Here is a 115,343-nt window from a genome sequence, read left to right as displayed (position 1 = left end):
GCGCAGAAGGACCGGGACACCATCGTGAAGAAGGCGCCCTGGGTGGACGTCGTCTTCGGCACCCACAACATCGGCAAGCTGCCCGTCCTGCTGGAACGCGCGCGCGTGCAGGAGGAGGCGCAGGTCGAGATCGCCGAGTCCCTCGAGGCGTTCCCGTCCACGCTGCCGACCCGGCGCGAGAGCGCCTACGCGGCCTGGGTGTCGATCTCCGTCGGCTGCAACAACACCTGCACCTTCTGCATCGTCCCGGCGCTGCGCGGCAAGGAGAAGGACCGCCGCACCGGCGACATCCTCGCCGAGATCGAGGCCCTGGTCGGCGAGGGCGTCTCCGAGATCACGCTGCTCGGCCAGAACGTCAACGCCTACGGCTCCGACATCGGCGACCGCGAGGCGTTCAGCAAGCTGCTGCGCGCGTGTGGCGCGATCGAGGGACTGGAGCGCGTCCGCTTCACGTCCCCGCACCCGCGCGACTTCACCGACGACGTGATCGCGGCGATGGCCGAGACGCCGAACGTCATGCCGCAGCTCCACATGCCCTTGCAGTCCGGCTCCGACACGGTCCTGAAGGCGATGCGCCGGTCGTACCGCCAGGAGCGCTACCTGGGGATCATCGAGAAGGTGCGCGCCGCCATCCCGCACGCGGCGATCACTACCGACATCATCGTGGGCTTCCCCGGCGAGACCGAGGAGGACTTCGAGCAGACCATGCACGTCGTCCGCGAGGCCCGCTTCACGCAGGCCTTCACCTTCCAGTACTCCAAGCGGCCCGGGACACCGGCGGCCACCATGGAGAACCAGATCCCCAAGGAGGTCGTCCAGGCGCGCTACGAGCGTCTCGTCGCCCTCCAGGAGGAGATCTCCTGGGAGGAGAACAAGAAGCAGGTCGGCCGCACTCTGGAGCTGATGGTCGCCGAGGGCGAGGGCCGCAAGGACGGCGCCACCCACCGCCTCTCCGGCCGCGCCCCCGACAACCGCCTGGTCCACTTCACCAAGCCCGACCAGGAGGTCCGCCCCGGCGACGTGGTCACGGTCGAGATCACCTACGCCGCCCCCCATCACCTCCTCGCCGAGGGCGCCGTCCTCGACGTGCGCCGCACACGCGCGGGGGACGCGTGGGAGAAGCGGAACGCGGCCGAGGCGGACAAGCCCGCGGGTGTCCTGCTGGGCCTGCCGAAGATCGGGGTTCCCGAGCCGCTGCCGGCGGCCACGAGCGGCTGCGTGGCGCACTGAGCGGGGACCGGGCCACGGCACGCTGGGTGGTCGTCGTGCAGGCCGGTACCGAGGGCGGGATCGACGACGGCTCCGAAGAGGTGGCCCGCTTCGAGGGCACCCGGGAGCAGGCCCGCGCCCGCCTCTACGAGATCGCCTGTACGCATCGCCCGCGTTCCGGGCTGCGCCAGAAGCGCCGGGAGGTCTACCGGATCGGCGACGGGGATGCCTACTACGCGTACATCAAGGGCATGGTGTCCACCTTCGGCGTGACCTACCAGCTGGCCGAGCTGGTGTGGAGCACGGAACCCGGACCGAAGCAGCCCTGACGATAGGCTCCCGATCATGCTTGTCGCCGCCGCAGTCTGCCCCTGCCCGCCTCTTCTCGTCCCGGAGGTCGCCGCGGGCGCCGCGCCCGAGCTGGACGCCGCGCGAGCCGCCTGCACGGACGCGCTGGGCGTGCTCGCAGCCGCTCGGCCTTCACTGCTCGTGGTCGTCGGACCCGCGGAGCGGAGTGGGCGCGGGGTGCTCCCCGAGGGCAGCCGCGGCTCTTTCCGTGGCTTCGGCGTGGATCTCGACGTGCGGCTCGGCAGGGACGCGGAGAGGGACGCGGAGTCCGAGCGTGAGCTCCCGGCCTCCCTCGCCGTCGCCGCCTGGCTCCTGGAGCGCACCGGCTGGTCCGACGCCCCGATCGAGGGACTCGGGGTGGGGGAACCTCTGGAGCCCGAGCGGTGTATCAGGACCGGAAGGGACATCGCCGCCCGGGCCGAGCGGGTGGCGCTGCTGGTGATGGGCGACGCCAGCGCCTGCCGCACGCTCAAGGCACCCGGCTACCTCGACGAGCGCGCGGCTCCCTTCGACGCGGAGGTCGCGCGCGCTCTGGGTACGGCCGACGTGGCGGCCCTGCGAGCGCTGGACGCCGAGCTGGCGTACGAACTGAAGGCCTCCGGCCGGGCCTGCTGGCAGGTCCTCGCGGGTGCGGCGGAGGGCGCGGGCCTCGGCGGCTCGCTGCTGTACGAGGACGCTCCGTACGGCGTGGGGTACCTGGTCGCGACCTGGTCCTGACGGCCGTCGCAGAGCCGCGGGACCACGCGGCACGCAGCGCCCGTACGGGCCTGTACGGGAGTCCTGGGCGGGGCCCGGCAAACGGCGGACGGCCCGGGGCGTCCTGCCCCGCGGCCGTCCGTCGGTGTGCCGTGCTGCCGTTCAGGAAGTCGGCGGCGGTGAGGTCGGGGGCGCGCTGCCGCCCCCCGGTCCCTCTGTTCCGTCGTTGCGCGCGAGTCGGTCCATGGCGTCCTTGGCCTTGCCCGTTCCGGTCTGGATCCTGTCGCTGTACTTGCCCTTGGTCTTCTCGTCCACGACCTTCGCGGCCTTGTCGAGACCGTGCTGGATCTTGCCCCCGTGCTGCTGCGCGAGGCCGGAGACCTTGCCCTTGGCCGGGCCGAGCTTGGCCTTGAAGTTGTCCAGGAGACCCATCGCTTGCCTTCCCACGCGGGACAGTTACGTGCGGGCGCCTTCGCCGGCCTCATGATCGGCCGCCTCGTCGGCGGACTGCTGCTTGGGGATCTCGACACTCTCGGCGCCGGCGGCCTCGACGGCCTCCGTCGCCGTCGATCCGTCCGTGTCCTTTGCCGCGGCGGTCTCGCCGACCTCGGCCTGCGGCTCGACCTGCGTCTCGCCCTCGCCCTCGTCCTCGGTCCGAGTGCCGGCCTCGGCCGTGGTGTCGGTCGATCCCTTCGCTTCTGCCGCCTCCTCCGCCGCGGGCTCGGCCGTCGGGATGTCGGCCTGCGCTTCGGCGGTTGACGCCTCCTCCGTAGCCTTCGACCTGCGGAGAAGTCGTGCGAAAACGCCCATATCCACTCCATACGTTACGCGTGCGGGGGAAATCCCGCGTCGTCCGGTGCGCCCGTTTGCGCCATCCGGATCGCCGCCTCCTTGAACAGGGCGGCGGAAACCACGCAACTGGCAACGACCCCGGGCGCGGGCCGTCACGTAACTCGTTCGAGGTGGTGCCCCGAGGTTTGCGAGACTGGGGCGGTGAGCAGCGCACCCCCCGCCCCCCGCGTCATCGCCGTCGTCGGACCCACCGCGGCCGGAAAGTCCGATCTGGGCGTTTTCCTCGCCCAGCGACTGGGAGGCGAGGTCGTCAACGCAGACTCCATGCAGCTCTACCGAGGGATGGACATCGGCACCGCCAAGCTGACGCCCACGGAACGCGACGGCGTCCCGCACCACCTCCTGGACATCTGGGACGTCACGGTCACCGCGTCCGTCGCCGAGTACCAGCGGCTTGCCCGCGCGAGGATCGACGCACTGCTCGCCGAGGGCCGCTGGCCGATCCTCGTCGGCGGTTCCGGCCTGTATGTCCGCGGGGCCGTCGACAACCTGGAGTTCCCCGGCACCGACCCCGACGTCAGGGCCCGGCTGGAGGAGGAGCTCGTCCTGCGCGGCTCCGGCGCGCTGCACGCCCGCCTCTCCGCCGCCGACCCCGAGGCCGGGCGGGCGATCCTGCCCAGCAACGGCCGCCGTATCGTCCGGGCTCTCGAAGTGATCGAGATCACCGGCAAACCCTTCACCGCCAACCTCCCCGGCCACGACTCCGTCTACGACACCGTCCAGATCGGCGTCGACGTCGCCCGGCCCGAGCTCGACGAGCGCATCGCGCGCCGGGTGGACCGGATGTGGGAGGCGGGCCTCGTGGACGAGGTGCGGGAGCTGGAGGCGCGAGGGTTGCGCGAGGGGCGCACGGCCTCGCGCGCGCTCGGGTACCAGCAGGTCCTCGCGGCGCTCTCGGGGGAGTGCACGATGGAGGACGCGCGGGCCGAGACCGTCCGTGCCACGAAACGCTTCGCGCGCCGTCAGGATTCATGGTTCAGGCGCGATCCACGGGTGCACTGGTTGAGTGGGGCTGCGGCGCACCGCACAGAACTTCCGCAGCTCGCACTGGCATTGCTCGAACGACCGGTTACAGCCTGATCACGTCCTGGCATCGGGACGCTCCGGCCGCCGTCCCGGCCTCCGGCGGCGTGCCATCATCGAGCTTCGATCGACCAAGTGAGTCCGAGTTGGGAGGGCGCGTGGCGATGGAGGCCGGCCCTCGCGACACCGCACAAGGCACCGAGCCCCTCACCGTCGAGAGCGGTGAACCGGAGCAGGACGCGGAGCGTCTGAGCCCCGACGGGCCCGACGACACCCTGGGCGGTGTGACCGCCGACGGCCCCGAGCCCGAGGAGATGTTCCTGGGCGGGGAAGAGGTCGAGGTCGAGCTGCGCCCCCAGCGCCGTCTGCGGATCTGGCAGCTCGCCCCCATCATCTCGCTGGCCGCGGTCGGCTCCCTGATGTTCGCCTTCCCGCTGGCCTTCGACTTCGGTGACAGCGGAGCGGTGATCGCGATGCTGGGTCTGCTGATCTGCTCCTGCGCGGCCGGCTGGGGCATGATGGCCGCGCGCCGCGTTGGTTACACGTGGCCGGGCCTGCCACGGCGCGGCGAGGACCGCAGGGCCGACTGGCGGGTCGTGACGGCATACGCCCTGCTGGTGGCGCTGGTGATCGTGCTGGCGGTATGGCGAGTGGCAAGGCTGCGCTAGAGGCGCTTTCGCTCCTGAGGGCGTGGAGAATCGCGCGATGAGCCTCACCGGCCCGCACCGTACGATCGAGACATGAGCACCCGGATCGCCTTCCTCAAGGGCCACGGCACCGAGAACGACTTCGTGATCGTCCCGGACCCCGAGAACGCCCTCGACCTGCCCCCCGCCGCCGTCGCCGCCCTGTGCGACCGCCGGGCCGGCATCGGCGGTGACGGCCTGCTCCATGTCGTACGGTCCGCCGAGCACCCCGAGGCCGCGCACCTTGCCGGGGAGGCCGAGTGGTTCATGGACTACCGCAACGGCGACGGTTCCGTTGCGGAGATGTGCGGCAACGGCGTACGCGTCTTCGCCCGCTACCTCCAGCACGCCGGTCATGTCACCGAGGGCGACCTCGCGGTGGCCACGCGCGGGGGCGTGAAGAGCGTGCACATCGCGAAGAACGGCGACGTCACCGTCGGCATGGGCAAGGCGCTGCTCCCCGCCGGGGACGTCACGGTGAGCGTCGGTGACCGCAACTGGCCCGCACGGAACGTGAACATGGGCAACCCGCACGCCGTGGCCTTCGTGGACGACCTCGCGCACGCCGGCAACCTGTACTCCCCGCCGCCCTTCAGCCCGGCCACCGCCTATCCGAGCGGGGTCAACGTCGAGTTCGTGGTCGACCGCGGCCCCCGCCACGTCGCCATGCGCGTGCACGAGCGTGGATCGGGCGAGACCCGGTCCTGCGGCACGGGCGCGTGTGCCGTCGCCGTGGCCACGGCCCGCAGGGACGGCGTCGACCCGAGGGCCACCGGCAACCCGGCGACGTACACCGTCGACGTGCCCGGCGGCACCCTGGTGATCACCGAGCGGGCCGACGGCGAGATCGAGATGACCGGCCCCGCGGTGATCGTCGCCGAGGGCGAGATCGAGGCCGACTGGCTTGAAAACGCGGTTCGTTGACCATATGAATCGTAAAGATCAGAGTGCCGGAGGCATGGAACCCCAGCCCTCGACCCCTTGTGTGATGCAGACGCACGGTCAGTCGCAGGTCAGGTGGCGCGGAATCGTAAACCTGCAAACCGTCGCTCGAATGGGTGATCCGTTTCACGCTCGCCGAGAGGCGGTCAGGTGGGCGTGATGGGCTCGGTAGCATCAAGCACCGGCCCGGACGGGGGACAGATGCCATCCCCTGAGCCGTGTCCGCCATGGGGCACCCCGTCCGCCGGTCCACGCAGCCGGAGGTGCCCATGAGTGCGGAGGCGACGAACCCCGCGACCCCAGGTCCGGTATCAGGCCCGGCCGCCCGTTGGCGGGCGCGGATCGACCTGCGCCGCCTGGGCCGCGCCGCGCTGCTCGGCCCTGCCGCCCGCGACCGGCTGCCCGACGCCATCGGCCACGTCGCCGAGGCCCACCGCGCCCACTACCCCGACGCCGACCTCGAGCCCCTGCGCCGCGCCTGGGTCCTGGCCGAGTCATCGCACCGCGGCCAGATGCGCAAGAGCGGTGAGCCGTACATCACACACCCCCTCGCCGTGACCCTGATCCTCGCCGAACTCGGCGCGGAGACCACCACCTTGACGGCCTCCCTGCTCCACGACACCGTCGAGGACACCGAGGTCACGCTCGACCAGGTCGGCGAGGAGTTCGGCGCGGAGGTCCGCTTCCTCGTCGACGGCGTCACCAAGCTGGAGAAGGTCGACTACGGCGCCGCCGCCGAGCCCGAGACCTTCCGCAAGATGCTCGTCGCCACCGGCAACGACGTCCGCGTGATGTCGATCAAACTGGCCGACCGGCTGCACAACATGCGCACCCTCGGCGTGATGCGCCCCGAGAAACAGGCCCGCATCGCCAAGGTCACCCGTGACGTCCTCATCCCGCTCGCCGAACGCCTCGGCGTCCAGGCCCTGAAGACCGAGCTGGAAGACCTGGTCTTCGCGATCCTCCACCCCGAGGAGTACGAGCACACGCGCGAGTTGATCGTCGACAACGCCTCCCGCGCGGACGACCCGCTCGCCGAGATCGCCGACGAGGTGCGGGGGGTGCTGCGAGAGGCAGGGATCCCGGCCGAAGTCGTCATCCGCCCACGCCACTTCGTCTCCGTGCACCGCACGGCCCGCAAGCGCGGCAGGTTGCGCGGCGCGGACTTCGGCCGTCTGCTGGTCCTGGTCGGCGAGGACGCGGACTGCTACGCCGTCCTGGGCGAACTGCACACCTGTATGACGCCGGTCGTCTCCGAGTTCAAGGACTTCATCGCCGTACCGAAGTTCAACCTGTACCAGTCGCTGCACACCGCTGTGGCCCGCGGCGACGGCCAGGTCGTCGAGGTCCTCATCCGCACCCACCAGATGCACAAGGTCGCCGAGGCCGGCGTGGTCGCGCTCGGCAATCCGTACGCCTCGCCCTCGGACCCCTCGGAGGAGCAGAGCGCGGGCGCCGACGAGGAGCGGGTGGACCCCACCCGGCCCGGCTGGCTCTCCCGGCTCCTCGACTGGCAGGCGGCCGCGCCCGACGCCGACACCTTCTGGTCCACCCTGCGCGAGGACCTCGCCCAGGACCGCGAGATCACCGTCTTCCGGCCCGGCGGCGGCACCCTGGGCCTGCCCGAGGGCGCGACCTGTGTGGACGCCGCGTACGCGCAGTACGGCGAGGACGCGCACGCGTGTCTGGGCGCTCGCGTCAACGGCCGCCTGGCGACCCTGAGCACCGTCCTGAGGGACGGCGACACCGTCCAGCTCCTCATGGGGCAGGAACCGGGCGCCGAGCCCTCCAAGGAGTGGCTGGAGCACGCGCACACGCCCGCCGCCCGGATCGCCATCCAGCGTTGGATCGCCACACACCCCTCGCACGAGGCGTCGGAGGAGGCCGGGGAGCGGAGCGGGACGACCGGCGTCAAGGCTGAGGATGCGCAGGCCGCGCAGGCCGCACGGGGGGACGCCAACTCCTTCCGGCCCTCCGCGGCGGAGCCGTCGGCCGCGGACACGCCCGACAGCGTGGGCGGGAACATCGGCGAGCCGCAGAGCCCCGACGACCAGGCCGCCGTCGCCGTCGCCGTCGTCGACCAGCCCGGCGCGACCGTACGGCTGGCGGGCTGCTGCACGCCCGTACCTCCCGACGAGATCACCGGGTTCGCCGTGCGCGGGGGAGTGGTCACCGTGCACCGCGTCGAGTGTGACGCGGTGACCCGGATGAAGGATGCGGGGCGCAAGGAGGTCGGCGTGCGCTGGGGCGACACCGCCGAGTGCCGGGTCACGCTGTTCGCGGAATCCTTCGGCCGCCCGCACCTCCTCGCCGACCTCACCGAGGCCATGGCCGGCGAGGGCGCCGAGATCGTCTCCGCGACCGTCGAACCTCCCAGCCAGCAGCGTGTTCGCCACACGTACACGGTCCAGCTCCCGGACGCGGCCCAGCTGCCCGCCCTGATGAGAGCGATGCGGAACGTGGCGGGCGTCTATGACGTGAGCAGGGCGCAGACGCCGGGGGTGTGAGGGACGGCGCGGGGGCTGCGCCTGGGATGTGTTGGCGTCTTGGGGCGCGTCTGGGACGTGTTGGCGTTCTGGGGTGGGCCTGCCTTCGTCCGGGACGGTGGTGCCGTCTTGGGGGCGCGTCGGATCAGGGCCACGCCCTAGAGGGCTGCCTCCGGTCCGGATCGGCGTCTCGGGGAGGCGCCCGACCGGGGTCGACGCCGAAAGGGCTCGCCGACCGGGATTGGCGCCTCAGGGGGCTGGCCCGGCTGGGACGGGCTGATGTCATGGAGACGGGACCACAGGCGTCTCCTCAATGGAGCCGGAGCACCCCGTTCGAGTGGGCCGGTCGCGCGTCGCCGCCGTGGCGCACGCGCGCGCTGGTAGCGGTGGTGCATGCCGCTCACCCCCCACGTGCATCCCACCCACGCCGGCCGACCCGCTCCCGACGCCCTCCGTCGCCGTACCGGAAACGCCCGACGGCGCAAGGCGGCCGCGCTGCTCGCCTCCGCCGTCTCCGTCTGTCTGCTCGCCGCGAGCGCCCCGGCAGAGCCGCTCGGCGTCGGTGACCGCCTCTTCCCGCACCTCGGCAACCCCGGCTACGACGTGGCGTCGTACGACCTCTCCTTCACCTATTCCGGCAGCAACAGCAAGCCGCTCACGGCCGTCACCACGATCGACGCCTGGACGACGACCGAGCTCGACCGCATCAACCTCGACTTCGCGCACGGCGAGGTCCGGTCGGTCGTGGTCGACGGACGGCCCGCGACCTTCACCGGCGCGGGCGAGGACCTCGTCGTCACCCCCGAGGAGCCGCTGCCCGGCGGCAGTTGGATGCGTATCACCGTCCGGCACACGAGCGACCCCGTCTCCGCCGCGGACCGGGACGGCGGCTGGGTACGCACCACGGACGGCCTCGCCATGGCCAACCAGGCCGACGTCGCCCACCTGGTGTTCCCCTGCAACGACCATCCCTCCGACAAGGCGATGTTCACCATCCGGGTCACCGCGCCCGACGGTTACACGGCCGTCGCGAACGGGCTGCCGACGGACGTGGACCGCGTGGGCCGGGCCACCACCTGGACGTACCGCACCCGGCACCCCATGGCCACCGAGCTCGCGCAGGTGTCCATCGGCCGCTCCACCGTGCTGCACCGCGAGGGACCGCACGGACTGCCCGTCCGGGACGTCGTGCCCGCAAAGGACCGCGCCGCGCTCGAACCCTGGCTCAAGAAGACTCCGAGCCAGCTCGCCTGGATGGAGGACAAGGTCGGGCCGTACCCCTTCGAGACGTACGGCATCCTCATGGCCGCAGCGGACACCGGCTTCGAGTTGGAAACCCAAACCCTCTCCCTCTTCGAGAAGGATCTCTTCACCGAGCCCGCCTACCCCAAGTGGTACGTCGAGTCGATCATGGTCCACGAGCTCTCCCATCAGTGGTTCGGCGACAGCGTCAGCCCCCGCACCTGGTCCGACCTGTGGCTCAACGAAGGACACGCCACCTGGTACGAGGCCCTGTACGCGGAGGCCAAGGCGGGCCGCACCCTTGATGTCCGTATGAAGGCCGCGTACGGCGCCTCCGACCGCTGGCGCGCCGCCGGCGGACCACCCGCCGCGCCCAAGCCGCCCAACCCCGGCCAGAAGATCAGCATCTTCCGGCCGAACGTCTACGACGGCGCCGCTCTGGTCCTGTACGCCCTGCGCCAGGAGATCGGCCGCGAGTCCTTCGAGAGGCTGGAACGGGCCTGGGTGCAGGAACACCGGGACGGCACGGCGTCGACCGCCGACTTCGTGCACCTCGCCTCCGAGATCTCCGGACGCGACCTCGGCGGCTTCCTCCACGACTGGCTCTACGGCGAGAAGACCCCGCCGATGCCCGGCCACCCGGACTGGAAGGCCGTGGCACCCGCCGCGCACCGGTGAAATAAGCCGATGACGAGACGCCCCGTGTCGTGCGACTATCTTCAGGTCGGCGCGGCACGGAACGCGGGAATCTCCCGGGGTACTCGTGCGTTGTATGACTTGACCGCCGAATCGGCATCCTCATCGACGTAAGGATCAAATGACCTCCTCTTCATCCTCTTCCCAGGACACGCAGTTCCTCGCGCACACCTACGCCGAAGGTCTTCGGGCCGATGCCCTGATGGAAGAGGACGTCGCCTGGAGCCACGAGATCGACGGAGAGCGGGACGGCGAGCAGCTCGACCGCTCCGAGCGCGCGGCCCTGCGCCGCGTCGCCGGCCTCTCCACCGAGCTCGAGGACGTCACCGAGGTCGAGTACCGCCAGCTTCGTCTGGAGCGGGTCGTGCTCGTCGGCGTCTGGACCACGGGGACCGCGCAGGACGCCGACAACTCCCTCGCGGAGCTCGCCGCCCTCGCGGAGACGGCGGGCGCGCTTGTGCTCGACGGCGTGATCCAGCGCCGCGACAAGCCCGACGCGGCCACCTTCATCGGTTCCGGCAAGGCCCTGGAGCTGCGCGACATCGTCGTCGAGTCCGGCGCGGACACGGTCATCTGCGACGGCGAGCTCAGCCCCGGCCAGCTCATCGCCCTCGAAGACGTCGTCAAGGTCAAGGTCATCGACCGTACGGCCCTGATCCTCGACATCTTCGCCCAACACGCCAAGTCCCGAGAGGGCAAGGCGCAGGTCGCGCTCGCGCAGATGCAGTACATGCTGCCGAGGCTCCGCGGCTGGGGCCAGTCGCTGTCCCGTCAGATGGGCGGCGGCAAGGGCGGCGGCCTCGCCACCCGTGGTCCCGGTGAGACCAAGATCGAGACGGACCGGCGTCGGATCCGCGAGAAGATGGCGAAGATGCGCCGGGAGATCGCGGACATGAAGACCGGCCGCGAGATCAAGCGCCAGGAACGCAAGCGCCACAAGGTGCCCTCGGTCGCCATCGCGGGCTACACCAACGCCGGCAAGTCCTCCCTGCTCAACCGCCTCACGGGCGCAGGAGTCCTGGTCGAGAACGCCCTGTTCGCGACCCTGGACCCCACCGTCCGCCGGGCGGAGACCCCGAGCGGCCGTCTGTACACGCTGGCCGACACCGTCGGCTTTGTACGGCACCTGCCGCACCACCTGGTCGAGGCGTTCCGCTCCACCATGGAGGAGGTCGGCGAGTCCGACCTGATCCTGCACGTGGTGGACGGCTCGCACCCGGACCCGGAGGAGCAGCTGGCCGCCGTACGCGAGGTGATCAGGGATGTCGGCGCCACCGGCGTGCCGGAGATCGTCGTGATCAACAAGGCCGACGCGGCCGACCCGCTCACGCTCCAGCGGCTGATGCGGATCGAGAAGCGCTCCATCGCGGTCTCGGCCCGTACCGGCCAGGGCATCACCGAGCTGCTGGCCCTGATCGACAACGAACTGCCCAGGCCGTCCGTCGAGATCGAGGCGCTCGTGCCGTACACCCACGGCAGGCTGGTCGCCCGCGCCCATGACGAGGGCGAGGTGATCTCCGAGGAGCACACCGCGGAGGGCACCCTGCTCAAGGTGCGGGTCCACGAGGAACTGGCCGCGGATCTGGCGCCGTACGTGCCGGTGCCGGTTGTGGCCTGAGTGGCGTAGCTCTCCTGAGAGGCCCGTCCCTTCGAGAAGGGGCGGGCCTCTCAGCGTGTTCGGGTCACCGGCGGTCCTGGTCGTCGGGGTGCCGGAGGTCGTGGTCGTCTGGGTGCCGGAAGTCACCGGGGGCCCTCACTGCCCCGCGAACTTCCGACTGACCGCGTCGTACACCCCCTCGGCCGCCTCACCCAGCCGGGGCCCGGCCAGCCAGCCCGCGTTCACCGGGCCGATGGAGGTGTTGGACACCAGCGCCGGCTCCCCGTCCGCGCCGGTCGAGACCCAGCCGCCGCCGGACGAACCACCGGTCATGGTGCAGCCGATCCGGTACATCGTCGGATCCGAGGCGTTGATCGACAGCCGTCCCGGCCTGTCCTGGCACTGGTACAGCGTCTCCCCGTCGAACGGCGCCGCCGCGGGATACCCGTCCACCGTGATGCTCTCCACCCGCGGCACCGCCGGTCCGGCGAAGTTCACCGGCAGGGCCGAACCGACCGTCTCCTCCAACGACTTCCTGCTGCCACGCTCCTCCGGCGTCACATGGATGACGGCGAAGTCGTACGGGGCGCCCTCCCCGCCGGTCGGACCGCCCTGTGCGATCCACTGGTCCGAGGTCCCCGCCCAGTCGGCCCACCAGACGCCGTACGGAGCGAGCTCGCCCTCGGTCGCGTCGGCCAACTCCCCTGCCGACAGGGCCCGGTCGTTGTACGAGGGCACGAACGCGATGTTGCGGTACCAGCCGCCACTCCTGCCCGCGTGCACACAATGCCCCGCCGTCCACACCAGGTTGGACCTGCCCGGGTGGGCCGGGTCCACCACTACCGTCGCCGAGCAGACCATCGTGCCTTGGGGGGAGTCGAAGAACACCTTGCCCGCCTCGGGAACGTTGTCGTGGTATGTAGGCGAGACGGCCTTCGCGTCCACCGGCGCGGGTTCCGGGTCGGTCACACCCCGGTCACCCGAGAGGTCGCTCTCCTGGACACCGCGGCCGGGATCCTCGGCCTTCCGCATCCGCTCCGGGTCCCACAGGCCCTCGATGATCGGGTTGACGTAGTCCTGGGCCTCGCGCAGCCAGTCGTCCCTGTCCCAGTCCTTCCAGGCGCCGTTCTTCCACTTGTCCACATCGATCCCGTGCTCCTTGAGCCTGTCCCTGATGTCGTCCGGGATCGTGATCTTGCCGTCTCCCTCGGACGTGGCGGAGGCGGAGGCCTGCGCGTTCGCGTCCGGACCGCCGGAGCCGCAGCCGGTGGAGGTCAGAGTCAGCACCGAGGCGAGGGCCACGGAGGCCAGCACAGGGGAGGTTCTGCGGCGCGCGCCCCCTACGCGTTCGCCGCGAGCCGTCAACGACAGCGGTTCGGATCGCATGCTCTGCCTCCCCCTGGTGTGGACGAACCCGGCACCGGAACTGGGGACTTCCCGCAGACGCCCCCCGACTCCGCGAATTCGCCCTCCGGCACCGGGCCTTGGAACGGCATCACACACACTATGCGCCCGCTATGGGCGAGTTTCGACGGAATCGCAACAGTCCCGTCACGCCAAAGATCTTCAGACCACCCGTAACCCGGTGATCGGTCCGGGGTTGGTAGCGGTGGGGGCTTGCTGCCAGCGGACGGTTCGGTCCCCCACGCCCCAATCCCCGGAGCCTTCCCGACAGTCGGGGCATCGATGTGCCGAGACGTCGAGCAAACGGTCCCGGGACTCCGTATGTCGGGGCGAGTGAGTCCGTGAGGGAACCGCTTGCCCCTGCACAGCGCGACGACGGGAGAACCATGGCCGTGACCGACACCGCACCCGGCGAGGCCACGGCGGGACCCGACGCCGCGAGAGCGTCGCAGGACCGCTCCGCGCACGAGGGGATCCTGCGGCGCCAGTCCGCCCGCGAGTCGGCGGCGCGCACCTACGCCCGCGCCCTCCCGATCGTCCCCGTCCGCGCACGCGGCCTGACCATCGAGGGCGCCGACGGCAGCCGCTACCTCGACTGCCTCTCGGGCGCCGGCACACTGGCCCTCGGACACAACCACCCCGTCGTCCTGGAAGCCATCCGTAAAGTCCTCGACTCGGGCGCGCCCCTCCATGTCCTCGACCTCGCGACCCCCGTCAAGGACGCCTTCATCACCGAACTGTTCCGCACCCTCCCTCCCGGGCTCGCCGGCCACGCACGCGTGCAGTTCTGCGGCCCGGCCGGCACCGACGCGGTGGAGGCCGCCTTCAAGCTCGTACGCGCCGCGACCGGCCGCACCGGCCTGCTCGCCTTCGCCGGCGCCTACCACGGCATGACCTCCGGCGCGCTCGAAGCGTCCGGCGACGCCCTCGACGTACGGGTCGCCCGGCTGCCCTATCCGCAGGACTATCGCTGCCCCTTCGGGGTCGGTGGTCCGCTCGGTGCCGAACTCGCCGCGCGCTGGACGCAGTCCCTCCTCGACGACCCCAAATCGGGGGTGCCGCTGCCCGCCGCGATGATCCTCGAACCCGTCCAGGGCGAGGGCGGGGTCCTTCCGGCCCCGGACGAGTGGATGCGGCGCATGCGCCGGATCACGGCCGACCGCTCGATCCCCCTCATCGCCGACGAGGTCCAGACGGGAGTGGGCCGCACCGGCGCCTTCTGGGCCGTGGAGCACAGCGGCATCACCCCGGACGTGATGGTCCTCTCCAAGGCCATCGGCGGCAGTCTGCCTCTCGCCGTCATCGTCTACCGCGACGACCTCGACGTCTGGGAACCCGGCGCCCACGCGGGCACCTTCCGCGGCAACCAACTCGCCATGGCCGCGGGCACCGCCACGATGGCCTACGTCCGCGAGAACGACCTCACAGCGCGCGCGGCAACGCTGGGGGCGCGGATGCTGGATCAACTCCGGTCGCTGGCACGGGAGTCTCCTGTGATCGGTGATGTGCGGGGGCGGGGGTTGATGATCGGGGTCGAGATGGTGGAGGCGGATGGTGAGAGTGAAAGTGAGCGTGAGGGCAACGGGTGGGGGGTCGGTGCGTCCGGGGGACTCGGTGAGGTTGGTGGGTCCGTGGTTGGTGGGTCCGTCGAGCTGTTGGACCCGGTCGGGCCGGGTGGCGCCGGTGGCGCGGACGCCGTGGTGATGCCCGGTGTCATTCCGTCTCCTCGCCCTGCCTCTCCGGAGCTTGCCGCCGCCGTCCAGCGGGAGTGCCTCCGGCGGGGCCTGATCGTCGAGCTCGGTGGTCGTCACGCGAGCGTCGTCCGCCTGCTTCCGCCGCTGACGATCACCGACGAACAGGCGACAGCCGTCCTCGACCGCCTCGCCGACGCCGTGGCAGCGGTGGCCCACGGTCACGGGCTCGGTGGCGATGGACAACGGCAGCATCGACGGCGCGGGCAGGGCGAGGGGAGCAGGTAGTTGCCGGGGGGCGGGGTGGGCCGGAGGAGTGGCGGAAGGTGACGTGTTGGCGGGAGCGGCCCAGGCAGTTGGGGGCGCGCAGCCAGGTCCGCATCGGACTGACTGCTCCTCCTGGACCCGGTGTGACAGGGTCACCTGGGGCTGGGGGTCGTGCCGTGCCGTGCCGGGGCTAGGGCCGGAGCGGGACTCGTGGGCCGGGCTCGGGGTCGAAGGCCGGCTGGGGTCGGAGCTGGAATTGAGGCTGGGGTCGGACTCTCGGCGAGGCCAGAAGCCGGACTCCGGCCCAGTCCCGCAGCAGCCACCATCCCTTGCACCACATGCCGGGCCGCACACCGCTCAGGGGCACCCCGCAACGGCCGCTCCCATCACGCCGACTGCTCACCTATTCCCTCCCGAGCACCGTTCACCTCCATCCGACTCGACCGCTCATCCCTCACCAACCCCCAGCGAGCCGCCCTGACCGTAGCTTCACCGTTGGCCCGGTCTCGGCCCCGGCCCCAGCACAACAACGACTCACAACCCACCGGACAGCAGTCCCTCCCAGCCAGAACCGCCCCGAGGAACACCGAACTTGAACACCACCCCCACGCCCCCGCGCAGCTACGCCGACGCGGCCCCCTCCCCACAGCGCCGCCCCCGCCCCGCCCACACGCCGTCCCAGGGCGGGCCACCCGAACGGGAAAGCCTGCGCGGCGCCACTCCGGATCCCCTGAACCGGCCCGACCCCCTGGACCACCCCGACCCGCACACCGTGGCCGAAGCCGCAACCGCGGAGAACCTGCTGCGCTGCTGGGTCCGGGAGACCGGCCTGACCGCCCCCGCGAGCGGCACCCTTCGTATCCCCCTCCCCGCCAGCGGCACAGCCCTCCTCGTCCCCGTCCACTACTGGTCCCCGACGGGCTGGCACCGCTTCGGCCCTCCCCGTCTCGCCAACGCCCCCGCACAAGCCCCGCCGGCCGACGCAGTCACCGTCGCAGCACTGCTCACCCGTGAGTCGCTGACACAGACCCCCGCCTCCGCAGGCGGTGCTGAGCTCGTGGCCCGCGTGGCCGACTCCGTCCGCCGCACCGCCACCTTCGTCGAAGAGCGCCGCAAAGACCCCGACGACGGCCCCGACCTCTTCCTCACCGCCGAACAATCGCTCGTCCTCGGCCACCCTCTGCACCCGGCCCCGAAGAGCCGCGAAGGTCTCTCCGAAGCCGAAGCAGCCCTGTACTCACCCGAATCGCGCGGCTCCTTCCGCCTGCATTGGCTCGCGGTCGACCCCTCTCTCCTTGCCACCGACTCGGCCTGGACCGAACGCGGCCGCCCCGTTACCGCCGCCCACCTCACCCAGCGCCTGGCCGGCCCCGACCTGACGCTGCCGGACGGGCGTACAGCCCTTCCGCTGCACCCCTGGCAACTCCGCGAGGTCCGGCACCGCCCCGAGACCGCCCCTCTCTTCGATACCGGGCTGCTCCAGGAACTGGGCACCCATGGTTCCCCTTGGTACCCCACCTCCTCCGTACGCACGGTCCATCGCTCCGGCGCCCCCGCCATGCTCAAGCTCTCGCTGGGCCTGCGCATCACCAACTCCCGCCGCGAGAACCTCCGCAAGGAACTCCACCGCGGTGTCGAGGTGCACCGGCTCCTGCGCAGAGGCCTGTCCAGGGAGTGGCAGGCGGCCCACCCGGCGTTCGACATCGTCCGCGACCCGGCCTGGCTCGCCGTCGACGGACTCGACGGCAGTCCCGTCCCCGGCATCGACGTGGTGATCCGGCACAACCCCTTCAGCCCCTCGCACGACGCCTCTTGCATCGCCGGACTCGTCTCACCACGCCCCCACGCCCGAGCCGGCGTCACCGGGGACCGCCCGGACACGGACCGGCCGGTCTGGCGGTCCCGGCTGGCCGAGGTCGTCACCGGCCTCGCCGCCCGCACCGGCCGCCCCCGAGGCGCCGTCGCCGCCGAGTGGTTCCTGCGCTACCTGGAACACGTCGTCCGCCCGGTGCTGTGGCTCGACGGAGAGGCAGGGATCGCGCTGGAGGCACACCAGCAGAACACCTTGGTCCTGCTGGACGACGACGGCTGGCCCGTCGGTGGTCGTTACCGCGACAACCAGGGCTACTACTTCCGCGAGTCCCGGAGGCCGGAACTCGACGCCCGGCTGCCCGGCATCGGCGCACAAAGCGACACCTTCGTCTCCGACGAGGTCACCGACGAGCGTTTCGCCTACTACCTCGCCATCAACAACGTCCTCGGCCTCATCGGTGCGTTCGGCTCCCAGCGCCTGGCCGACGAACGGCTGCTGCTCGCCGCCTTCCGCCGCTTCCTCGCCGCCGTGACCTCCGGACCCACCCGACTGCGCACCACGCTCCCCGGCCGCCTGCTCGACTCACCCGTCCTGCGCTGCAAGGCCAATCTGCTGACCCGAGTGCACGGCCTGGACGAACTCGTCGGCCCGGTCGACACCCAGTCCGTCTACGTCACCATCGCCAACCCCCTTCACTCCTGAGGAACATGACCCGCCCCGCCGCCTGAGAGGAGCGTCGTGTCTCCCACCGACGCGAGTGCCGACGCCGTTTCCGCCCCCTCACCGGACGTCGGCAGCGACCACGAAGACACACTGGACCTCCGTCTGCCGGACGAACTGCTCGCACTCTTCGAGACGGGAGCAGGCGCAGTCGTAGACACCGGCGATGCCGATGCCGGAGCGGAGAGCGGGCAACAGAGCCCGGGCGACAGCACCGCCTCGCCCGACTCACTCACCCCGCCTGGCTACGACCTGCTCGACGGCGTCGCCGAGTGGGGTCCGATCGCGACCCCGGCGGGCGTGTTCCACCTCGTGCCCGTACGCGTCGAGCGGGATCTTCCCCTCGTCTGCCGTTGGATGAACGACCCCGCCGTGACCGCGTTCTGGGAGCTGGCCGGGCCCCAGAACGTCACGGAGGACCACCTGCGGTCCCAGTTGGCCGACGATGGACGCAGCGTTCCCTGCCTCGGGGTGTTGGAGGGCACCCCGATGAGCTACTGGGAGATCTACCGGGCAGACCTCGATCCGCTGGCCCGCCACTATCCGGCCAGACCGCACGACACCGGTATCCATCTCCTCATCGGCGCCGTCACCGATCGGGGGCGCGGTCTCGGCAGCACTCTTCTCAGAGCCGTCGCCGATCTCGTACTCGACAGGCGACCCTCCTGTGCCCGCGTCATCGCGGAACCCGACCTTCGCAACATCCCGTCCGTCACCGCCTTCCTGAGCGCAGGATTCCGCTTCTCCGCCGAGGTGGACCTGCCCGACAAGCGGGCGGCCCTCATGGTCCGAGATCGATCTCTGCGCGGTCTGCTGTAGCGACGCGTCATCACGCAATCACTTTTGGTACACCGCTCACGCCGAGTCGGTTCCCACCCGCCGCGCGACTTTTTTCCGACGCCCCGGACCACACGGCTTCCGCCTCACCTCCCCCCACGGCACCTCGATTAATTCCGGACACCGTCGGATCGGACTCGGTCCCGACCCAACCGGGCCCGGCCGAAGCCGGACGGGGGCGAGCCGATCCGACCCCATCCGACTCCCATCCCCGCTGCCCCTCCAAGGAGCTCCCGGTCTTGATCCCACCCCTCGTCGCCGACTTGATCACCCCTTTGTCAGTGCCGAGTCGTAGGGTGGTCGCGCTATGACGAAGCCCTCACTCCCCGAACTCCTGCATGCTGCCGTCACTGCCGTCGGCGGTATGGAGCGCCCCGGCCAGGTGACCATGGCCGAATCCGTCGCGGACGCGATCGACGACGGTTCCCACCTGCTGGTACAGGCCGGCACCGGTACCGGAAAGTCGCTGGGCTATCTCGTGCCCGCGCTCGCCCACGGGGAGCGGGTCGTCGTCGCGACGGCCACCCTGGCTCTGCAGAGACAGCTCGTCGAGCGCGACCTGCCGCGCACGGTCGAGGCGCTGCACCCGCTGCTGCGCCGCCGCCCGGAGTTCGCGATGCTCAAGGGCCGGTCGAACTATCTGTGTCTGCACCGCCTCCACGAAGGCGTCCCGCAGGACGAGGAAGAAGGCCTCTTCGACCAGTTCGAGGCCGCCGCGCCCACCAGCAGACTGGGCCAGGATCTGCTGCGGCTGCGGGACTGGTCGCAGGACACCGAGACCGGAGACCGAGACGACCTCACGCCGGGTGTGTCCGACCGTGCCTGGGCGCAGATCTCCGTGTCCTCCCGCGAGTGCCTGGGAGCGACGAAGTGCGCCTACGGCGCCGAGTGCTTCGCCGAGATGGCCCGTGAGCGGGCCAAGCTCGCCGAGGTCGTCGTCACCAACCACGCGCTGCTCGCGATCGACGCCATCGAAGGCGCCCCTGTCCTTCCCCAGCACGAAGTACTGATCGTCGACGAGGCGCACGAGCTGGTCTCCCGGGTCACCGGCGTCGCCACCGGCGAGCTCACTCCCGGCCAGGTCAACCGCGCGGTGCGCCGCGCCGCGAAACTCGTCAACGAAAAGGCGGCCGACCAGCTCCAGACCGCGGCCGAGGGCTTTGAGCGGCTGATGGAGCTCGCCCTGCCCGGCCGACTGGAAGAGATTCCGGAGGACCTCGGCTACGCGCTCATGGCTCTGCGCGACGCCGCCCGTACGGTCATCTCAGGGATCGGAGCGACGCGCGACAAGTCGGTCCAGGACGAGGACGCGGTCCGCAAACAGGCGCTGGCCTCCGTGGAGGCGGTGCACGACGTGGCGGAGCGGATCACCAACGGTTCGGAGTGGGACGTCGTCTGGTACGAGCGTCACGACCGCTTCGGCGCCTCCCTGCGTGTGGCCCCCATGTCGGTGTCGGGCCTGCTGAGAGAGAAGCTGTTCGCGGACCGCTCCGTGGTCCTGACCTCGGCGACCCTGAAGCTGGGCGGAGACTTCAACGGCGTAGGAGCGTCCTTGGGGCTCGCTCCGGAAGGGACCGAGGGCGACGACCTGCCGAAGTGGAGGGGCCTCGACGTCGGTTCGCCCTTCGACTACCCGAGGCAGGGCATCCTCTACGTCGCCAAGCACCTCTCGCGACCCGCCCGCGACGGCGACCGCGGGGACATGCTCGATGAACTGACCGACCTCATCCAGTCGGCCGGCGGCCGCACCCTGGGGCTCTTCTCCTCCATGAGGGCTGCCCAGCTGGCCGCCGAGGAACTGCGCTCCCGTGTCCCGGAGTTCCCCATCCTCCTCCAGGGCGAGGAGACCCTCGGCGAACTGATCAAGAACTTCGCGGCCGACCCGAAGACCTGTCTCTTCGGCACGCTGTCGCTCTGGCAGGGCGTCGACGTCCCCGGCCCCAGCTGCCAACTGGTCGTCATGGACAAGATCCCGTTCCCGCGCCCCGACGACCCGCTGATGAGCGCCCGCCAGAAGGCCGTGGAGGAAGCGGGTGGCAACGGCTTCATGGCGGTCGCCGCCACGCACGCCGCCCTGCTCATGGCCCAGGGCGCCGGCCGCCTCGTACGGGCCTCGGGGGACCGTGGTGTGGTCGCCGTACTGGATCAGCGGCTGGCCACGGCGCGGTACGGCAGCTATCTGAAGGCGTCACTGCCCGACTTCTGGTACACCACGGACCGTAATCAGGTGCGGAAGTCGCTGGCGGCGATCGACGCGGCGGCGAAGGCCATGGAAGCGGCGGAGCTCGCCGCCGAAGCCGAGAAAGCCCAGGCGGAGCTCGCGTGAACGGCTGTTGGCCCTGACCCGCGCCGGGTCAGGGCCAACAGGGGTGCGCGGCGATCCTCACCGGGGCAGGACAGCGCAGGGCCCCGGAACCGGCGCAGGGGTTCCGGGGCCCGGTCGGGTCGGCGAGGTGTGCCGCGGTGCTCAGACGCGCCGCAGAACCGCGACTACCTTGCCGAGGATGGTCGCGTCGTCGCCGGGGATCGGCTCGTACGCGGAGTTGTGGGGGAGGAGCCAGACATGGCCGTCCTCGCGCTTGAAGCGCTTGACGGTGGCCTCGCCGTCGAGCATCGCGGCCACGATGTCGCCGTTCTCGGCGACGGGCTGGCGGCGCACGGTGACCCAGTCGCCGTCGCAGATCGCGGCCTCGATCATCGAGTCACCGACGACCTTCAGCACGAACAGCTCACCGTCACCGACGAGCTGGCGGGGAAGGGGGAACACGTCCTCGACGGATTCCTCGGCGAGGATCGGCCCACCGGCGGCGATCCGGCCCACCAGCGGGACGTATGACGCGGCCGGCTTGCCCGCGGTGTCCGTGGGCTGCACCGAGGCGCCCTGGTCCGAGCCTCGCACCTCGTAGGCGCGTGGGCGGTGCGGGTCGCGGCGCAGGAAGCCCTTGCGCTCCAGTGCCATCAGCTGATGGGCGACGGACGAGGTGCTGGACAGCCCCACCGCCTGGCCGATCTCCCGCATGGACGGCGGGTAGCCGCGCCGCTGCACGGAGTCCCTGATGACCTCGATCACCCTGCGTTGCCGGTCGGTGAGTCCCGAGCTGTCCGCACGGATGCCCGGAGGTCGGCCCGGCAGGGAGCGCTTGTGCCCCTCGGGATTCACGGCTTCGTTCATCGCATGCACCGGCTCGAGTCGGCCCTGGGAACGGTCCTGGGCAGTGATGGTGGCACTGTCTGCGGTCGTGGTCACGTCGGCCCCTCTCGATGGTCTCCCTGCTGGACAACGGTAGTTGCTTTCGAAAGGTTGCGCCAAACACACGTTCGAGTGAAAAATCGCGAATCGCCTTTCGCGATGATGTGTCTGGGTGTATGGCCAACGCGCCGCCGCCGAACAAAAGGGCCCATTGCTGTACTCTTCACCGCCGGATGGCGACCTCGCGGGTTGTTGCCCCAGTCTGCCACCTGGTGCGCTGTGGGCCGGGTAGCGGCTCCCATCTGTGCGGGAATCCCACGTCCCCTCCTTGTGGTGCCCACGGTATCTCCGCATGCGTCGCAGCGATACGGCTGTGCGTCGTGTGCGCCGGGCGCCGGGACGGTCGTATGGCACATGCCAATACCGGCGCGACACACGTGTACGGCGTGTATGCCGTGCCAATCCCTACATGTAGTGCTTGGATTGCTACAGCAGCCCAGAAGTTGTGGTCCCCCGGGTCTCCGCGCCCGCTGCGATCGCCTATGCTGGGGGCTGCTTCGAGGGGCCCATGGGGCTCAGCGGGGCTATTGAGTCTGCTGTGAGGGAGGTTGGGAGTTCATGCACTGCCCCTTCTGCAGGCACCCCGACAGCCGTGTCGTCGACAGTCGTACGACCGACGACGGCACGTCGATCCGCAGGCGCCGCCAGTGTCCGGACTGCTCCCGTCGTTTCACGACCGTGGAGACGTGCTCGCTGATGGTGGTCAAGCGGTCGGGGGTCACCGAGCCTTTCAGCCGTACCAAGGTCATCAACGGTGTGCGCAAGGCATGCCAGGGGCGGCCTGTCACCGAGGACGCGCTCGCCCAACTCGGCCAACGGGTCGAGGAGGCGGTGCGGGCCACCGGAAGCGCCGAGCTGACCACCCATGACGTGGGGCTGGCCATACTCGGCCCGTTGCAGGAGCTCGATCTCGTCGCGTATCTGCGATTCGCCTCCGTCTACCGGGCGTTCGACTCGCTCGATGACTTCGAGGCCGCGATCGCGGAACTGAGGGAAGACACGGGACCCCCCGCCGCGGACGACGAGGACCGCGGTGAGGCTGTGGACGGCGACGAGGCCGTCGTGGAGAGCCGGGAAGACGATCGCGGGCCCGGAGGGACTGCTCAAGTCCCGGAGCCCGCCCGCGCCGCCGACTGATCGGCGGGCCGGGCCGGGACCCCGGGCCGGCCGGACGGCGGCGAACCAAGACCTGTTGCGGGCGGTAGCGAGTGGGTGCCCGCAATACCAGACAGAACACCGTGCCACGGGAACAACGGGGCACTTCAGGGCGTTTTCGCCCGTACAGGGAGGCGGCATGACAGAGACGGCGAGCGGTCCGGCACGGAGTTCCCGCGCCAAGGGCACCAAGGCGGCTGCTAACAAGGGCCTGCGCATCGAGCGCATCCACACCACCCCCGGCGTGCACCCGTACGACGAGGTGGAATGGGCGCATCGTGACGTCGTCATGACCAACTGGCGCGACGGCTCGGTCAACTTCGAGCAGCGTGGCGTCGAGTTCCCCGACTTCTGGTCGGTGAATGCGGTCAACATCGTCACCAGCAAGTACTTCCGCGGTGCCGTCGGCACCCCCCAGCGCGAGGTGAGCCTCAAGCAGCTCATCGACCGCATCGTGAAGACGTACCGGAAGGCCGGCGAGGACTACAAGTACTTCGCCTCGCCCGCCGACGCGGAGATCTTCGAGCACGAGCTCGCGTACGCCCTCCTGCACCAGATCTTCAGCTTCAACAGCCCTGTCTGGTTCAACGTCGGCACGCCCCAGCCGCAGCAGGTCTCGGCCTGCTTCATCCTGTCCGTCGACGACTCCATGGAGTCGATCCTCGACTGGTACAAGGAAGAGGGCATGATCTTCAAGGGCGGCTCCGGCGCCGGCCTGAACCTCTCCCGCATCCGCTCCTCCAAGGAACTGCTGTCCTCGGGCGGCAACGCCTCGGGTCCCGTCTCCTTCATGCGCGGTGCCGACGCCTCCGCAGGAACGATCAAGTCGGGTGGCGCCACGCGCCGTGCCGCCAAGATGGTCATCCTCGACGTCGACCACCCCGACATCGAGGACTTCATCGAGACCAAGGTGAAGGAGGAGGAGAAGATCCGCGCCCTGCGCGACGCGGGCTTCGACATGGACCTGGGCGGCGACGACATCACGTCCGTCCAGTACCAGAACGCCAACAACTCGGTCCGCGTGAACGACACGTTCATGAAGGCCGTCGAGCAGGGCGGCAAGTTCGGTCTGACGTCCCGCATGACCGGCGAGGTCATCGAGGAGGTCGAGGCCAAGGCGCTGTTCCGCAAGATGGCCGAGGCCGCCTGGGCCTGCGCCGACCCGGGCATCCAGTACGACGACACCATCAACCGCTGGCACACCTGCCCGGAGTCCGGCCGTATCAACGGCTCGAACCCTTGCAGCGAGTACATGCACCTGGACAACACGTCCTGCAACCTCGCCTCGCTGAACCTCATGAAGTTCCTCAAGGACGACAGCAAGGGCAACCAGTCCTTCGAGGTCGAGCGCTTCGCCAAGGTCGTCGAGCTCGTCATCACCGCGATGGACATCTCCATCTGCTTCGCGGACTTCCCGACGCAGAAGATCGGTGAGAACACGCGCGCGTTCCGCCAGCTCGGCATCGGTTACGCCAACCTCGGCGCCTTGCTGATGGCGACCGGCCACGCGTACGACTCCGATGGCGGCCGGGCCCTCGCCGGGTCCATCACCTCCCTGATGACCGGCACGTCGTACAAGCGGTCCGCCGAACTGGCCGCGGTCGTCGGCCCGTACGACGGCTACGCCCGCAACGCGCAGCCGCACCTGCGTGTCATGAAGCAGCACTCCGACGAGAACACCAAGGCCGTCCGCATGGACGACCTGGACACGCCGATCTGGGCCGCCGCCACGGAGGCCTGGCAGGACGTGCTGCGTCTCGGTGAGAAGAACGGTTTCCGTAACGCCCAGGCGTCCGTCATCGCTCCGACCGGCACCATCGGTCTCGCGATGTCCTGCGACACCACCGGTCTTGAGCCCGACCTCGCGCTGGTCAAGTTCAAGAAGCTGGTCGGCGGCGGCTCGATGCAGATCGTCAACGGCACCGTCCCGCAGGCCCTGCGTCGCCTGGGCTACCAGGAGGAGCAGATCGAGGCGATCGTCGCCCACATCGCCGAGAACGGCAATGTGATCGACGCGCCCGGCCTCAAGCACGAGCACTACGAGGTCTTCGACTGCGCCATGGGCGAGCGTTCCATCTCCGCGATGGGCCACGTCCGCATGATGGCCGCGATCCAGCCCTGGATCTCCGGCGCGCTCTCCAAGACGGTCAACCTGCCGGAGACGGCGACCGTCGAGGACGTCGAAGAGGTCTACTTCGAGGCCTGGAAGATGGGTGTCAAGGCGCTCGCCATCTACCGCGACAACTGCAAGGTCGGCCAGCCCCTCTCCGCGAAGACCAAGGAGAAGGAGAAGGTCGAGGTCACGGAGAAGGCCGAGGCGACCATCCGCGAGACGGTCGAGAAGGTCATCGAGTACCGCCCGGTCCGCAAGCGCCTCCCCAAGGGCCGTCCCGGCATCACGACGTCCTTCACGGTCGGCGGTGCCGAGGGGTACATGACCGCCAACTCCTACCCGGACGACGGTCTCGGTGAGGTCTTCCTGAAGATGTCCAAGCAGGGCTCGACTCTCGCGGGCATGATGGACGCCTTCTCGATCGCGGTCTCCGTCGGTCTCCAGTACGGCGTGCCGCTGGAGACGTACGTCTCGAAGTTCACCAACATGCGCTTCGAGCCGGCCGGCATGACGGACGACCCGGACGTGCGGATGGCGCAGTCGATCGTCGACTACATCTTCCGCCGCCTGGCGCTCGACTTCCTGCCCTTCGAGACCCGCTCCGCGCTCGGCATCCACTCCGCCGAGGAGCGTCAGCGCCACCTTGAGACCGGCTCCTACGAGCCGACCGAGGAGGAGGTCGACGTCGAGGGGCTTGCCCAGTCGGCGCCGCGCGCTCAGGAGCTGAAGGCGGTCGTCACGCCGAAGGCCGAGGTCGAGGCGGTCAAGCCCGCCCCGCAGCAGGCGCACACCAGCGCCGAGCTGGTGGAGATGCAGCTGGGCATCCAGGCCGACGCTCCGCTGTGCTTCTCCTGCGGTACGAAGATGCAGCGGGCTGGTTCCTGCTACATCTGCGAGGGCTGCGGCTCGACCAGCGGTTGCAGCTGATCTGAGTCAGCCGTCCAGAGGGCGGTGCGGTCGGACATCGACCGCACCGCCTTCGGCTTTTTCCGTTTCTCCACGGTACGATCACACGTTAGGCTCCCCCAGCGCACGACCGGCGCGACGGCAGGGTGGGGGACACGGGGAACATGGCTGAGCAGCAGATTGCCGCTGTCGCGGAGGGCGTGAGGCAGCCCGAGAAGGGCTCGAACGGGTGGGGCCAGGGCATAGCGGCACTGGTGTTGGTCGGGGGACTCGCCGCTCTTTTGTTGTCAGGGACCTTTCAGCAGGAGTCCGGCGACCCCAAGCCGGCCGTGTGTGATGCGTCGGACGGCGCCCGGCCGTCGAAGCCCGCCTCAGGGGAGCAGTTGTGCAGAGCCCTGAACCGTGCGGACCTGCCTACGCTGCTCGGTACGCCGACGGAGTACGCGATGACCGCCAGCGGCAACGAGAGCATGAGCAACTGGGCCGACGGCACCAAGACCGTCACACCCGAGGCGGAGGTGCAGCTGCCCAGCTACTCCGTGAAGCTCTCGACGTCCGACGACGACATTCCGGTGTCCGAGATGGCGGCCTTCCTGGGAAGTACCGCGGAGAGCAGGACGATAGGCGGACATCCGGCGGTCCTCTACTCGGACCGGACCATCGCCCTCAAGTTCGATCTCGGTGGCGGCAAGGTCGACTCCGGTCCCGGAGGTATCGCCCGGAGTCTGCTGGTCGCCAAGGACACCAAGGACGGCGGTGGCTACTACGAGGTCTCCATCTGGCGTCAGGACGACGTCGTACCCGATGACCTCGCGTTGTTCCGCGTCGCCGAGACGGTGCTGCCGACGGTCCCGGGCTGGACCGCCGGCTGACGCGTCACGCCCGTCCCATGCTCCGGGTGAACGTGGCGGGGTCGTCCTCGAAGCCCTTGATTCCGGGATGGAAGTCCCAGGTACCGGATTCCTGACGGACGAACTCCCCGACTCTCGCGGCCGTGGCGCCGAGGACGCTGCCGAAGTCGTCCTCGGCCAGGACCGTGTAGCCCTCTCGTATACGCAGACCCGGGTTGAGCACGCCGACGAAGGTGCGGTGCGCGGAGCGCTGCTGGATGACGGCGCCGACGACCACGCGCGTGTACCGGGCGTCCAGCCGGTCGAGTTCGAGGGTCATGACCTCGTCCCAGCCGAAGCCCTTGCCGTCCTTGCTGTCCCGGTTGAGATAGATGGTGCCGTCGGGGGAGCGGCTGTCGAAGTGCACCACATAGGCGGGATCGCCGTACGGATCGCCCGCGACATAGGTCGCCGCGACGATGTCCAGGTCGGTGGGCGGCTGCCCCGCCGGACTCGGATCCCACTTGAGCGCGACCTCGACCTTGCGGATCCCCTTGTTGATGCCGCTCACCGGAATTCCCCTTCCCCCTGTGTCCACGGCCCGAACTGCCGGTCGGGCAAGACGTGTTGTCCATCCTGCCACGTGGGTCGGACACTTGGGGGCCTGCTCTGCCGCCGAGAGTGACCGGCGCCACGCTCCGTGGCCTTACCATGGCGCGGTGCTGGTCAAGTGGATTCGCTGCACCGTGGTGGACCGCCGCGGGTTCGAGCGGGGGCAGCGAAAGTGGGCGGGGCTTCTGGGAGAGCCGGGGTTTCGGGGACAGGGCGGAGGCTGGAGCCGGGGGCGGCAGGGTGTGGCGCACATCTTCTCCTTCTGGGAGAGCCGTTCCTTCTACGACTCCTTCATGGCGCGTTCCCACGACCGGCTCGCGGCGGCCCAGTCAGGCACGTTCAAGGACATCCAGGTCAAGCTGTTCGACTACCGCTTCGACGTGAAGACGGGCTTCGAGCCCCGCTTCACCGACGCCGATCTGGTGCGGTTCGCCCACTGCCGCGTCCACGAGGAGCGCGCGGAGCACTTCTCCCTCATGCAGGAGAAGGTCTGGAATCCGGCGATGGCGGGTTCGCCAGGGATGATCCGCGGCCTGTTCGGCGAGGCCCCCGGCCACGAGTTCCTCGTGCTCTCGATGTGGCGCTCGGCCGCCGAGCACGGCAAGTACCGCACCGAACGTGTGGAACGGCTCGCCCTGAGGGCCCAGACCGAGACCGATGTCGCCGCGCTCACGGGCGACATCCTGGACCTCGAACCTGCCTGGACGGTGTGAAACTCCGCAGGTACCCCTTGGACCACACCACCAGGAGAAATCAGTGTCGTACCCGCGTCTGCTCACCCCCGAGAAAAAGCTCGCCGACGCGAAGAAGCTGTTGAACCTCCCGCGTATCGTCGTGATCTGCGGCTCCACCCGCTTCATGGCCGAGATGACCGAGGCCGATCTGCGGGAGACCGCAGCCGGAAAGATCGTCGTCAAACCGGGCTGTGACATGAAGTCGCCGCACGAACTCTGGTCCGATCCTGTCGAGGCCGAGGTGCTGAAGGGGCGACTCGACGATCTGCACCGGGCGAAGATCCGGCTCGCTGATGAGGTGCTCGTGGTCGGCGACTACATCGGAGACAGCACCCGAGCCGAAATCGCCTACGCCCGGTCGCTGGGCAAGCCCGTGCGGTTCACACACCCCGAGGTCGACCCTGACGCCTGACCGCCCGCTGCCACCGCGTCTTGATCATCCAGGCGGGCGGTCGATGGTGTGGGAAATGTGTGACCTACGCCGTATGGAGCCCGTACGAGTCCTCGATACGCCCTCACCCGATCTAGGGTCTTGGCATGGCACGACCGCGGCGAATCATCCTTGTCCGGCACGGGGAGTCAACGGGCAATGTTGATGACACCGTGTATGAACGCGAGCCCGACCACGCCCTGGCCCTGACCGAACGAGGCTGGCGGCAGGCGGAGGAGACCGGAAAACGGGTGCGAGAGGTGCTGGGCCGCGAACGCGTCAGTGTGTACGTCTCTCCCTACCGTCGTACGCACGAGACCCTGCGCGCCTTTCATCTGGATCCCGAACTCATACGGGTGCGCGAGGAACCCCGGCTGCGGGAGCAGGACTGGGGAAACTGGCAGGACCGCGACGACGTACGTCTCCAGAAGGCGTACCGCGACGCCTACGGGCACTTCTTCTACCGGTTCGCCCAGGGCGAGTCCGGGGCCGACGTGTACGACCGTGTCGGTGGCTTCCTGGAGAGCCTGTTCCGCAGCTTCGAGGCGCCCGACCACCCGCCGAACGTCCTGATCGTGACGCACGGCCTGGCCATGCGGCTGTTCTGCATGCGCTGGTTCCACTGGACGGTCGCCGAATTCGAGTCGCTGTCGAATCCGGGGAACGCCGAGATGCGGATGCTCGTTCTCGGGGACGACGGCAAGTACGCCCTGGACCGGCCCTTTGGGCGCTGGCGCGAGCCGCAGCCGTACGGGATCACCGATTAGAGTGGCAGACCGATGACCCCTGACTCCTCACCCGAAGCGCGTCTGCACCGCGCCCTGGACAGTCTGCGTGGCCTGGCCGTGGGAGACGCGCTGGGCTCGCAGTTCTTCGTACCGGTGAACTACCCCCTGCTGAAGAACCGCGAGCTGCCGCCCGGCCACTGGCAGTGGACGGACGACACCGAAATGGCCTGCTCGGTCGTGGCCGTCCTGGCCGCCCACCATCGCGTCGACCAGGACGCCCTGGCTCACTCCTTCGCCGAACACCACGACTTCGACCGGGGCTATGGCCCCGCCGTCAACCGACTGCTGCGGCTGGTCCGCGAGGGCGGTGACTGGCGTGAACTCGCCGCGGCCCTCTTCAACGGCCAGGGTTCCTGGGGCAACGGCGCGGCGATGCGCATCCCGCCCCTCGGGGCCTTCTACGCCGACGATCCGGAACAGGCGACCCACCAGGCGGAGATCTCGGCGTACCCCACACATCAGCACCGCGAGGCCGTCGTCGGCGCCATGGCCGTTGCCGCGGCCGCCGCGCTGGCCGCAGCTCCCAGCGGTCCACCCAGTCCTGACGCGCTTCTGGACGGTGTCATCGCGCTCGTCCCGAAGAGTGCCGTCGGCGCCGGGCTGCGGCGGGCCCGCGACATGCTCGACTACGCCGACGCCTCCACCGTGGCGGCCGTGCTGGGCTGTGGGCGCCGTACGACGGCCCACGACACGGTGCCGTTCGCGATCTGGTCCGCCGCCCGGTCCCTGGACGACTACGAAGAGGCGTTCTGGACGACCGCGCAGGTCGGCGGTGACGTGGACACGACCTGCGCCATCGTGGGCGGTGTGATCGCCGGGGGCAAGGCCGGGACGCCGCCCTCGGAGTGGGTGCGCCGGACCGAGGCGTTTCCCGAGTGGTTGCAGGTGCCGGCGTAGCGCTCTTGCCGGGCCGGCACAACACCGTCGAAACTCTCTGTGCATGTCGGGAACTCTGCGTAACCGGATGCTCGTTGTCGTGACAGTTGCCGTGCGGCGGATGGGCCGGTGCACGCACAAGGCGTGTGAGAGGGGCGGGTGTGGTCATGGGGTGGTTGGCGCTGCTCGCCCTGCTGTGCGCGGTTCTTCTGATGCGGATGGCCGGACCGTCGTCCTCGCCGTCGATCCCCCGGACCCGGTCCGGCCGTCCGCGGCTCATCGAGAGCCCGGCTCCATCAGCCGAGCCCCGGACCCGCCGTGCCGGCGAGTGCCTCCAGGTCGCTCTTACGGACCTTGATCACCAACGAGGCGCTGACCAGGGCGAGTACGGCCATCGAGGCGGCCGCCACGAACCCCGACGAGATGCCTTGGGCGAGTACTTCGTGTCCCCACGGGGCGGGCAGCTGGTGCGTCTTGGCGAACTCTGCCTTCTGCTCCGCCGAACCGTCGGCCATGAAATGCGGCAACTGCTTCTCCGCCTCGTCCCTGCTGGCCGATCCGAAGACCGTCGTCAGGATGGACAGACCCAGCGAACCTCCCACTTGCTGCGTGGCGTTGAGCAGCCCGGAGGCCGCGCCGGCCTCGTGCTGGGCCACACCGGAGACCGCAGTGATCGTCAGCGTCACGAAGTTCAGGCCCATGCCGAAGCCGAAGATCAGCATGGGGCCGAGGACTCCACCGGCGTAGGAGCTGTCGGAACTGATGAGGGCCTGCCAGGCGAGCCCGGTCAACGCGAGCGCCGAACCCGTGAGCATGAACGGCTTGGGGCCGAGCACCGGCAGGAAGCGCTGCGACAGACCCGCGCCCAGCGCGATGACGACGGTCACGGGCAGGAAGGCGAGACCGGCCTCGATCGGGCTGTAGTCCAGGACGTTCTGGACGAAGAGCACGATGTAGAAGAACATGCCGAACATCGCGGCAGCGAGACTCAGCATGATCACGTACGTGCCCGAGCGGTTGCGGTCGGCGAACATCCGCAGGGGGGTGATCGGTTCCTTGGCGCGCGACTCGATGAACGCGAAGGCGAGCAGGAGTACCACGGCGATGCCGAAGGACCCGATGGTCAGGTTGTCCCGCCAACCCTCGTCGGCGGCGCGGATGAAGCCGTAGACCAGCAGGGCCATGCCACCCGTGGAGGTCAGGGCGCCCGCGATATCGAAGCGGCCGCTGTGCTTCGCGGACTCGCTGATGTAGAGCGGGGTGAGTACGGCGATCAGCACGCCGATCGGCACGTTGACGAAGAGCACCCATCGCCAGTCGAGCCACTCGGTGAGCATGCCTCCCGCCAGCAGACCTATGGCACCGCCGCCCGCGGAGACGGCGGCGAAGACGCCGAAGGCCCGGTTCCGCTCGGGTCCTTCGGGGAAAGTGGTGGTGATCAGCGCCAGCGAAGTCGGCGACGCGATCGCGCCGCCCACGCCCTGCAGGACACGGGCGGCCAGCAACTGCCAGGGCTCCTGGGCGAGACCGCCGAGCAGGGAGGCGAAGGTGAACAGCAGGATTCCGGTCATGAAGACCCGGCGGCGCCCGAGGATGTCACCCGCGCGGCCGCCCAGAAGGAGCAGGCCGCCGAAGGTGAGCGTGTAGGCGCTGACGACCCATGTGAGGTCGGTGGTGCTGAACTTGAGAGCGTCTTGAATGTGCGGCAGTGCGATGTTCACAATCGTCGCGTCGAGTACCACCATGAGTTGGCATGCAGCGATGACGGCGAGCGCGATGCCGGGTCGCCCCTCCCGGCGGGCCGCACCTGGTTTCTGATCCTTGATCAATTGAGAGGTAGTCACTATGGGTCCCCCACAAGCGTTTTAGTGAACGGTCGCGTTCACTGTTGCGTCAACGGTAGTGAGTCCCCAGTAGTGAACGCAAGCGTTCACTTAGGTTTGTTGGCGTGCGGCGTGTCCCCCTGCGTCGCCGTGCGGTGCTGCGTCCCTCCCCGAAATCCCCGCTTCCCTGTTCGCTGGAGACACTCAGATGGTTACCTCGCGCTGGACGGCCGCCCCCGCTCAGACGCCCTCCCTGCGTCGGCGCGGCGTCGTGCTGGAGCGTGCGATCCTCGACGCCGCACTGGAACAGCTCAGCACGGTCGGCTGGAACGGCCTCACGATGGAAGGCGTCGCCGCCGGAGCCCAGACCGGCAAGGCCGCGGTCTATCGCCGCTGGCCCTCCAAGGAGGATCTCGTCGCCGACGCCCTTCGAGCCGGACTGCCGCGTTTCGCGGAAGCCCCCGACCTCGGCGGGGTGCGCGAGGACCTGCTCGAACTGTGCCGCCAGGCTCGCGAGGCGATGTTCTCCCGCCCCGGCTTCGCCCTGCGTGCAGTCATTCACGAATGCGATCAGGCCCAGGCGGAACGCTTCCATGCCGTGATCTTCAACGGGGTCGTGGAGCCGAGCGTCAGACTCCTTCGCGAGATCATCATCCGTGGGATAGAGCGGGGCGAGGTGCGTCCTGACGCGGTCAACGACTATGTCTTCGATGCCATTCCGGCCATGATGATGTACCGCTCCAAGATGCGCGGAAGCGAATGGAGTGATGAGGATGTCGAAGAGATGATCGACCAGTTCGTGCTGCCGCTGCTGCGGTCGGGCCGACCGTGAGTGCTCTTCGTGTATGTCTCGACGCCGCCGAGGGAACCGGGGTGTCGCAGGGTGATCCGGTCGGCGTAGGCTAAGGGCGCCATGCCGTACGAACCGCCTACTCACACCGTCGAGCGCTCCCTCCGCGCCACGACCGGAGCGAAGATCATTGCCGGTGTCGACGAGGTGGGGCGAGGTGCCTGGGCCGGCCCCGTCACCGTCTGCGCCGCCGTCACCGGACTGCGCCGACCGCCCCAAGGCCTCACGGACTCCAAGCTGCTCAGCGTCAAACGCCGTACCGAACTCGCAGAGGAACTGCGGACATGGGTGACGTCGTACGCGCTGGGGCACGCGAGTCACGAAGAGATCGACGACCTCGGAATGACGGCCGCCCTGCGGATCGCCGCCGTGCGCGCCCTGGAGGCGCTCCCGGTCCGACCGGAGGCGGTGATCCTCGACGGCAAGCACGACTATCTCGGAACGCCCTGGAAGGTCCGGACCGTGATCAAGGGCGACCAGTCCTGTGTGGCGGTCGCTGCGGCCTCGGTGATCGCCAAGGTTCAGCGCGACAAAATGATGGCCGAACTGGGTACCGAACATGCAGACTTCGGTTTCGCGGCCAACGCCGGGTATCCCTCGCCTGTGCACAAGGCCGCGCTGGAGGTTCGGGGCCCCACCCCGTACCACCGGTTGTCGTGGGCGTATCTTGATGCGCTGCCTCAGTGGCGGCACCTCAAGAAGGCCCGCAGCTGGGCGGACGGAAGCGTTCCGAAGATCGAGGGCCAGCTCGGCTTCGATTTCTGACGGTTCCGCTCGCACTGATGTGCCACCCGCTGGCGCGAGCCGCACCAACGTTTGATAGATATCAGCCCATGCCTCTCATTCCCGAGGAGCCTCAGATTCACGAGAGTGCCCAGGGTCCCCGCGCTACTCCGGCCAGTGGCCGCACCGCGCCGACCCCCCGCCCCGTACCCGGTCCACGCCCTGTGGCTCCGCCGCGCCCCGGTCGTCCTGGCCCGCTGAGGCCCGCACCGCCGGTGCAGCGGACGCCGCACGACGTGGCCGTGGCCAAGCCCACAGTGCCGGGCCCCGCTGCCCCTGCCACCGCCGCCTCGACTCCGGTCCCGGCGTCGGTTGCGGCTTCGGCGGCCCCGCAGGTCCAGCTCATCCCGGCCTCGGCCGCCGGTGCGCTCGACGCTGCCGAGGAAGCCGTAGACCTCCTGTTGGATTCGGGCCGTGCCCCCGGTGAAGTGCTGGTGATCACCACCGGCGAACAGCATCCGTGGGCCACCCATGAGCTGTCCTTCGGTGAAGCCGCCTACTGGGCCCAGCACGACGCCGGTGACGACGTGTTCTACGCGGACGCCACCGCGGCCTCGCGGGCCGCGGCCCGTCCGGTGGTCGTGGTCGCCGTCAACGGCGGTTCAGCCGCCGCTGTCGCCGAGGGCCTGCCTCTGGCCCTCGCCCGGGCCGGTGCCCTGCTGATCGTCTGCGGCGACCCGCAGCAGATCAACTCGGTACTGGGCGCCGGCGTCTGAGCCGGTCTCGGTGGGTCCGGAAGGACACCGGGGGGTGAGGAAAGGGTGCCGCCTGCGCGGCACCTGCACGGCGAGCCCTTCGGCATGCCCGCGTCTGAGCGGACGGCGGGCTCCGGCTTGCGGCCCTGCCGGTTCCAGGACACGTGCCCTCGGTGCCACGACGTCAAGGGCCGTACGTCATGGACGTACGGCCGCAGAACGGTGACCGGGGCTGGCTCGGCTTCAGCGAGCCGCCGCGCGGCGCAGGACCTCCGAGGCGGCGCCGCCGGTGCGCGGCAGCAGAGGCGGTGACTCGGACGTGGCGAAGGGCTCCGGCGCGGAGTCCGCGTTCGGCCGGCGTCCGCCGCGTCCCTCGCCGAGCACCTGCCATCCGTCGCGCGTCAACGTGATGTACGCCCCGCAGCGCAGCCCGTGCAGGGTGCAGGCGTCACGCAGACCCCACATCCACGCGCCGTCCTCCTCCGTCCAACGAGCGTCGCCCTCACGGCAGTAGAGCAGCACAGCGGTGCGCACGGGGGTACGGCGCCGCAGGTCGTGCGGGATCACCCGGCGCAGCTGGGCCAGGAGCGTGTTCCGGAACATCCAGCCGTCGGCCGGAGCCGGGCGGCGCGTGAACGAGGCGCTCGCCCGCAGCCGTTCGTCCGGGTCGAGGACTGCCACGATCGCGGTCGCCGGTTTGGGACGGTGCCGCGAATGCAGCCCGCTGACGACCTCGCGCGGGTTGCGCAGCAGCGGGATGCCGGCCTCGGCCCACTCGGCGGGTTCGAGCAGACGGGCCAGAGGGTTGGCGGATGCGGCGGACAGGTCGGTTGACGACGTGGACGCCGCGGAGGACGGAGCGAATCCGAAGGTCACGGTCCTCCCTTCGGCTACGCGCCCATACGGCGGGCGGGGTCGGATTCGGGGGAGCGCGCACCGCAGGAGAGCCCTACCGGTCAACGGGCGAGGCCGTGCGGGGAGCGGACCTCAATTCTTCCTGTCGAACTTGGTTGCGGCAACGAGCAATTGGGCCCGCCGACCCGAATCAGACTGTTCGTGGCTTATATCCCTACCCAGTGTTTTGCCGGGCGACGCCTGGGGCCTCCGAACCCGGCAACTCCAGGCCCGCATCGGTGCACGCGTGCGGGGCGCCGTCGCCTTCGGTGCTTGCTCAGCCACGTACGGCCAGCACCAGAGGCAACACCCCCTGAGCACCCGACCGCGACAGCAGTCGGGCGGCGACAGCGACGGTCCAGCCCGTCTCGGTCATGTCGTCGACGAGCAGTACCGGGCCTTCGGCTGCCTGCAGCGCCTCCCGCAGGGGCTGAGGCACGACGAGTGCGCCGTGCAAGGCCCGCAGACGCTGGGCGCTGTTGGTGCGGGGAAGGGAGAGGTCATCGGAGTGGTCCGTGTAGGCGAGGGACCCCAGGAACGGGAGGCGGCCGACAGCGGAGATCCGACTCCCTAGCGAGTGCACCAACTGGGGCCGGCTGCGCGAGGGAACGGTGACCACCCCGACAGGGCGGCCCGGTGCGTCCGGAGCGCCGGACGCCCAGCCGTCGGGCGACTTGGCCCAGTCGGCCAACACGGTCACGACGGCGTTCGCCACGTCGTCGGGGACGGGAGCATCCGGAGTCTGGGGTGCGAGCAGCGGCCGCAGACGGTTGCCCCACCCGATGTCCGACAGCCGCCCGAGAGCCCGGCCGGGCAAAGCCTGTTCGCCGGGCGGGATGCGGCCCTTCAGGTCGACGCCGATGGCGGGAAGGCCCGTGGGCCACATCCGGCGGGGCTCCACCACGACACCGGCACGGGAGAGCGAGCCGCCGGCTGTGTCCAGGGCGGCGGGGGAGATGTCGGCGGTGAAACGGGGGCCGGCGCAGTTGTCGCAGCGGCCGCAGGGAGCGGCCTGCTCGTCGTCCAACTGCCGCCTCAGGAACTCCATACGGCAGCCCGAGGTGGTGACGTAGTCGCGCATGGCCTGCTGTTCGGTGGTGCGCTGCTTGGCGACCCAGGCGTAGCGCTCGCTGTCGTACGACCACGGCGCCCCGGTGGCGATCCAGCCGCCCTTGACCCGGTGGACCGCGCCGTCCACGTCCAGCACCTTGAGCATGATCTCCAGGCGGGTGCGGTTGAGTTCCACCAGCGGCTCGAGTGCGGGCAGCGACAGGGGCCGGTCCGCCTGGGCGAGGGTGTCCAGAGCGCGTCGTACGGCTTCTTCGGGAGGGAACGCGACGGAGGCGAAGTAGGACCAGATCGCCTCGTCCTCGCGGCCTGGCAGGAGCAGCACTTCGGCGTGCTCGACGCCTCGTCCGGCGCGGCCGACCTGCTGGTAGTAGGCGATGGGGGAGGACGGCGAGCCGACATGGACGACGAAGCCGAGGTCGGGCTTGTCGAACCCCATGCCGAGCGCGGAAGTGGCCACCAGTGCCTTGACCTTGTTCGCGAGGAGGGCTTCCTCGGCCTGCTGGCGTTCGGCGTTCTCCGTCTTGCCCGTGTAGGAGGCGACGGTGTGCCCGCACTGTCGTAGGAAGGCGGTGATCTCCTCGGCGGTGGCGACCGTCAGTGTGTAGATGATGCCGGAGCCCGGCAGGTCGTCCAGGTGATCGGCGAGCCAGGCCAGCCGGTGGGCGGCGTCGGGCAGTTGGAGCACGCCGAGGCTCAGGCTCTCGCGGTCGAGCGGGCCGCGCAGGACCAGTGCGTCCGAGCTCATACCGGTGCCCAGCTGCTCGGCCACGTCTGCGGTGACCCGCGCATTGGCGGTGGCGGTGGTCGCCAGTACCGGCACGCCGGGCGGGAGGTCGGTGAGCATGGTGCGCAGCCGGCGGTAGTCGGGGCGGAAGTCGTGGCCCCAGTCGGAGATGCAGTGTGCCTCGTCGACGACGAGGAGGCCGGTGGCGGCGGACAGCTCGGGCAGGACGTTGTCGCGGAAGTCGGGGTTGTTGAGCCGCTCCGGGCTCACGAGCAGCACGTCCACGGTGCCCGCGGCGACCTCGGCGCGGATGGTCTCCCACTCCTCCGGGTTCGAGGAGTTGATGGTCCGGGCGTGGATGCCGGCTCGGGCGGCGGCCTCGACCTGGTTGCGCATGAGCGCGAGCAGCGGAGAGACGATCACGGTCGGCCCGGCGCCGCGCTCGCGCAGCAGGGCGGTCGCCACGAAATACACCGCGGACTTGCCCCATCCCGTGCGCTGCACGACCAGGGCCCGGCGCTTGTCGGCGACCAGCGCCTCGATCGCCCGCCACTGGTCCTCGCGCAGCCGCGCCGATCCGGTGCTGTCCCCGACGAGCCGGACGAGGATCTTGTCGGCAGCCTCGCGCAACTCCGTCTTGCTCGTGTGCGTCATGTCTCCATACAACAGGACGCCTCCGACAGCCGGGCATCGCGGCGGCCCGGCTGTGGACGACGAGACGGGCTTGTCGTGGCCCTGATCGGACTTATCCACAGGCCCAAACGGAACATCGAGATCCGCGAGATCGTCTGCTCATGACGAATCACAGCGAAACTACGGGACCCGCCGCAAACGGCAACAACCGCGGACGGAACGGTGCCGGACGAAGCGGCGGACGGCACAGCGGCGGACGAAACGGCGGCGGGCAGGATTACGACGGCTCGGGCATCGGGGACCGGGTCGGATTCGACGCACATGGCGCCGAACACCAGGTCACCCTGCGCACTCCGGGCGAACTGGCCGATGCCCTGCCCTACCTGCTCGGGTACCGGCCCGAGGACAGCATCGTTCTGGTCGCCCTGCACGACCGGGGTGGCCGCGGCCGCTTCGGAGGGCGGGCCCGGCTCGGCATCCCCGCGAACAAGGACGACTGGCCGGCGGTGGCCCGGCAGCTGGCCCACGGGCTGATCACCGGCAGCGAGCGCAGGGGCGCCCGGCCGGAACAGATGGTCGCCTACCTCTGCCAGGAACCGGGGCCCGGTGAGACGGGAAGGCAGATCACGGAGCGGCTCGCCCCGCTCGCCGGGCTGCTGCGCACGGAGTGTGGCCGGCTCGATGTTCCCGTGATCGAGGCGTTGTGCATCTCTGACGGCCGTTACTGGTCGTACTGCTGTCCGAGCCAGGAATGCTGCCCTGTGGAGGGCCTCCCGATGGGTCTGCCCGGCACATCGGTGCTTGCCGCCGCGGCCACGTACGCCGGACTGCAGGTGCGCGGCACACTGCGCGAGCTGCGGGCCAGGCTGCAGCCCTGGGAGACCGCGGCCGCGCTGGAGCAGGAGGTCGCCCTGGACACCGCCGGCATGGCACTGGTCCCCAAGATGCTCGACCAGGCGGGCCGGACGGACGTGGCCGAGGAGACTCTGCGCCTGGCCAGGCGCACCATGACGCGTTTCGCCGAGGCAGTGCCCGTATCGGGCCCGCTCCAGGCCGACCTGCGCGACGACGAGCTGCTGGGACACGAAGACGCGGCGCAACTCATTCTCGGCCTGCAGGACCGGACGACCCGGGACCGCGCGGCCGAGTGGATGGAGGCAGAGGAGGCCGGGCCGGCCCTGCGCCTGTGGCGCGCGTTGGCTCGCCGGTGTGTCGGACCCTACGGCGAGCACGCGGCGGCGCCGCTCACCCTCGCCGGATGGGTCGCCTGGTCCGAGGGCGACGAGATCGAGGCCAGGGAGGCGCTGGCCATGGCCCTGGGCGCAGATCCCAGCTATCTCTTCGCCCGGCTCCTGCACCAGGCCTGCAACGAGGGACTCGACCCGGAGTCCATCCGCCGCTGCCTGCGCGCGGAACGCGAGGGACGCGACGCACGCGCGCGGTCGGAGGCATCTCAGTGCGGCGGCGGAAGGACGACCGAGGACAGGATGCGGCCGAACACGCCTGGTCCGGACGTGGGTCAGGCAGCATCCCGGCCGGGTTCCGCCGGAATGATGGGGCTGTCCGACACCTCGGAAGACGCCCTGCCCGCGTGTGCGTCCGGTGCTGAAGGTGCGTTGCCGCCGGGTCCGTCCGACATCGAAGGCGCGCTCCCACCGTGCACTTCCGACGTCGAAGGCGCGCTCCCACCGTGCACTTCCGACGTCGAAGGCGCGCTCCCACCGTGCACTTCCGACGTCGAAGGCGCGTTGCCACCGCGCACGTCCGCTGGCGGCGACGCGCTGCCGTCGTGCCCGTCCGATGCCGACCCGACTCTGTCGACGCCTGCGTCTACGGCCTCCCGTCGACGCAGGCGGGTGCGTTCCGGAGCTCGTGCCGATGCTCGTCCCCATTCCGCGGAGGCGGAGGGGCGACACCCCTGCGCCGAGGAATCCCGCCCGCGCTCCCGTTCGGCCCGCGGTACGCGTCCCGGCGCCGTCCGCCGCACCACCGGCAAGGACGACGCACGTCGACCCGAGGGCACACGGCCCGGGGGCGGCGCCACCGAGGAGGAGGGATGAGCGATCGCTGGAAGCATGTCGCGCGCGGGTGGTCACACCTGTGCCGCCGGGTGGTGGCTCCGGGCCGCCGCCATTCGGTCGGCTTCCCGGCCCGGGGGCGTGACCCCGGCCGGGCCCGTCCCGTTCACCTGAGTGGCGGAATCCCCTACCGGACCGTATCGCCGCATCGCCCATGTCCTTCAGGAGCCCCGCACCGGGCGCCGAACCCGCCCGAGCCGCGCAGAGCGCAGAGGAAGCGCACCTTGCACCAGCCGACTCCGCCCTCCACCGGCGAAGGCCGCCCCGCCCTCGGCGCGCCGACGACAGGGTGGAAGGGAAGCGCCGGTCCGCCGTCGCGGGCCGCGGACACGGGCACGCCTGAGCCGAGGTTCCCCAGCGGCACCGAGCACACCCCGGTGGCGGCGGAACACCGCCCGGACCCGGAACACCGCCCGGACGCGGAACACCGCCCGGACCCGACCGCGGAACAGGATCGGAAGGACACCGTTTCCTCGCTGTCGTGGGACCGCGAGCCGTCTCCGTCGGAAGGGGTCGTACGACGCCCGTCGACACCGGCGAGGCCGAGCCCGACTCCCACGCCGACGGCGAGCCGTCCTCCCCGCCCACCTTCGGTCGTCCCGTCCGGACCGCCGCCACAGAGCGGCTTCTCGAGCCCGCGAGCCCCAGTCGACCTTCCCCCGGCACACTCGGTCATCATCTGCGTGGCACTTCCCGGCCTCGCCATCTCCACGGATCAAGGGCAGTTGACCGGTCAGGGACTGGAAGGCTTCTACCGCGCAGGCCGACGTGTGCTCTCCCGGTGTCAGATCCGTGTCGCCGGCCGCGAGCCACTCGCGGTCCAGGCACAGACGACCGCGGCGGATCGCGCACGCTTCGTGGCCACCGCGCGTGTCTCCCAGGGCGGCGGCCCGGATCCCGACGTGGTCGTAGAGCGCATCCGCCATGCGGACGGGACGGAACGCATCATGCTGCACAGCTCCGCCGCCCGCCCACTGCGCCTGCCGGTGGAGGTGGCACTCGGTACGGACCTGGCGGACCTGGGCACGATCGCCTCGGGCCGAGCGGGACCCGAGCTGCCCGCGATCGTCCATGACTCCGGCCTGCGCTGGTCCTGCGCGGCAGGCGGGGCGTTGGTCACGGCCGACCCACCACCCGCCGACGCGCTCGCGTCGGCAGGCCTGCTGCGCTGGGAACTCGACCTGCCCCCCGCAGGCACGGTCGCGCTGGAGCTGCGCGTCCGGCTGGAGGGCACAGGCCCTGTCCGAGCCGTGGGACGTGTGGCGACCAGCCCCCTGGCTTCCGCCCGCGCGTCGGGGGATCACTCCGTAATCCGGCCGCTCCTGCACACGAGCATCGACGATCTCCGGTCCCTGCTGCTGCGCGACCCGGCACACCCCACCGACACCCACCTCGCGGCCGGAGTCCCCTGGCGCTGCGGCCTGGCCCCCGCCGAGGCGCTCATCGCGGCCCGTATGACACTGCCACTCGGTACCCGGCTCGCCGCGGGGACGCTTCGCGCTCTCGCGCGCACCCAACTCCGCGGGCAGACAGCGCAGTCCGGCATGATTCCAGGGCTGCGCCGGGACGCGGGCGCCCACCTTCCAGCCGGCTGTACGGGCACCGAGGCCACCCTGCTCTTCCCCGCCCTCCTCGCGGAGGCGTTCCGATGGGGGCTCTCGCCACAGGAGACGGAAGAGCTGCTCCCGACAGTCGAGCGGTGTCTGAGCTGGCTGCGGACGGCCGTGGGGGAGGGAACATATCTGTGTGACCCACAGCCGGGCGGCCCCGTCCGCTGTGAGACGCAAGCACATGCGCACCGCGCGGCCGTCCTCGGTGCCGACCTGCTCGACGCGTTCGACAGACCCGGCGGGGCGGCGCTGCGGCAGTGGGCCCGCGAACTACGCGTGGCCTTCCGCGAGGACTTCTGGGTCGAGGACCGCAGCGGTGGTCGACCGGCGGCTGCGCGGGCCCCCGACGGTCGCCTCCTGCCGCACCTCGGCGCCCCGGCTGTCCATCTCCTGGACACCGGACTGCTGGGCGGGGGCGAACAGGCACCCGGCCTGCTCGACAGGGTGCAGACCGAGCAGCTCGCCCGGCTGCTCGGAAGCCCGGCCATGGACTCGGGCTGGGGGCTGCGCGGACTGGGCACGAACGAGGCGGGCTACAACCCGTTCGGCCATCGCACCGGTGCCGTGAGAGTCCACGAGACGGCGATCGCCGTAGCGGGGCTGGCCGCCGCCGGGTACGAGAAGGAGGCCGCCTCGCTCGTGCGGGGTCTGCTGGCCGCGGCGGAGGCCTTCGGCCACCGCCTCCCCGAGATGTACGCCGGTGAACAACGCACCGACAGGAGCGCCCCCCTTCCCCACCCGGCGGCCTGTCGCCCTGCGGCCACTGCGGGGGCCGCCGCAGTCCATCTGCTCAGCAGTCTCGCGGGAATCCGCCCCGACGTCCCGGCGGGCACGGTCACGCTGCGCCCCGTGCGCAGCGCGCCTCTCGGAGAGATCGGCCTGACCGGACTGAGGATCAAGGGCGCGCCGTTCTCGGTACGGGTCAGCAGGCTCGGACTCGCCATGGTCGAGGAGGCCGCCGAAGGGCTGCAACTCAGGGCGTGACCTCGAGCGACACCTGGTCCGCCGGAGGCACGCAGGGGGAGAAGGCACCTGTTCAGGTGGCAGTGGATCAACCGCCGATGCGACCGGCGAAGGGAGTGTTTATCGTCAGGCAGACGACTATGATCGCCGCATGCCCTACGACCCGTCAGCCTTTCCGCCCTTCGCCGTTACCGTGGATCTGGTCGTACTGACCGTGCGTCGTCACGCCCTGTGTGCGCTCGCGGTACGCAGGGGCGAGCCGCCCTTCCAGGGACGCTGGGCGCTTCCCGGCGGTTTCGTGCGGGCCGATGAGGACCTGGCGCAGGCCGCTGCCCGCGAGCTTGCCGAGGAGACGGGGCTGCGCGCCCATGACCCGGCCGTCCCCGTCCAGGACAACGGAGCGCACCTGGAGCAGCTCGCGACCTACGGCGACCCCAAGCGTGACCCCCGGATGCGTGTGGTGAGCGTCGCCCACCTCGCCCTCGCCCCCGACCTGCCCGCCCCCCGGGCAGGTGGTGACGCCAGCAACGCACGCTGGGCACCCGTCGAAGAGCTGTTGCAGCAGGGCGGCTACGGCCGAGACGGCGAGCCGGTCGCGCCGCTCGCCTTCGACCATGCGCAGATCCTGTCCGACGGGGTGGAGCGCGCCCGTTCGAAGATCGAGTACTCGTCGCTGGCCACGGCGTTCTGCCCGCCCGAGTTCACCGTCGGCGAGCTGCGCCGGGTCTACGAAGCGGTGTGGGGCGTGGCACTGGACCCGCGTAACTTCCACCGCAAGGTGACGGGCACACCGGGCTTCCTGGTCCCCACCGGCGGCACCACCACGCGACAGGGCGGCCGCCCCGCCCAGCTCTTCCGTGCCGGCGGAGCAACTCTTCTCAATCCCCCGATGCTGCGCCCCGAAGTGTGACAGCCCCAAAAATGGGACATAACGCGCTATCTTGCTACGGGTGATCCAGGCGTTCGGACTGACCAGCCAATCCCACAAGGACCTCCCGCCCGCGGTCGATGACGTGTCCTTCGAGGCACGTGCGGGCCACGTCACCGCGCTTCTCGGAGCGACGGGCGCGGGCAAGACGACAGCGCTCAGACTGATGCTCGAACTCCAACAGGGCCGCGGTCTCACCTACTTCAGGGGCCGCCCGCTGCACCGTATCGAGCACCCCTCGCGCGAGGTCGGCGTACTCCTGGGCGAGGTGCCCGGCCATCCCGCGCGCACGGTCCGCGGCCACCTGCGCATGCTCAGCGCCGCGGTCGGCGTCCCGGCCCGGCGCGCCGACGAAGTACTCGAAGTGGTGGGCCTGGTCAGCCTGCGCGACGAGCGGCTCGGCACGCTGTCGCGTGGCATGGACCGCCGCCTGGGCCTGGCCTGCGCCCTGTTGTCGGACCCGCACACACTCGTGCTGGACGATCCCGCCGACGGGCTCTCCACCCGTGAGAGTCACTGGCTGCACGGCATGCTGCGAGCGCACGCCACCCAGGGTGGCACAGTCCTGTTCACCACGTCCGAGCCCAAAGAGGCCGCGCGTGCCGCAGACCACGTCATCACGATCGAGCAAGGCCGACTCGTCGCAGACCAGGTTGCCGCGGAGTTCGCCCGCACCCGACTCCGCCCCCGTGTCGCCGTCCGTACCCCTCATGCCGTGCGGCTCGCCGCCCTGCTCGCCAAGGAGGCCCGTACGGCTCAACGCTCCGTCGAAGTCGTCCGGGAAGGCGGCAATCGCCTGTCCGTGTACGGCAGTACCTGTGCCGACGTCGGTGAGACGGCCTTCCGTCACGGCATCCTGGTCCACCAACTCGCCGACGAGATGGGGGACATGGGGCCCGGTGCCGGGCCGTTTCCCGGCGAGACCGCGGAAGCGGCCCGGGACGCGAGGGAGGACGTGACGGAACCCGAGTCCGGTGAGCTCCTTGGCCATCGGGCCGTGGGGTTGGCCGGGACGGCACCGCGGGGCGGCCGAGCGCAGGACAGGCCCGCGTCGCAGGACGGTTCGCACAGGCCCGGTGACCGGGTCGTGCCCGCCGACCGGAGGGCACGCGGCGACCAAGCGGTACACGGCAGTCCGGACACCGACAGCGGCCCGACTGAGGGGCGCGGCGATACCGCTCCGAGCCCCACCACCGTCTCCAAGGCCCCCGCCCCCCTACCCCCACTCCCACCCCCCATCTCCGCACGGTCCGCCCCCAGCCCCTTGCGCCCCCTGCGCTACGAACTGCGCCGCGCGACAGGAATCGGCACCGGGTTCCTCACCGCGGCCGCCGTGCTCGTCACGTCCGCCCTCACCGCCGTACTCCTGGCGCGAGTCGGTCACACCCCGCAGGCACGTCTGCTGGCCGCGTGGCCGAGAGAATTGCCGCTGCCCCCGGCTGCGCTCGGAGCCGGCCTGCTCGGCGCACTCGCGTTCGGCGACGAGTTCCGCCACCCCGCCCTGGCTGCGGACCGCGGCAGCGTCCCCCGCCGACTGGGACTGCTCACCGCGAAACTCGTCGTCGCCGCCCTCACCGCGCTGATGCTGGCTTTTCTCGCGGTGGGTTGCGACGCCGAAGTGCTCTATCTCGTCTACGGACGGGAACTCGCGGAAGTTCCCGCGGATTGGCTGGTGCTGAGCGCGAGTTGGTTCGGGCTCGTGGTCGGGTGCGCCTGGGCCGGTGTCCTGGCCGCCGGCGTCTTCCGGTCCACCACGGCCGGGCTCGCCGCGGTGGTCGCCGTACCCGTTGTCGTCGTACCCCTTGTGCAGAAAGCGCTGGAGGGGGCATCCCTGCGAGCGGTGGCCGGTCTTCCCGTGCGGCTGCGCGAGGTCTTCCTGCTGCAATGGCCCTTCGGCGGCGAGCGCTATCTGGTCGGAGCGGTGCGTGTCATCGCCCAACCGGTGGGCGGGGCACTGACGTTGTCGCTGACCGCCCTGCTGTGTGCGTATCTGCTCACGACCCTGCGTAGCAGGGCCCGATGACGACCGACCGTGCGCTTCCGGTCCCGACCTGCGCACAACTTCCCGATGAAAGCGCATTTCTTTCCGATAAGGCGTCAATTGCGACGGGGTGAGCGATCACCCTTTCGTGTGCTTTTCACCAAAGACCTCAAGGGAGTTGGAGGCGGCGCCGACAAAGGATCCGTGAGTACCCTTGCGCACACCATGATGACCGCCGCCCGCTCCGCCGACTCCGGTCTGGCCGGCCCGGGCGATCTCGACCGCTACCCCTACGCCGAGGCCCCGGCCGCAGGCCGCGTCGGAGCTTCCGTCTGGGACGGCTCGGACCCGGAGCTGGGCCGCGTGGGCCGACGGGCCGCGGGCAGCCGCGGGCGCGGACTGCACGGCCAACTCGTCCAGCAGCTCGGCCAGATGATCGTCTCCGGTGACCTGGGAGCCGACCGGCCGCTGGTCCCCGAGGAAATCGGCCAGCGTTTTGAGGTCTCCCGTACCGTCGTCCGTGAGTCGCTCCGCGTCCTGGAGGCCAAGGGCCTGGTCAGCGCCCGCCCGAACGTCGGCACGCGCGTGCGTCCCGTCAGCGACTGGAACCTCCTCGACCCGGACATCATCGAATGGCGGGCTTTCGGACCGCAGCGCGACAACCAGCGCCGTGAGCTGAGCGAGCTGCGCTGGACGATCGAGCCGCTCGCCGCGCGCCTGGCCGCGGGACACGGCCGGGAGGACGTCCAGCAGCGCCTCGGTGACATGGTCGAGATCATGGGGCACGCCATGAGCCAGGGTGACGCGCTCACCTTCTCCCGTGCCGACGCCGAGTTCCACTCCCTGCTCATCCAGCTCGCGGGCAACCGCATGCTGGAGCATCTCTCCGGGATCGTCTCCTCCGCCCTCCAGGTTTCCGGCGGCCCGGTCGCCGGCTGTGACCGGCCGAACGAGTCGTCCCTGGCGCACCACGGCCGGATCGCCGACGCCCTCGCCACCGGCGATGCGGCGGCGGCCGAGGCGGCCATGCGGCAACTGCTCACGGTCCATCCCGAGGTGGAGCGCGTGGTGCCGGCCCCGCGCGAGCACTGACCGCGCACCGCAGGCGTCGTGGTCGAGGATGTCCTCCACCTCCTCTTCGGCATCGTCCGGCTGCCGAACCGCCTCCGTCGGACCCCGCAGGATCCCCAGGGACCCTGCGGGGTCCGACGGTCCGGGGCGGTGAGGTCACCCCGGACTGTGCCGACCCGTGCTGTGCCGACCCGGTCTCTGTCGACGGGGCCTCTGCTGGTCCGGGCAGGCGAGTGACCTTGTCTGTCCATGTCTGACTGTTTTTGTCTGCCTACGGGGTGTGACTCGGGCCACGCAGATTGGGCGTAACGCTCGCGGGAGCAGCGCGATGACCTAAGAGGTGACAGCCGCGGAGGGAATACGGACGCCGTTTCAGGCGCTGTGCATCTTCCCGGCCCCCCGCCCGCGCCGTCGGCCACTCCCAGGCCGGTGGTCGGCCCCTGTCCGCTGTGGACGGGGCCGGAAGTCGTTTTCCAACGTTCCGAGAGGTTGTTCGTGTCGGCCAGCACATCCCGTACGCTCCCGCCGGAGATCGCCGAGTCCGTCTCTGTCATGGCTCTCATTGAGCGGGGAAAGGCTGAGGGGCAGATCGCCGGCGATGACGTGCGTCGGGCCTTCGAAGCTGACCAGATTCCGGCCACTCAGTGGAAGAACGTACTGCGCAGCCTCAACCAGATCCTCGAGGAAGAGGGTGTGACGCTGATGGTCAGTGCCGCGGAGCCCAAGCGCACCCGAAAGAGCGTCGCAGCGAAGAGTCCGGCCAAGCGCACCGCCACCAAGACGGTCGCGGCGAAGACGGTGACCACGAAGAAGGCCACCGCCACCGCCACCCCGGCGGCCCCCGCCGCCGAGACCGCAGTCGAGGGCGAAGAGCCCACGAAGCCCGCCGCGAAGAAGGCGGTCGCCACCAAGAAGGCGGCCGCGAAGAAGACCGTCGCCACCAAGAAGACGGCGGCGGCCAAGAAGACGACCGCCAAGAAGGACGACGCCGAGGTCGTCGAGGAAGAGGTCCTCGAGGACGCTCCCAAGACCGGCGACGAGCCCGAGGGCACCGAGAGCGCCGGTTTCGTGCTGTCCGACGAGGACGAGGACGACGCGCCCGCGCAGCAGGTCGCGGCCGCCGGCGCCACCGCCGACCCGGTCAAGGACTACCTCAAGCAGATCGGCAAGGTCCCCCTGCTCAACGCCGAGCAGGAGGTCGAACTCGCCAAGCGCATCGAGGCCGGTCTGTTCGCCGAGGACAAGCTGGCCAACGCCGACAAGCTCGCCCCGAAGCTCAAGCGCGAGCTGGAGATCATCGCCGAGGACGGCCGCCGCGCCAAGAACCACCTCCTGGAGGCCAACCTCCGTCTGGTGGTCTCCCTGGCCAAGCGTTACACCGGCCGCGGCATGCTCTTCCTGGACCTCATCCAGGAGGGCAACCTCGGTCTGATCCGCGCGGTCGAGAAGTTCGACTACACCAAGGGCTACAAGTTCTCCACGTACGCCACCTGGTGGATCCGTCAGGCGATCACCCGCGCGATGGCCGACCAGGCCCGCACCATCCGTATCCCGGTGCACATGGTCGAGGTCATCAACAAGCTCGCACGCGTGCAGCGCCAGATGCTCCAGGACCTGGGCCGCGAGCCCACCCCGGAGGAGCTGGCCAAGGAACTCGACATGACCCCGGAGAAGGTCATCGAGGTCCAGAAGTACGGTCGCGAGCCCATCTCGCTGCACACTCCTCTGGGCGAGGACGGCGACAGCGAGTTCGGTGACCTGATCGAGGACTCCGAGGCCGTCGTCCCGGCCGACGCGGTGAGCTTCACGCTCCTGCAGGAGCAGCTGCACTCCGTCCTCGACACCCTCTCGGAGCGCGAGGCGGGCGTGGTCTCGATGCGCTTCGGCCTCACCGACGGTCAGCCGAAGACCCTCGACGAGATCGGCAAGGTCTACGGCGTCACGCGCGAGCGCATCCGCCAGATCGAGTCGAAGACCATGTCGAAGCTGCGTCACCCGTCGCGTTCGCAGGTGTTGCGCGACTACCTCGACTAAGCCGTAGTCGTACGACACCGAAGGCCCGGTCCCCGAAGGGGGACCGGGCCTTCGTGCTGCGCGCGCAGGCGCCCTGCATGACTCTGGGTTTCCTATCATCACCCCGAGTGAGGAGCATGCATGCGTCACCCCATTGCCCAGGCGCTGGTCCGGCCGCTGGTACTGGCGGCCCTGGCGGCGGCCATACCGCTGGCGTCGGCCGTCCCCGTGGCTGCCGACAGCATCGTCGTCGGGGGCTTCCCGGTCGATGTGTCCAAGGCGCCCTGGACGGTTGCCCTGTCCAGCCGTGACCGGTTCGGAGGTACGCGCGCCGGGCAGTTCTGCGGCGGTGTCGCCGTCGGCCGCACCACGGTGCTCACCGCGGCCCACTGTATGGGCGAGGACGTCCTCGGGGCACCGCCCGAGCAGGTGAGCGACTTCCGCGTCATCACGGGCCGTACGGATCTGGTCTCCGACCAGGGCAAGGAGATCGCCATACGTGAAGCCTGGGTGAATCCCGGCTACGACCCGCAGAGCAACGCCGGGGATTTCGCCGTCCTCACCCTCGCCGAGCCGCTGCCGCAGAACGCGGTCATCGCCATGGCGGCCGCCGGCGACACCGCGTACCAGCCGGGAACCGGTGCCACGGTGTACGGCTGGGGTGACGTCACGGGCGGCGGCGACTACGCGCGCAGTCTGCGGGCGGCACAAGTGCACGTACTGGCCGACGCGGGCTGCACGGAGGCTTATCCGGGCGGCGCCGACGGCACCTACCGCGCCGACAGCATGTTGTGCGCCGGGGAGGACTGGGGTGGTCGTGACGCCTGCCAGGGGGACAGCGGTGGGCCGCTGGTCGCCCAGGGGAAGCTGATCGGGCTGGTGTCCTGGGGGAGTGGCTGTGGACGAGCGGGCCGCCCCGGTGTGTACGCCCGTGTGTCCGACGTCATGCGGACGCTGGGATCGGCCGGTCGCAATGCGGCCGACGGACGCCATGGAACCGCCTGACAGTGCCTTGGGGGCGTTGAGCGTCCCCGCGGAGCCATGAGGTCCCCGCAGAACCCATGAGGTCCTTGCAGGGCCATGAGTAAGGGCGGCTGCCCCTGGGAGCAGGGACAGCCGCCCTTATGCCGGCCTGTGCCGGAGCTGGCTCGTCGTGGACGCGAGGTGTCAGCGATCTTCTTCTGAGACCGATGCGGGAACGGCCGTGAGCCGCTCCGTCTCGTCCTGTATCTCAGCGGCGATCTTCTTGAGTTCCGGCTCGAACTTGCGACCGTGGTGGGCGCAGAAGAGCAGCTCTCCACCGCTGAGCAGCACGACGCGCACGTACGCCTGGGCGCCGCAGCGGTCGCAGCGGTCAGCGGCCGTCAGCGGGCTCGCGGGGGTCAGAACAGTAGTCACGTCGCCTCTTCTCTAGCTCGACGAGCTGTCGTACCAGGGTCAACATCCAACCAGCCCCAAAACGTTCCCGCTCGGGGCTTCTCCCAGAGAGAAATTTTCCGGGCGGCTGGCTGCTGCCGGTTTGGCGGCGAATGTGCCGTATTGCGTATCTGTGTGTCTTACGGTTTCGCGCTGTCGGTCAAGGTCGGTCCTCCCGGCTGGATTGCCGGTTGTTCATGAGGACGTGCCCGGAGCCTAAATGGTTCATGCCTGTAAGGGAACGTGATATGTACTTCACCCCATCGAGGGATCGAACAGGTATGCGACCCTGGACTACTCTGTGTTTCCGCACGAGGGTGGCGTTACAACGGCTCTACCAGGCCTCGGTACCCTCATGGCGGCGACCGAAGCCGCGCCCTTACCCACAAGGGCCCACCTGAAATTCAGCGAGGAGCGAACCGCGTGACCGCCGAGACGTCCGTGCCGTCCACAGCTCTGCTGGCAGGAGCAGACCGGGACGGTTCCAACTACACCGCGCGGCACCTGCTCGTCCTCGAAGGGCTTGAGGCCGTACGCAAGCGCCCGGGTATGTACATCGGATCTACCGACAGCCGTGGCCTGATGCACTGTCTGTGGGAGATCATCGACAACTCCGTCGACGAGGCCCTGGGCGGGCACTGCGACCACATCGAGGTGATCCTCCACGACGACGCCTCGGTGGAGGTCCGGGACAACGGCCGGGGCATCCCGGTCGACATCGAGCCCAAGACGGGCCTGTCCGGCGTCGAGGTCGTCATGACCAAGCTGCACGCCGGCGGCAAGTTCGGCGGCGGCTCGTACGCCGCCTCCGGCGGACTGCACGGCGTGGGCGCCTCCGTGGTGAACGCCCTGTCCGCGCGGTTGGACGTCGAGGTGGACCGCGTCGGCAACACCCACGCGATCAGCTTCCGGCGCGGCGTGCCCGGTGCCTTTGCGGGGAACGGCCCCGATGGCAAGTTCGAGGCCGCGAGCGGCCTGCGCAAGGCCAAGAGGATTCCCAAGACCCGCACCGGCACGCGCGTGCGGTACTGGGCCGACCGGCAGATCTTCCTCAAGGACGCCAAGCTCTCCCTGGAGAACCTCCACGGGCGCGCTCGCCAGACCGCGTTCCTGGTGCCCGGCCTGACCATCGTCGTCCGCGACGAGTACGGCCTGGGCGAGGGCGGCAGCAAGGGCGAGGAGTCGTTCCGCTTCGATGGCGGCATCAGCGAGTTCTGCGAGTACCTGGCCACCGACAAGCCGGTCAACGACGTCCTCCGCTTCTCTGGGCAGGGCAGCTTCAAGGAGACTGTCCCGGTCCTGGACGAGCACGGCCAGATGACGCCCACCGAGGTCACCCGCGAACTCGGCGTGGACGTCGCGATGCGCTGGGGCACCGGCTACGACACGACCCTGAGGTCGTTCGTCAACATCATCGCCACCCCCAAGGGCGGCACCCATGTCGCCGGTTTCGAGCAGGCCGTCGCGAAGACGATGAACGAGGTGCTGCGCGCGAAGAAGATGCTGCGTGTCGCCGAGGACGACATCGTCAAGGACGACGCCCTCGAGGGCCTGACCGCGGTCGTCACCGTGCGCCTCGCCGAGCCCCAGTTCGAGGGACAGACCAAGGAGGTTCTCGGCACCTCGGCGGCCCGCCGCATCGTGAACACCGTGATCTCCAAGGAGCTCAAGGCGTTCCTGACGTCCACAAGGCGCGACGCCGCGGCCCAGGCGCGGGTCGTCATGGAGAAGGCGGTCGCCGCCGCACGCACGCGTATCGCGGCCCGCCAGCACAAGGACGCGCAGCGCCGCAAGACGGCTCTGGAATCGTCCTCGCTGCCCGCCAAGCTCGCCGACTGCCGAAGCGACGACGTCGACCGCAGCGAACTGTTCATCGTCGAGGGCGACTCCGCGCTCGGTACCGCGAAGCTCGCCCGGAATTCCGAGTTCCAGGCGCTGCTGCCCATCCGCGGCAAGATCCTCAACGTCCAGAAGTCGTCCGTCACCGACATGCTCAAGAACGTCGAGTGCGGTGCGATCATCCAGGTCATAGGAGCGGGGTCCGGCCGGACCTTCGACATCGACGCGGCCCGCTACGGCAAGATCATCATGATGACCGACGCCGATGTCGACGGCTCTCACATCCGGTGCCTGCTGCTGACGCTGTTCCAGCGTTACATGCGGCCCATGGTCGAGGCGGGCCGGGTGTTCGCCGCGGTACCGCCGCTGCACCGCATCGAGCTCGTTCAGCCGAAGAAGGGCCAGGACAAGTACGTCTACACGTACTCGGACCGTGAGCTACGCGAAAAGCTGCTGGAGTTCCAGAGCAAGGGCGTCCGGTACAAGGACTCCATCCAGCGGTACAAGGGTCTCGGCGAGATGGACGCCGACCAGTTGGCCGAGACGACGATGGACCCGCGGCACCGGACTCTGCGGCGGATCAACCTCGCCGATCTGGAGGCCGCGGAGCAGGTCTTCGATCTGTTGATGGGTAACGACGTGGCGCCGCGGAAGGAGTTCATCTCGGGCTCGGCGGCGACGCTGGACCGGTCGCGCATCGACGTGTAGCGCTGAGCCGGGACCGGTATGACGACCGGTCCCGGCCTCATGTTCGGACGGGTTGGTCCGCACCCGCGGCACAGCCCTATGGCCTTCATGGTCGGCCGAGGTGGGCGGGCAGCACGGTCGTCACCGCCGCCCGGCGCTCATGACGTCGCCGGCGATGACTGACCGTGGCTCGGTGGCTGACCCTGGCGCAGGCGGTCGACGGTGGCGGGCACGACGGGCTTCGGCGCGGCGGTTGTCCACCCGTGGGTGGAGAGCCCGACTGCCCGGGAATCCACCCGTGATCCACCCCAGCTCCGATCTCCCGACCTGCGGATTTCCGTAGCTTCGAAGGTGTCGGCGGCGTCCGCTGCCGAAAGACCCTTCCTCGCTCACGGAGGCTGTGATGTCCGGGCTCGTCGATGCGTTGCTGATCGTGGTTGCGGTGGTCGTCGTGATCGCCTGGCAGTTCCGGGCGACCCGGATCGACACCGGCCGACGCTGGTGGCTCCTGCCCGCCGTCCTGGCGGTCGTGACATTGCGCGAGCCGGGGCTGGCGGACGCTCATCACCGCACGGCATCCTTCACCCTGCTCATCGTCGAACTGTTCACCGGATTCGCCATCGGGACCGGCTGGGCCTGGACGAGCCGGATATGGACGAAGCCGAACGGCGAGGTGTGGAGCCGGAGCACCAAGGCGAGCGGGGCTGTCTGGGCTGTCGGCATCGCACTGCGCGTCGGCCTCTTCGCGCTGGGTGCGGCGATCGGTGTCCACCAGGACACCTCCGCGCTGCTGCTCGCCCTGGCGGCCACCCTGCTCGTGCGCTCCGGGATCCTCGTCCGGCGAGCGCACTCCCTGCGACCTGCCGCCGCACCCGACCCGGCGGCGTACGGTGAGCCCATGGTCCGGTCCACGGGGAAGGAACGCGTGTGACGGACAAGGCTTGGACCCGCTGGCCCTCCCGGGAGGCGCTCGGGCGTGAGGCGACCACGCGTCCTCGGCGTCTGCTCGGCTGGGTCACGCGGTTGCTGGTGCTCGTCATGCTCCTGTGGGGCGCTTTTCACAGCAGCCGTGTGCAGGGCTGGGGCGTGCTCGGAGCAGTGACGGGAATCCTCCTGTCCGCCGTCGTGGCCTGGGCCCTCTTCCGCACCACCCTGGCGCACCGGCTCTGGTCCTCCCTGGCGCTCTACAGCGTCCTCCTGACGATCGCGGTCGCCGCCCAGGCCGCCCACTTCGGGGTCGTCGCCCTCGTGCTGTGGTGCGGCTGCGCCATCACCGCTCTGGAACGGCTGCCCATCGCCGCCGCCCTGCCCGTGACCGTGGTCGCCCTCGCCCTCTACGCCGCCTTCAACGACGACGTGTGGCTGACCACCCTGGCCACGACCGCGGGGCTCGCCCTGGCCGGCTACGTCCTGCGCCTGGACGCCGAGGCCCGTGGCAACGCCCAGCGGCTGCTCACACAGGAGCGGGCCGCGCGGGCGGCCGAGGCGGAGTCGGCGGCACTCGCGGAGCGGGCCCGGATCGCTCGGGAGATCCACGACGTGCTGGCTCACAGTCTCTCGGCCCAGCTCGTGCATCTGGAGGCGGCCCGGTTGCTGATCGAGGGGGGTGCGGCCCGGGAGCAGATACTCGAACGGGTGGTGGCGGCCCGGGGCATGGCCCGCGACGGTCTCGCGGAGACGAGGCAGGCGCTGTCGGCTCTGCGGGGGGACATGACTCCGCTGGAGGAGTTCCTGAGCCAGCTCGTCGGGACGGCAGACGGCGCCGAGACCACCATCTCGGGTGAGCGCAGGCCGCTGCCGGCCGAGGCGTCGCAGGCCGTGCGCAGGGTCGCGCAGGAGGCCCTGACCAACGTCCGCAAGCATGCGCCCGGAGCCAAGGTCCGGATGCGGCTGGAGTACGGAGAGAAGCAGGTGACGTTGGTCGTACGGGACTCGGGTGGTTCGGCGGGCGAACTCACTACCACCGGAGGCGGGTACGGTCTGCTGGGGATGCGGGAGCGAGCCGAACTGCTGGGCGGTTCGCTGGACGCCGGGCCGGACGACGGAGGGTTCGTGGTGACGTTGAAGGTGCCGGTATGACCGTGGGGGCGGAGACGAAGTCCGCGCGGGTGGTGGTCGCGGACGACCAGACCGTGGTGCGCGAAGGCATCGTCATGCTGCTCGGTCTGCTGCCCGGTGTCGAGGTCGTGGGCGCGGCCGGGGACGGGGAGGAGGCAGTGGCGCTCGTCGCCGAACTCGCCCCGGACGTGGTGCTGATGGACCTGCGTATGCCCCGCTGCGACGGGGTGGAGGCGACCCGCAGGATCCGGGCCGAGTACCCGGGGACTCAAGTCGTGGTGCTGACGACGTTCGCGGACGACGAGTCGCTGTTTCCCGCGCTCAAGGCGGGGGCGCGCGGCTATCTCACCAAGGACGCGGGAGGTGACGAGATCGTGCGGGCCGTGCACAGCGTGCTCTCCGGGGACGCCGGACTGTCGCCGAGCATCCAGCGGCGGTTGCTGGAGCGGCTGTCGGACCCCGAGCCGCCGCAGCCGGCGCCCGGGGAGGTGCCCGACGGGCTCACCGCTCGTGAGGTCGAGGTGCTGGCGTTGATCGCCGAAGGGCTGACCAATCAGGAGATCGCCCGCGAACTGCATGTCTCCACAGCCACGGTGAAGACCCACATCAACAACCTCTTCGCCAAGACGGGCATCAAGGACCGTGCGCAGGCGGTGCGTTACGCGTACGCGAAGGGGCTTGTACGGCCACCGATGGGAGGAGTCACCTGATGGGGTGAAGAGCACCGGGAAGAAGAGTCGGGGATCTTCCCGTTCTGTCCATCCTTGGGCATGCAGTCAAGCAACGCTCGTCCCCGCGGAAGCGAGGGTGATGCCGAGAGTCCGGCCGAGAACCACGACGGCCACGATGTGACGCGTGCCGAAGCGTCCGCCGGGGTGCGGTACGACGATCCCTGGTACGACGAGCTCGCCTCCGGCTGGGGCGAGACGGGTGGTGACGGCACATCCGCGGCACCGGTCGTGACGGCACGCGCGGAGCGCGAGGACCGGGCCGCCGCGGCGGCCGACGTCTACCTCGAGGTGCAGCGCAGCGCGGCCTTCCAGGAGGTGCGCAGCAGGTACCGCAGGTTCGTGGTGCCGGCGGTACTCGGGTTCTTCGCCTGGTACGTGGCCTACGTCGTGACGGCGACGAGCGCGCCGGGACTGATGGCGCGACCGGTGACAGGCGCGGTGAACGTGGCGATGCTCGCGGGACTGGGGCAGTTCCTCACCACCTTCGTCCTCACCTGGGCCTACGCCCGGCATGCGCGGCTGCGCCGGGACCGGGCCGCCCTCGAACTGCGGTGGGACACGCAGGAACTGACGCGTACGGCCCGGGGCGGTGCGTCGTCGTGACGGTGAACCACCAGACTCTGGCGCTGTTGCTGTTCAGCGCGTTCGTCGCGGTCACGCTCGGGATCACGACGTGGGTGAGCCGCCACCGGCACGGTTCGGCGGAGGAGTTCTATGCGGGCGGGCGGTTGTTCTCGCCGATGGAGAATGGTTTTGCCATCGCGGGTGACTACATGTCGGCCGCGTCCTTCCTCGGTATCTCCGGGCTCATCGCGCTCTTCGGGTACGACGGCATGCTCTACTCGGTGGGCTTCCTCGTGGCCTGGCTGGTGGTGCTTTTCCTCGTCGCCGAACTGGTGCGCAACTGCGGGCGGTTCACGCTGGCCGACGTGGTCGCGGCGCGGATGAGCGAGCGGCCGGTGCGGATCGCGGCGGGAACTTCCTCGGTCACCGTGTCCGTTCTGTATCTGGTGGCCCAGATGGTGGGCGCGGGCAGCCTCGTCGCGTTGCTGCTCGGAGGCACCAGTGAGGCGGCCCAGTCCTGGACCGTCATCGCCGTCGGGGCGCTCATGGTGATCTATGTGTCCCTGGGCGGGATGCGCGCGACGACCTGGATCCAGATCGTCAAGGCGGTCCTGCTGCTCGGCGGGACCGTCGCGTTGACCGTGCTCGTGCTGGTGCGGTTCCACGGCGACGTCGACCAGTTGCTGCTCACGGCCGCGGAGCGCAGCGGCCACGGCCGGTCGTTCCTGGCACCTGGTCTGAAGTACGGCGGCGACTGGACCGCCCGCCTCGACTTCATCAGCCTGGGACTCGCCCTCGTGCTCGGCACGGCGGGGCTTCCGCACATCCTGTCCCGCTTCTACACCGTGCCCACGGCACGCGCCGCACGGCGTTCGGTGGTCTGGTCGATCGGGCTCATCGGCGGCTTCTACCTCATGACGATCGTCCTCGGGTTCGGCGCCGCGGCGATCGTGGGGCCCGAGACGGTCCGGGGATCGAACGCTGCGGGGAACACCGCCGTCCCCCTCCTGGCCCTCGACCTGGGCGGCGGTGCCGACTCCATGGGAGGAACGGTTCTGTTCGCGATCGTCGCCGCCGTAGCCTTCGCCACGATCCTCGCCGTGGTCGCCGGCATCACCCTCGCCTCCTCGGCCTCCGTCGCCCATGACCTGTACGCCTCACTACGGCGCCGACGGGCCAGGCCGCGCAGTGAGGTGGCCGTGGCCAGGACAGCCGCCGTCGGGATCGGCGTGATCGCGATCGCCCTCGGCCTGCTGGCCCGCGATCTCAACGTCGCCTTCCTGGTGGGCCTCGCCTTCGCCGTCGCCGCGTCCGCGAATCTGCCGGTGTTGCTCTACTCGCTGTTCTGGCGCGGCTTCACCACCCGGGGTGCCGTCTGGTCCGTCTACGGCGGACTGATCCCCGCCATGGCCCTGGTGCTGCTGTCGCCCGTGGTGTCCGGCAGCCCGGAGTCCCTCTTCCCGGGCGTCGACTTCCAGTACTTCCCGCTGCAGAACCCCGGTCTGGTCTCCATCCCGCTGGGCTTCGTCGCGGGCTGGCTCGGCACGGTCACCTCGGCGGAGGTCGCCGACGAGGCCAAGCACGCGGAGACCGAGGTGCGGTCACTCACGGGGGCGGGGGCAGTGTAGGGGCGGCGCCTGTGACCGGACGGTGCCCTCGTCGTCGTACCGCATCCGTCTTCGGCGTACCGCGTTCGCCGGCAGACCGTCTGGGCGTACGGCTATGGCGCCACCCACGCGTACCGGTGCTCCGGGCGCCCGGTGTCGCCGTATCTGAGGGACAGGCGGAGGCGGCCGGCCTGTTCGAGGTGGCGGAGGTAGCGCTGGGCGGTGGAGCGGCTCAGGCCCGTCTCGGCGGCGACCTCGTGCGCCGACAGCGGGTGGCCGGCGTGGTGCAGGACGCGGCAGATGAGGTCCGTGGTCGGCTCCGAGTGGCCGCTGGGCAGGCCGGGGGAGGCGGGAGCCGAGGTGGTGCGCAGGGCGCTGAAGATGCGGTCGACCTGTTCCTGACCGGCGATGCCGTGGCCGCCGACCCGGTCGACGGTGCGGCGCAGGGCGGCATAGGAGTCCAGCCGGGTGCGCAGCGCCGCGAAGGTGAAGGGCTTGACCAGGTAGTGGAGGGCGCCCAGGCGCATCGCCGTCTGGACGGTCGTCACGTCCCCGGCTGCCGTGATCATGATGACGTCCGTGCCGTGTCCCTGTTCCCGCATGCGGTGCACGAGTTCGAGGCCCGTCTGGTCGGGCAGGTAGTGGTCGAGCAGGACCAGGTCGATGGTCCCGCGCTGCACGCTGGCCAGCGCCTGAGCGGCGCTGTGGGCGCGGGCGGCCACCCGGAAGCCGGGAACCTTGCCCACGTACTTCGCGTTGATCTCGGCGACACGGAAGTCGTCGTCCACGACCAGGACGTCAATCATCGGGCCTCTTTCCCTCAAGGCCTGGCGGGCGTCACGCCCGTGTTTCGGCTCCGCTGTTGTAGCGCGCGCAAAACGAGCACAACAGGCCGTTGCAAGCAAAAGAACGGCATGTGCCCAGAAGACTGATGCCGTGGCACAGGCCACATCTACCGTCCCCGGCCATGAGCGCAGACACCAGCCCCGCCATCGAACTGCGGGGAGCGAGCAAGACATTCCGGACCCCGTCGGGGGGTCTGCACACGGCCGTCAGCGGACTTGATCTCGCGGTGGGCCGTGGGGAGTTCGTGGCGGTCGTCGGACCCACGGGCTGCGGCAAGTCGACCACATTGACCCTGGTCAGCGGGTTGGAGGAGCCCTCCGAGGGCGAGGTTCTGGTCGTCGGGGAGCCGGTCCGGGGGGTCGGGGACAAGGTGGGTTTCGTCTTCCAGCAGGACGCCACCTTCCCCTGGCGCACGGTCCTGTCCAACGTCATGGCCGGCCCGCGCTTCCGGGGCGTGCCCAAGGCGGAGGCCAGGGACAAGGCGCGGGAATGGCTGGCCCGGGTCGGGCTCACGGCCTTCGAGGACCGCTACCCCCATCAGCTCTCCGGAGGCCAGCGCAAGCGGGTCGCGCTCGCCGCGACCTTCGTCAACGACCCCGAGATCCTGCTGATGGACGAGCCGTTCTCCGCGCTCGACGTGCAGACCCGGGCCCTGATGTCCGACGAGCTCCTCGAACTGTGGGAGGGCACGGGCGCCTCCGTCGTCTTCGTCACCCACGACCTGGAGGAGTCCATCGCGCTGGCCGACAAGGTCGTCGTGATGACGGCCGGACCCGCCACCGTCAAGCAGGTCTTCGAGATCGACCTGCCACGGCCGCGCAAGGTCGAGTCGGTGCGCCTGGAGCCGCGGTTCATCGAGATCTACCGCGAGATCTGGCAGTCCCTCGGCGAAGAGGTCCGCATCACCCGGGAGAGGGGCGCAGCCCATGTCGCCTGAGGTTCTCAGCACACCGGTCGTGGACACGGCCACGCCCCCGCCGGATCGCGCGCACTCACGCGCGCGTGCCGCCCGCAGACGCCGCATCGTCGTCGCCGCGGCCCGCGTGCTGCTCCTGGTGGCCGTCCTCGGTCTGTGGGAAGTGCTCTCGCGGGCCGAGGTCATCGATCCCTTCAACTTCTCCATGCCCTCGAAGATCTGGGACCAGATCTGGACCTGGGTGACGCACGGGACCGCACTCGGTTCGCTGGGCGAGCAGGTCTGGTACACGCTGTACGAGGCACTGCTGGGCTGGGTCGTCGGCGTGGTGGCCGGTGTGGTCTTCGGTATTGCGTTGGGGCGGATCACTTTGCTCGCCGACGTCCTTGGTCCATACATCAAGGTGCTCAACTCGATACCGAGGATCGTCCTTGCACCCATCTTCGTGATCTGGTTCGGACTCGGACCGGCCTCCAAGGTGGCCTCGGCCGTGGTCCTGGTCTTCTTCCCGGTCTTCTTCAACGCCTTCCAGGGCGCCCGCGAGGTGGACCGCAACCTGGTGGCCAACGCCCGCATCCTGGGCGCGAGCGATCGCAGGGTGACGCTTCAGGTCGTCATCCCGTCCGCGACCTCGTGGATCTTCACCAGCCTGCACGTCAGCTTCGGCTTCGCCCTCATCGGCGCGATCGTCGGCGAGTACATCGGCGCGACCAAGGGCATCGGCCTGCTCGTCGCGCAGTCGCAGGGCACCTTCAACGCGGCCGGTGTGTACGCCGCGATGGTCATCCTCGCCGTCGTCGCCCTCCTCGCCGAAGGCCTGCTCACCTTCGCCGAGCGCCGCATCTTCCGCTGGAAGCCGACGAGTTCGGACAGCTGAGGCTGTCCACGGCAGCCGCCGCCTCCTTACTCCAGCAACCCCTCCGCATCGCCCCTCACAAGGACGTGAACTCCATGCGCAAGACCGCCAGATACACCTCCCTGGCCGCCGCCGGCCTGCTCGCCCTCACCTCGCTCACCGCCTGTGCCAACGACGCCGCCAGTACGGCCTCAGCCGACTCCGGCAGCAAGGGCGACGGCAAGGGGACCAAGGTCAAGATCATGGTCGGTGGCCTCGACAAGGTCATCTACCTGCCCGCGATGCTGACCCAGCGGCTCGGCTACTTCGACGCCGAGGGACTCGACGTGGAGCTGCTGAGCGAGCCCGCCGGTGTCCAGGCCGAGACCGCGCTCGTCTCCGGCCAGGTCCAGGGGGCCGTCGGCTTCTACGACCACACGCTCGACCTGCAGGTGAAGGGCAAGGACGTGGAGTCGGTCGTGCAGTTCTCGCACGCGCCCGGCGAGGTGGAGATCGTCTCAAACAAGGCGGCCGGTGACATCACTTCGCCCAAGGACTTCAAGGGCAAGAAGCTCGGCGTCACGGGCCTCGGCTCCTCGACGGACTTCCTCACCAAGTACCTCGCGGTCAAGAACGGCGTGAAGGTCAGCGACTTCACCCCGGTCGCCGTCGGTGCGGGACCGACGTTCATCTCGGCGCTCCAGCAGGGCTCGATCGACGGTGGCATGACGACCGACCCGACCGTCGCGACGATCCTGGACAAGAAGGCCGGCAAGGTCCTCCTGGACATGCGCACGCCCCAGGGCTCGGACGAGGCCCTCGGCGGGCCGTATCCGTCGTCAAGCCTGTACATGCAGACGGACTGGGTCAACGGTCACAAGGACACCGTCCAGAAGTTGGCCAATGCATTCGTCAAGACGCTCAAGTGGATGTCCACCCACAGCGCCACCCAGATCGCTGACAAGATGCCCGCCGACTACTCGCAGGGCAACAAGCTGCTGTACGCGGTGGCCATCAAGAACACACTGCCGATGTTCACCGACGACGGCGTGATGCCCAAGGACGGTCCCGAGACCGTCGAGAAGGTCCTCAAGGCGTTCAACCCCAACATCCAGAACGCCGACGTCGACCTCGACAAAACGTACACGACGGAGTTCGTCGACAAGGCCGCGCAGAACGCCGGCTGAGCCTCCTCACGCGCGGGTCGCCCACACGTAACGGTGTTCCGGGCGGCCCGCGTCGCCGTACTTGAGGGTGAGTCTGGCCCGCCCCGTGCGCTCCAGGAGCTTCAGGTAGCGCTGGGCGGTCTGCCGGCTCACCCCTGTCCGGTCGGCGATCTCCTGCGCCGACAAAGGCCCTTCGGCGTTCATCAGTGACCTTCGGACGAGCTCCACCGTGGTCGGGGAGTGCCCCTTGGGCAGATCGGGCTCAGCCGGCGAGGACAGGGCACCGAAGATGCGGTCGACCTCCGCCTGTTCCGCCTCGCCGCCGCCGTCCAGGGTGCGCCGCAGCTCGGCGTACGCCTCCAGCCTGGCCCTGAGGCCCGCGAAGGCGAACGGCTTGACCAGGTACTGCAGCGCGCCATGGCGCATCGCCGCCTGCACGGTCGTCACGTCCCGCGCCGCCGTCACCATGATCACGTCGGTCTGGTGGCCGCGCCGGCGCATCTCCTGGACGACCGCCAGACCCGTCTCGTCGGGCAGGTAGTGGTCCATGAGGACCAGGTCGACGTGGGAGAGGCTCTCCAGCTGACGCAGCGCGTCCGCGGCGCTGTGCGCCTCGCCGGCCACGTGGAAGCCGGGGACCTTCTCGACGTAGGCAGCGTTGACGCGCGCCACGCGGGTGTCGTCGTCCACGACCAGGACCTCGATCATCGCGACTCCTCCTCGACGGCGGTCTGCCGGGTGGGCGGCGCGGTGAGCGCCGGTTGCGGCTCGGCCAGTGCGTCCGGCAGGACGACGGTGAACTCCGCGCCTCCGCCGCCGGCCTCGCCGACGGTGGCGCTGCCGCCCTGACGTTCGGCGAGCTTGCGCACGAGGGAGAGCCCGAGGCCGCGTCCCCGGTGCGCGGGCGGCTCCTTGGTCGACCAGCCCTCCGTGAAGACCAGTTCCCGTTGCTCGACCGGGATTCCGGGCCCGGTGTCCCGCACCCTGAGGACGGCGGTACGGCCCTCCGTGCGCAGCTCGACCTCCACGCGCGCGTGCGGTGCTCCGGCGACGGCGTCCAGGGCGTTGTCCACGAGGTTGCCGACGATCGTGACCAGCCCGCTCGGATCGACCAGCCGGTCCGGCAGCCGGGTCCCGTCGGAGACCCACAGGGCGACCCCGCGCTCGGCGGCGACGGTCGCCTTGCCCACCAGCAGCGCGGCGAGCAGCGGGTCCTCGATCTTCTCGGTGACCTGCTCCGCGGTGGCCCGGTGGTCGCCGACGACCTCCCCGACGAACTCCACGGCGTCGTCGTACATCTCCAGCTCCAGAAACCCCAGGAGCGTGTGCATCCGGTTGGCGTGCTCGTGGTCCTGGGCGCGCAGGGCGTCGATGAGGCCGTGGGTCGAGTCGAGCTCCCGGCCGAGCTGCTCCAGCTCGGTGCGGTCGCGCAGGGTGGCCACCGCGCCGCCGTCGTCGGTGGGCATGCGGTTGGCGACCAGCACCCGCTGGCCGCGCACGGTGACCAGATCGGTGCCCGTCACGCGTCCGGCCAGGACGTCGGCCGTACGACCGTCACCGAGCGCCTCGTCGGGGGAGCGCCCCACGGCCTCGTCGCCGATGCCCAGCAGACGCCTGGCCTCGTCGTTGAGCAGGCGGATGCGTCCGGCGCTGTCCAGGGCGACGACGCCCTCCCGGATACCGTGCAGCATGGCCTCGCGCTCCGCGAGGAGCGCGGAGATGTCGGAGAAGGCCAGGTCGCGGGTCTGTCGCTGGACTCTGCGGGAGATGAGCCAGGCCGCCAGCGCGCCCACGGCGAGAGCCCCGCCGGCGTAGGCGAACAGTCCCGGGATCGCGTGGATCAGCCGGGCGCGCACGCTGTCGTAGGCGATGCCCACCGAGACGGCCCCCACGATGTGGTGCCCGCTGTCGTAGAGCGGCACCTTGCCGCGGGCGGTACGGCCCAGGGTGCCGCTGTCGATCTGCATGATCTCCTTGCCGGCCAGGGCCTGGCCCGGGTCGGTCGAGACGATCCTGCCCACCTCGCTGCGGGTGGGGTGCGACCAGCGGACGCCTCGCCAGTCCATGACCACGACGTACTCGGCCCCGGTTGCCTTGCGGACCCGCTCGGCCTCCCGCTGGACGGGGCCGTCGGGCAGCGGGGGCGTGTCCTTGACCTGCTCGGGGATCTGCGACTCCGCGGCGATGGTCTGGGCGATGGCCAGCGCCCGGCGCATCGCCTGGTCGTCCAGCTGGTTGCTCAACGGCGCGAGGAACAGACCGGTCGCGAGCACCGCTACTCCCGCGGCGATCGCCAACTGCATGAGGAGGACCTGCGAGAACACCCGGCGGGGCAGGCCGAGGCGCAGGCGACGGGCACGGGGAGTGCGGCTCATACCCCTGACGGTACGGGGAGGCACCGGATCCACCGAAGGGGGTGTGGCATGGATCTCTTGATCAATACGTTGACGGGCCAGCAGGCCCGGTCAGCACGCCAGCGCTGTCGATGTCCTCAACTCACGCACCGCCACCACGTCCATCCGCGCGGGTGAGCCGAGCACCGACGCCCCGCAGCTCTCCGGGCGGGGCGGCAGAGAGGCGCTCTGGGCCACGAGGACGCGCCAATGGCGGCCGTCGGCGTGTGCGACGGTCACCTCCCAGCGCGGGGCCGCGCAGTCCGTGCGTACGACGGTCAGGGCCTCGGCCGCGTATTCACGCACTGCCGTGCGGACGGCCAGCTCGGCAGCCTGGCCGGGACGCTCCCAGGCGGAGTTGCCGCGACACCCCTCGACCACGATCCGGCCCTCCTGGACGCTCTGGAGGACTTCCCTGACGGCATGGGCCTCGGCACGGCCGTAGGCGTAGCCGTACGGCAGGACGAGCAGCGTCGGGGAGAAGCGGTGACCACCCAGATGGGTGACCTCCCAGACGCCGTCGACGCCCGAGGCGGCCAGGTCCGCGGCGAGCGGACGGCCGAGGAGCGCGCAGCAGCGGTCCCGCTTGCCGTTGGTGCAGACGAGTGCGAGCGGATCGCCGGTGTGGGGTCGGCCCCCGAGCGTCGCGTCGAAGCTGTCGTGGTCACCTCTGCCGAGTGCGGCGAAGTCCAGACCGAGCAGGTCCCACGGCTCGCGGGTGGTCGCACTGCGCAGCCACACGTTGCCGGGCACGGTGTGGGCGGCGTACACCTGCCGGGTGGTGGCTGCTCCGCTGTCGGCGTGCCGTCCCGGGCGGCGGATGAGCGCGATGCGCACGCCCGTGCCCTTCGCCGCTGCCTCAAGGGCGCGGCCCAGCGCGGGGTCCAGGTGGCTCGACGTGAGCGCCTTGGCGCCCCAGGGACCCGACTGCTCCAGCAGCAGCCAGGTCCGCGCGGTGGCCGCGGTTCCGGAAACGGGCTCGTCGAGGTCGTGCGAGACCGTTGAGCAGGTACTCACAGAGGTGAGCCTAACCTGACTTGACGCGCGGCGACTTCCGGCCGGGCCTGTGTCAGGGCTCCGGCAGCGGCTGGGGCGGCTTCGGGCCCACATAGGTGCCGCTCGGGCGCATCCGCAGCGGGCGTTCCCCGTACTCCTCCAGCGCGTGCGCGATCCAGCCCGCCGTACGGGCGACGGCGAAGACCGTCTCGCCGGCCGAGGCCGGCATCCCGGAGGAGGCGGTGAGCACGGCCAGGGCCAGGTCGACGTTGGCGTGCAGGGGGGCGTGGCGGGCGGTGGTGGCCACGATGTCGCGGGCCGCGAGGAGGGCGGGCTCGGCGCGCGGGATCTCCTCCAGGAGGGTGAACAGGGCACGCGCGCGTGGGTCCTCGCCCGGATAGAGCCGGTGACCGAGGCCCGGGATGCGACGGCCGGCCCGCAGCTCCTCCGAGATCACGGGGGCCGCGTCGCCGCGGTCGAGCACGTCGAGCAGCAGCTTGTGGGCGAGCCCGCTGGCCGCGCCGTGCAAGGGGCCCTCCAGGACGCCGAGTCCGGCGGACACGGCCGCGTACGCGTGCGCGTGCGCCGATGCGGCGACACGCACCGCGAGGGTCGAGGCGGCGAGGTCGTGGTCGACGAGAAGGCCCAGTGCGGTGTCCAGGGCGCGCAGGGACGCCTCGTCGGGCTTGCGTCCGCTGAGCCGCGTCCACAGCCGGGAGGCCAGCCGGCCGTCGTCACGGCGCCGGTCGTGGAGCACGGGTGGCAGCGCGGCGACAAGGGTGGGGATCAGGGTCCGGGCGCTCCCGAGCACGGCCTCCTCGGACAGGTCGAAACGCAGTGGGTCGGCCGCCGCGGCGGCGATCGCGGCGACGCGCAACCGGTCTGTGGGGCCGGTGTGTTCGGGCAGCGCGTCCACCGCGCGGCGGGCCGTGTCGACCGTGGCGTCGGGCGCGGTGAAGGTGACGCCAGGCTGCATACGTCCCGTCCAGAGCCACTCCGCGATCTCTTCGTAGGAGTGGCGCGCGGCGAGTTCGGTCGCGTCGACGCCCCGGAAGTAGTAGCGGTCCCGGTCGATGAACGTGATGCGGGTCCGTACGGACAGTTCACCGCCGGAGCCCGGACTCCCGCCGCCCTCCCGGCGGTTGCGCCGGGCGAGGGCCTCCACCTCCTTGGCGTCGAAGGTGCTGCCCCGCCCGCCGGGAACGCGTCGGCTGCTGAGCTGGCCGCGGCTCACGTAGGCGTAGACGGTCTCGGGCTTCACGCCCAGCAGTTCGGCGGCCTCCTTCGTGCTGAGCCGGTGGTCGGCGGGGCCGGGGAGGGGGGTTTGGTCGCGCATAAGAGGTCACCGTATCCGCAGCCGGGTGGGTTGATTAGGGCATGTTGATTCAATCAATATTGACAGAGAATGAGTCAACCATGGACAGTCGAATCAAGTCCAGGGAGGAATCATGTCGGTCAACAGATCCGCAACCACACTCGTCGACGTACCGCGAGGACTCGCCGGAGTCGTCGTCACCGACACCGAGGTCGGGGACGTCCGGGGGCGCGAGGGGTTCTATCACTACCGCCAGTACTCGGCCGTCGAGCTCGCGCAGACCCGCTGCTTCGAGGACGTCTGGCATCTCCTGTTCCAGGGCGAACTGCCGGACGCCGGACAGGCCGTGACGTTCCGCGCCGAGACCGCGGCACTGCGGCGACTGCCGGACGAGGTGCGGGCGGCGCTGCCCGCGATCGCGGCGGCGAGCGGAGGGTCGGGCCCCCTCGCCGGTATGCGCACGGCCTTGTCGCTGCTCGGTGCGGCGAAGGGATTCGGGCCGGTGTACGACATCGGCCCGGACGAGCGACGGCGGGACACGCTCGCGGCGGCCGCGGCGGTGCCGACGCTGCTCACCGCTTTGCACCGGCTGGGTGAGGGGCTCGAGCCGGTGGAGCCACGTGAGGATCTCTCGTACGCGGCGAACTACCTCTACATGTTGACGGGCGCGGAACCGGAGCCGCAGCGGGTCCGGGCGATCGAGCAGTACTTGATCTCGACCATTGATCATGGCTTCAATGCATCAACCTTTACGGCGCGGGTCATCGCGTCGACAGGGGCGGACGTGGTGGCGTGTCTGGTGGGGGCCGTCGGCGCCTTGTCCGGGCCGCTGCACGGGGGAGCGCCGAGCCGGGCCCTCGACACTCTGGACGCGATCGGCACGCCCGACCGTATCGACCACTGGATCCGTGAGCGTGTACTCGCCGGCGAACGGATCATGGGCTTCGGTCACGCGATCTACCGCACGGAGGACCCGCGTTCGCGGATGCTCCGGGAGGTCGCCCAACGGTTCGGCGGGCCCCGAGTGGACTTCGCCGTCGAGGTGGAACGCCATGTCGAGGCGATCCTCGCCGAACTGAAGCCGGGGCGGGAACTGCACACCAACGTGGAGTTCTACGCGGGCGTGGTCATGGAGCTGTGCGGGCTGCCCCGCGAGATGTTCACGCCTACGTTCGCGGCGGCGCGGGTGGTGGGGTGGAGCGCCAACGTCCTGGAGCAGGCGGCGGACTCGAAGATCATTCGGCCGGTGGCGCGGTATGTGGGGGTGGAGGCGCCGGTGGCGGTGCCGGTGATGGCCTAGAGGTGAATGAGGCCCGGTGCCGTTCTGGCGCCGGGCTCACTAAGGATGGCTGAGCAATGGTTCGGGTGTCAGTGTTGCTCGAACAGCCGAGCCGCTCCTCGGTCGGGCGCGGTCGGGGGCGGGTCGGGGAACGAAGCGGGGTGGGATCGTTGCCCGGGAAAGTGTCAGGCTTCCGGAATGTCGTCCTTGGCGCGAACCAGGGTTTCCCGGCTCACGATGACGATCCGCTCGTAGTCGGCGCGGGAGGCATCGGCAGGAAGCAGAGTGTCGAGCTCTGCGGTGGCTTCGGTTCCGATGACCGCGAAGTTGCCGTCGCTGAGCTCGAAGATGTCCGGGCAGGACTCGCCGGACATGCTGCCGCGCTCACGTGGGGAGGCGCCGATACGGCGCACGATTTTCAAGGGGATCCGATCCTCAGGCCTCGATGTTGCTCAGATGTTTCCGTGTTGCTGGAGTGATTCAAGAGGTCGGACCTTACCGGAACGATACCACTCGGTCAGCCGCCTGTGTCGGCCAACTGGCCGCATGGGGCAGGCCGTTGGCCGCAGTTCAGGCCCCATCAGGCGGCGTGAGATTCACCCTGGAAGTTCACCCCGGAGGCTCACCCACTACCCACCACTCGTCCGTGTCGCTCTCATCCAGATCGCGAATGAGGGAGTCCACCATCCTGCCGACACGCCCTTCTTCCGAGTCGTTCCGGAGGCTCGCTCGGTGAGGGCGTGTGGCCTCCCAATACGAGCGGAAGACAGTGTTCCGGACCAAAATGCGAAGGTGGCTACGCAACTCGTCCAGGTCGGCGATTCCGATGCGGTAGCCGAAGACGGCGTTGACGTACAAGGCGTTCGCGAAGAGGTACTGCCGCCGCTCCCCAGAGGACGTGGTTTCGATCGTGCTCATCACGGCCGCCAGTTGTGGATCGTCTATGGCCTTGTCGAGCAGGCGTAACTGGAGACGCTGGTAATCCGTAAGTCGGGCACGCTGGATCTCCAGCCGCTGTGCACGTGAGGCGTGAGCCTCTTGCCAGTGCTGGTAGGCGGCGGCAATGGTGAGAGCCCCTGCGGCGAAAGCAGCCCCTGCCGCTGCGGCGGAGCCCAGCCCTCGTATCCCAGACTTCTGTGTGGCCATGTCAATCCCCGATTCAAACGGCCGTCCGCCGGTCGTCGGGGTGCGGGTCGACTGATGGGGACCGGCGAGCGGTGGGCGGCGCTTGCCGTCTCCCAGGGTGCCGAGCGGCTCTGATCGGCGGGGGAGGCGGAGAGGAGGCGCACGGAGGGAAGTGAGGGTCGCACGAACCGGCGCCTTGCCCAACGTCTGCCCCGCCAGTGCTGCTAACAATCGTTCACTTCGCGGTGATTATTCCGGCTCGTATCCTGGTCCGGCATTCAAAGCTCGTACGTGCGCCGGGACCGCGATCCGGTGCACGCAGCAGCGCGAAAGAGGTCGTACGTTGAGTCAGCCGAGCGTGAGCCCCCGGCAGATCCCGGTCGTCGTGCTCGCCGGATTCCTGGGGTCCGGCAAGACCACGCTCCTCAATCACCTCCTGCACCGCAGCGGCGGCAGCCGTATCGGAGCCATCGTCAACGACTTCGGTGCCATCGAGATCGACGCCATGGCCGTCGCCGGCGCGCTCGGCGACTCCACCGTCTCCCTCGGGAACGGCTGCCTGTGCTGTGCGGTCGATGTCGGCGAACTCGACCAGTACCTTTCCCGGCTCGCCCACCCCGACACCGGAATCGACGTCATCGTCATCGAGGCCAGCGGTCTCGCCGAGCCGCAGGAACTCGTCCGCACGGTGCTCGCCAGCGAGGAGACGCACATCGTCTACGGCGGCCTCGTCGAGGTCGTCGACGCCGCCGAGTTCGACGACACCCGCGCCCGGCACCCCGAGCTCGACCGGCATCTCGCACTCGCCGACCTCGTCGTGGTCAACAAGCTCGACCGGGCGGCCCCCCAGGACGCCGAGCGGGTTCTGGCGGTCGTCCGGTCCCTCGTCGACCGCGCCGCCGTCGTCCCGGCCACCTACGGCCGTATTGACCCCGAGTTCCTCTTCGACTGCCGGCCCAGCGAGGAGCGCATCGGACAGCTCTCCTTCGACGACCTGCACGACCACGACGACGACCCGGACAGCGACCAGGCCAACCACGACCACGCGGGGCATCTGCACTCCGCCTACGACAGCCTGTCCTTCACCTCGGACACCCCCCTCGACCCACGCCGGCTCATGGGCTTCCTCGACAGCCGCCCCGAAGGCCTCTATCGGATCAAGGGATACGTCGACTTCGGGCCGTACGACGTCCGCAACCGTTACGCCGTCCATGCCGTGGGGCGGTTTCTGCGGTTCTACCCGGAGGCATGGGCACCCGGCGACGCCCGTCTCACCCAGCTCGTCCTCATCGGCTCCGGCATCGACGTACCCGCCCTCAGCAAGGATCTGGAGGCGTGCAGGGCGCACACGACAGACGCCCCGCACGCCGACGAGGCCGGCATGTGGGGCGTCCTGCGTTACGTACAGGGCACCGAAGAGGACCCTGAGGAACCGGCCTAGACCGGCCCCGCCACCACCGACACCGTCTTCGCCAGCGACACGCCCGAGCCGTCACGGCGCGGGTCGATCTCCGGGAGGTCGGCCGGCGTGCCGTTCTTCTGGGCGGCGCGGGCCGGGACGGCGCCCGCCCAGGCCAGGGACAGGCAGTCCTCGCCCTTCAGGAACCGCTGGCAGCGGACACCGCCGGTGGCGCGGCCCTTGCGCGGGTACTGGTCGAACGGCGTGAGCTTGGCCGTCGTCTGGACCGAGTCGTCGAGCGTGCCGCGCGAGCCCGCGACCGTGAAGACGACCGCGTCCACCGCCGGGTCCACCGCGGTGAAGGAGATGACCTTGGCGCCCTCGGTGAGTTTGATGCCCGTCATACCGCCCGCCGGACGGCCCTGCGGACGGACCTGCGAGGCCTGGTAGCGCAGGAGCTGGGCGTCGTCGGTGATGAAGACCAGGTCCTCGTCGCCGGTGCGCAGTTCCACCGCGCCGACGATCCGGTCACCCTCCTTGAGCGTGATGACCTCCAACTCGTCCTTGTTGGACGGGTAGTCGGGGACCACGCGCTTGACGACACCCTGTTCGGTGCCGAGCGCCAGACCGGGCGAGGACTCGTCCAGCGTGGTGAGGCAGATCAGCGTCTCGCCGTCCTCCAGGGAGAGGAACTCCGACAGCGGGGCGCCGCCCGCGAGGTTGGGGGCCGACGCGGTGTCCGGGAGCTGCGGCAGGTCGATGACGTTCAGCCGCAGCAGGCGGCCGGACGAGGTGACCGCGCCGATCTCGCCCCGCGCGGTGGCCGGCACTGCCGAGACGATCACGTCGTGTTTGGTACGCCTGGCGTCGGCGTCCTCCGGGAACGGCTCGCTGTTCGCCGTGCGGGCCAGCAGGCCCGTCGAGGACAGCAGCACCCGGCACGGGTCGTCCGCGACCTGCAGGGGAACCGCGGCCGCCGGAGCGTTCGCCCCCGACTCCAGCAGGACCGTACGCCGCTCGGTGCCGAACTTCTTGGCCACCGCGGCCAGTTCGGTGGAGACCAGCTTGCGCAGCTCGGCGTCCGACTCCAGGATCCGGGTCAGCTCCGCGATCTCCGCGTTGAGCCGGTCCTGCTCCGACTCCAGCTCGATGCGGTCGAACCGGGTGAGCCGCCGCAGGGGCGTGTCCAGGATGTACTGGGTCTGGATCTCGCTCAGCGAGAACCGCTCGATCAGGTGCTCCTTGGCCTGCGCGGAGTTGTCGCTTGAGCGGATGATGCGGATGACCTCGTCGATGTCGACCAGGGCGGTGAGCAAGCCCTCGACCAGGTGCAGCCGGTCGCGGCGCTTGGTGCGCCGGAACTCGCTGCGGCGGCGCACCACTTCGAAGCGGTGGTCGAGGTAGACCTCCAGGAGTTCCTTGAGGCCCAGGGTGAGGGGCTGTCCGTCGACCAGCGCCACGTTGTTGACGCCGAAGGACTCCTCCATCGGCGTCAGCTTGTAGAGCTGCTCCAGGACCGCCTCCGGCACGAAGCCGTTCTTGATCTCGATGACCAGGCGCAGGCCGTGCGCGCGGTCGGTCAGGTCCTTGACATCGGCGATGCCCTGGAGCTTCTTCGAGCCGACCAGGTCCTTGATCTTGGCGATCACCTTCTCTGGGCCGACCGTGAAGGGCAGTTCGGTGACGACGAGGCCCTTGCGGCGCGCGGTCACCGTATCCACCGCGACCGTCGCGCGGATCTTGAAGGTGCCGCGGCCCGTCTCGTAGGCGTCCCGGATGCCGGAGAGGCCCACGATCCGGCCGCCGGTGGGCAGGTCGGGGCCCGGGATGTGCCGCATCAGGGCGTCCAGATCCGCGTCCGGGTAGCGGATCAGGTGGCGGGCGGCCGAGATGACCTCGGTGAGGTTGTGCGGCGCCATGTTGGTGGCCATGCCGACCGCGATGCCCGAGGAGCCGTTGACCAGGAGGTTCGGGAAGGCGGCTGGCAGGGCCACCGGCTCCTGCTCCTGGCCGTCGTAGTTGGGCGCGAAGTCGACCGTGTCTTCGTCGATCGACTCGGTCATCAGGCTCGCCGCCGCGGCGGCCTGCCGGCACTCGGTGTACCGCATGGCGGCGGGCGGGTCGTCATTGCCGAGCGAGCCGAAGTTGCCGTGGCCGTCGACCAGCGGGAGCCGCATGGAGAACGGCTGGGCCATGCGCACCAGGGCGTCGTAGATGGCCGAGTCGTTGTGCGGGTGCAACTTACCCATGACCTCGCCGACCACGCGCGCGCACTTCACGTAGCCGCGGTCGGGGCGCAGCCCCATCTCGTTCATCAGGTGGACGATGCGGCGATGCACCGGCTTGAGGCCGTCGCGGGCGTCGGGGAGCGCGCGGGAGTAGATGACCGAGTACGCGTACTCGAGGAAGGAGCCCTTCATCTCGTCCACGACGTCGATGTCGAGGATCCGCTCCTCGTACGAGTCGTCGGGCGGCGGGGTCTTCGTGCTGCGGCGGGCCATCGCTGCCGGCTCCTCTTTTCTGGTCGCTCGCCTACGGGTCGCTCACGTCGGCCCTTCGGCTCACTCTTGCTGAAGCGTGAACAGGTTCTGACGCGGACCATTGTGGACCGCGGCACTGACAGTCCGGGCCAGGGCCCGGCTGAGCCGCACGGCCCGGCGACCGCACAGCGTGCTGCTCACGGTTGCCCGCAGGCTACGCGATCCGCTGTGGGCTTACGCGCTGCGGGAACTTCACCGGGGGGCCGCACGCTTGCATACAGTGGCGGGAACGGCAGCAAAACCGCGGTTTCAAGGACCGCGACCGCGATCGAAGGGACGTACATGCCCATGGGTCACACGGCCACAGACAAGGCAGGCACCGGGGGCCTGACAGTGACCGAGCACCGCCTGGCCAACGGGCTGCGCGTGGTGCTCTCCGAGGACCACCTGACCCCGGTCGCGGCGGTGTGCCTCTGGTACGACGTCGGTTCGCGCCACGAGGTCAAGGGGCGTACCGGCCTGGCTCACCTCTTCGAGCACCTGATGTTCCAGGGCTCCAAGCAGGTCCACGGCAACGGGCACTTCGAGCTCGTCCAGGGCGCCGGCGGCTCGCTCAACGGCACCACCAGTTTCGAGCGCACCAACTACTTCGAGACCATGCCGGCCCACCAGCTGGAGCTCGCCCTCTGGCTGGAGGCCGACCGCATGGGCTCGCTGCTGGCCGCCCTCGACGACGAGTCGATGGAGAACCAGCGCGACGTCGTCAAGAACGAGCGCCGGCAGCGCTACGACAACGTCCCGTACGGCACCGCGTTCGAGAAGCTGACCGCGCTCGCCTACCCGGAGGGCCACCCGTACCACCACACGCCGATCGGCTCGATGGCCGACCTGGACGCGGCCACCCTGGAGGACGCGCGCGCGTTCTTCCGGACGTACTACGCCCCCAACAACGCCGTCCTGTCCGTCGTCGGCGACATCGACCCGGAGCAGACGCTCGCCTGGGTCGAGAAGTACTTCGGCTCCATCCCCTCGCACGACGGCAAGTCCGCTCCGCGTGACGGCTCGCTCCCCGAGATCATCGGCGAGCAGCTGCGCGAGGTCGTCGAGGAGGAGGTCCCCGCGCGCGCGCTGATGGCCGCCTACCGGCTGCCGCACGACGGCACCCGCGAGGCCGACGCGGCCGACCTGGCGCTCACCGTCCTCGGCGGCGGCGAGTCGTCCCGCCTCTACAACCGTCTCGTACGGCGCGACCGTACGGCCGTCGCGGCGGGCTTCGGACTGCTGCGCCTGGCGGGTGCGCCCTCCCTGGGCTGGCTCGACGTGAAGACGTCCGGGGACGTCGAGGTGCCGGTCATCGAGGCCGCCATCGACGAGGAGCTCGCCCGGTTCGCCGAGGAGGGCCCGACCGCCGAGGAGATGGAGCGCGCCCAGGCCCAGTTGGAGCGCGAGTGGCTGGACCGGCTCGGCACCGTCGCGGGCCGCGCCGACGAACTGTGCCGCTACGCCGTCCTGTTCGGCGACCCGCAGCTCGCCCTCACCGCCGTGGAGCGCGTCCTGGAGGTGAGCGCCGAGGACGTCCAGAAGGTAGCCAAGGCCAAGCTGCGCCCCGACAACCGGGCGGTGCTCGTGTACGAACCCACCACTGCCGAAGCCCCCGCCGACCAGGACGAGAACGAGGAGGCGGCCCAGTGAGCGAGCTCGCCGCGATGGACTTCCACCCCCAGCCCCAGGCGGGCGACGCCAGGCCGTGGGCCTTTCCGGCCCCCACGCGCGGGACGCTCGACAACGGCCTGACGGTCCTGCGCTGCCACCGCCCCGGCCAGCAGGTCGTCGCCGTCGAGGTGCTCCTGGACGCTCCTCTGGAGGCCGAACCGGCCGGCCTCGACGGTGTCGGCACGATCATGGCGCGCGCCTTCTCGGAGGGCACCGACAAGCACTCCGCCGAGGAGTTCGCCGCCGAACTGGAGCGATGCGGCGCCACCCTCGACGCGCACGCCGACCACCCGGGCGTCCGGCTGAGCCTCGAAGTGCCGGCCTCCCGCCTCGCCAAGGCGCTCGGTCTGCTGGCCGACGCCCTGAGGGCACCCGCCTTCGCGGACAGCGAGATCGAACGGCTCGTCAACAACCGCCTGGACGAGATCCCGCACGAGCTCGCCAACCCGTCCCGCCGCGCAGCCAAGGAGCTCTCCCGGGAACTGTTCCCGGCGGACTCGCGCATGTCCCGCCCGCGCCAGGGCACCGAGGAGACGGTCGAGAACATCGACTCCGCGGCGGTGCGCGGGTTCTACGAGAAGCACGTACGGCCAGCCACCGCGACCGCCGTGGTCGTCGGCGACCTCACCGGCATCGATCTGGACGAGCTGCTCGGCGACACCCTCGGCTCCTGGACCGGCTCCACGGCCCAGCCGCGCCCCATGCCGCCGGTGACCGCCGACGACACCGGCCGGGTCGTCATCGTGGACCGCCCCGGCGCCGTCCAGACGCAGCTGCTGATCGGCCGTATCGGCGCCGACCGGCACGCGCGCGTGTGGCCCGCGCAGGTGCTCGGCACATACTGCCTCGGCGGCACTCTCACCTCCCGGCTGGACCGTGTCCTGCGCGAGGAGAAGGGCTACACCTACGGCGTGCGGTCGTTCGGGCAGGTCCTCAGGTCCGCCCCGGACGGCTCGGGCGCCGCGATGCTCGCCATCAGCGGCTCCGTCGACACCCCGAACACCGGTCCCGCCCTTGAGGACCTGTGGACCGTGCTGCGCACGCTCGCGGAGGGCGGCCTCACCGACGCCGAGCGGGACGTCGCCGTACAGAACCTCGTCGGCGTGGCGCCGCTCAAGTTCGAGACGGCGGCGGCCGTGGCGGGCACCCTGGCCGACCAGGTCGAGCAGCACCTGCCGGACGACTACCAGGCGACCCTGTACCAGCAGCTCGCCGCGACGGGCACCGTCGAGGCCACCGCGGCCGTCGTGAATGCGTTCCCGGTGGACCGTCTGGTGACGATCCTGGTCGGCGACGCGGCCGCGATCAAGGAGCCCGTGGCGGCCCTCGGCATCGGCGAGGTCAAGGTCGTGTCGGCCGAGTAGAGGGGCCGGCAGAGCAGGCGCCGCACAGGGGCCCTGGTGACGGAAGCGTCACCAGGGCCCTTAGATGTCCGAATTGGGCAGGAGGTTGCCTGTCTTGCCTGTGGGATGCGCTACAAAAACCGTGATCGGTTTGGGGATTGAAAGTCGGCCCGCTTAGCGTCATCCCGGCTGTTCGTCAGGCACTGCGCCGCGTCCGCGGCACCGGACAGTCATCGCCGAGTCCCCGCATGGCGCGAGCCAGGGGAGCCGGGGACCCACATGCGTTGTCCCTGGGGTGAATCGGACGCCCGCGCGCGCTGCGAGGGGGTCCGTAGGAGACCTTCCTGCTCCGAACCCGTCAGCTAACCCGGTAGGCGAGAAGGAAGGAAAGGACCACCCACTACATGGCGTTCACCTGCGCCGCCGGGAAGCACCGTCGTCCCAGCCGGATGAAGCGCACCACCGCCAATGCGGCGGGCGTCGCGGCCCTCGCCACCACCGGCGTCATCGGCACCCTCGCCGCTCCGGCGCTCGCCGCCGGGAACTCCGTCGAGCAGACCGGGCTCATGCCCGTCGTCAGCGTCGGCGACTCCCTCGCCGATCAGCTCGACGCCCAGGCCGCTGCCCAACAGCAGGCCGCCGAGCGGAAGAAGGCGGCGGCGGAGGCCAAGAGGAAGGCCGAGGCACGGGCCAAGGAGGAGCGCGAGGCCAAAGAGCGCGCCGCCCGCGCGGCCGAGCGCAAGCGCCTCAACAGCTTCGTCACCCCGATCTCCGGCTCCTACATCTCCACCGGCTACAAGACCGGCGGCTCCCTGTGGTCCTCCGGCAGCCACACCGGCGTCGACTTCCACGCCGCGAGCGGCACCTCCGTCCACGCGGTCGGCCGCGGCACCGTCGTGGAGACCGGCTGGGGCGGCTCGTACGGCAACGAGATCGTGATCAGGATGGCCGACGGCACGTACACCCAGTACGGCCACCTGTCGTCCATCGGCGTCTCGGTCGGCCAGTCGGTCACCCCCGGCCAGCAGATCGGCCTGTCCGGCGCGACCGGCAACGTCACCGGGCCGCACCTGCACTTCGAGGCCCGCACCACCGCCGAGTACGGCTCGGACATCGACCCCGTCGCCTATCTGCGCTCGCACGGCGTGAGTGTCTGACGACGTACCGCGAGATCTTCTTCGGCCCCGGCTCCTCCGAGCCGGGGTTTCCGCGTTTACAGTGCCCCGCTGTCCAAAAAATATCCCTGGATTCCGGTCCGCCGTCGGAAATTCCCGCTCATTGCAATAGAGTCACTGAACACACGTCAATCGGCGACGTTTCAAGGGGACTAAGACGGAGGTCGGACATGCGTATTCCGGCGCACTCGGTATGCACGGCTATCCGGGACGACATCGTCGCCGGTGTCTACGAGCGCGGCAGCCGACTCACCGAGGAACTGCTCGCCCGCCGCTACGGCGTCTCCCGCGTCCCCGTCCGGGAGGCCCTGCGCACACTGGAGGCCGAGGGCTTCGTGGTGACGCGACGCCACGCGGGCGCGTGCGTGGCCGAACCGACCGACCAGGAGGGCGCCGACCTCCTGGAGATGCGCATGCTGCTGGTGCCGCTCGGCGCCTCCCGGGCCGCCCAGCGGCGCACCGAGGCCCATCTGAAGGTGCTGCGCGGCCTGGTCCGGCTGGGTCAGGAGCGGGCCAGGCAAGGCAACAGCGAGGATCTGCGCTCCCTTGGGGGCTGGTTCCACGAGACGCTCGCCCAGGCCTCCGGCAGCCCTGCCATGACCTCGATGCTGACCCAGCTCCGGCACAAGATCGCCTGGATGTACGTGGTGGAGGCGCCCGCCAACCCGGTGGAGTCCTGGGCGGAGCACGGCGCGATCGTGGACGCGGTGGCGCGCGGGGACGGTGAGCGCGCGCGGGCTATCACGGCGCTGCATACCGAGCGTATGTCTGCCGCGCACCGGCTGCGGTTCTCCTCTGGCGGCGACCGCGGGGAGCGGGTGAGGAATTCGCAACATGGCGTAAACATGCCGAGCCTGCGGAATTAACGCGGGCGCCGTATAGCAAAGAAAAAGTACTTTGAGGGGCCATTATTTTTGCTGCCTGTACGGGGAAGGGTGAAGGGCTCGCCCGGCAATTCGGGCGAGCCCTTCAGGACGTGTGGCAGGCATCTTCTGGCACGCAGCTGCAAGTTTTGATCGTTGAGGTGTCTGTGCAGTTCAATGGGGATGGCTGCGGGATGGGGAGAGCCTCCGCGATCATGATCGCTTGTGAAGGCGGAGTGGAGAATGCGGTGGCCGTGTAGGCCGCGATAGCCGGACAGGAGTGGCGCCGGCGTTCGGGCGCTGATGGCCGAGATGGCCGAGATGGCCGAGATGGCCGCAGGGCTGACACAAGATCCGGGAATGAGGTGTTTCCGCAGGTGAGCGGTCCGTGACATGGAAAGACTGAAGACGGAAGGTCCGTAGGTGCCCGTAGGCGCAGGGCGACGTGGCAGGTCACCCCGCTCAACGGAGCTTCGGTCTCCCATTCCCTTGCCAGAGCGTCTAGTTGATATTGACGGCGCCACATGGTCACGTCTAGACTCTCGGGTATCGCTGAGTTGTCGTTCATAGGTTTAGCTCCATTAGTGACTGGAGAGATGCGCTAGATGACTGGCTTAGAGACTAGGTTTCCCAAGTACGAACTGATCTCGTCCGGCAAGAGTAGAGACCCCATTCCAGGGCTCCGCGAGTTACGCGAGAAAACCCCGATTGCCTGGGTTCCGGTTATCGACGCGGCACTTCTCACTCGGCATGCCGATATCGTCCGAGTGCTGAAAGACCACCGCATGGCTCCGGCGAACCTGACCCAGGGCATCCGGTTGCTCAGCCCCGAACAGCAAGAGGAATTGAGGCCGCTGAGCACCGCCGTCGGGAAGTGGATGGGGCACACCGTTCCCGCAGATCATCAGCGGTTCATCGGCCTGCTGAAACGCTTCTTCACCCCGGCCATGATCGACCGGATGCGGCCGCGGGTGCGTCAGCTGTCGCATGAACTGCTGGATGTGGTGGAGCCGACTGGCCGGATGGACATCGTCTCCGACGTCGCGTACCCGCTGCCCGCGTGCGTCATCGCTGAGATGCTCGGCGTGCCCATGGATAACAGGGCGCAACTGCTCGCCTGGTCGGCCGACATCGGGGCGATCGCCGAAATCGTCAGCTATGACCGGCTCATGGAGTGCCAGCGGAGCCTGCTGGCGATGCAGGACTTCGTCCTGGAGGTCGTCAAGGAGCGCCGGGCGGAGCCCAAGGACGATCTGATCAGCAGGTTCGTCGCCGCCGAACGCGAGGGCCTCGTGAGCGAGGCGGAGATCCTCTCCAACTGCGTGATGTTGCTCTTCTCCGGGCACGAGACCACCGGCGGACTGATCACCAGTGGCCTGGTCCAGCTCTTCGATCACCCTGATCAGCTGGAGCTGCTGAAGTCCGATCCTGACCTGATGCCGGGTGCGGTAGAGGAGATGCTCCGACTCGCCGGTCCGGCTTCGGTGATCACACGGTCCAGCACCGAGCCTGTCGAGGTGGCTGGTCATCAATTCGAAGCAGGGCAGCAGTTCCTCCTGGCGCTGATGGCGGCAAACCGCGATCCGAGGGTATTCGAGGACCCGGATCGATTCGATGCCACCCGGCGTCCGAACGACCATCTCGCTTTCGCTACCGGCATGTTCTACTGCCTTGGCGCGGCGCTTGCACGGATGGAGGCGGATGAATTCTTCAGGATTCTATTGGACCGCTTCCCTGACCTCAGCCCCGGATATGAAACTCCTGACTGGCAGCCGGTGCTGCTCATCAGTCGGCGCTTGAAGACGCTTCCCGTCAATCTGCGGGGTGTCGACGGAAGTGGCGTCGCCGATGAGTGACGCCGATCGGATAGCGGCCCTGTTAAAGGACCGCGCTGCCGACCAGGTAACAAAGTTCAGCCCTTCGCCGTACGAGACCGGACAGTTTCTGCGGATATCCGAGCGTGCGGACGTGGGCACACCGCAGATCGACTACTTGCTCGCGACGCAGCGACCGGACGGCCTGTGGGGGTCGGTCGGGTTCGAACTCGTACCGACGCTGGGCGCGGTGGCGGGTCTGTCCTCCCGACCGGAATACGCCGACCGGGCCGGAGTGACGGACGCTGTGGCGCGGGCCTGTGAAAAGCTCTGGGAGCTGGCACTCGGTGAGGGCGGGCTGCCGCCGCTGCCCGACACCGTGGCATCCGAGATCATCGTGCCCAGCCTGATCGATTTGCTGAGTGATGTGCTGCAGCGCCACCGCCCGGCTGCAGGTGGCAAGGCCGGGCACGAGCAGGAGTTTCCCAGTCCGCCGGGCGCGAAGCCTGAGCTGTGGCGACAGTTGGCCGACCGGATCGCCCGAGGGCAGGCCATCCCGAAGACGGCATGGCACACACTCGAGGCGTTCCACCCGCTGGCGAAACAGTTCGCGGCGACGGTAACGCCTGCCGCTGACGGTGCGGTGGCGTGTTCTCCGTCATCCACAGCGGCCTGGATGTCGGCTGTGGGGACGGACGCCGGGGCATCGACTCTTGCCTATCTCGATGAAGCACAGAGACGCTACGGCGGAGCGATCCCGATGGGAAGTTCCATGCCGTACTTCGAGGCGCTCTGGGTACTCAATCTGGTGCTCAAATACTTCCCGGATGTGCCGATCCCCAGGGAACTCATCGAAGAGATTGCGGCCGGGTTCAGCGATTCGGGTATCGGTGGCGGGCCGGGTCTGCCGCCTGACGGAGATGACACGGCTTATGCCAACCTCGCCGGCGACAAGCTCGGCGCCCCCACTCACCCGGAAATCCTGATGAAATTCTGGGCCGAGGACCACTTCGTTTCGTATCCGACGGAGCAGACATCCTCGGAGACCGTGAACGCACACGCCCTCGAATATCTCAATCATATCAGGATACGCCATGGCATCACGGAATACGGTGCCATCGAGGATGCATGCGCCGAGTGGGTTATCTACCAGCAGACCGAGGACGGCTGCTGGTATGATAAATGGAATGTCTCGCCGTACTACTCCACGGCGGCATGCGTGGAAGCCCTGCTCGATGCCCGGAAGCAGGATGAGCCGCAGCTGGATTCGCTGCGTCGCGCGAGGGAATGGCTGCTTCGACATCAGACGGATTCGGGCGGCTGGGGAATGGCGGAGCCGTCACCCGAAGAAACCGCCTATGCGGTGATGGCGCTCGACCTGTTCGCGAGCCATGGCAGCAAGGGTGCCGAGGAGTGTGCGGCAGCGATATCCAGGGCCAAGGACTTTCTCAAGGACGAGTCCAGGGAGAATCCTCCGCTGTGGATGGGCAAGGACCTGTACGCACCTTCCCGGATCGTCGAAGTGACGGTGATGTGCGGTCGTGCCGTCGTGAGCAGGTACTGATGCCCGACGCGATCGAGTTCCAGTACGAAGGCCGGCGGAATCCGAATTCGGCGGAAGCCGAATCGGCCTACAGCTCCATCATTGCTGCGCTCGAGCTCCAGGAATCCGACCGCGCCGTGATTTCCGGGCACGCGAGGATCGTGGGAGCCGCGGCGCTGGTCTATCCCGATACGGATGCCGAAACCTTGCTGGCGGCTTCGCTGTGGACAGCCTGTCTCATCGTCAACGACGACCGGTGGGACTACGTCCAGGAGGGCGGCGGGCGGCTGACTCCAGGCGAGTGGTTCGACGGAGTCACCGAGGTCGTGGACACCTGGCGAACTGCCGGGCCCCGTCTGCCGGACCCCTTCTTCGAGTTGGTACGGACAACGATGTTCCGGCTCGACTCAGCGCTCGGCGCGGAAGCCGCAGACGAGATCGGCCACGAAATCAAGCGCGCCATCACAGCAATGAAGTGGGAAGGGGTATGGAACGAATACACTAAGAAGACGTCCTTGGCGACGTATCTGAGCTTCCGCCGCGGCTACTGCACGATGGACGTCCAGGTCGTTCTCGATAAGTGGATCAACGGCGGCCGCAGTTTCGCAGCGCTGCGTGACCACCCCATCCGGCGAGCGATCGACGATGTTGTGGTGCGGTTCGGCTGTTTGTCGAACGACTACTACTCGTGGGGCCGGGAGAAGAAGGCGGTCGACAAGTCGAATGCGGTGCGGATCCTGATGGACCACGCTGGCTACGACGAGAGCACCGCGCTGGCCCACGTTCGCGAGGACTGCGTGCAGGCGATCACCGACCTGGACTGCATCGAGGAATCCATCAAGCGCAGCGGCCATCTTGGCAGCCATGCACAGGAGTTGCTCGACTACCTCGCATGCCATCGACCGCTGATTTACGCAGCGGCGACCTGGCCGACGGAGACAGACCGCTACCGCTGAGCAGCAAATTGCGCCATCGACCCCCCCAAAGAAGGCCGTCTCTCCTCACCCTCGGGTGTACATGAAGGGAAACCTCCTAGCGATGAGCACTGCTACCTCTCCCAGCACCACCGGCGCCGTCACCACCCCCAGAACCGCAACGACTCCGGGCAGGCATCCCGGCCTGGCCCCGGGTGGCGTTCCGGTGCTCGGGCATCTGCCGATGATCCTGCGGTCCCGTTTCGAGTTCATCGAAACAGTGCGCAACGCAGGCCCGGTGACGCGTGTCAAGCTGGGCCCGAAGACCGCGTACTTTGTCAACGACTACGACCTGCTCGCACAGATCCTGGTGAGTGACGCGGACAAGTTTGTGCGCGGCATTCATTTCAAGAAGATGCGGAACATGGTCGGAAACGGTGTGGTCACGACCTCCGGTGACCTGCACCGGCGGCAACGACGGATCATGCTCCCGTCGTTCAGCCAGCGCCGGCTGGCTATGCATCTCCCCGTGATGCGGAAGATCATGTCCGAATTCGTCGCGTCGGTGCCTGAAGGGCAGCCCTATGACCTGATGGGGCCGGTCATGGGAGTCGGCTGCGACATCGTGACCTCGACCATGCTCGGCGAGAAGACCCCGCCGGAGGTCCTGCGACTCGTACGCGAGGCCGTCCCGGTCTTCGTCGAGAACGCTGCGATCCAGGCCGTCGACGTGACCGGCATCTACAAGCACCTGCCGACGAAGTCGAACCGGGACTTCGAAAGGTTGCTCAGCGCCTTCAACGAGTACATGTACTCGGTCATCGACGACAAGGTCCGTAACGGAGCCGGCGAGGAAGCCGGTCTCCTGGACATGCTGATCAACGCCACCGACCCGGAAACCGGCGAGAAGTTCGACCGGACCGAGGTCCGTGACCAGGCTGCAACGATCCTGCTGGCGTCGACGGAGACGACGGCGAACACCATCAGCTGGGCCTGCTATGAACTGGCCCGGCACCCAAGGATCTTCGCCGAATGCCGGGCGGAGATCGACTCGCTCGTCAAGGATCGTGACTGGACGGACATAGAGATCGGTCGGCACGATTTGCCGGCGCTCAAGCGGGTGCTGTTCGAGGCGCTGCGCATGTACCCGTCCTCGTATCTCCTCTCGCGGCAGGCGTCGGTGGACACGACGCTGGGTGGCTATGCCATACCGAAGGATGCCGCGATTCTGTACTCGCACTACGGACAGCAGCGGGACGAGCGGAACTTCCCGCACGGCGACGAGTTCGACCCTGACCGCTGGCTGGACAAGGACGGTGCCGAGGTCACTGCGCCCGCGTTCATGCCGTTCGGGTTCGGCGCGTACCGCTGCCTCGGTGAAAGCGTGGCGGTGCTGGAGGCGACCTACTGCCTGGCTATGATGATCCACCAGTGGGACTTCGCGCTCAACGACCACTCAGCGCCGAAGATGAACGCCACGATCACGCTCTCCCCGAAGGACCTGGAGTTCCTGTTCACCAAGCGGACGGAGAGCGGGGCGCACGATGAGTGACCTCGAGTTGCGGGTGGACCGCGACATGTGTGTGGGCTCCGGACAGTGCCTGATCTCTGCCGCCGACTACTTCGGGCAGGACATCGAGGGGTACGTGGAACTGCTGCCGGACGCCCCGACGGCCGATCTCGCCACAAACGAAGAAGTGCAGGAAGCGGTCGAGAAGTGCCCCTCCGGGGCGTTGTCCTGGCATCGCCCGGACTAGCACGACCTGGATCTGAAGTCCGGCCGGCCCGGGTTCGACGCCGGGCCGGCCGGATCGGATCCGACCGTTACGTCGGCGGATCTTCGCCGCGTCGTCCTGTCCATCCCATGGCAAGGGGCACTTCTTGTACACCGATACCGCCGAAACACTGGAGAGCGCAGTCGATGCGGGCCGCAACCACACCTTACGGGCAGCCGGAATCGCCAGACCTGCACTGCGCGCCACCATTAACACGCTCGGCAACCGAATACGCCCGATCGTCGGCTACCACTTCGGCTGGCTGGACCTGGCGGGGCAGCCGACGGACCAGGGCAGCGGCAAGATGGTTCGCGCGGCCCTGGCCGTTCTCGCGGCGGAGGCCTGCGGGGGGGATGTCCAGCGGGCGGTCCGTGGCGCCGTCGCGGTCGAGTTAGTGCACAACTTCTCCCTGCTCCACGACGACGTCATGGACGGTGATCTCGAGCGCAGAGGACGCCCCACTGTCTGGGCCACGTTGGGTGTCCCGGCCGCGATTCTGGCTGGCGACGTTCTTCTCGCGCGTGGCTGCGCGGTCCTGGAGGGCGACTCCGAGCACCGGATCTGGGCCACGAAGCTGCTCACCGAGACGATCGCGACGCTCGCCGAAGGGCAGATGGCGGATGTGGCGTTCGAGCACCGCACGACCATCTCGCTGGAGGAGGCGCTGGCCGTCTCCGAGGCGAAGACCGCTGCGCTGCTGAGTTGCGCCTGCGAGCTGGGTGCGGGACTCGCCGGGGGCGGGGCCGAGGCTCGTAAGCGCCTGGCCAAGTTCGGATGGCATCTGGGGATGGCGTTCCAGCTGGTGGATGACGTCCTGGGCATCTGGGGCGACCCCGCGGCCACCGGAAAGCCGGCGGGTTCCGATCTGCGGAACAGGAAGAAGAGCATCCCGGTGGCCGCGGCGATGAACGGCTCCGGCGCAGCCGCCGAGGAGCTGGCCGCGATCTACCGCGGCGCAGAGCCGCTGACGGACGACATGGCCGACCGCGCCGCCGAGCTGATCGAGTCGGCTGGCGGACGCGCGTGGACGAAAGCCGAGATCGACCGTCACCGGACGGGCGCGGCGGATCAGCTGGAGGCTTTGGGCCTGACCGAGGAGCAGTGCCAGCCGCTGCTGGCGATGGCCGACTATGTCGCTTTCAGGAACCACTGAAGAACGTTCCGCCCCGCACATTCCTGAATTCCTGACGATGGAGTCTCACCGCGGCAACGACATGGGGAGCTGAGTGCGTTGACTCTTCCGACCTCGGTGGAGGACGGCTCGAAGGCCCACCGGGCTAGTACCGTCGGTACCGGTCGCGCTCATGCCAAGGCCATTCTGCTGGGAGAACACGCAGTCGTGTACGGAACACCCGCGCTCGCGATGCCCATTCCCCAACTTGCGGTCACGGCAAGAGCAGGATGGTCCAGCCAATGCGCCGAAAGCCCGGGCGATCCGACCTTCACCATGACCGGGTCGGCTTCCCGCGCGGTCACGGCACAGGCCTTGGACAGTCTGCGACGTCTGACAGCCGCGTTCAAGGCGCACATGGGAGTGACTGGCGGAACGCACCTCGACGTCAGCCTCGACGGGGCGATTCCGCCCGGCCGCGGGCTCGGCTCCAGCGCCGCGAATGCACGAGCGATCATCCTCGCCTTGGCCGACCTTATCGGCCGGAAGGCGACCGAAGGCGAGGTGTTCGACCTGGTGCAGGCGGCCGAGAACCTGACACACGGCCGGGCCAGCGGCGTCGATGCCATGACCGTCGGGGCCATCGCCCCGCTCTTTTTCCAGGCGGGCAAGGCACAGGCGCTGGACATCGGCTGCGACGCACTGTTCGTCGTCGCGGACAGCGGAACCGCAGGGAGCACCAAGGAGGCGGTCGAGCTGCTTCGCGCCGGATTCCGGGCCGGGACCGGGAAGGAGGAACGGTTCATGCGTCGTGCCGCGCAACTCGTCGACGATGCCAAGGCATCCCTCGCCGAGGGCGCACCCGAAGAATTCGGATCGTGCCTGACCGAGTATCACGACCTGTTGCGCGGGGCGGGTCTGAGCACCGACCGGATCGATGCTCTGGTGGATGCCGCGCTGCAGGCCGGCAGCCTGGGCGCCAAGATCACCGGTGGTGGTCTGGGCGGTTGTGTTCTCGCGGTGTCCCGCCCGGAGCGGGCCGGGGAAGTGGCCCAGCAGCTGCACGCTGCCGGTGCCGTACAGACGTGGGCCGTGCAGCTGAGGAGGTCCACTCATGAGCGCTGAACAGCCCTCCGCCCTGCTGTCCGCGCAGCGGACGGACATCGCGACAGCCGTTGCCCAGCCGAACATCGCGCTGATCAAGTACTGGGGCAAGAAGGATGAGCACCTGTTCCTGCCCCGTACCGACAGCCTGTCGATGACTCTGGACATCTTCCCGACGACCACCCGTGTCCAGCTCGCACCCGGCGCCGGGCAGGACACGGTGACCTTCAACGGCGAGCCCGCGACGGGAGAGGCCGAGCGGCGCATCAGCGCATTCCTCCGGCTGGTGCGGGAGCGGTCGGGGCGCACCGAACGGGCCCACGTCGACACGGAGAACACCGTCCCCACCGGGGCCGGCCTGGCCTCTTCGGCCAGCGGTTTCGCTGCCCTCGCCGTCGCCGCCGCCGCGGCGTACGGGCTCGGTCTCGACGCACGGGGCCTGTCCCGGCTGGCCCGACGCGGCTCCGGGTCGGCCTCCCGGTCGATCTTTGACGGGTTCGCCGTGTGGCACGCCGGCCACGCCGACGGCACTCCCGAGGAGGCCGATCTCAGCTCGTTCGCCGAACCGGTGCCGACCGTCGACCTGGAACCGGCGCTGGTGGTCGCGGTGGTCAGCTCCGCCCCCAAAGCGGTGTCCAGCCGGGAGGCCATGCGGAGGACCATGGACACCTCACCGCTGTACGAGCCGTGGGCGGTGTCCAGCCGGGCCGACCTGGCGGATATGCGAGCCGCGCTCGCCCGCGGCGACCTGCCGGCGGTGGGCGAGATCGCGGAGCGCAACGCCCTCGGCATGCACGCCACCATGCTGGCCGCACGCCCCGCCGTGCGCTACCTGTCACCGGCCTCGCTCGCCGTCCTCGACGGCGTTCTTCAGTTGCGGCGGGATGGCGTGCCGGCCTACGCGACGATGGATGCCGGTCCCAACGTGAAGGTGCTCTGCCCACGTTCGGACGCCGAGCGGGTCTCGGAAGCCCTGCGCGCCGCCGCGCCGGCCGGAGCGGTGCACATCGCCGGTCCGGGGCGGGGTGCCCGTCTGGTGGCGGCGGAGGAATGCCGGTGACCGGCCCGCGCACGGTGACCCGGCGCGCTCCGGGCAAGCTTTTCGTCGCGGGTGAATACGCGGTGGTGGAACCGGGCAACCAGGCGATCCTGGTGGCAGTTGACCGGTACATCACCGTCACCGTGTCCGACGGCGACGCACCCGGTGTCGTCGTCTCCTCCGACATCGGAGTCGGCCCGGTGCACCACCCGTGGCAGGACGGGCGGCTGACAGGCGGTACGGGCACACCTCATGTGGTGGCGGCGGTCGAGACCGTGGCCCGCCTCCTGGCCGAACGCGGCCGGTCCGTCCCGCCGATGGCGGTGTCGATCAGCAGCACGCTGCACGAGGGCGGCCGGAAGTTCGGACTGGGCTCCAGCGGCGCGGTGACCGTGGCGACGGTCAGTGCCGTCGCAGCCCATTGCGGACTGGAACTCACCGCCGAAGAACACTTCCGGACGGCTCTGATCGCCTCCGCCCGTATCGACCCGAAGGGATCCGGCGGAGACATCGCCACCAGCACCTGGGGCGGCTGGATCGCCTACCGGGCGCCCGACCGGGACGTCGTACTCGACTTGACCCGCCGTCAGGGAGTCGAAGAGGCACTCCGGGCGCCGTGGCCGGGCTTCTGCGTACGACGGCTGTCGCCGCCCCGGAACCTTTGCCTTGAGGTCGGCTGGACCGGCAATCCCGTGTCCACCACGTCCCTCGTGACAGACCTGCAGCGGCGCACCTGGCGGGGCAGCCCCGCGTACCGGAAATACGTCGGGGCGACCGGCGAGCTCGTGCACGCCGCGGTCATCGCGCTGGAGGACGGCGATACCGAGGGTCTGTTGCGGCAGGTCCGGCGGGCCCGTCAAGAGCTGGTCCGCCTCGACGACGAGGTCCGCCTCGGCATCTTCACCCCCGAACTGACGGCCCTCTGCGCCATCGCCGAAGGCATCGGAGGCGCCGCCAAGCCCTCGGGGGCCGGGGGCGGCGACTGCGGCATCGCGCTGCTGGACGCCGAGGCCCGCCACGACCGCTCACCGTTACACAGGCAGTGGGCCGCGGCCGGGGTGCTGCCGCTACCGGTGTCTCCCGCCACGGAAGGAGTCGAGGGATGAGCAGCGCCCAGCGCAAGGACGACCATGTCCGGCTCGCCACGGAGCAGCAGCGCGCGCACAGCGGACGCAACCAGTTCGACGACGTGTCGTTCGTCCACCACGCCCTGGCCGGAATCGACCGGCCGGACGTCCGCCTGGCCACGACGTTCGCCGGCCTCACCTGGCAACTGCCGCTGTACATCAACGCGATGACGGGCGGCAGCACCAAGACCGGCGCCATCAACCGGGACCTGGCCGTCGCCGCCCGGGAGACAGGCACCGCCATCGCGTCCGGGTCCATGCACGCCTACTTCAAGGACCCCTCCTGCGCGGACACCTTCCGCGTGCTGCGCACCGAGAACCCCGACGGTTTCGTGATGGCGAACGTCAACGCGACCGCGTCCGTCGACAATGCCCGCCGTGCCATCGACCTGATCGAGGCGAACGCCCTGCAGATCCACCTGAACACGGCGCAGGAGACGCCCATGCCGGAAGGCGACCGGTCGTTCGGGTCGTGGCCGGCTCAGATCGCGAACATCACGGCGGCCGTCGACGTCCCCGTGATCGTCAAGGAGGTCGGCAACGGGCTCAGCAGGCAGACCCTCCTGGCGCTGCCGGATCTGGGAGTACGGGTCGCCGACGTCAGCGGCCGCGGCGGCACCGACTTCGCCCGTATCGAGAACAGCCGGCGCCCCCTGGGCGACTACGCCTTCCTGCACGGCTGGGGGCAGTCCACCCCGGCCTGTCTGCTGGACGCCCAGGACGTCGGCTTCCCCCTGCTGGCCTCGGGTGGGATCCGCAACCCGCTCGACGTCGCCCGCGCGCTCGCGCTCGGCGCCGGCGCCGTGGGCTCCTCGGGCGTATTCCTGCGCACACTGATCGACGGGGGCGTACCCGCCCTGATCGCACAGATCTCCACCTGGCTGGACCAGCTCGCCGCGCTGCAGACCATGCTCGGTGCGCGGACCCCCGCCGACCTCACCCGCTGCGATGTGCTGATCCACGGCGAGCTCCGGTCCTTCTGCACGGACCGAGGCATAGACATCCGGCGGTTCGCCCAGCGCAGCAGCTCCGCCGACATCCGCTCCGAGATGACAGGAAGCACACGATGACCGAAGCGCACGCCACCGCCTGCGTCCCGATGAGGTGGGTGGGGCCCGTCCGCATCTCGGGAAACGTCGCCACCACCGAAACCCAGGTACCGCTGGCCACGTACGAGTCTCCGCTCTGGCCTTCGGTCGGCCGCGGCGCGAAGGTGTCCCGGCGGACCGAGAAGGGAATCGTCGCCACGCTCGTCGACGAGCGCATGACCCGTTCCGTGCTCGTCGAGGCGACCGACGCGCTCACCGCGCTCACCGCGGCACGGACCATCGAGGCCCGCATCGACGAGCTGCGCGATCTGGTACGCGGCTGCAGCCGGTTCGCCCAGCTGATCGGCATCCGGCATGAGATCACTGGAAACCTGCTGTTCATCCGGTTCGAGTTCAGCACCGGCGACGCCTCCGGGCACAACATGGCGACCCTGGCTTCCGACGTGCTCCTCCAACACGTGCTGGAAACGGTTCCCGGCATCTCCTATGGGTCGATCTCCGGGAACTACTGCACGGACAAGAAGGCCACCGCCATCAACGGCATCCTGGGCCGCGGCAAGAACGTCGTCACCGAGCTGCTCGTGCCGCGTGACGTGGTGGCCGACGTCCTGCACACCACCGCCGCGAAGATCGCCGAGCTGAACCTCCGCAAGAACCTGCTCGGGACCCTTCTCGCAGGCGGCATCCGTTCGGCGAACGCCCACTACGCGAACATGCTGCTCGCGTTCTATCTGGCAACCGGTCAGGACGCGGCGAACATCGTCGAGGGCTCCCAGGGCGTCGTCACGGCCGAGGACCGCGATGGCGACCTGTACTTCGCCTGCACACTGCCGAACCTCATCGTCGGCACGGTCGGCAACGGCAAGGGCCTGGGCTTCGTGGAGACCAACCTGAACCGGCTCGGCTGCCGTGCGGACCGCGAGCCCGGCGAGAACGCCCGCCGGCTCGCCGTCATCGCGGCGGCCACGGTGCTCTGCGGGGAGCTGTCGCTGCTCGCGGCGCAGACCAACCCCGGCGAACTGATGCGTGCGCATGTCCAACTGGAACGAGACCACAAGACCGCAAAGGCTGGTGTCTAGAGCATGCCCCTCCCCATAGGTATCCACGATCTGTCGTTCGCCACCGGCGAGTTCGTGCTGCCGCACACCACCCTCGCCGCTCACAACGGAACCGAGATCGGCAAGTACCACGTGGGCATCGGCCAGGAGTCGATGAGCATCCCGGCCGCCGACGAGGACATCGTGACCCTGGCCGCGACGGCTGCCGCACCAATCGTCGCCCGGCACGGCAGCGACCGGATCCGCACGGTCGTGCTCGCGACCGAAACGTCGATCGACCAGGCGAAGTCGGCCGGTGTGTACGTCCACTCCCTGCTCGGACTGCCGTCGGCCACCCGCGTCGTGGAGCTGAAGCAAGCCTGTTACGGGGCCACGGCCGGCCTGCAGTTCGCCATCGGCCTGGTGCAGCGCGACCCCGCCCAGCAGGTTCTCGTCATCGCCAGTGACGTCTCCAGGTACGACCTGGACAGCCCCGGTGAGGCGACGCAGGGCGCCGCCGCGGTCGCCATGCTCGTCAGCACCGATCCGGAGCTGGTGCGTATCGAGGATCCGTCGGGCCTGTTCACCGTCGACGTCATGGACTTCTGGCGGCCGAACTACCGCACCACGGCTCTGGTCGACGGCCAAGAATCCATCGACGCCTACCTCCAGGCGGTGGTGGGAGCCTGGAAGGATTACTCGGAGCAGGGCGGCCATGCCCTGGACCAGTTCGCCGCGTTCTGCTACCACCAGCCGTTCACCAAGATGGCTCACAAGGCCCACCGGCACCTGCTGAACCACTGCAGCCACGACACCCACAAGGACGAGATCACGCGTGCCGTAGGCTGGACCACCGCCTACAACAGGGCGATCGGGAACAGCTACACCGCGTCCGTCTACCTGGGCCTCGCCGCGCTCCTCGACCAGGCCGACGACCTGAGCGGCAAGCGCATCGGATTCTTCAGCTACGGCTCCGGCAGCGTCGCCGAGTTTTTCGGCGCGACCGTCGTCGCGGGATACCGGGACCGGCTGCGGACCGAGGCGAACATCGAGGCGGTATCCCGGCGACGGCCGATCGACTACGCCGGCTACTGCGAGCTGCACGAGTGGGCCCTCCCCACCGACGGCGGCGAGTACGCCACCCCGCAGCAGACCACGGGACCGTTTCGGCTGGCCGGTATCAGCGGCCACAAGCGCCTCTACCAAGCGTGCTGACCAGAGCAAAGCTAGGTCGTGTCCCAATGTCAAGGGAGCCAGAGTCGTAGACAGGCGAGGGTGACCAGGGCTCTGTAGTCGCGGGCGCGTTTTTCGTAGCGGGTGGCGAGGGCTCTGTTGTGCTTGAGCTTGTTGAAGCAGCGCTCGACGATATTGCGGCGTCGGTAGGCGGACCGGTCGAGTCGGCACAGGCTTTCGCCGCGCCGGATGCGGCCGTTGATCTGGTCGATCCGTTCCGGGATCGTGGCCTCGATGCCCCGCCTGCGCAGGTAGGAGCGGATCTTCGTGGACGAACAGCCCTTGTCCGCGACGACTCTCTCGGGCCGAGTTTTGGGCCGGCGGGGTCCGCGTCGGCTGATGCTGATGCAGGCCATGACCTGCTCGGACTGGGTGCAGTCGTTGACGTTTCCCGGTGGTGATCGTGAAGGCGAGTGGTCGGCCCTGCGCGTCGCAGGCCAGGTGGATATTCGTGGTCAGCCCGCCGCAGGACCGGCCGATCACCTCGCGATGTAAGCCAAGGGGAGCCGTAGCATGTCACAAAAGCGGTAGCCGATCTGAAGGCGCATGACGACGGAGCGCCGCAAGACCCGCGCAATATGGTCAAAGCGGAATTGCGTCACGTCCGTAGGAGTGGTGAATTGACGGCTACTCGGTGATCTCGTTTCTGTACGGCGAGGACTGCTCCGGCCAGGCGGATCAGGACGGTGCTGTTGGGGAAGGATGCCGACCGCGTCGGAGCGGCGGCGGATCTCCTTGTTGAGGCGTTCGTGCGGGTTGTTTGGACCAGATCTGCCGCCAGATCTCGCGCGAGAAGAGGGTTGACGCCAGCAGGTCGTGCTTGGCGGCGTCCAAGTGGCCTGCGGCTTTTGGGGAACTTGGCTTCCAACGCGTCCAGTACATGCCGCATCTCGGCCTTCGCCGCGTCGGTGTCTGGCTGCCGACCGCTGTCACGGCGTGGACGTTGATGATGCGGCGGCTGCCCTCGCGGGCCTTCTGGGTGAGGGCGGCCACCCGGACGAACGTGTAGGTCCGGCGTCGAGGGGCCCATTGCGGAACGCGGCGACCTGCTCGCCCAGGTGTTTGGCCATCGCCGACACCTGGGACTTCGATAGTTGGGTGACGCCGAGGGACTCGGCGAGCTTCTCGACGCGCAACCACGACCGCGAGAGGGCGCCGGTTCAGGCGCAACGAAGGGCCCAGCTCAGACGGTCTCGGGAAGCTCCTCGAGCCCCTCGGCGACCAGCTTCGCGAGCCGGTCGAGGGCCGCGTCCGCGCCCTCGGCGTCGGAGGCGAGGACGATCTCCTCGCCGCCCTGGGCGCCCAGGCCGAGCACGGCCAGCATGGAGGCCGCGTTGACGGGGTTGCCGTCGGCCTTGGCGATCGTCACCGGGATACCTGCGGCCGTGGCGGCCCGGACGAAGATGGAAGCGGGGCGGGCGTGGAGGCCCTCGGCCCAGCCGACGTTGACGCGGCGCTCAGCCATGTGATGCTGCCCTTCGGTGTTCAGAGTTGTCTAGACCAGTTTCCCGCACATGAAGTGTCCCCGGACAGGACCTGATGCCCCGCCGGGGGAGTGGTCGGACCGCGGCCTCGGCCCGACTCCCGTCCTTGCGCGTCCTCGCGTGGTCTCCACAGACTGCCTCGCGCCGTTGTCGTACGCGAGCCGTACTCTGGGGCCCATGCAGAGCGCGTCGGACCGGCACGAGTACCCCGCCCACTGGGAGGCCGACGTGGTGCTGCGCGACGGCGGCACCGCACGCATCCGGCCCATCACCGTCGACGACGCCGATCGCCTGGTCAGCTTCTACGAGCAGGTCTCGGACGAGTCGAAGTACTACCGCTTCTTCGCGCCCTACCCTCGCCTGTCCGCCAAGGACGTCCACCGCTTCACGCACCACGACTTTGTGGACCGGGTGGGACTCGCCGCCACGGTCGGTGGCGAGTTCATCGCCACCGTACGCTACGACCGCATCGGCGTCGACGGCATGCCCGCCACCGCCCCCGCCGACGAGGCCGAGGTCGCCTTCCTGGTCCAGGACGCCCACCAGGGGCGGGGCGTCGCCTCCGCCCTGCTCGAACACATCGGGGCCGTCGCCCGTGAGCGCGGCATCCGGCGCTTCGCCGCCGAGGTGCTGCCCGCCAACGTCAAGATGATCAAGGTGTTCACCGACGCCGGGTACACCCAGAAGCGCAGCTTCGAAGACGGCGTGGTGCGCCTGGAGTTCGACCTGGAGCCCACCGACCGCTCGCTCGCCGTGCAGTACGCGCGCGAACAGCGCGCCGAGTCGCGGTCCGTGCAGCGGCTGCTCACCCCCGGCTCCGTCGCCGTGGTGGGCGTCGGACGCGCCCCGGGCGGTGTGGGCCGCAGCGTGCTCGGCAACATCAGGGACTACGGCTTCACCGGCCGCCTGTACGCCGTCAACAAGGCGTTCCCCGCGGACCAGAAGGACCTCGACGGCATCCCCGCGCACCGCTCGGTGCGGGACATCGACGGCCCCGTCGACCTCGCGGTCGTCGCCGTACCGGCCGAGCACGTGCCCGAGGTCGTCGCCGAGTGCGGGACCCACGGCGTGCAGGGACTCGTCGTGCTCTCCGCCGGGTACGCCGAGAGCGGCCCCGAAGGGCGGGACCGCCAGCGTGAACTCGTGCGCCACGCACGCGCGTACGGCATGCGGATCATCGGCCCGAACGCCTTCGGCATCATCAACACCTCCGCGGACGTCCGTCTCAACGCCTCCCTGGCCCCCGAGACCCCCCGCCCCGGCCGGATCGGCCTGTTCGCCCAGTCCGGCGCCATCGGCATCGCCCTGCTCTCCCGGTTGCACCGGCGCGGCGGCGGGGTCACCGGCGTGACCGGCGTCTCCACCTTCGTCGCCTCCGGCAACCGCGCGGACGTGTCCGGCAACGACGTCCTGCAGTACTGGTACGACGACCCGGACACCGACGTCGTCCTCATGTACCTGGAGTCCATCGGCAACCCGCGCAAGTTCACCCGCCTCGCCAGGCGTACGGCGGCGGCCAAGCCCCTGGTCGTCGTGCAGGGCTCGGGCACCACCCCGCAGGGCCACGCCGTCCGCGCCACCCGCCTGCCGCACGCGACGGTGTCCGCGCTGCTGAGGCAGGCCGGAGTGATCCGCGTGGACACCATCACCGAACTCGTGGACACCGGCCTGCTGCTCGCCCGCCAGCCGCTGCCCACCGGACCCAAGGTGGCGATCCTCGGCAACTCCGAGTCGCTCGGCCTGCTCACGTACGACGCGTGCGTGGCCGAAGGGCTGACGCCCTCACCCCCGCTGGACCTGACCACCGCGGCCGCGCCCGAGGACTTCCACGCGGCCCTCGCGCGCGCGTTGGCCGACGACTCCTGCGACGCGGTGATCGTGACGGCCATCCCGGGGGTCGGCGAGGGGTCCGTGGGAGACGCCGCCCTCGCCGAGGCGCTCAGGTCCGCGGCGGAGCAGGTCCCCGGCAAGCCGGTCCTCGTGGTCCACGTCGAACTCGGCGGCCTCGCGGAGGCCCTGTCGGCGGCGACCAGCACCGCGCCCCAGTCCGCCGCGGGCACACCGAAGATCCGTGCCGACCACCCCTTCCGCGCCCTGGACCGGCTGCGCGCCACACCGGGCCCCGCGGAACCGCCCGCCCCCGGGAACGGCGACCGCCTCATCCCCGCCTATCCCGCCGCCGAGCGCGCGGTGCGGGCCCTGGCCGATGCCGTGCAGTACGGCCAGTGGCGCCGGGAGTCCGCCGAGCCGGGCAAGGTGCCCGAGTACGAGAACATCGACGAGAAGGGCGCCGCCACCCTGATCGACGGCCTGCTCACGCGCGGGCAGGGCCTCACCCTCGGCACCGAGGACACCTGCCGACTGCTCGCCGAGTACGGCATCCAGGTCCACCGCGCCCTGCCCGCCGCCACCTCCGACGCCGCCGTCGAAGCCGCCGCCACCCTCGGCTACCCGGTCGCCCTCAAGGCCACCGCCCCGCACCTGCGCCACCGCGCCGACCTCGGTGGCGTGCGCCTGGATCTCGCGGACGAGGAGCAGCTGCGGCGGGCGTACGCCGAGCTGACCGAGCTGTTCGGCACGCCCGACGAACTGCGTCCCGTGGTGCAGGGGATGGCCCCGCGCGGGGTGGACACCGTGATCCGGGCCGTCATAGACCCCGCCGCCGGCGCCGTGCTGTCCTTCGGGCTCGCCGGGGCGGCCTCCCAGCTGCTCGACGACACCGCTCACCGGCTGATTCCGGTCACCGACCGGGAGGCGACGAGCCTCGTCCGATCGATCCGGACCGCGCCGCTCCTCTTCGGCTGGCGCGGTTCCACCCCGGTCGACACCCCCGCCCTGGAGGAGCTCCTGCTGCGGGTGTCCCGGCTGGTCGACGACCATCCCGAGGTCGTCGCGGTCACCCTGGAGCCGGTCGTCGTCGCCCCGCACGGCCTGAGTGTCCTCGGCGCCTCCGTACGGCTCGCGCCACCGCCCGCCCGCGACGACCTCGGCCCGCGGACCCTTCCCGCGTACTGAGCGGCGGCGAGCGGTGCCTCGCAGTCAGCGCGCCACCGTAGGATGGACGTCATGGCCAAGACCAGTACGACGACCCAGGGGCTGCGTGCGGCGATCGAGCGCAGCGGCTACTACCCGGCCCTCGTGGCCGAGGCGGTGGAGTCCGCGCTGGGCGGCGAGCCCATCCGGTCGTACCTGGTCCACCAGGAGACGACGTTCGACCAGAACGAGGTGCGGCGGCACGTGACCGTGCTCGTCCTCACGGGCAACCGCTTCATCGTGAGCCACACCGACGAGCAGGCCGCGGACAGCACGTCCCCGACGCCGTACGCCACCACCTCCACGGAGTCCGTGAAGCTTGGCCGGATCTCGTCGGTCGTGGTCAGCCGGGTCGTCGCGAACCCGGAGCAGTACCAGCCGGGCACCCTGCCCCGCGAGGTCGTGCTGACCATCGGCTGGGGCGCCGTCTCCCGTATCGACCTGGAGCCCGCCGCCTGCGGCGACCCCAACTGCGAGGCGGACCACGGCTACACCGGCAGCTCCACGGCGGACGACCTGAGCCTGCGTGTCAGCGAGGCGGGGGACGGCCCGGACACCGTGCGCCAGGCGCTCGCCTTCGCCCAGGCCATCTCCGAGGCGACCGCGGACGTAGCTCGCTAATGGCGCAGCCCGCCGCCTGGGACCACCCCGAACCCCTGGCCCTCGACACCGCGCCCGTCCCCGAGTACGGCACCGGCTCCCTCGCCGACCTGCTGCCCACCCTCGCCGCCGGCATGGCCGTACCAAACATGACCGCCACGATCCAGGAGCTCACGCCCTCAGACCGGAACTGCGTGTTCCTGATCGACGGCCTGGGCTGGGAGCAGCTGAAGTCGCACCCGGACGAGGCGCCCTTCATGACCTCCCTGCTGGCCACCTCGCGCGGCGGCACCGGCCGCCCCCTGACCACCGGCTACCCGGCGACCACCGCGACTTCCCTCGCCTCCGTCGGCACCGGCCGGCCGCCCGGCGCCCACGGCCTGCCGGGTTACACCGTGCGCAACCCGGCCACCGGCGAGCTGATGAACCAGCTGCGCTGGCAGCCGTGGACCAAGCCGCACGTCTGGCAGCCGTACCCCACCGTCTTCCAACTCGCCGACCGGGCCGGGGTGCACGCCGCCCAGGTCACCTCGCCCACCTTCCAGAACACCCCGCTGACCAAGGTCGCGCTCAGCGGCGGCACGTTCCACGGGCGGCTGTCCGGCGAGGAGCGCGTGGACCTCGCGGCCGAGCAACTCGCCGCCGCCGACCGCTCGCTGGTCTACACGTACTACGCGGAGGTCGACGGCGCGGGCCACCGCTTCGGCGTCGACTCCGACACCTGGCGCGGCCAGCTGATGTACGTCGACCGCCTGGTCCAGCGCCTCGCCGAGCAACTCCCGCCGAACAGCGCGCTGTACGTCACCGCCGACCACGGCATGGTCGACATCCCCTTCGACGAGCAGCACCGCATCGACTTCGACGAGGACTGGGAACTGCGCGCCGGCGTCGCCCTGTTGGGCGGTGAGGGCCGGGCCCGCCATGTCTACGCGGTGCCCGGCGCCGCAGGCGATGTGCTGACCTGCTGGCGCGAGGTACTCGGCGAGCAGTTCTGGGTCGCCTCGCGGGACGAGGCCATCGCGGCGGGTTGGTTCGGGCCGCCGGACCACTTCGACGAGCGGGTGTACGACCGGATCGGCGACGTGGTCGCCGCCGCCCGCGACGACGTACTCCTCATCGCCTCGGAGCGGGAGCCGAAGGAGTCGGCGATGGTCGGCAACCACGGTTCCATGACCCCCGCCGAGCAACTGGTGCCGCTGCTCGAAGTACGCTCCTGAAGCCGATCCGCCCCCGTCTCCCACAGAACCGAAAGGTGCTCGACCTGCCATGCCCGAGCTGGTGTTCTTCTCCGGAACCATGGACTGCGGGAAGTCCACACTGGCTCTCCAGATCGAGCACAACCGTTCGGCGCGTGGTCTGACGGGCATCATCTTCACCCGGGACGACCGGGCCGGCGAGGGCAAGCTCTCCTCGCGGCTCGGTCTGGTCACGGACGCGGTCGAGGTCGAGGACGGCCAGGACCTGTACGCCTACCTCGTCGACCACCTCTCCCGCGGCGGCCGCGCGGACTACGTGATCGCGGACGAGGCGCAGTTCCTCACGCCTGAGCAGATAGACCAGCTCGCCCGTGTCGTCGACGACCTGGATCTCGACGTCTACGCCTTCGGCATCACCACCGACTTCCGCTCCAAACTGTTCCCCGGCTCCCAGCGCCTGGTGGAACTGGCCGACCGGGTCGAGGTGCTCCAGGTCGAGGCCCTGTGCTGGTGCGGCGCCCGGGCCACGCACAACGCCCGTACGGTCAACGGCGAGATGGTCGTCGAGGGCGCCCAGGTGGTCGTCGGCGACGTCAACCAGGCCGACGACGTCGGCTACGAGGTCCTGTGCCGTCGGCACCACCGCCGCCGTATGACCGCGGGCACCGCACACGCGGCCGCGCTGTCCCCGGACGTCCTGCCCGTCCCGTCGGCCGGGGCACGCTTCTGACCTGACTCGGCCAGAGCTCTCAGTGCGGGTTCTCGATCAACGAGAAACGTGCCCCCTCCGGATCCGCCACCGTGGCCACGCGACCGTGCGGGCTGTCGCGCGGCGACTGCAGCACATGGCCGCCCAGGTCGGTGAGGAGACGGGTGGCGGCGGTCGCGTCGGCCACTTCGAAGTACGTCATCCAGTGCGGTCCCCGGTCGCGGGGGAGGGCGTGGCCGACGCCGTGCAGACCGGCCACGGGGCGGCCGCCGGCGTGGAGGGTGACGTAGTCGAAGTCGGCGGAGACCACGGGCTCGCCCTCGCAACCGAACACCGTCTCGTAGAATTTGGCGACGCTCACCGTCTCGAAGGTGAGCAGCTCGTGCCAGGCGGGAGTGCCCGGCACGCCCGCGACGGAGGTGCCCAGGTGGGCCGCCGCCTGCCACACGCCGAAGACGGCACCGGACGGGTCCGAGCCGATCACCAGCCGCCCGGCCTCGCCGGCGTCCAGCGGGCCCACCCCCACCGTGCCACCGCACAGCCGTACCGACTCGGCCGTCAGGTCGATGTCGTCCGAGGCGAGGTAGGGCGTCCAGGCGACCGGAAGATTGCGGTCGGGCGGCAACTGTCCGATCCCGGCGACGTCCTGGCCGTCGAGCAGCGCGCGCACGTAGGGCCCGAGCTGCTGCGGGCCCGGCACGAACTCCCAGCCGAACAGCGATCCGTAGAACTCCTGGGTCGCGGCCATGCCGTGCACCATCAGACTCACCCAGCAGGGCGTACCGGGCGTGTGCCGAGCGGGCGGGGCGGCCGACCCCCTTGCCTCGGTCATCGTCACTCTCTCCTCGGCCCCTTGCGGTGGCCGTGTCGTGTCCGCTGTCGGGACTCCGTGCCGATGCTCGCACCACCCGCGGCCGGCTGACCGTTGCCACGCGATGGCCGACGGATGTCGATCGGCTGTACAGCATGTGCCCGTTCCCCTACGCCTGGTGACCGGGCCTGTCCGGCGGAGCAGAGTAGCCGGACATGGACGAGGCGGCCACCCGGTGCGCAAGGATGGTGGCCATGAACGCCATCATCTCCGCATCCGAACTCGCGAGCGCCCTGGCGGGCCCGAACCCGCCCGTGCTGCTCGACGTCCGCTGGCAGCTGAGCGTGGCCAAGGCAGCCGGTGAGCCACCCTTCGACGGCCGGGCCGAGTACGCGGCCGGGCACCTCCCGGGCGCGGTCTACGTCGACCTGGACCGGGAGTTGGCCGGCCCGGCCGGCGCCGGCGGGCGGCATCCGCTGCCCGACCTCGCGGAGTTCGGCGCAGCGATGCGCCGGGCGGGTGTCTCCGCCGGTACACCGGTCGTCGTGTACGACGGCGGGCAGGGCTGGGCGGCCGCCCGCGCGTGGTGGCTGCTGTCCTGGACAGGTCACCCGGATGTGCGAGTCCTCGACGGCGGGTTGACGTCCTGGCAGGGGCCGCTGCAGTCCTCGCTGCCGGGTCCCGCTCTCTCCGAGGGCGACTTCGAGCCGACGCCCGCGGCGGCCGGTCTGCTCGATGCCGACGCGGCCGCGGCGCTGGCCCGCGCGGGTGTGCTGCTGGACGCACGTGCGGGGGAGCGCTACCGCGGCGAGGTGGAGCCGATCGACCGCGTAGGAGGCCACATCCCGGGCGCCCGGTCCGCGCCCACCACGGACAACGTCGGCCCGGACGGCCGCTTCCTGCCCGCGGAGGAGCTGAACGCCCGCTTCAAGGCCCTCGGCGCCACCGACGGCACCGAGGTCGGCGTCTACTGCGGTTCCGGCGTCTCCGGCGCCCACGAGGTCCTGGCGCTGGCGGTCGCGGGCATCCCGGCGGCGCTGTACGTCGGCTCCTGGTCGGAGTGGTCCTCGGACCCCGGGCGACCGGTCGCCGTGGGCCCGGACCCCCAGTAGCCCGCCCCCGCCCGGTACGACGGGAAAGGGCCGCACTCGACGAGCGCGGCCCTGATCCTCGTACGGCTGACTACTCCTGCTTCTTCCTGCGCGTGCCGAACACGATCTCGTCCCAGCTCGGCACCGCCGCTCTGCGGCCCGGGCGGACGCCGTCGGCCTCGGCCTGGCGGTCGGTCGCGCCGATGAGGCGGTCGCGGTGGCTGGCCACCGAACGCGGCATGAGGACGTCCGCGTAGGCGGAACCGGCCGAGGCCGCGGGGGCCGGCGGCTCCTCCACCTCCGGCTCCTCCTCGAGCGCGGGCGGTTCCTCGATGCTCGCCGTCTCGGACGGCCGCTCCGGTACGACCATGTCGCCCCGGAAACTCGGCACGGCCTCCAACAGGCTGGTCAGCGAGTCCCGTTCGGCGACGGTCTCCTCGACGGGCTCGGCCGGGGGCAGGCTCGGCCGGTCGAGGGCACGGTCCAGCGGACGGTCGCGCGGCAGCCGGGCGATACGCGGCACGAAGGGAAAGCTGGGCTCCGGCGCGCCGAGGTCCTCGGACTCGCCGATGAGCGAGCGGGCTTCCTCGTCGACGGCCTGGACGAGCCGCCGGGGCGGGTCGTAGGTCCAGCTCGCCGAGTGCGGTTCACCCGCGACGCAGTAGACCAGCAGAACCTCCCAGGTGCCGTCGTCGCGACGCCACGAGTCCCACTGGACGGTGTCCTTCTCGGCGCCGCGCAGCACCAGCCGCTCCTGCACGGCCTCGCCGAGCTGCGGTCCGGCGTTCTCGCCGGGTCGGCGGACCGGGGTCTTGCGGGCTCGTTCGGCCATGAAGGCGCGCTCGGCGAGCACGGGGCCCTCGAAGCGCCGTACGCGGTCTACGGGGATACCTGCGAGCTGGGCTACCTCTTCCGCGGTGGCACCCGCGCGTATACGCGCCTGGATGTCGCGGGGACGGAGATGGCTTTCGACCTCGATCTCGATCTGGCCGAGGCGGGGACGGTCGCCGCGCACCGCAGCGCGCAGCCGCTCGTCGATCGGAAGCGTGTACTCCGTTGCGTCGGCAGCCTTCAGCACCAGCCGTGTGCCGTCATTGGAGACGGCCACGACACGCAGTTCGGGCATGGGGACCTCCCGGGTGGTGCCTGCCGACGTCACGTGCGTCGCTGCTTCCGCTAGTCGAGTGTGGCCTGCCCGGGTGCAGCCTGCCACAACCTTGCCGAGTTGCCCGGCGTGTCGGGCCAGGGCCCTGGATCGCCGTTATGGCACGGTTACCTATTCGCAACGCTAAGTGACCAACTCCGTCACCCTGTGCAACTGGCCCCCTCCCGACCGCCCTTGAAGGCCACGGACGTCCTGGCGGGAGACCTGACCCAGGGCTCGCAACAGTACTCCATTTGGGCCACGTGCGTGGATTGGCGCGCCACTCGACTTCGTTCAAGAAACCCTGTCCGGCCGTTCGTTGAGCAGTTCTTGCGATCTTGGACGTGGCGTAGTTCACGGAATCGCCAGAAACGGAACTATTGCCTTCGTGCGTATGTCCGGCGATCGCCCGGCTATGCCCCCAACACCCTGCGCAGATAGTCGTTCTGGAACCGCCGGTCGGGATCGAGGCGGTCCCGGAGCGCGGTGAACTCGCCGAAGCGCGGATAGACGCCCGCGAAGTACTCGGCGTCGCGCGTGTGCACCTTGCCCCAGTGCGGGCGCCCCTCGTGCGCCGTGAAGATCCGCTCCGCGGCCGTGAAGTACGCCTGGTACGGCGTCCCCTTGACCATGTGGACGGCGATGTACGCGCTGTCGCGGCCCGAGGCGGTGGACAGTGTGATGTCGTCGGCGGGCGCGGTGCGCACCTCCACGGGGAAGCTGACCCTGAGGGCGGACCGCTCGACCATCGTCCTCAGTTCGCGCAGCGTCTCCACGACGGCCTCGCGCGGGACGGCGTACTCCATCTCCACGAACCGCACCCGGCGGGGCGATGTGAAGACCCTGTACGGGATGTCGGTGTACGTCCGCGCGGACAGCGCCTTGCTGGAGATGCGCGCGATGGAGGGGATCGTGCCCGGCGCCGCGCGGCCGACCCACTGGGCCACCTGGAAGACGCCGTTCGAGAGGAACTCGTCCTCGAACCAGCCCTGGAGCTGCGGCACCGGCTTCTCCGGACCCGCGCTGCGGTTGTTGCGCTTGGTGTTGGTGGAGCCGGTGTGCGGGAACCAGTAGAACTCGAAGTGCTCGTTCTCGGCCCAGAGTTCGTCGAAGGCGCTGGTGACCTTGTCGAAGCTCATCGGCTCCTCGCGAGCCGTGAGCAGGAAGATCGGCTCGACGGCGAACGTGATCGCGGTGACGATGCCGAGCGCGCCCAGACCGATCCGGGCGGCCGCGAAGACCTCGGGGTTCTCCTTCTCGGAGCAGGAGAGCACCGACCCGTCGGCCGTGACCAGCTCGAGTCCCCTGATCTGGGCGGCGATCGAGCCCGACTCGCGGCCCGTGCCGTGGGTGCCGGTGCTGGTGGCTCCGGAGACCGTCTGCTCCATGATGTCGCCCATGTTGGTGAGCGACAGGCCCTCACGCGCCAGAGCCACGTTGAGCCTCTTGAGCGGTGTTCCGGCCTCCACCGTGACCGTCATGGCGTCCCGGTCAATGTTGCGTATACCGGTCAACAGTTGAGGGCGTATCAACACACCGTCGGTCGCGGCGATCGAGGTGAAAGAGTGCCCCGTGCCGACGGCCTTCACCTTCAGGCCGTCCTCGGCGGCCTTCCGCACGGCAGCGGCCAGCTCGTCGACCGAGGCAGGCGTGACCTCCCGCGCGGGACGCGCCGCGACATTGCCGCCCCAGTTACGCCACGTGCCGTTCCTCGCGCTCGCTGCCGTGCTCAACGCTGCCTCCCCGACGTGGAGCCGGCCTCTTGAGCCGGCGGTACCCGAGGAAACCGACCGCGACCGCGACGGCCCCGGACACCGCCGGAACCCCGTACCCGGCGCGCGCACCGGCCGCGTCGATCACCCAGCCGGCCACGGAGGAGCCGAGTGCGACCCCGACCGCGAGCCCGGTACTGATCCAGGTCATGCCCTCGGTCAGTTGCGCGCGTGGTACGTGCTGTTCGATCAGGGACATCGTCGTGATCATCGTGGGAGCGATGGACAGGCCCGCAACGAACAGCGCCACGGCCAGAAACGGCAAGTTTCCGACCAGTAGGAGGGGGATCATACTCACGGCCATGGCGCATATGCCCAGCAGCCAGCGAGGTTCGGGCCTGCCCGGAAAGTGCAACAGCCCGAAGACGAGGCCCGCGACACAGGACCCCGCCGCGTAGAGGGCGAGCACGAGGCTGGCGGCGCCCTTGTGGCCCTGCTCGTCGGCGAAGGCCACGGTGACCACGTCCACCGCCCCGAAGATCGCCCCGGTCGCCACGAAGGTGGCCACCAGGACCTGCAGACCCGGCGCGCGCAGTGCCGTACGGCCGCCGTCCTGCTCACGCGGGTGCGGAGCCGGCTCGGTGGCCCGCTGCGCGGTCAGCCAGAACACACCGACCGCCAGGAAGCAGGCGGCGAGCAGCGGACCCGCCTCGGGGAACCAGGCCGTGGACAGCCCGATGGAGATGATCGGTCCGAAGATGAAGCAGACCTCGTCGACGACGGACTCGAAGGAGTACGCGGTGTGCAGCTGCGGGGTGTCGCGGTACACGGCCGCCCACCGCGCGCGGATCATCGCGCCGAGGCTCGGCACCGAGCCGATGCCGACGGCACAGACGAACAGCACCCAGTCCGGCCACTCGAAGTGCGCCGCGAGCAGCATCCCGGCGGACGCCACCAGCGCGACGAGGGTCGCCGGGCGCAGCACCCGCCGCTGGCCGTGCAGGTCCACCAGCCGGGAGACCTGCGGGCCGATCGCGGCGGCGGCCAGCGCGATGGTCGCGGACAGCGAGCCCGCGAGACCGTACCTGCCGGTGAGCTGGGAGATCATCGTGACCACGCCGATACCCATCATCGACAGCGGCATCCGGCCGACGAAGCCCGCGGCGGAGAAACCCCTGGAGCCGGGGGCGGCGAACAGGGCGCGGTAAGGGCTGGGCACAGGGTCTCCGGTCGGCCGGTGAGCGGCGGCTCGTGGGGCGGGTAAGGCGCGAATGCGCCTCATACAGCTTACTGGTGAGGGACCCCCGCGCACCTGGCCGGGCGGGCGGGAACCCGGGTGGTCACCCCGCCGTTTCCCGGCTGTCAGTACCGGATGACAGGATCGACCCATGCGAGACGCGCTCGACGCCACCCCCTACGACGCCCTGCTCCTGCTCTCGTTCGGCGGCCCCGAGGGCCCGGACGACGTGGTCCCGTTCCTGGAGAACGTCACGCGCGGGCGTGGCATCCCCAAGGAACGCCTGAAGGAAGTCGGTCAGCACTACTTCCTGTTCGGCGGGGTCAGCCCCATCAACGACCAGAACCGCGCCCTGCTGGACGCCCTGCGCAAGGACTTCGCGGATCACGGCCTGGGCCTGCCGATCTACTGGGGCAACCGCAACTGGGCGCCGTACCTCACGGACACCCTGCGCGAGATGGTCGCCGACGGCCATCGCCGCATCCTGGTCCTCGCCACCAGTGCCTACGCCTCCTACTCGGGCTGCCGCCAGTACCGCGAGAACCTCGCCGAGTCGCTGGCGGCCCTCGAGGCCGAGGGCCTGGAGCTGCCGAAGATCGACAAGCTGCGGCACTACTTCAACCACCCCGGTTTCCTGGAGTCCATGGTCGACGGGGTGATCGCGTCCCTCGCCGAGCTCCCCGAGGACGTTCGCGACGGCGCCCACATCGCCTTCTCGACCCACTCCATCCCGACCGCGTCCGCGGACACCTCAGGACCGGTCGAGGGCCACGGCGAGGGCGGGGCGTACGTCGCGCAGCACCTGGAGGTCTCGCGGCTGATCGCGGACGCCGTCCGTGAGCGCACCGGCGTCGACCACCCCTGGCAGCTCGTCTACCAGTCGCGCTCCGGTGCCCCGCACATCCCGTGGCTGGAGCCCGACATCTGCGACCACCTGGAGGAGCGCCACGCGTCCGGCGTCCCCGCCGTGGTGATCGCGCCCATCGGCTTCGTCTCCGACCACATGGAGGTCCTCTACGACCTCGACACGGAGGCGAAGGCCAAGGCCGAGGAGCTCGGCCTGCCGATGCGCCGCTCGGCGACCGTCGGCGACGACCCCCGCTTCGCCGCCGCCGTCCGTGACCTGGTCCTGGAGCGTGCCGCCGTCGAGCGCGGACAGCAGGTCACACCCTGCGTCCTCGGCGCGCTCGGGGCCGGCCACAACGTCTGCCCGGTCGGCTGCTGCCCCGCCCGCGCCCCCAAGCCCGCCGCCGCGGGCGTCGACAGTCCGTACGCGTGAGGAGCCCCGTGACCGACCCCCTGCACGCGGAACTGCTGCGGCTGGCCCAGGAGGCCGCCCGCCGCGCCGGGACCCTGCTGCGGGACGGCCGTCCGGCCGACCTCGCGGTCGCCAGGACCAAGTCCAGTCCCATCGACGTGGTGACCGAGATGGACATCGCGGCGGAGAAGCTGATCACGGACCTGATCTCCGAGCACCGCCCGCACGACGGCTTCCTCGGCGAGGAGGGCGCCGCCACCGAGGGCACCAGCGGCGTCCGCTGGGTGATCGACCCGCTCGACGGCACGGTCAACTACCTCTATGGGCTGCCCACTTGGTCCGTCTCCATCGCGGCCGAGCAGGACGGCGAGACCGTCGTCGGGGTCGTCGCGGTCCCGATGCGCGCGGAGACGTACCACGCGGTCCGCGGCGAGGGCGCCTGGGCCACGGGCGCGTGGGAGGGCGAGCGCAGGCTGGCGTGCCGCCCGGCGCCGCCCCTGGAGCAGGCCCTGGTGTCGACGGGCTTCAACTACGTCACCGAGGTCCGCGTCCACCAGGCCGAGGTGGTCCAAAAGCTGATCCCCCTCCTGCGGGACATCCGCCGTGGCGGCTCGGCGGCGGTCGACCTGTGCGACCTGGCCGCGGGCCGCCTGGACGGCTACTACGAGCGGGGACTGAACGCCTGGGACTACGGGGCGGGCGACCTCATCGCCCGAGAAGCGGGCGTCCTGACCGGCGGCCGCCCCGGAGAGCGCCCGAACCCCGGCCTCACCGTCGCCGGCACCCCGGGAGTCTTCGAGCCTCTCCAGCAGCTCCTGGAGGACTTCGGCGCCTGGCACGACTGACCGGCAGACTCCGGGCGAACGCGAGGTGAACAGGCCCGGACACCGACGCAGCGGGCCCCCGGCGCTGGATTCGCCGGGGGCCCGCTGTCGTGCCGGGAAGCCGATCAGACGTTAGACGCTGACCTCCACACCGTGTTCGGCGGCGAGGCGGCGCAGGTCGTCGAGCTCGCCCTGCTCCACCTCGACGAGGAAGTCGTCGCCCTCGTCGAGAGCTCGCGTCAGATCCGTCTCGGTCGCCCTTATGCGCTGCAGAAGTCCTGCGGTGAATGCGTCCATGCTGCGCCCCCTCGTCCTGGGTCGTGGGTCGGTGGCACGGGGGTGTGCCGTTCGGAAGGGGCGATCACGTCTCTTGCGGGTGCCCAGCGCAGCCCAGGCCGGGCGGCGACGGTGCCGGACACCCACGCCCGCTCTGCGGAAGCGGACAGCGCCGTGCCGCATGGTGGTACGGCACATGCAGAGCGTGATCGCGGGGTGTAAAGCCGTCCTCCCCCCGCTCCCTTCGACGGAAACCTCAACCCCGCGAGAAAATCCCGCATTCCCGCTCTCGCACCCGTCTTTCAGTTGGCCCTCACCCGCCTTACAGCCGACTTATGGCCGAAAAGGGCAGGATGGAGGCCGACACCCACCGAACCCCTGCCCGCGCGTGCCCGAAGCGCGCTACGCGGGTGGACACAGGAAGGACAAGCGACGTGCGCGTACTCGTCGTCGAGGACGAGCAGCTGCTCGCCGATGCGGTGGCCACCGGACTGCGCCGGGAGGCCATGGCCGTCGACGTCGTGTACGACGGTGCGGCCGCCCTGGAGCGCATCGGCGTCAACGACTACGACGTGGTCGTCCTCGACCGGGACCTCCCCCTGGTCCACGGCGACGACGTCTGCCGCAAGATCGTCGAACTCGGCATGCCCACGCGGGTGCTGATGCTCACGGCCTCCGGTGACGTCAGCGACCGCGTCGAGGGTCTGGAGATCGGCGCCGACGACTACCTCCCCAAGCCCTTCGCGTTCAGCGAGCTGACGGCACGCGTGCGTGCCCTCGGCCGCCGCACCAGCGTCCCACTGCCGCCGGTCCTGGAGCGCGCCGGGATCAAGCTCGACCCCAACCGCCGCGAGGTCTTCCGCGACGGCAAGGAGGTCCAGCTCGCTCCCAAGGAGTTCGCCGTCCTGGAGGTGCTGATGCGCTCCGAGGGCGCCGTCGTCTCCGCGGAGCAGCTCCTGGAGAAGGCCTGGGACGAGAACACCGACCCCTTCACCAACGTCGTGCGAGTGACCGTCATGACCCTGCGCCGCAAGCTGGGTGAACCCGCAGTGATCGTCACCGTCCCCGGCTCCGGCTACCGGATCTGATAACCCGTGGCCTCGACTCCCGCTCCTCCCCAGGCCCCTCCGAAGCCCACGTGGGACCCCAGGCGACCGGCGCCGCCACTGCCGTGGCTGCGCCCGACCATCCGCATAAGGCTCACCCTGCTGTACGGCGGCATGTTCCTGATCGCCGGCATTCTGCTGCTGTCGATCATCTACCTGATCGCCGCCCAGGCACTGAACGTGGGTAGCCGGCTGCCCTTCACGATCACTGTGGGCAAGGTCGCCAGCGACACCTGCAACCTGCCCACGGACGTCCCGGCCGACGTCATGAACAAGGCCCTGGAAAGCTGCGTCAACGCCCAGCGCCAGCACGCCCTGGACGACCTCCTCAGCCGCTCGCTGCTGGCCCTGCTCGGTCTGGCGATCATCGCCTTCGCCTTCGGCTACGCCATGGCGGGACGCGTCCTGTCGCCCCTCGGCCGGATCCTGCGCACCGCGCGCGCGGTGGCCGGCTCGGACCTGTCCCGCCGGATCGAGCTGGACGGGCCGGACGACGAGATCAAGGAACTGGCCGACACCTTCGACGACATGCTGGAGCGGCTGGAACGGGCCTTCACGGCCCAGCAGCGCTTCGTGGGCAACGCCTCGCACGAACTGCGGACCCCGCTGGCGATCAACCGCACGCTCCTGGAGGTGCACCTGTCGGATCCCGGGGCGCCGGTGGAGCTGCAACAGCTGGGCAAGACGCTGCTGGCCACCAACGAGCGCAGTGAACAGCTCGTGGAGGGCCTGCTGCTGCTCGCCCGCAGCGACAACCAGATCGTCGAGCGCAAGCCCGTGGACCTCGCCGAGGTCGCCGAGCAGGCGGTCGACCAGATGCACGGCGAGGCGGAGGCCAAGGGCGTGGCGATCCGCGGCGAGCAGAAGTCGGCGGTCGTCCAGGGCAACGGTGTCCTGCTGGAGCGCATCGCCCTGAACCTGGTGCAGAACGCGGTGCGCTACAACGTGCCGGAGGGCGGCTGGGTCGAGGTGACCACAGAGGTCCAGCACGGCCATGCGGTGCTCACGGTGTCCAACACGGGCCCCGTGGTGCCGGCGTACGAGGTCGACAACCTCTTCGAGCCCTTCAAGCGGCTGCGCGGCGCCGACCGCACCGGCAGCGACAAGGGAGTCGGTCTGGGGCTGTCCATCGTGCGGTCCGTGGCGCGGGCGCACGGCGGCCACATCACCGCTCAGCCGCGCGAAGGAGGTGGGCTGGTGATGCGAGTCACCCTGCCTGTCTGAGACCATGGCCCCCGCACCGAGACCGACATACAGGGATGTTCGCTTTGCGCGGAATTTTCTGGGCACCTGGAGGACCGCCCCCTGTGTGATCGATCACAAGGGAGAATTTCCCGCCATCCACTCTCCGTGATCATGCACCCTGTCGGAAAGCCGGGAACATCCGGGTTTTCAGGGGTCCTGATCACGGGAAGTACACGGTGAGACGCCTTTGAAGTGCGGGATTCGGACCGTGTACGGTCCCGATCGCCATCCAACCCGATCACTCAAGAGGGGTCCGGTTGGGTGTCGATTGAGTAACAGACCTTGATGTGAGGCAAAATCTCCGCCTCGGGTCGGGCACAAGTCCGGCCTCTCACGCGTTACGTGCGCTGGAGACACCGCAGACACCCAGAGGGGGAGAGCGACATGGCAACGGATTACGACACCCCGCGCAAGACCGACGACGACGTCGACTCGGACAGCCTTGAAGAGCTCAAGGCGCGTAGGAACGACAAGTCGACGTCCGCAGTGGACGTCGACGAGTTCGAGGCCGCCGAAGGCCTGGAACTGCCCGGAGCGGACCTCTCGAACGAAGAGCTGGCCGTCCGGGTACTGCCCAAGCAGCAGGACGAGTTCACTTGCATGAGCTGCTTCCTGGTGCACCACCGCAGCCAGCTGGCCCGCGAGAAGAACGGCCAGCCGATCTGCCGCGACTGCGACTGAGGGCGGGTCGGGCATGACTGGCTCGACCCCTCCTTGGAAGCGCCGCTCTCCCCGGCAGGGAGCGGAGCAGGGGCCGTCCGACGGCCCCCACCACGCGCGTGACGACGAGCGGGGCTCTTCCGGTCCGGGAGCCTCGCTCGAACCGGTGGCCGACCGGGCCGACCTCCCGGCGCCCACCGATTCGACCAGGACGCCCGCGCCCGTCGCGCGACGACGGGTGTCGGCGATCCGGGACAAGGCCCGGGAAGGGGTCCGCAAGGGCGGTAGCCGGGCCAGGGCGGGCCTGGCGTACCTCACGGACCGCATCATCGAGAACGCCCCGCGTATCCCCATACGGGACCTCGCGACCCTCCGCCGCCAGTTCCCCGGCCTTGGACCCGAGCAACTCGCGGACAAGCTCGTCGCGGGCGCCGCGAGCGCCACGGCGACGGTCGGAGCGGGGATCGGTGCGGCGGCGATGCTCCCTGTCCCGCCCGCGATGCCGACCGAACTGGCCGCCGAGATCACCGGCGTCGCCGCGATCGAGCTGAAGCTGATCGCCGAACTCCACGAGGTCTACGGCGTACGGCCGCCCGGGAACCTCAAGGAGCGCAGCACCGCGTATCTCAACTCCTGGTCGGGAGAGCGCGGGATCGACGTGAAGAAGCCGTCGACGGTGAGCGGCGCGCTGAACAGCCCGATGAAGCAGCAGCTGCGGCAGCAGATCATGAAGCGGATGATCCGCGACCTGCCGAATCTCATGCCGTTCCTGGTCGGCGCGGCCGTCGGGGCGGTCATGAACCGCAGGGACACAAGAAAGCTCGCGGAGCGGATCCGTAAGGATCTGCGCAAGGTCCAGGTGGCCTGGGACGAACTCCCCGCATTGCCGGCCCTGGAGATCCCGGCCGACCCACTGGAGCTGGAGACGTAAGACTTCCGTGAGAAGTCCGGGCCTCACTGTCCCTGCGGTCGGGTGAAGCCCTGCACGAACGTGCTAGGCGGCGGCCGTGCGGGCCGTCTTCAGCGCCTCGGCCAGCCGCTCCGGCTCGCGCGTCGACAGGTACAGATACGGCGTCGGGTCGTCCGGATCGGTGACCTCCACCTTCAGCGCCCCGGGGATGTAGGAGCGCAGCAGCAGAAAGGCCCGGGTGTCGGCCTTGTAGGTCCGCCAGGCGCGGGCCTCCTCCGGGTCCAGGATCTCCGCCTCGCCCAGCGCCGACACCGGGATCTTCGCCTCGCCCGCGATCAGGGAGTCCCCCACGACCCGGATGCGCAGCGAGCCGTAGGAGCTGGCGCAGATCGCCGCCGCGGCGGTGCCGCCGACCAGGCCGCCGAGCAGCGGAAGCGTCCCGAAGGGGAGCAGGATCAGCGCGAACGCGACGCCGACCAGGAGGGAGATCAGCCACCAGGAGCGGGGGGCGGTGAGGCGTTCGTCGTACGGGGCGGCGGAGGGCTGCATGGAACCAAGCTTGGCACGGTGTCTTGGCGGGCCCGACGCGCGGGTAAGGTCTGCGCCTGTGAGTGGTACTTCCCCGGCTCTGAAGCCTCCCGCCGACGCGGCGCGACCTGTGCGCCACCCGGACGCTCCCGCGCCCGGTGAGCTGCTCGGTGCGCACTACGGCCAGTGTTTCGGCTGTGGCGGCGAGCAGCCGCACGGGCTGCACCTGGAGGCGCGGGCCGGCGAGGGAGTCTCGGTCACCGCCGAGTTCACCGTGCGCCCCGCCCATCAGGGCGCCCCGGGACTCGCGCACGGCGGTGTGCTCGCGACCGCCCTCGACGAGACCCTGGGCTCGCTCAACTGGCTGCTGCGCACGATCGCCGTGACCGGACGGCTGGAAACCGACTTCGTACGGCCGGTACCGGTCGGCACGGTGCTGTACCTGGAGGCCGAGGTGACCGCGGTGGCCGGGCGGAAGATCTACTCGACCGCGACCGGCCGGATCGGTGGCCCCGAGGGGCCCGTCGCGGTCCGTGCCGACGCCCTGTTCATCGAGGTCAAGGTCGACCACTTCATCGACAACGGCCGCCCGGAGGAGATCCGGGCCGCCATGGACGACCCGGACCAGGTCCGGCGTGCCCGTGCCTTCGAGGTGAACCCGTGAGCCGTGACCCCCTGGACGTGCTGATCCGGCGCGTCGACCCCGACGTACCGCTTCCGTCGTACGCGCACCCCGGTGACGCGGGGGCCGATCTGCGGACCACCGAGAGCCGTGAACTGAAGCCCGGGGAGCGGGCCGTACTGCCCACCGGGGTGTCTGTGGCGCTGCCGGAGGGGTACGCGGCCTTCGTGCACCCACGATCCGGTCTCGCCGCCCGCTGCGGTGTCGCTCTCGTGAATGCCCCGGGGACGGTTGATGCCGGGTACCGTGGGGAGATCAAGGTGATCGTGGTGAACCTCGACCTGCACGAGTCGGTGCGGTTCGAGCGTTTCGACCGGATTGCTCAACTCGTCGTCCAGCAGGTCGAGAGGGTCCGCTTCCAGGAGGTCGCGGAGCTTCCCGACTCGGCGCGGGCCGAGGGGGGCTTCGGGTCCACCGGCGGTCACGCCGCCGTGGGCGACGGGGGCGATACAGACGCTGAGGCCGCCGTGAGCGGCACAACGGGTGGGAATCGATACGCATCGGTCGTATCCGACCGGGAAGGACAGTGACGTGTTCGGACGTCGCAACAAGAAGGGTGCCGCCGAGGGCGCGGCCGGCGAGGCCGAGCAGGTCGTCGACAGCGTCGGCACTGAGGCGGACGACGTAGAGCGCGAGCGCGTACGGCTGGAGCCGGAGCCGCGTCCCGACGGGCCCTGGGACGACACCGAGGTCCGCGACCCCGCCGAGGGCCGCGTGGACCTGGGCGGTCTGTGCGTCCCGGGTGTCGACGGCATGGAGCTGCGGGTCGAGGTCGCGGGCGACGCGATCGTCGCGGCCACCGTTGTGCTGCGCGACAGCGCCATCCAGCTCCAGGCCTTCGCCGCTCCCAAGCGCGAGGGCATCTGGGGCGAGGTGCGCGAGGAGATCGGCTCCGGCATCACCCAGCAGGGCGGCATCGTCGACGAGGTCGAGGGTCCGCTGGGCTGGGAACTGCGGGCCCAGGTGCCGGTGCAGCTGCCGGACGGCACGGGCGGCTTCCAGGTCGTGCGGTTCGTGGGTGTGGACGGACCGCGCTGGTTCCTGCGCGGGGTGATCTCGGGTCAGGGCGCGGTGCAGCCGCAGGCGGCCGGGCTCCTGGAGCAGATCTTCCGGGACACGGTCGTGGTCCGAGGCGAGGGTCCGATGGCGCCCCGCGACCCGATCGTCCTCAAGCTGCCGAACGACGCCCAGATGGTCCCCGAGGGCATCCAGCAGCAGGACGAGGGCTCCCGTTTCTCCGGCGGCATGGGCCAGCTCCAGCGCGGACCGGAGATCACAGAGGTCCGGTAGTCGTACGACATCGAGGGCCGTACCCCGTCAGGGGTGCGGCCCTTTTTCGTGCGCGGAACCTTGACGGCGGATTGGTCTGTACCTACCTTCTCGACTCGACGCGTCTGTTCATAAAGGCGCTTGGCGTTCATATACGAGAACGGAAGGCTCCCCACCTATGCGCAGAACCGCTCTCCTGACCGCTGTCGCGGCCCTCGCCGCCGGTGCTCTCGCCGTGCCCGCCGACGCCGCGCCCGCCACCTTCGTCCATCCCGGAGTCACCGTCTCCCAAGGGCAGTTGGACTTCGTCCGCAGCAAGGTGAACGCGGGTGCCCAGCCCTGGAAGGGTGCCTTCGACGCGATGCTGGCGAGCAAGTACGCCGATCTGAACCGCACGCCCAAGCCGCGCGCGGTCGTCGAGTGCGGGTCCTACTCGAACCCCAACTACGGCTGCACCGACGAGCGCGAGGACGCGATCGCCGCCTACACCGACGCCCTCGCCTGGTACATCACCCGGGACGAGCGGTACGCCAAGAAGGCCATCCAGCTCATGGACGCCTGGTCGGCGGTGATCACCGACCACACCAACAGCAACGCGCCCCTCCAGACCGGCTGGGCCGGCTCCTCGTGGCCCCGGGCCGCCGAGATCATCAAGTACACGTACACCGGGAGTTGGGCGAACTCCGGGCGCTTCGCGACCATGCTGCGCAACGTCTATCTGCCCGAGATCATCAACGGCTCGAACTCCAACGGCAACTGGGAGCTGTCGATGACGGAGGCGGCCGTCGGCATCTCGGTCTTCCTGGAGGACAAGACGTCGTACGACAAGGCCATGGCGAAGTTCCGCACCCGCACCGCGGCCTATGTCTACCTCGCCTCCGACGGTGAGCTGCCGAAGACCGTGCCGAGCCAGAACCTCGACACCCGCGAGAAGATCGTCAATTACTGGCAGGGGCAGTCCACCTTCGTCACCGGACTCACCCAGGAGACCTGCCGGGACCTCACGCACACCGGGTACGGCATCTCCGCGATCTCGCACGTCGCCGAGACGAGCCGGATCCAGGGGCAGGACCTGTACGGCACGGATGTGGGCGAGCGGTTGCGGCAGGCACTGGGGTTCCAGGCGAAGTACGAGCTGGGGACGGCCGTGCCGAGCTGGCTGTGCGGTGGGTCGCTGAAGCTCGGGCTCGGGCCGGTGACCGAGGTCGGGTACAACGCGCTGCACAATCGACTTGGCATGGGCATGACTAACACGCGGGCGCTGACGGAGCGGAACCGTCCGGCGGGTAGCAACAACCTCTTCGTGGCCTGGGAGACTCTCACCCACGGCGACAACCCGAACTGAAACCGTTGAAGGCCGGGCGCCGGGCGGTGATACTGGCGCCCGGTTTCACGGTTCACGGGGGAGGGCGCATGACTCAGGTGGTCACCGAGACCATGGTGCGGGTCGAGGACATCCACAGGTCGTTCGGCGAGGGGGCCGCCGCGGTGCACGCACTGCGCGGGGTCTCCTTCGAGGTGCCGCGCGGTGAGCTGGTCGCGCTCAAGGGGCGCTCGGGCTCCGGGAAGACCACGCTCCTCAACATCGTCGGTGGGCTCGACCGACCCGACCGGGGGCGGGTCGTGCTCGACGGGGTGGACGTCGCCGGGTTGGACGAGGACGGACTGCTGGCCCTGCGCCGGGACCGGATCGGCTTCGTGTTCCAGTCCTTCGGGCTCATCCCGATTCTCACCGCCGCCGAGAACGTCGGTGTGCCGATGCGGCTGCGGCGGATGGACGCACGCGCGCGTGAGGAGCGCGTCGAGCTGCTGCTGGCCCTGGTCGGCCTCGCGGACCACGCGAAGCAGCGGCCTGGTGAGCTCTCCGGGGGCCAGCAGCAACGGGTCGCCATCGCCCGCGCCCTCGCCAACAACCCCGCCCTCCTCGTCGCCGACGAGCCGACCGGCCAACTGGACGCGGAGACCGGTCACGCCGTGATGGAGCTGTTGCGGGCCGTCGTACGCAGCGAGAACGTCACGGCCCTGGTGGCCACGCACGACGCGACCCTGCTGGACCTGGCGGACCGGGTGCTGGAGTTGGGGGACGGGGAGATCGTGGGGCACTGAGGGGGTGCTTGGGGCGGTCCCTTGGTTGGTTAGTGGGGATGGCCGGGTGCGAGCGGCGTGCGCAGTGGTTGCGAGGGCGCTCAGTCGGTCCGGGTGCGGGCTGGGTGGGCCCGGGCCGGTGTGGCCGTGAAGGGTTACGGGGCGTGTGCGAGTGGGGTGGGCTCTGTCCGGGCTTGCCGCTGGTGTGGGTGCTCAGGTCTGGGGCGGGTGCGAGCGCTGGGCTCCGGTGAATTGGGGTGCTGCTCCGGCCCGGGAAGGCTGCGTAGTGTGCTGCGGCCGGGGATCCCCGAGACCGCGTGTCCCAGGTCTGCCGCCAGGCCGGAGCTGCCGAGACCTCCCCCTGGGTCCCCCGACACCGTGTGCCCTGGGTCCGCTGCGAGGCCGGAGCTGCCGGGCCTGCCCCCTTGGGATCCCGACACCACGTGTCCTGGGTCCGCTGCGAGGCCGGAGCTGCCGAGCCTGCCCCCGAGACCCCCGTAACCACACCCCACCCCCCGTTATCTTCTTCGCGGTCCTGCAAGAGGGCCGCTGGCCTCCGGGCCCGGCATGACTGTTCCCCCCTGTCGAACCGATGACCTGGGGGGTGGTGTCACCGGGCCTGAGAGGCGCCGTTGGAGACGCTGATGAGAGGTCCGACTACCGCCTGGCCT

At 69.8% G+C, this 115,343-nt stretch carries 97 protein-coding genes, 2 pseudogenes and 1 riboswitch (1 of these 100 running past the window's edge); of the genes and pseudogenes, 73 read left to right on the top strand and 26 right to left on the bottom strand.

From position 1 onward, the window contains the following. The 3 genes in view from miaB to ACZ39I_RS38915 are tightly spaced (at most 35 nt apart) and all read left to right on the top strand, a layout consistent with a single transcriptional unit that may run on beyond the window. Nucleotides 1-1,230, top strand: partial view of a tRNA (N6-isopentenyl adenosine(37)-C2)-methylthiotransferase MiaB gene (gene miaB / locus ACZ39I_RS38925; RefSeq protein WP_467250051.1) — the 3' portion only. Its footprint begins 297 nt before the window's first position; the window shows 1,230 of its 1,527 coding nt (coding positions 298-1,527); the start codon falls outside the window, past its left edge; its stop codon occupies nucleotides 1,228-1,230. A 35-nt stretch (nucleotides 1,231-1,265) separates the two neighbouring features. After that, nucleotides 1,266-1,538: a hypothetical protein gene (locus ACZ39I_RS38920; protein WP_451477896.1), complete on the top strand. Its 273-nt coding sequence runs from the start codon at nucleotides 1,266-1,268 to the stop codon at nucleotides 1,536-1,538. A gap of 16 nt (nucleotides 1,539-1,554) precedes the next feature. Further along, on the top strand, nucleotides 1,555-2,274 hold the full coding sequence (locus ACZ39I_RS38915; RefSeq protein WP_467250049.1) for a class III extradiol dioxygenase subunit B-like domain-containing protein: 720 nt from the start codon (nucleotides 1,555-1,557) through the stop codon (nucleotides 2,272-2,274). Nucleotides 2,275-2,415: 141 nt separating this feature from the next. Here ACZ39I_RS38915 and ACZ39I_RS38910 read toward each other — a convergent pair whose 3' ends face one another. Then, a complete protein-coding gene (locus ACZ39I_RS38910) occupies nucleotides 2,416-2,685 on the bottom strand; it encodes an antitoxin (protein ID WP_467250047.1) in 270 nt (89 codons plus the stop codon). Between the two features lie 24 nt (nucleotides 2,686-2,709). Then, entirely contained in the window at nucleotides 2,710-3,063 is a 354-nt protein-coding gene (locus tag ACZ39I_RS38905) for a hypothetical protein (protein WP_467250045.1), read from the bottom strand. Between the two features lie 183 nt (nucleotides 3,064-3,246). Between ACZ39I_RS38905 and miaA the strand changes: the two genes are divergently transcribed. The 6 genes from miaA (at nucleotide 3,247) to hflX (ending at nucleotide 11,798) form a co-directional block, all read left to right on the top strand. Then, the gene (miaA, locus tag ACZ39I_RS38900) at nucleotides 3,247-4,185 is read left to right on the top strand and encodes a tRNA (adenosine(37)-N6)-dimethylallyltransferase MiaA (RefSeq protein ID WP_467250043.1); all 939 of its coding nucleotides are present in this window, start codon (nucleotides 3,247-3,249) and stop codon (nucleotides 4,183-4,185) included. 107 nt (nucleotides 4,186-4,292) lie between these two features. After that, entirely contained in the window at nucleotides 4,293-4,796 is a 504-nt protein-coding gene (locus tag ACZ39I_RS38895; protein WP_467250112.1) for a hypothetical protein, read from the top strand. 72 nt (nucleotides 4,797-4,868) lie between these two features. Continuing rightward, nucleotides 4,869-5,738 carry a diaminopimelate epimerase gene (dapF, locus tag ACZ39I_RS38890; RefSeq protein ID WP_467250041.1) on the top strand — a complete coding sequence of 290 codons (870 nt, stop codon included), beginning with the start codon at nucleotides 4,869-4,871 and terminating at the stop codon, nucleotides 5,736-5,738. A 287-nt stretch (nucleotides 5,739-6,025) separates the two neighbouring features. Continuing rightward, entirely contained in the window at nucleotides 6,026-8,263 is a 2,238-nt protein-coding gene (locus tag ACZ39I_RS38885) for a RelA/SpoT family protein (protein ID WP_467250039.1), read from the top strand. A gap of 372 nt (nucleotides 8,264-8,635) precedes the next feature. After that, nucleotides 8,636-10,162, top strand: a complete 1,527-nt coding sequence (locus ACZ39I_RS38880) for a M1 family metallopeptidase (RefSeq protein ID WP_467250037.1) — start codon at nucleotides 8,636-8,638, stop codon at nucleotides 10,160-10,162. A 139-nt stretch (nucleotides 10,163-10,301) separates the two neighbouring features. Further along, nucleotides 10,302-11,798, top strand: coding sequence for a GTPase HflX (hflX, locus tag ACZ39I_RS38875; RefSeq protein ID WP_352382373.1), 1,497 nt, complete (start codon nucleotides 10,302-10,304; stop codon nucleotides 11,796-11,798). A gap of 135 nt (nucleotides 11,799-11,933) precedes the next feature. Here the strand turns inward: hflX and ACZ39I_RS38870 are convergent, their stop codons facing one another. Continuing rightward, nucleotides 11,934-13,163 (bottom strand): trypsin-like serine peptidase, encoded by a 1,230-nt coding sequence (locus tag ACZ39I_RS38870; RefSeq protein ID WP_467250035.1) that lies wholly within the window; start codon nucleotides 13,161-13,163, stop codon nucleotides 11,934-11,936. A 404-nt stretch (nucleotides 13,164-13,567) separates the two neighbouring features. Here ACZ39I_RS38870 and ACZ39I_RS38865 point away from each other — a divergent pair, with 404 nt between their 5' ends. From ACZ39I_RS38865 to ACZ39I_RS38850, 4 genes are all read left to right on the top strand, one after another. Further along, nucleotides 13,568-15,160, top strand: a complete 1,593-nt coding sequence (locus tag ACZ39I_RS38865; RefSeq protein ID WP_467250034.1) for a diaminobutyrate--2-oxoglutarate transaminase family protein — start codon at nucleotides 13,568-13,570, stop codon at nucleotides 15,158-15,160. A gap of 571 nt (nucleotides 15,161-15,731) precedes the next feature. Continuing rightward, a complete protein-coding gene (locus ACZ39I_RS38860) occupies nucleotides 15,732-17,654 on the top strand; it encodes an IucA/IucC family protein (RefSeq protein ID WP_467250032.1) in 1,923 nt (640 codons plus the stop codon). Between the two features lie 36 nt (nucleotides 17,655-17,690). Then, nucleotides 17,691-18,491, top strand: coding sequence for a GNAT family N-acetyltransferase (locus ACZ39I_RS38855; protein ID WP_467250030.1), 801 nt, complete (start codon nucleotides 17,691-17,693; stop codon nucleotides 18,489-18,491). A gap of 325 nt (nucleotides 18,492-18,816) precedes the next feature. Continuing rightward, a complete protein-coding gene (locus ACZ39I_RS38850) occupies nucleotides 18,817-20,835 on the top strand; it encodes an ATP-dependent DNA helicase (RefSeq protein ID WP_467250028.1) in 2,019 nt (672 codons plus the stop codon). A 141-nt stretch (nucleotides 20,836-20,976) separates the two neighbouring features. On the opposite strand, the gene lexA is transcribed toward ACZ39I_RS38850, so the two are convergent. Next, on the bottom strand, nucleotides 20,977-21,756 hold the full coding sequence (gene lexA / locus ACZ39I_RS38845) for a transcriptional repressor LexA (RefSeq protein ID WP_352382363.1): 780 nt from the start codon (nucleotides 21,754-21,756) through the stop codon (nucleotides 20,977-20,979). Between the two features lie 561 nt (nucleotides 21,757-22,317). Between lexA and nrdR the strand changes: the two genes are divergently transcribed. The 3 genes from nrdR to ACZ39I_RS38830 all read left to right on the top strand — a co-directional run bounded on the left by nrdR (nucleotide 22,318) and on the right by ACZ39I_RS38830 (nucleotide 26,805). Continuing rightward, complete coding sequence (gene nrdR / locus ACZ39I_RS38840) at nucleotides 22,318-22,896, top strand: transcriptional regulator NrdR (RefSeq protein WP_352382361.1); 579 nt, start codon at nucleotides 22,318-22,320, stop codon at nucleotides 22,894-22,896. A 157-nt stretch (nucleotides 22,897-23,053) separates the two neighbouring features. Beyond that, entirely contained in the window at nucleotides 23,054-25,954 is a 2,901-nt protein-coding gene (locus tag ACZ39I_RS38835) for a vitamin B12-dependent ribonucleotide reductase (protein ID WP_467250025.1), read from the top strand. Nucleotides 25,955-26,097: 143 nt separating this feature from the next. Then, nucleotides 26,098-26,805: a DUF6215 domain-containing protein gene (locus ACZ39I_RS38830; RefSeq protein ID WP_467250023.1), complete on the top strand. Its 708-nt coding sequence runs from the start codon at nucleotides 26,098-26,100 to the stop codon at nucleotides 26,803-26,805. Nucleotides 26,806-26,809: 4 nt separating this feature from the next. Here ACZ39I_RS38830 and ACZ39I_RS38825 read toward each other — a convergent pair whose 3' ends face one another. Next, nucleotides 26,810-27,361 carry a TerD family protein gene (locus ACZ39I_RS38825; protein ID WP_467250021.1) on the bottom strand — a complete coding sequence of 184 codons (552 nt, stop codon included), beginning with the start codon at nucleotides 27,359-27,361 and terminating at the stop codon, nucleotides 26,810-26,812. A gap of 121 nt (nucleotides 27,362-27,482) precedes the next feature. On the opposite strand from ACZ39I_RS38825, the gene ACZ39I_RS38820 reads away from it, so the two are divergent. The 4 genes from ACZ39I_RS38820 to ACZ39I_RS38805 all read left to right on the top strand — a co-directional run bounded on the left by ACZ39I_RS38820 (nucleotide 27,483) and on the right by ACZ39I_RS38805 (nucleotide 30,224). After that, on the top strand, nucleotides 27,483-28,088 hold the full coding sequence (locus ACZ39I_RS38820; RefSeq protein WP_352382354.1) for a YdbC family protein: 606 nt from the start codon (nucleotides 27,483-27,485) through the stop codon (nucleotides 28,086-28,088). A gap of 43 nt (nucleotides 28,089-28,131) precedes the next feature. Beyond that, the gene (locus tag ACZ39I_RS38815) at nucleotides 28,132-28,521 is read left to right on the top strand and encodes a hypothetical protein (protein ID WP_467250019.1); all 390 of its coding nucleotides are present in this window, start codon (nucleotides 28,132-28,134) and stop codon (nucleotides 28,519-28,521) included. Nucleotides 28,522-28,646: 125 nt separating this feature from the next. Next, nucleotides 28,647-29,306, top strand: a complete 660-nt coding sequence (locus tag ACZ39I_RS38810; protein WP_352382350.1) for a histidine phosphatase family protein — start codon at nucleotides 28,647-28,649, stop codon at nucleotides 29,304-29,306. Between the two features lie 12 nt (nucleotides 29,307-29,318). Beyond that, complete coding sequence (locus ACZ39I_RS38805) at nucleotides 29,319-30,224, top strand: ADP-ribosylglycohydrolase family protein (protein WP_467250017.1); 906 nt, start codon at nucleotides 29,319-29,321, stop codon at nucleotides 30,222-30,224. A 275-nt stretch (nucleotides 30,225-30,499) separates the two neighbouring features. Here the strand turns inward: ACZ39I_RS38805 and ACZ39I_RS38800 are convergent, their stop codons facing one another. Then, nucleotides 30,500-32,047, bottom strand: a complete 1,548-nt coding sequence (locus ACZ39I_RS38800) for an MFS transporter (RefSeq protein WP_467250015.1) — start codon at nucleotides 32,045-32,047, stop codon at nucleotides 30,500-30,502. A gap of 187 nt (nucleotides 32,048-32,234) precedes the next feature. On the opposite strand from ACZ39I_RS38800, the gene ACZ39I_RS38795 reads away from it, so the two are divergent. The 3 genes from ACZ39I_RS38795 to ACZ39I_RS38785 all read left to right on the top strand — a co-directional run bounded on the left by ACZ39I_RS38795 (nucleotide 32,235) and on the right by ACZ39I_RS38785 (nucleotide 34,375). Next, nucleotides 32,235-32,858, top strand: coding sequence for a TetR/AcrR family transcriptional regulator (locus tag ACZ39I_RS38795; protein WP_467250013.1), 624 nt, complete (start codon nucleotides 32,235-32,237; stop codon nucleotides 32,856-32,858). Nucleotides 32,859-32,939: 81 nt separating this feature from the next. Then, a complete protein-coding gene (locus ACZ39I_RS38790) occupies nucleotides 32,940-33,641 on the top strand; it encodes a ribonuclease HII (protein WP_467250011.1) in 702 nt (233 codons plus the stop codon). 68 nt (nucleotides 33,642-33,709) lie between these two features. After that, the gene (locus tag ACZ39I_RS38785) at nucleotides 33,710-34,375 is read left to right on the top strand and encodes a hypothetical protein (RefSeq protein WP_467250009.1); all 666 of its coding nucleotides are present in this window, start codon (nucleotides 33,710-33,712) and stop codon (nucleotides 34,373-34,375) included. A gap of 222 nt (nucleotides 34,376-34,597) precedes the next feature. Here the strand turns inward: ACZ39I_RS38785 and ACZ39I_RS38780 are convergent, their stop codons facing one another. Continuing rightward, the gene (locus ACZ39I_RS38780; RefSeq protein WP_330324930.1) at nucleotides 34,598-35,230 is read right to left on the bottom strand and encodes a hypothetical protein; all 633 of its coding nucleotides are present in this window, start codon (nucleotides 35,228-35,230) and stop codon (nucleotides 34,598-34,600) included. 295 nt (nucleotides 35,231-35,525) lie between these two features. Then, nucleotides 35,526-37,697 carry a RecQ family ATP-dependent DNA helicase gene (locus tag ACZ39I_RS38775; protein WP_467250007.1) on the bottom strand — a complete coding sequence of 724 codons (2,172 nt, stop codon included), beginning with the start codon at nucleotides 37,695-37,697 and terminating at the stop codon, nucleotides 35,526-35,528. Between the two features lie 140 nt (nucleotides 37,698-37,837). Here ACZ39I_RS38775 and ACZ39I_RS38770 point away from each other — a divergent pair, with 140 nt between their 5' ends. The 7 genes from ACZ39I_RS38770 (at nucleotide 37,838) to ACZ39I_RS38740 (ending at nucleotide 49,325) form a co-directional block, all read left to right on the top strand. Continuing rightward, nucleotides 37,838-39,736, top strand: a complete 1,899-nt coding sequence (locus ACZ39I_RS38770; RefSeq protein WP_467250005.1) for a DUF4192 domain-containing protein — start codon at nucleotides 37,838-37,840, stop codon at nucleotides 39,734-39,736. Between the two features lie 701 nt (nucleotides 39,737-40,437). Continuing rightward, on the top strand, nucleotides 40,438-42,348 hold the full coding sequence (locus ACZ39I_RS38765) for a glycogen debranching N-terminal domain-containing protein (RefSeq protein ID WP_467250003.1): 1,911 nt from the start codon (nucleotides 40,438-40,440) through the stop codon (nucleotides 42,346-42,348). 130 nt (nucleotides 42,349-42,478) lie between these two features. Then, entirely contained in the window at nucleotides 42,479-43,237 is a 759-nt protein-coding gene (locus ACZ39I_RS38760) for an NUDIX hydrolase (RefSeq protein ID WP_030326766.1), read from the top strand. Between the two features lie 40 nt (nucleotides 43,238-43,277). Then, nucleotides 43,278-45,278 (top strand): ABC transporter ATP-binding protein, encoded by a 2,001-nt coding sequence (locus tag ACZ39I_RS38755; RefSeq protein WP_467250001.1) that lies wholly within the window; start codon nucleotides 43,278-43,280, stop codon nucleotides 45,276-45,278. A 162-nt stretch (nucleotides 45,279-45,440) separates the two neighbouring features. Then, on the top strand, nucleotides 45,441-46,328 hold the full coding sequence (locus tag ACZ39I_RS38750) for a FadR/GntR family transcriptional regulator (protein WP_393603826.1): 888 nt from the start codon (nucleotides 45,441-45,443) through the stop codon (nucleotides 46,326-46,328). Nucleotides 46,329-46,802: 474 nt separating this feature from the next. Beyond that, a complete protein-coding gene (locus ACZ39I_RS38745; protein WP_467249999.1) occupies nucleotides 46,803-48,341 on the top strand; it encodes an RNA polymerase sigma factor in 1,539 nt (512 codons plus the stop codon). A 120-nt stretch (nucleotides 48,342-48,461) separates the two neighbouring features. Next, nucleotides 48,462-49,325, top strand: coding sequence for a serine protease (locus ACZ39I_RS38740; protein WP_467249997.1), 864 nt, complete (start codon nucleotides 48,462-48,464; stop codon nucleotides 49,323-49,325). A gap of 162 nt (nucleotides 49,326-49,487) precedes the next feature. On the opposite strand, the gene ACZ39I_RS38735 is transcribed toward ACZ39I_RS38740, so the two are convergent. Continuing rightward, the gene (locus tag ACZ39I_RS38735) at nucleotides 49,488-49,718 is read right to left on the bottom strand and encodes a DUF7455 domain-containing protein (protein ID WP_352382324.1); all 231 of its coding nucleotides are present in this window, start codon (nucleotides 49,716-49,718) and stop codon (nucleotides 49,488-49,490) included. Between the two features lie 441 nt (nucleotides 49,719-50,159). On the opposite strand from ACZ39I_RS38735, the gene ACZ39I_RS38730 reads away from it, so the two are divergent. The 6 genes from ACZ39I_RS38730 (at nucleotide 50,160) to ACZ39I_RS38705 (ending at nucleotide 57,243) form a co-directional block, all read left to right on the top strand. Then, a complete protein-coding gene (locus ACZ39I_RS38730) occupies nucleotides 50,160-52,283 on the top strand; it encodes a DNA gyrase/topoisomerase IV subunit B (RefSeq protein ID WP_467249995.1) in 2,124 nt (707 codons plus the stop codon). A gap of 382 nt (nucleotides 52,284-52,665) precedes the next feature. Further along, on the top strand, nucleotides 52,666-53,193 hold the full coding sequence (locus ACZ39I_RS38725) for a DUF1453 domain-containing protein (RefSeq protein WP_467249993.1): 528 nt from the start codon (nucleotides 52,666-52,668) through the stop codon (nucleotides 53,191-53,193). Beyond that, nucleotides 53,190-54,341, top strand: coding sequence for a sensor histidine kinase (locus ACZ39I_RS38720; RefSeq protein WP_467249991.1), 1,152 nt, complete (start codon nucleotides 53,190-53,192; stop codon nucleotides 54,339-54,341). Before ACZ39I_RS38725 ends, ACZ39I_RS38720 begins: the two co-directional genes overlap by 4 nt. Further along, complete coding sequence (locus tag ACZ39I_RS38715; RefSeq protein ID WP_451475082.1) at nucleotides 54,338-55,030, top strand: response regulator transcription factor; 693 nt, start codon at nucleotides 54,338-54,340, stop codon at nucleotides 55,028-55,030. Before ACZ39I_RS38720 ends, ACZ39I_RS38715 begins: the two co-directional genes overlap by 4 nt. 60 nt (nucleotides 55,031-55,090) lie before the next feature. Continuing rightward, nucleotides 55,091-55,654, top strand: coding sequence for a DUF485 domain-containing protein (locus tag ACZ39I_RS38710; protein ID WP_467249989.1), 564 nt, complete (start codon nucleotides 55,091-55,093; stop codon nucleotides 55,652-55,654). Beyond that, nucleotides 55,651-57,243 carry a solute symporter family protein gene (locus ACZ39I_RS38705; protein WP_467249987.1) on the top strand — a complete coding sequence of 531 codons (1,593 nt, stop codon included), beginning with the start codon at nucleotides 55,651-55,653 and terminating at the stop codon, nucleotides 57,241-57,243. Before ACZ39I_RS38710 ends, ACZ39I_RS38705 begins: the two co-directional genes overlap by 4 nt. Before the next feature lie 92 nt (nucleotides 57,244-57,335). On the opposite strand, the gene ACZ39I_RS38700 is transcribed toward ACZ39I_RS38705, so the two are convergent. Beyond that, a complete protein-coding gene (locus ACZ39I_RS38700) occupies nucleotides 57,336-58,028 on the bottom strand; it encodes a response regulator (protein WP_403668994.1) in 693 nt (230 codons plus the stop codon). 161 nt (nucleotides 58,029-58,189) lie between these two features. On the opposite strand from ACZ39I_RS38700, the gene ACZ39I_RS38695 reads away from it, so the two are divergent. The 3 genes from ACZ39I_RS38695 to ACZ39I_RS38685 all read left to right on the top strand — a co-directional run bounded on the left by ACZ39I_RS38695 (nucleotide 58,190) and on the right by ACZ39I_RS38685 (nucleotide 61,006). After that, on the top strand, nucleotides 58,190-59,005 hold the full coding sequence (locus ACZ39I_RS38695) for an ABC transporter ATP-binding protein (protein ID WP_467249984.1): 816 nt from the start codon (nucleotides 58,190-58,192) through the stop codon (nucleotides 59,003-59,005). After that, nucleotides 58,995-59,861, top strand: coding sequence for an ABC transporter permease (locus tag ACZ39I_RS38690; RefSeq protein ID WP_393603813.1), 867 nt, complete (start codon nucleotides 58,995-58,997; stop codon nucleotides 59,859-59,861). Before ACZ39I_RS38695 ends, ACZ39I_RS38690 begins: the two co-directional genes overlap by 11 nt. Nucleotides 59,862-59,935: 74 nt before the next feature. Then, entirely contained in the window at nucleotides 59,936-61,006 is a 1,071-nt protein-coding gene (locus ACZ39I_RS38685; protein ID WP_467249982.1) for an ABC transporter substrate-binding protein, read from the top strand. Between the two features lie 6 nt (nucleotides 61,007-61,012). Here ACZ39I_RS38685 and ACZ39I_RS38680 read toward each other — a convergent pair whose 3' ends face one another. From ACZ39I_RS38680 to ACZ39I_RS38665, 4 genes are all read right to left on the bottom strand, one after another. Next, nucleotides 61,013-61,693 carry a response regulator gene (locus ACZ39I_RS38680; protein ID WP_403668982.1) on the bottom strand — a complete coding sequence of 227 codons (681 nt, stop codon included), beginning with the start codon at nucleotides 61,691-61,693 and terminating at the stop codon, nucleotides 61,013-61,015. After that, nucleotides 61,690-63,360: an ATP-binding protein gene (locus ACZ39I_RS38675; RefSeq protein ID WP_467249980.1), complete on the bottom strand. Its 1,671-nt coding sequence runs from the start codon at nucleotides 63,358-63,360 to the stop codon at nucleotides 61,690-61,692. Before ACZ39I_RS38675 ends, ACZ39I_RS38680 begins: the two co-directional genes overlap by 4 nt. Before the next feature lie 90 nt (nucleotides 63,361-63,450). Then, complete coding sequence (locus ACZ39I_RS38670; RefSeq protein WP_467249978.1) at nucleotides 63,451-64,395, bottom strand: sucrase ferredoxin; 945 nt, start codon at nucleotides 64,393-64,395, stop codon at nucleotides 63,451-63,453. A gap of 52 nt (nucleotides 64,396-64,447) precedes the next feature. Beyond that, complete coding sequence (locus ACZ39I_RS38665) at nucleotides 64,448-65,710, bottom strand: citrate synthase (RefSeq protein WP_467249977.1); 1,263 nt, start codon at nucleotides 65,708-65,710, stop codon at nucleotides 64,448-64,450. 112 nt (nucleotides 65,711-65,822) lie between these two features. Here ACZ39I_RS38665 and ACZ39I_RS38660 point away from each other — a divergent pair, with 112 nt between their 5' ends. Beyond that, nucleotides 65,823-66,989, top strand: a complete 1,167-nt coding sequence (locus ACZ39I_RS38660; RefSeq protein ID WP_467249975.1) for a citrate synthase/methylcitrate synthase — start codon at nucleotides 65,823-65,825, stop codon at nucleotides 66,987-66,989. A gap of 164 nt (nucleotides 66,990-67,153) precedes the next feature. Here the strand turns inward: ACZ39I_RS38660 and ACZ39I_RS38655 are convergent, their stop codons facing one another. Further along, the gene (locus tag ACZ39I_RS38655; RefSeq protein ID WP_467249973.1) at nucleotides 67,154-67,390 is read right to left on the bottom strand and encodes a hypothetical protein; all 237 of its coding nucleotides are present in this window, start codon (nucleotides 67,388-67,390) and stop codon (nucleotides 67,154-67,156) included. 187 nt (nucleotides 67,391-67,577) lie between these two features. Continuing rightward, complete coding sequence (locus tag ACZ39I_RS38650) at nucleotides 67,578-68,114, bottom strand: DUF6082 family protein (RefSeq protein ID WP_467249971.1); 537 nt, start codon at nucleotides 68,112-68,114, stop codon at nucleotides 67,578-67,580. Nucleotides 68,115-68,436: 322 nt separating this feature from the next. On the opposite strand from ACZ39I_RS38650, the gene ACZ39I_RS38645 reads away from it, so the two are divergent. Then, nucleotides 68,437-69,534 carry a CobW family GTP-binding protein gene (locus ACZ39I_RS38645; RefSeq protein WP_467249969.1) on the top strand — a complete coding sequence of 366 codons (1,098 nt, stop codon included), beginning with the start codon at nucleotides 68,437-68,439 and terminating at the stop codon, nucleotides 69,532-69,534. Here ACZ39I_RS38645 and ACZ39I_RS38640 read toward each other — a convergent pair. Next, nucleotides 69,531-71,993 (bottom strand): DNA gyrase/topoisomerase IV subunit A, encoded by a 2,463-nt coding sequence (locus ACZ39I_RS38640; protein WP_467249967.1) that lies wholly within the window; start codon nucleotides 71,991-71,993, stop codon nucleotides 69,531-69,533. The two genes, ACZ39I_RS38645 and ACZ39I_RS38640, sit on opposite strands and share 4 nt — an antisense overlap. Nucleotides 71,994-72,320: 327 nt before the next feature. Between ACZ39I_RS38640 and ACZ39I_RS38635 the strand changes: the two genes are divergently transcribed. The 16 genes from ACZ39I_RS38635 (at nucleotide 72,321) to ACZ39I_RS38560 (ending at nucleotide 90,794) form a co-directional block, all read left to right on the top strand. Beyond that, the gene (locus ACZ39I_RS38635) at nucleotides 72,321-73,664 is read left to right on the top strand and encodes a M16 family metallopeptidase (protein ID WP_467250110.1); all 1,344 of its coding nucleotides are present in this window, start codon (nucleotides 72,321-72,323) and stop codon (nucleotides 73,662-73,664) included. Continuing rightward, nucleotides 73,661-75,049, top strand: a complete 1,389-nt coding sequence (locus ACZ39I_RS38630; protein ID WP_467249965.1) for a M16 family metallopeptidase — start codon at nucleotides 73,661-73,663, stop codon at nucleotides 75,047-75,049. The genes ACZ39I_RS38635 and ACZ39I_RS38630 overlap by 4 nt, the downstream gene beginning before the upstream one ends. 203 nt (nucleotides 75,050-75,252) lie before the next feature. After that, nucleotides 75,253-75,419, top strand: a riboswitch (cyclic di-AMP (ydaO/yuaA leader). A 13-nt stretch (nucleotides 75,420-75,432) separates the two neighbouring features. After that, on the top strand, nucleotides 75,433-76,185 hold the full coding sequence (locus ACZ39I_RS38625) for a M23 family metallopeptidase (protein WP_467249963.1): 753 nt from the start codon (nucleotides 75,433-75,435) through the stop codon (nucleotides 76,183-76,185). A 188-nt stretch (nucleotides 76,186-76,373) separates the two neighbouring features. After that, complete coding sequence (locus tag ACZ39I_RS38620; RefSeq protein WP_467249961.1) at nucleotides 76,374-77,069, top strand: GntR family transcriptional regulator; 696 nt, start codon at nucleotides 76,374-76,376, stop codon at nucleotides 77,067-77,069. 602 nt (nucleotides 77,070-77,671) lie between these two features. Then, a complete protein-coding gene (locus ACZ39I_RS38615) occupies nucleotides 77,672-78,922 on the top strand; it encodes a cytochrome P450 (protein ID WP_467249959.1) in 1,251 nt (416 codons plus the stop codon). After that, on the top strand, nucleotides 78,891-80,444 hold the full coding sequence (locus ACZ39I_RS38610; protein ID WP_467249957.1) for a hypothetical protein: 1,554 nt from the start codon (nucleotides 78,891-78,893) through the stop codon (nucleotides 80,442-80,444). The genes ACZ39I_RS38615 and ACZ39I_RS38610 overlap by 32 nt, the downstream gene beginning before the upstream one ends. Continuing rightward, nucleotides 80,444-81,379, top strand: a complete 936-nt coding sequence (gene cyc2, locus ACZ39I_RS38605; protein WP_467249955.1) for a terpentetriene synthase — start codon at nucleotides 80,444-80,446, stop codon at nucleotides 81,377-81,379. The genes ACZ39I_RS38610 and cyc2 overlap by 1 nt, the downstream gene beginning before the upstream one ends. Nucleotides 81,380-81,461: 82 nt before the next feature. Then, nucleotides 81,462-82,889 (top strand): cytochrome P450, encoded by a 1,428-nt coding sequence (locus ACZ39I_RS38600; protein WP_467249953.1) that lies wholly within the window; start codon nucleotides 81,462-81,464, stop codon nucleotides 82,887-82,889. Beyond that, the gene (locus tag ACZ39I_RS38595; protein WP_467249951.1) at nucleotides 82,882-83,094 is read left to right on the top strand and encodes a ferredoxin; all 213 of its coding nucleotides are present in this window, start codon (nucleotides 82,882-82,884) and stop codon (nucleotides 83,092-83,094) included. The genes ACZ39I_RS38600 and ACZ39I_RS38595 overlap by 8 nt, the downstream gene beginning before the upstream one ends. A 124-nt stretch (nucleotides 83,095-83,218) precedes the next feature. Further along, nucleotides 83,219-84,265, top strand: coding sequence for a polyprenyl synthetase family protein (locus tag ACZ39I_RS38590; protein ID WP_467249949.1), 1,047 nt, complete (start codon nucleotides 83,219-83,221; stop codon nucleotides 84,263-84,265). A gap of 78 nt (nucleotides 84,266-84,343) precedes the next feature. Next, nucleotides 84,344-85,348: a mevalonate kinase gene (gene mvk / locus ACZ39I_RS38585; protein ID WP_467249947.1), complete on the top strand. Its 1,005-nt coding sequence runs from the start codon at nucleotides 84,344-84,346 to the stop codon at nucleotides 85,346-85,348. Next, nucleotides 85,338-86,387 (top strand): diphosphomevalonate decarboxylase, encoded by a 1,050-nt coding sequence (gene mvaD / locus ACZ39I_RS38580; RefSeq protein ID WP_467249945.1) that lies wholly within the window; start codon nucleotides 85,338-85,340, stop codon nucleotides 86,385-86,387. Before mvk ends, mvaD begins: the two co-directional genes overlap by 11 nt. Beyond that, complete coding sequence (locus tag ACZ39I_RS38575) at nucleotides 86,384-87,472, top strand: phosphomevalonate kinase (RefSeq protein ID WP_467249944.1); 1,089 nt, start codon at nucleotides 86,384-86,386, stop codon at nucleotides 87,470-87,472. Before mvaD ends, ACZ39I_RS38575 begins: the two co-directional genes overlap by 4 nt. Next, the gene (gene fni / locus ACZ39I_RS38570) at nucleotides 87,469-88,563 is read left to right on the top strand and encodes a type 2 isopentenyl-diphosphate Delta-isomerase (RefSeq protein WP_467249942.1); all 1,095 of its coding nucleotides are present in this window, start codon (nucleotides 87,469-87,471) and stop codon (nucleotides 88,561-88,563) included. Before ACZ39I_RS38575 ends, fni begins: the two co-directional genes overlap by 4 nt. Further along, nucleotides 88,560-89,621 (top strand): hydroxymethylglutaryl-CoA reductase, encoded by a 1,062-nt coding sequence (locus ACZ39I_RS38565; protein WP_467249940.1) that lies wholly within the window; start codon nucleotides 88,560-88,562, stop codon nucleotides 89,619-89,621. Before fni ends, ACZ39I_RS38565 begins: the two co-directional genes overlap by 4 nt. Before the next feature lie 3 nt (nucleotides 89,622-89,624). Further along, nucleotides 89,625-90,794, top strand: coding sequence for a hydroxymethylglutaryl-CoA synthase (locus tag ACZ39I_RS38560; RefSeq protein WP_467249939.1), 1,170 nt, complete (start codon nucleotides 89,625-89,627; stop codon nucleotides 90,792-90,794). Between the two features lie 29 nt (nucleotides 90,795-90,823). On the opposite strand, the pseudogene ACZ39I_RS38555 reads toward ACZ39I_RS38560, so the two are convergent. The 3 genes and pseudogenes from ACZ39I_RS38555 to ACZ39I_RS38545 form a co-directional block, all read right to left on the bottom strand. Continuing rightward, a pseudogene (locus ACZ39I_RS38555) lies at nucleotides 90,824-91,298 on the bottom strand (IS5 family transposase); the annotation flags it as partial. 160 nt (nucleotides 91,299-91,458) lie between these two features. Then, nucleotides 91,459-91,897, bottom strand: a pseudogene (locus ACZ39I_RS38550) (transposase); the annotation flags it as partial. Between the two features lie 98 nt (nucleotides 91,898-91,995). Then, the gene (locus ACZ39I_RS38545; RefSeq protein ID WP_007385204.1) at nucleotides 91,996-92,277 is read right to left on the bottom strand and encodes an HPr family phosphocarrier protein; all 282 of its coding nucleotides are present in this window, start codon (nucleotides 92,275-92,277) and stop codon (nucleotides 91,996-91,998) included. A 196-nt stretch (nucleotides 92,278-92,473) separates the two neighbouring features. Here ACZ39I_RS38545 and ACZ39I_RS38540 point away from each other — a divergent pair, with 196 nt between their 5' ends. Genes ACZ39I_RS38540 through ACZ39I_RS38525 form a run of 4 tightly spaced genes read left to right on the top strand, consistent with a single transcriptional unit; the run spans nucleotide 92,474 to nucleotide 97,855 of the window. Beyond that, nucleotides 92,474-95,311, top strand: a complete 2,838-nt coding sequence (locus tag ACZ39I_RS38540) for a bifunctional acetate--CoA ligase family protein/GNAT family N-acetyltransferase (RefSeq protein ID WP_467249938.1) — start codon at nucleotides 92,474-92,476, stop codon at nucleotides 95,309-95,311. A gap of 42 nt (nucleotides 95,312-95,353) precedes the next feature. Next, complete coding sequence (locus tag ACZ39I_RS38535; protein WP_266558596.1) at nucleotides 95,354-95,950, top strand: DUF5998 family protein; 597 nt, start codon at nucleotides 95,354-95,356, stop codon at nucleotides 95,948-95,950. Continuing rightward, complete coding sequence (locus tag ACZ39I_RS38530) at nucleotides 95,950-97,146, top strand: alkaline phosphatase family protein (RefSeq protein ID WP_467249936.1); 1,197 nt, start codon at nucleotides 95,950-95,952, stop codon at nucleotides 97,144-97,146. Before ACZ39I_RS38535 ends, ACZ39I_RS38530 begins: the two co-directional genes overlap by 1 nt. 49 nt (nucleotides 97,147-97,195) lie before the next feature. After that, nucleotides 97,196-97,855 carry a thymidine kinase gene (locus ACZ39I_RS38525; protein ID WP_403668940.1) on the top strand — a complete coding sequence of 220 codons (660 nt, stop codon included), beginning with the start codon at nucleotides 97,196-97,198 and terminating at the stop codon, nucleotides 97,853-97,855. Between the two features lie 19 nt (nucleotides 97,856-97,874). Here ACZ39I_RS38525 and ACZ39I_RS38520 read toward each other — a convergent pair whose 3' ends face one another. Continuing rightward, nucleotides 97,875-98,666 (bottom strand): VOC family protein, encoded by a 792-nt coding sequence (locus ACZ39I_RS38520; protein WP_467249934.1) that lies wholly within the window; start codon nucleotides 98,664-98,666, stop codon nucleotides 97,875-97,877. Nucleotides 98,667-98,899: 233 nt separating this feature from the next. On the opposite strand from ACZ39I_RS38520, the gene ACZ39I_RS38515 reads away from it, so the two are divergent. Beyond that, nucleotides 98,900-99,757, top strand: a complete 858-nt coding sequence (locus tag ACZ39I_RS38515) for a sulfurtransferase (protein ID WP_467249932.1) — start codon at nucleotides 98,900-98,902, stop codon at nucleotides 99,755-99,757. A 70-nt stretch (nucleotides 99,758-99,827) separates the two neighbouring features. Here the strand turns inward: ACZ39I_RS38515 and sepH are convergent, their stop codons facing one another. From sepH to ACZ39I_RS38500, 3 genes are all read right to left on the bottom strand, one after another. Further along, the gene (gene sepH / locus ACZ39I_RS38510) at nucleotides 99,828-100,862 is read right to left on the bottom strand and encodes a septation protein SepH (RefSeq protein ID WP_389999938.1); all 1,035 of its coding nucleotides are present in this window, start codon (nucleotides 100,860-100,862) and stop codon (nucleotides 99,828-99,830) included. Between the two features lie 431 nt (nucleotides 100,863-101,293). Further along, entirely contained in the window at nucleotides 101,294-102,613 is a 1,320-nt protein-coding gene (locus ACZ39I_RS38505; RefSeq protein WP_467249930.1) for a D-arabinono-1,4-lactone oxidase, read from the bottom strand. Next, nucleotides 102,573-103,811: an MFS transporter gene (locus tag ACZ39I_RS38500; protein WP_467249928.1), complete on the bottom strand. Its 1,239-nt coding sequence runs from the start codon at nucleotides 103,809-103,811 to the stop codon at nucleotides 102,573-102,575. The genes ACZ39I_RS38505 and ACZ39I_RS38500 overlap by 41 nt, the downstream gene beginning before the upstream one ends. A 169-nt stretch (nucleotides 103,812-103,980) precedes the next feature. Between ACZ39I_RS38500 and ACZ39I_RS38495 the strand changes: the two genes are divergently transcribed. After that, a complete protein-coding gene (locus ACZ39I_RS38495; protein WP_467249926.1) occupies nucleotides 103,981-105,108 on the top strand; it encodes a ferrochelatase in 1,128 nt (375 codons plus the stop codon). Between the two features lie 8 nt (nucleotides 105,109-105,116). Next, nucleotides 105,117-105,932, top strand: coding sequence for an inositol monophosphatase family protein (locus ACZ39I_RS38490; RefSeq protein WP_467249924.1), 816 nt, complete (start codon nucleotides 105,117-105,119; stop codon nucleotides 105,930-105,932). Between the two features lie 111 nt (nucleotides 105,933-106,043). On the opposite strand, the gene ACZ39I_RS38485 is transcribed toward ACZ39I_RS38490, so the two are convergent. Continuing rightward, nucleotides 106,044-106,208: a hypothetical protein gene (locus ACZ39I_RS38485; RefSeq protein WP_352382260.1), complete on the bottom strand. Its 165-nt coding sequence runs from the start codon at nucleotides 106,206-106,208 to the stop codon at nucleotides 106,044-106,046. A gap of 413 nt (nucleotides 106,209-106,621) precedes the next feature. Between ACZ39I_RS38485 and ACZ39I_RS38480 the strand changes: the two genes are divergently transcribed. From ACZ39I_RS38480 to ACZ39I_RS38465, 4 genes are all read left to right on the top strand, one after another. Continuing rightward, a complete protein-coding gene (locus tag ACZ39I_RS38480; RefSeq protein ID WP_030605557.1) occupies nucleotides 106,622-107,275 on the top strand; it encodes a response regulator transcription factor in 654 nt (217 codons plus the stop codon). A 6-nt stretch (nucleotides 107,276-107,281) separates the two neighbouring features. Continuing rightward, nucleotides 107,282-108,517: a sensor histidine kinase gene (locus ACZ39I_RS38475; RefSeq protein ID WP_467249921.1), complete on the top strand. Its 1,236-nt coding sequence runs from the start codon at nucleotides 107,282-107,284 to the stop codon at nucleotides 108,515-108,517. A gap of 405 nt (nucleotides 108,518-108,922) precedes the next feature. Next, nucleotides 108,923-109,219, top strand: a complete 297-nt coding sequence (locus ACZ39I_RS38470) for a DUF4193 domain-containing protein (protein WP_005481602.1) — start codon at nucleotides 108,923-108,925, stop codon at nucleotides 109,217-109,219. Between the two features lie 13 nt (nucleotides 109,220-109,232). After that, complete coding sequence (locus ACZ39I_RS38465) at nucleotides 109,233-110,129, top strand: hypothetical protein (RefSeq protein WP_467249919.1); 897 nt, start codon at nucleotides 109,233-109,235, stop codon at nucleotides 110,127-110,129. 63 nt (nucleotides 110,130-110,192) lie between these two features. On the opposite strand, the gene ACZ39I_RS38460 is transcribed toward ACZ39I_RS38465, so the two are convergent. Further along, nucleotides 110,193-110,657: a DUF3093 domain-containing protein gene (locus ACZ39I_RS38460; RefSeq protein WP_467249917.1), complete on the bottom strand. Its 465-nt coding sequence runs from the start codon at nucleotides 110,655-110,657 to the stop codon at nucleotides 110,193-110,195. A gap of 58 nt (nucleotides 110,658-110,715) precedes the next feature. On the opposite strand from ACZ39I_RS38460, the gene ACZ39I_RS38455 reads away from it, so the two are divergent. From ACZ39I_RS38455 to ACZ39I_RS38435, 5 genes are all read left to right on the top strand, one after another. Then, a complete protein-coding gene (locus ACZ39I_RS38455; protein WP_467249915.1) occupies nucleotides 110,716-111,300 on the top strand; it encodes a PaaI family thioesterase in 585 nt (194 codons plus the stop codon). Then, nucleotides 111,297-111,848: a dUTP diphosphatase gene (dut, locus tag ACZ39I_RS38450; protein WP_467249913.1), complete on the top strand. Its 552-nt coding sequence runs from the start codon at nucleotides 111,297-111,299 to the stop codon at nucleotides 111,846-111,848. Before ACZ39I_RS38455 ends, dut begins: the two co-directional genes overlap by 4 nt. A 1-nt stretch (nucleotide 111,849) precedes the next feature. Then, on the top strand, nucleotides 111,850-112,608 hold the full coding sequence (locus ACZ39I_RS38445) for a DUF3710 domain-containing protein (protein ID WP_467249911.1): 759 nt from the start codon (nucleotides 111,850-111,852) through the stop codon (nucleotides 112,606-112,608). 157 nt (nucleotides 112,609-112,765) lie between these two features. After that, on the top strand, nucleotides 112,766-113,932 hold the full coding sequence (locus ACZ39I_RS38440) for an alginate lyase family protein (RefSeq protein ID WP_467249909.1): 1,167 nt from the start codon (nucleotides 112,766-112,768) through the stop codon (nucleotides 113,930-113,932). A 68-nt stretch (nucleotides 113,933-114,000) separates the two neighbouring features. Beyond that, nucleotides 114,001-114,693: an ABC transporter ATP-binding protein gene (locus ACZ39I_RS38435; RefSeq protein WP_352382242.1), complete on the top strand. Its 693-nt coding sequence runs from the start codon at nucleotides 114,001-114,003 to the stop codon at nucleotides 114,691-114,693. Nucleotides 114,694-115,343: the final 650 nt, after the last annotated feature.

It is taken from the genome of Streptomyces sp. NPDC024687, assembly GCF_055559055.1.
Note: the sequence above shows the minus strand (reverse complement) of the source record. Positions and strands in the feature narration are given on the sequence as shown.

Coding starts and splice junctions, on each gene's coding strand:
- ACZ39I_RS38830 (WP_467250023.1), top strand. CDS start 26,098: ATGGCTGAGCAGCAGATTGCCGCTGTCGCGGAGGGCGTGAGGCAGCCC.
- hflX (WP_352382373.1), top strand. CDS start 10,302: ATGACCTCCTCTTCATCCTCTTCCCAGGACACGCAGTTCCTCGCGCAC.
- ACZ39I_RS38835 (WP_467250025.1), top strand. CDS start 23,054: ATGACAGAGACGGCGAGCGGTCCGGCACGGAGTTCCCGCGCCAAGGGC.
- ACZ39I_RS38485 (WP_352382260.1), bottom strand. CDS start 106,208: ATGGACGCATTCACCGCAGGACTTCTGCAGCGCATAAGGGCGACCGAG.
- ACZ39I_RS38565 (WP_467249940.1), top strand. CDS start 88,560: ATGACCGAAGCGCACGCCACCGCCTGCGTCCCGATGAGGTGGGTGGGG.
- ACZ39I_RS38915 (WP_467250049.1), top strand. CDS start 1,555: ATGCTTGTCGCCGCCGCAGTCTGCCCCTGCCCGCCTCTTCTCGTCCCG.
- ACZ39I_RS38620 (WP_467249961.1), top strand. CDS start 76,374: ATGCGTATTCCGGCGCACTCGGTATGCACGGCTATCCGGGACGACATC.
- ACZ39I_RS38910 (WP_467250047.1), bottom strand. CDS start 2,685: ATGGGTCTCCTGGACAACTTCAAGGCCAAGCTCGGCCCGGCCAAGGGC.
- ACZ39I_RS38740 (WP_467249997.1), top strand. CDS start 48,462: ATGCGTCACCCCATTGCCCAGGCGCTGGTCCGGCCGCTGGTACTGGCG.
- ACZ39I_RS38435 (WP_352382242.1), top strand. CDS start 114,001: ATGACTCAGGTGGTCACCGAGACCATGGTGCGGGTCGAGGACATCCAC.
- sepH (WP_389999938.1), bottom strand. CDS start 100,862: ATGCCCGAACTGCGTGTCGTGGCCGTCTCCAATGACGGCACACGGCTG.
- ACZ39I_RS38725 (WP_467249993.1), top strand. CDS start 52,666: ATGTCCGGGCTCGTCGATGCGTTGCTGATCGTGGTTGCGGTGGTCGTC.
- cyc2 (WP_467249955.1), top strand. CDS start 80,444: ATGCCCGACGCGATCGAGTTCCAGTACGAAGGCCGGCGGAATCCGAAT.
- ACZ39I_RS38685 (WP_467249982.1), top strand. CDS start 59,936: ATGCGCAAGACCGCCAGATACACCTCCCTGGCCGCCGCCGGCCTGCTC.
- ACZ39I_RS38440 (WP_467249909.1), top strand. CDS start 112,766: ATGCGCAGAACCGCTCTCCTGACCGCTGTCGCGGCCCTCGCCGCCGGT.
- ACZ39I_RS38525 (WP_403668940.1), top strand. CDS start 97,196: ATGCCCGAGCTGGTGTTCTTCTCCGGAACCATGGACTGCGGGAAGTCC.
- ACZ39I_RS38495 (WP_467249926.1), top strand. CDS start 103,981: ATGCGAGACGCGCTCGACGCCACCCCCTACGACGCCCTGCTCCTGCTC.
- ACZ39I_RS38535 (WP_266558596.1), top strand. CDS start 95,354: ATGGACGTCATGGCCAAGACCAGTACGACGACCCAGGGGCTGCGTGCG.
- ACZ39I_RS38760 (WP_030326766.1), top strand. CDS start 42,479: ATGCCCTACGACCCGTCAGCCTTTCCGCCCTTCGCCGTTACCGTGGAT.
- ACZ39I_RS38905 (WP_467250045.1), bottom strand. CDS start 3,063: ATGGGCGTTTTCGCACGACTTCTCCGCAGGTCGAAGGCTACGGAGGAG.
- ACZ39I_RS38770 (WP_467250005.1), top strand. CDS start 37,838: ATGACGAATCACAGCGAAACTACGGGACCCGCCGCAAACGGCAACAAC.
- nrdR (WP_352382361.1), top strand. CDS start 22,318: ATGCACTGCCCCTTCTGCAGGCACCCCGACAGCCGTGTCGTCGACAGT.
- ACZ39I_RS38660 (WP_467249975.1), top strand. CDS start 65,823: ATGTCGGTCAACAGATCCGCAACCACACTCGTCGACGTACCGCGAGGA.
- ACZ39I_RS38805 (WP_467250017.1), top strand. CDS start 29,319: ATGACCCCTGACTCCTCACCCGAAGCGCGTCTGCACCGCGCCCTGGAC.
- ACZ39I_RS38460 (WP_467249917.1), bottom strand. CDS start 110,657: ATGCAGCCCTCCGCCGCCCCGTACGACGAACGCCTCACCGCCCCCCGC.
- ACZ39I_RS38850 (WP_467250028.1), top strand. CDS start 18,817: ATGACGAAGCCCTCACTCCCCGAACTCCTGCATGCTGCCGTCACTGCC.
- ACZ39I_RS38695 (WP_467249984.1), top strand. CDS start 58,190: ATGAGCGCAGACACCAGCCCCGCCATCGAACTGCGGGGAGCGAGCAAG.
- ACZ39I_RS38540 (WP_467249938.1), top strand. CDS start 92,474: ATGCAGAGCGCGTCGGACCGGCACGAGTACCCCGCCCACTGGGAGGCC.
- ACZ39I_RS38465 (WP_467249919.1), top strand. CDS start 109,233: ATGACTGGCTCGACCCCTCCTTGGAAGCGCCGCTCTCCCCGGCAGGGA.
- ACZ39I_RS38880 (WP_467250037.1), top strand. CDS start 8,636: ATGCCGCTCACCCCCCACGTGCATCCCACCCACGCCGGCCGACCCGCT.
- ACZ39I_RS38545 (WP_007385204.1), bottom strand. CDS start 92,277: ATGGCTGAGCGCCGCGTCAACGTCGGCTGGGCCGAGGGCCTCCACGCC.
- ACZ39I_RS38650 (WP_467249971.1), bottom strand. CDS start 68,114: ATGGCCACACAGAAGTCTGGGATACGAGGGCTGGGCTCCGCCGCAGCG.
- ACZ39I_RS38680 (WP_403668982.1), bottom strand. CDS start 61,693: ATGATCGAGGTCCTGGTCGTGGACGACGACACCCGCGTGGCGCGCGTC.
- ACZ39I_RS38865 (WP_467250034.1), top strand. CDS start 13,568: ATGGCCGTGACCGACACCGCACCCGGCGAGGCCACGGCGGGACCCGAC.
- ACZ39I_RS38625 (WP_467249963.1), top strand. CDS start 75,433: ATGGCGTTCACCTGCGCCGCCGGGAAGCACCGTCGTCCCAGCCGGATG.
- dapF (WP_467250041.1), top strand. CDS start 4,869: ATGAGCACCCGGATCGCCTTCCTCAAGGGCCACGGCACCGAGAACGAC.
- ACZ39I_RS38715 (WP_451475082.1), top strand. CDS start 54,338: ATGACCGTGGGGGCGGAGACGAAGTCCGCGCGGGTGGTGGTCGCGGAC.
- ACZ39I_RS38690 (WP_393603813.1), top strand. CDS start 58,995: ATGTCGCCTGAGGTTCTCAGCACACCGGTCGTGGACACGGCCACGCCC.
- fni (WP_467249942.1), top strand. CDS start 87,469: ATGAGCAGCGCCCAGCGCAAGGACGACCATGTCCGGCTCGCCACGGAG.
- ACZ39I_RS38665 (WP_467249977.1), bottom strand. CDS start 65,710: ATGCGCGACCAAACCCCCCTCCCCGGCCCCGCCGACCACCGGCTCAGC.
- ACZ39I_RS38700 (WP_403668994.1), bottom strand. CDS start 58,028: ATGATTGACGTCCTGGTCGTGGACGACGACTTCCGTGTCGCCGAGATC.
- ACZ39I_RS38870 (WP_467250035.1), bottom strand. CDS start 13,163: ATGCGATCCGAACCGCTGTCGTTGACGGCTCGCGGCGAACGCGTAGGG.
- ACZ39I_RS38600 (WP_467249953.1), top strand. CDS start 81,462: ATGAGCACTGCTACCTCTCCCAGCACCACCGGCGCCGTCACCACCCCC.
- ACZ39I_RS38470 (WP_005481602.1), top strand. CDS start 108,923: ATGGCAACGGATTACGACACCCCGCGCAAGACCGACGACGACGTCGAC.
- ACZ39I_RS38520 (WP_467249934.1), bottom strand. CDS start 98,666: ATGACCGAGGCAAGGGGGTCGGCCGCCCCGCCCGCTCGGCACACGCCC.
- ACZ39I_RS38515 (WP_467249932.1), top strand. CDS start 98,900: ATGAACGCCATCATCTCCGCATCCGAACTCGCGAGCGCCCTGGCGGGC.
- ACZ39I_RS38795 (WP_467250013.1), top strand. CDS start 32,235: ATGGTTACCTCGCGCTGGACGGCCGCCCCCGCTCAGACGCCCTCCCTG.
- ACZ39I_RS38615 (WP_467249959.1), top strand. CDS start 77,672: ATGACTGGCTTAGAGACTAGGTTTCCCAAGTACGAACTGATCTCGTCC.
- ACZ39I_RS38810 (WP_352382350.1), top strand. CDS start 28,647: ATGGCACGACCGCGGCGAATCATCCTTGTCCGGCACGGGGAGTCAACG.
- ACZ39I_RS38775 (WP_467250007.1), bottom strand. CDS start 37,697: ATGACGCACACGAGCAAGACGGAGTTGCGCGAGGCTGCCGACAAGATC.
- ACZ39I_RS38675 (WP_467249980.1), bottom strand. CDS start 63,360: ATGAGCCGCACTCCCCGTGCCCGTCGCCTGCGCCTCGGCCTGCCCCGC.
- ACZ39I_RS38640 (WP_467249967.1), bottom strand. CDS start 71,993: ATGGCCCGCCGCAGCACGAAGACCCCGCCGCCCGACGACTCGTACGAG.
- ACZ39I_RS38895 (WP_467250112.1), top strand. CDS start 4,293: ATGGAGGCCGGCCCTCGCGACACCGCACAAGGCACCGAGCCCCTCACC.
- ACZ39I_RS38785 (WP_467250009.1), top strand. CDS start 33,710: ATGCCTCTCATTCCCGAGGAGCCTCAGATTCACGAGAGTGCCCAGGGT.
- ACZ39I_RS38790 (WP_467250011.1), top strand. CDS start 32,940: ATGCCGTACGAACCGCCTACTCACACCGTCGAGCGCTCCCTCCGCGCC.
- ACZ39I_RS38530 (WP_467249936.1), top strand. CDS start 95,950: ATGGCGCAGCCCGCCGCCTGGGACCACCCCGAACCCCTGGCCCTCGAC.
- ACZ39I_RS38885 (WP_467250039.1), top strand. CDS start 6,026: ATGAGTGCGGAGGCGACGAACCCCGCGACCCCAGGTCCGGTATCAGGC.
- ACZ39I_RS38560 (WP_467249939.1), top strand. CDS start 89,625: ATGCCCCTCCCCATAGGTATCCACGATCTGTCGTTCGCCACCGGCGAG.
- mvaD (WP_467249945.1), top strand. CDS start 85,338: ATGAGCGCTGAACAGCCCTCCGCCCTGCTGTCCGCGCAGCGGACGGAC.
- ACZ39I_RS38595 (WP_467249951.1), top strand. CDS start 82,882: ATGAGTGACCTCGAGTTGCGGGTGGACCGCGACATGTGTGTGGGCTCC.
- ACZ39I_RS38635 (WP_467250110.1), top strand. CDS start 72,321: ATGGGTCACACGGCCACAGACAAGGCAGGCACCGGGGGCCTGACAGTG.
- ACZ39I_RS38710 (WP_467249989.1), top strand. CDS start 55,091: ATGCAGTCAAGCAACGCTCGTCCCCGCGGAAGCGAGGGTGATGCCGAG.